Source organism: Rhizobium sp. B21/90, from assembly GCF_019355815.1.
GTDB classification, from domain to species: Bacteria; Pseudomonadota; Alphaproteobacteria; order Rhizobiales; family Rhizobiaceae; genus Rhizobium; species Rhizobium rhododendri.
Map to the genome: position 1 here is coordinate 115,343 of NZ_CP072164.1, position 115,343 is coordinate 230,685.

Sequence of the window (115,343 nt, forward strand, 5' to 3'; positions counted from 1 at the left end):
GTAAATTCGAAAACCGCATTACCGAACTCTGGAGGCTATTCCCGATCTCAAGGAGATCATCGCTCCCTTGCTTGACGCCCGCCAAAAACTCCGGGAGGAGTTCTCGCGGCTGCACCGGAAGGTTCTCGACATCGCCCGGGATGATGTCACCTGCAAGCGGTTAATGACGATACCCGGAATAGGTCCAGTGATCTCACTCGCCTACATCTGCACCATCGACAGTCCCGCTCGGTTTGTGCACTCACGAGCGGTGGGACCTGCTTTGGGGCTAACACCGGTTGTCAATCAATCGGGAGAAAGCAAGAGGATCGGCCGGGTCTCATCCGCCGGCGATGCGATCATGCGCGGGCTACTTTACGAGGCGGCACAGGTCTTGCTGACACGGGTGAAGAAATGGTCCTGGCTGAAGGCTTGGGCGATGAATGTTGCCAAACGCCGCGGTCTTCGAAAGGCCATTGTCGCTCTTGCACGGAGACTTGCGGTGATCATGCATCGGATGTGGAGCGATGGCACGGAGTTCCGGTGGACCCGCGACAACGACGTGGCGAAAGCCGCATGATCGGAAACAACGGGAGACAATAAAGTTCTGCCAGCCGGTGGAGAGATGTCCTTCGCGGACGGTGGACAAGGTGAGTTCGGCCGCAGCCTTGCTTCAACTGCAGCACATCGCAGGAAGTGCGCTTAACAGATTGAACCGCCTTGTTCTTCTAATCCTATGGTGGGAGGGCCGATGGGCCGATCCCGGAGAGAAGCGTGGACCGCGAAAGACTGAACGCCACGGCAGGAAAAATAGCTCGAAGTGCTTGACCTCAACACGCCGAATAGAGAAGGATGCGGAAATAGCGCCAATTTTTCACCGATCCAGGTTATACTGCTGGAAGACGGACCGTGATGAGCTTTTTCAGCGGCCTTGTCGGCCGGTTTTGTCATAATCCGCCTGGTTCGGCGGATTCCGGGCGCGATTATGCCGTCGCCAGCAGCTTCGGCAGCCTCAGCAGATTATAAGCGGTGGCTGTCAGGGTGAACATCCAGCCGACGCGATCTTTTCCACGATGGCGGGTCTTACGCATTCCGCCGCTGGTCTTGGCCCAGCCGAACACTTCTTCGATACGCTTGCGGATACGCTGACTGACATCGTAGCCGGGATGATGGGTGGTCCTACCATCAATTGCCGAGCGTTGGTTCGTCGTGTTCTGGGCGACGTGTGGCGTCACCTTTGCGTCCCGCAAGGCAGCAACGAAATCGGCCGTATCGTAGGCTTTGTCTGCGGCCAATGTGATGCGGTGACGACCATCCATGCGGCCCACCATATCCAGAGCTGCCTCGCGCTCTGCGGTTCCACTCGCATGGGTCAGCGTGGCGTCGACAACCAGGCCGTTGCGGTTTTCCATTGTGACGTGACCCATGTGGCAAAGCTTGGCCGCCTGGCCACGGGCCTTCTTGTAAAACCTGGCATCAGGATCGGTGGTCGAGGCGTGGGTTGCGTTGCTGCGCTTCTCGCCGGGGAAATCACGCTCAGAGTTGCGGTGCGGCCTTTGGCGGCTGCTTCTCTCCGGCGCCAGAGCCGCTGTCGTCAGTGTCGCTACCATCTGCGCCGTCCTTGCGTTTGAAGCTCTTCATGCTGGCCCACGCTTCGATCAAAGTGCCGTCCACCGAGAAGTGGTCGTCTGACAGCAATGCCTTAACCCGCGGCTGGCTCAGCAACGCCGCCAGAAACTTGGCGGCGATGTCGCCAGCCAAGAGCCGCTCACGGGTCTTGGTGAATACGGTGACGTCCCAGATCGGCGCGTCCATCGATAAGCCGACGAACCAGCGGAACAGCAGATTGTAGTCCATCTGCTCCATAAGCTGACGCTCCGAGCGGATCGTGTAGAAGGCCTGCAACAACAGAGCGCGCAGCAGCTTCTCCGACGGGATCGACGGCCGGCCGATCGCTGAATACATCCCCTCGAAATCCGGGGACAGAACTTCCAGCGCCTCGTCTACGATGGCACGGATCGGCCGCAGCGGATGGTTTGCCGGAACGCGGGCTTCGCAGCTTACATAAGAAAACAGACCCGCCGTCTGGTCATCACTGCCGCGCATGTTCTGCTCCCGCCAATCAATCACCCAGGCATGGAATCACGGCAGTCCGCTTACAGCAAGGGCCTTTTTCCGCATCCTTCTCTATTCGGCGTGTTGAGGTCAAGCACTTCGAGCTATTTTTCCTGCCGTGGCGTTCAGTCTTTCGCGGTCCACGCTTCTCTCCGGGATCGGCCCATCGGCCCTCCCACCATAGGATTAGAAGAACAAGGCGGTTCAATCTGTTAAGCGCACTTCCTGCGATGTGCTGCAGTTGAAGCAAGGCTGCGGCCGAACTCACCTTGTCCACCGTCCGCGAAGGACATCTTTCCACCGGCTGGCAGAACTTTATTGTCTCCCGTTGTTTCCGATCATGCGGCTTTCGCCACGTCGTTGTCGCGGGTCCACCGGAACTCCGTGCCATCGCTCCACATCCGATGCATGATCACCGCAAGTCTCCGTGCAAGAGCGACAATGGCCTTTCGAAGACCGCGGCGTTTGGCAACATTCATCGCCCAAGCCTTCAGCCAGGACCATTTCTTCACCCGTGTCAGCAAGACCTGTGCCGCCTCGTAAAGTAGCCCGCGCATGATCGCATCGCCGGCGGATGAGACCCGGCCGATCCTCTTGCTTTCTCCCGATTGATTGACAACCGGTGTTAGCCCCAAAGCAGGTCCCACCGCTCGTGAGTGCACAAACCGAGCGGGACTGTCGATGGTGCAGATGTAGGCGAGTGAGATCACTGGACCTATTCCGGGTATCGTCATTAACCGCTTGCAGGTGACATCATCCCGGGCGATGTCGAGAACCTTCCGGTGCAGCCGCGAGAACTCCTCCCGGAGTTTTTGGCGGGCGTCAAGCAAGGGAGCGATGATCTCCTTGAGATCGGGAATAGCCTCCAGAGTTCGGTAATGCGGTTTTCGAATTTACCCACCCTGGCAATGCCCACCTTAAGGCCGAAGTTACGCAGCAGCCCGCGAATATCGTTCTCAAATGCGAGCGCCTTCTCCTGGAGCAGCTTACGTGCGGTCAGAAGAGCGCGGCGTTTCTGACTGGTCACCGTCTTGACGTGCACGGGACGAAAGAGGTTCACCCGCATCATCTGGGCAATACCGCGAGCATCGTTGCGGTCCGTCTTGTTGACCTGCGCTTTGAGAAAGGCTTTCGCATGACGGGTTTCGATGCAGACTGTCGGCAGCTCCGCCTCAACCAGGCCACTATATAGCCACTGCGACATCGGGCCGGCTTCCAGCCCGATGCGGACAAATTCCCGGCCCAGGTTCTTTAACGCCAGGACCAGATCGTCCGGGTGCGTGACGACTTTCATCTCCCGGCAAATCCGACCGGTCTCATCAACGACACATACGGATGTCTCTTGCAACGAGACGTCAAGGCCTGCAAAATATTTCATGCTGCGCTTCCTTTCATTGATGCTTGTGGCTGTTCTCACATGACCACGTTTATCATCAACTCGAAGCGCAGCGCCTCTTCATCAAACCTGTGATGTCGAGGCAGGGACTCAAGCCGAATATCCTATCTGTTAAACTGCTGTTGCCGTTTGCAAGCAAGCAAGGAGGTTGCGCCATTGATCGTATGACAGTTGAAGCGCTGACGCCGGCAGTTGTCCGCAAATTCCTGGACCATCTAGAACACGATCGCCGATGCAGCGAAGCAACCCGTAACCAACGGCTCGCGACCATTCATTCATTGGCGCGCTACATCGGCATGCGTTCGCCGGTCCACTTGGCTTGGTGTTCCGACGTAAGGGCAATACCGTTCAAGAAGACGGCAAAAGCCTCGATCGGCTACCTCGAAAAGGCCGAGATGGATGCGCTTCTCGGGCAACCCGACAGACGTACGAACCTTGGAGTGCGCGACCACACCCCGTTTTTATTCCTGTACAACAGCGGTGCACGCGCCGATGAGGCTGCCAGGTTGACGATCGGTAGTCTTCAGCTGGGCACGTCTCCTTTGACACGGTTCGGAATACACCGCATCATCACGCAATATGCCGCCGCGGCGAGCAAAATGGTGCCGTCCCTGGCCACAAAGCGCGTCAGCCCCCATACGATTAGGCACACGACAGCAGTCCACCTCCTGCGCGCGGGCGTCGACATCAACACAATCCGCGCCTGGTTGGGCCACGTCTCGTTGGATACCACCAACATTTACGCCGAGGTGGACCTGGAGATGAAGGCAAAAGCATTGGCCAAAGTTGATATCAGCGGCCTGAAGGAGCCCCCAAAGTAACAAACCCTGCCGTCACTAGGCAATACCTTAATAACTGAGGTGCGCACCTCACTGCAAGCGAATTTTGAGGTCCGCACTTCAATTCTTGCATTTTTCTCCGTTCTGAGGGAAATGTATGTGATCAAATCGTTTTAGGAGCCGGGATGCGGCCGACAGCAAAAGACCTCGCAGAGGCCGCGGGCGTCAGCCTCGCGACAGTAGATCGCGTGTTAAACGACCGCCCCAATGTCAGCAGAAAAGCCGTACGGCAGGTCAACGAAGCAATCGATCGGATCGGTTTTGTGCGAAACCCCGCAGCCGTCAGCCTCGCACGCAACAAGAGTTATAGATTCCGTTTCGTCCTGCCAAACTCAGGCGATCTGTACCTACGAGAGCTCATACAGCGCGTGGAGGAACTGAAATTAGCCCTCAAGGGCGATCTCACCGGCATCGATTACGTCCAGATTGCGACTGACGACGCACATGGCGTGGCAAAGTATCTTAGCAGAGCCGAGGAAGTCGATATTGACGGCTTGGCACTGATGGCGCCGGAGTCGCCCCAGGTCCGCGATGCGGTCGCCCGTCTCCTCAAGCGTAACATCAAGGTCATTCAGTTCCTATCCGGGGCAAGAGAAACTCGCCACAGCCGATTTTGTCGGTGTGGACAACTTTGCAGCAGGAGCCACGGCCGGAAAATTGATTGGCAGGCTTTCCTTTCACAGGCAGGGCAAGGTGATGGTTGTTGCTGAGAGGATGCAATCTCTGGACAGCATCCAGCGGCGCCACGGCTTCGACAGCGTCATAAATCAGCATTTCCCCCACCTCAGAGCCCTCCCTTCCATCGAAACCCACGCCGATGAGCGTCGCGCAAACCAGATCATCGCGCGCGTTCTTGAGAACAACAAAGACATTATCGCAGTCTACGTCCTGAGTGCGGAGGCCCGGGTGCCGCTTTCGGCGATCGCCGCACATTCAGATCTTTCTAACCTCACGGTAGTGGTCCACGAACGCACGATCTTTACTGAAGAGGCACTGCGCGACGACCGCATTGACGCTGTGATCGCGCAGGATCCGGGCCACGCCGTTCGCAGCGCAGTACGCATCATGCGAGCACGCGCCGATGCCAAGGAGCCGTTGGCGGCGCAAGAGAAGATCAGAATCGAAATTCTTTTAAAAGAAAACCTTTAAATTCTGCCTACTCGGTTCGCGATTTCCGTTAATTGAGGTGCGCACGTCAATTGCGCAGATTCAAAACTCTTCGAATTTCAAACGCGCACTGTCTTATACGCATCCTCACTGATCAAAACCCATTCGTCCATTCTCTTCGACCGATGGACATTATCCGCCATGGCTGGCTTTCGAGCTTTCGCCAAGCATCACAGCAGTGATCGACAATTTCGTCGTATGATTTGAAGACTCGGTTCGAGAGCCAGTTTTCGCGCATGAAGTGCCAGAGGTTTTCCACTGGGTTTAGCTCCGGCGATTTCGGCGGGAGTGATAGGATGGTAATGTTTTCAGGCACGACGAGATGATTGGACATGTGCCAGCCTGCCTGATCCATGATGAGGATGGCGTGCGCATCCTCGTCAACATGGCGGGCGATTTCCGCCAGGTGCTGCGTCATCGCGTGGGTGTCGCACCACGGCATGACGAGAGCTGCCGCCTTGCCAAGCTTCGGGCAGATGGCACCGAAGATATAGGCCGATCTTGTGCTTTGATCGTGCGGCGCGGAAGGCCGCGTTCCCCGCCTAGCCCGGCGGCGCGTGATCTTGTTCTTCTGCCCGATACGGGCCTCGTCTTCGAACCAAATCTCTACCCGTTTTCCTTGCGCTGCTCCGGCGGCGATTTCTGCCACTGCGGCGGGGAAACTTTTTTAAAATCCTCGATGGCTTGAGGGTCTTGCGCGTGATGTTTGGGCCTTGCAGCAAGCTTGTGATAACCCATGGCTCGGACCTCGCGGCTCAGTGTTTGCTCGCTCACAGAAACGCGGAACTCTTCCCAAAGCCATTGAGCCAAATCGCACAGACGCCAGCGAACAACGCCGTCAAGATAGGGTGTCGGCCCACGCTCGATGGCCTGCACCAAGGCCGCACGCTGCTGATCGTTCAACCTCGACTGCTGACCGGGAGCCTTGCCGTCGATCAGCCCCTGGGGACCCCGTTCGTTGAAACGCATGACCCAGTCCCGGATGATCTGGAGCGTGACATTGCCGAGCCGGGCTGCATCTGACCGCGAGCAGCCGTCGTAGATCAATGCGAGCGCCGACAAGCGTCGTACCTGGGCTGCGTCCTTCGACTGCCGCGACAGAAGACGGCTCGCATCGACGAGCGGACCGCAAAGATCAAGGCATTGTCGGCTGAAGCTGACACGGCGCGGCGCTTGCAGACCATTCCTGGCGTTGGCCCTTTGACAGCCTTGGCGATCGAAGCCTTTGCCCCGCAAATGGAGAACTTCCGGCGTGGCCGTGACTTCGCCGCATGGCTCGGCCTTGTGCCACGTCAGTTCTCGTCGGGCGGCAAACAACGACTGGGACGCATTTCCAAGTCTGGGCAGTCTGATATCCGCAGGCTGCTGATTATTGGGGCAATGACACCCCTGAACTGGCTGGGCCGGAAATCCATACCGGAAGGATCGTGGTTGGCGCGCATGCTCGCGCGAAAGCCCCGAATGTTGGTCGCGATCGCACTGGCCAACAAGATGGCGCGCACGGTCTGGGCATTGCTGACAAAACATGAGGATTATCGAGTTCCGGCACAGGCGCCAGCAACATGATGAAGGTGTTGCAGGTAACCTAATGTCGGAAAAAGGGGTGTGAGAAGGCGACGACCCGAATGGGCAAATGATCGAAAAGATCTGGATCGGGAAAACCAGCCTTGAATCATGAGCAGAAGAGCTCGGGATTCAGATTTGGACCCGACCCGCAGACCACCATACCGGCCAGCGGCTTCTGTAAACGCCGTATCTACAGGCCTCACAGAAGACCGCACTCGATCACATGACCTTCGGTTCAAAGACTTCTTGCATCACGGGCGGCAACCACAGAAGATTCACCGCGTTTTGGGAAGGCCAAAGAGTCGAGGTCAGCGAGTTGGCGTATTACAGATGAATTGATTTTTGTGATGAACGCTCAATCGTTGGGATTGCCTAATGCGATGAAAGGCGCAAAATCGACGGAATAGAACCTCTTTGCAGTGGATATGCACCGTGCGCAAGTCCGAGCTGGAAGCATCAGCGATTACATATCTGACGGACTCCATCCGCAGCAGAATTCCTGCCTATGCAGGTGGTAGATTAAATGGTCCACCGCCCTCTGGCTCAAGGACAGAAAATTTACAATCAGACGCCGGTTCGCTCGGCCGCCAAGTGGACGCGATCCTGAGCCGCTCCATTCCTGCCCTGCCGCAGTTCAACAGACAGCGCTTGGGCACCTTGCGGCTCATCAGCGACGCCGGAATAATCGGTACTTCCGATTTGGCGACGATAAACAATGCGGCGAAAGTAGATGAAGTCATCCGCACCATCGACTCAATGAAACCGCGCTTTGCCAATCCAGTCCAGGCAGCTACGATCGGTCATCTGTCGGAGTACCTGCAGCGACACGGACAGATTCCACACTGGGTCAGCCCCGTCGAATTCCCTGAGACAGCTGTTGTTGGGCATCGCGCTGATCTCAGATTACCGGAAAAGCACACCTCCGTTTACACTAGTGGTAATATCAAACACAGAGATCGGTATAACGCCGACCTGCGTGAAATTAAAAAGCTCCTCGACACGATAATCCCAGATGGTGCAAGCTACAATGAGGTGCGTCAGCGGGTGATTGATGAGATCGTAACGCATTCCAATTCTATTCAGAACTGGCTCAAGAGGCAAAGGACCATCGCCGAGACGCGCGGTGCTGAAACCCGGGATTTCATTCCAAATCAATTTCATTATCGCATGAAGGAAGTGACGGACGCCGTAGAGAAAATAATTCGTCCAGAACGGCAAAAGCTGCTGCAGCTAGCTGATAATAAGAATGTGCGCAAACTTGCGCCCGACGAAGTTAAAGATGTTGCTCGTTTAATAGCGCAATACCGTTTCGGCTCGGATTCTTCCTATGCTGCAAATGGGGCCACAGAAGCAGCCCACCGCCCAATATCCTATCAACCTCACCCGTATCTAGCATACGACATGTTTGCGGCCGTCCTCTATGACAACCCGCATCGAGCAAGGACAAATCCCGTTGCAGCAGAAATGGCAGGTTACGTCGCAAAATCCCTTGATGCAGTTATTCCTCCTAGCCGCGGTAACTTCTACAGCCGTATTTGTTTTCTTAAAACCGTCTCCGACAACAGAGACTTCTGGTTGGCTCCGGGGATGGTGGATATAAATGATCGCCCGGAACTCGCGGCGTTTGTCGGCAGCGGCCAGCTACACACGCTTAAGACAAAAAGTCCTGACCAATTCAACGATCTTGTGCGCGATCTGCACGATTTTCATGAAGCATGGACGTGCCGGCTTCTCACAGTGCCCCAGCGGCACTTGGTGCTCGCGGGAGCGAGTAAAGCAGATAAATCTACCGGATTGAAAAAACCTCAAATATCGCCTGTTCGGCGAGGAATCGAGAGGGCGGGATGTGCGGCTGGCCAGACCAAACTCACATTCAAACCAACGGGGACGAAATCGCTGGCTAACGATGAAAGACTTACGGATGCGCGTAGGTCATCGATCTCCGATCCTAGTCCTTTCTTTAGGCATGAAATTGGGCAGCGGAACCGCGCCACCGGATCGGACGTGTCAAAGATAAGGGAGACGCCACGCGATGCGCTTTCAAAACGAAAGCGTGACGACTCTATCGAACGTTAACATCGAGATTTTTTCAAATATTTCTGTAGATAAGATTCCGCTCTCTAACACGCTATTTATCGTAAGCGCCGTCTCCGCCCCATTGGATTGGGTGTATTTTGAGGCTTGCTGCATATGCGAGAAGGTTTCCAGTTGTATCTGGAGATTTTCATGGCAGATGATGGATTTGTTGGTCGCTACGAAGTTGTCGAGCCGCGCCGCGGAAACCGGCGTTGGCCGGATGATGTGAAGGCGCGGATCGTGGCGGAAAGCTTTGAGCCTGGTGTTCGCGTTGTGGATGTCGCGCGCCGTCACGGCGTTATAGCAAACCAGCTTTCCGATTGGCGACGTCAAGGTATCCCTACGGCGTGGACCGCCTTGCGAGTTTTTTGCGATATCGTGATTTTGCGCTCTTGAGAGTGGAATTAAGAGCGCAATGAGGAACTATGGCACAGGCCATTTTGCTGACGGGTCAAGAACGGCGCCGTCGTTGGTCACCGGATGATCGACAGGAAATTCTGGAGGCAGCATTCGCTCCCGGTGCAAATGTGTCGGAGGTAGCGCGTCGTTTTGATGTTTCGACGGGGCTGCTCTACACGTGGCGCCGCCAGGCGCTGTCGGCTGAGGTGACGGATGGTCCTGCCTTCGTGCCCGCGACGGTCGTGGGTGCCGCGGGCGGTGGCGATGTCGTTGCGGCGACGATCGCTGTGGACTTTGCGAACGGTACCAAGGTGAGGATTGCGTCCGGGGCACCTTGTGATCTTGCCGCAGCAGTAATGCGAGCGCTCAAATGATCCCGATCAGTTCGAGCGTGCGTGTTTGGATTGCGAGCGGCCATTGCGATATGCGCAAAGGGATGCAGGGTCTTGCTCTGATCGTGCAGGAAGGTCTGGGCCGTGATCCGTTCAAGGGGGACGTTTTTGTCTTCCGGGGGAAAAGTGGCCGGCTGATCAAGGCTCTTTGGCATGACGGAATTGGCCTTTCGCTATACGCAAAGCGGCTCGAGCGCGGCCGCTTTATCTGGCCGGCGACGGAGGATGGAGCGATTGCGCTGACGGCTGGCCAGATGTCCTATCTGCTTGAGGGAATTGACTGGCGAAACCCGCAGCAGACATGGCGCCCGACGAGCGCGGGATAGCGTTTTTTTGGCGGGATTGCGTGCGGCAGCACCAAGAAAAGCTATACAAATCAGTGGTTTTGTGATTCACTTCGAGCATGGAAACCGGCTCGGGAAATCACCGTGATCATGCTGCAGCCCTGGAAGCAGAGCTAGCGATTGCGCGGTCGGAACGGGCTACTGCTTTGGCCGAATTGGCTGTTGCCAAGGCCAAGGAGGCCGACGATCAGGCCATCATTCTTCGCCAGAAAGTCTATATCGAAAAGCTGCAACGGGAACTGCGCGGTCAGAAGTCGGAACGGACAGCGCGGCTGATCGCGCAGATGGAGCTGATGCTTGAGGACGCCGAAGCGGCGGCGACCGAAGATGAGCTTGCCGCCGAAATGGCCGTTGCCGCAGCTGCTGCGATTGCGGTCACCGGCTTTACGCGCAAGCGGCCCGTCAAGAAGCCTTTCCCGGAATATCTTCCGCGTGAGCGTGTCGTGGTGCCTGGTCCGGTTGCCTGCAGCTGCTGTGGCGGTGAACGGCTTCGCAAGCTCGGCGAAGACATCACCGAAACGATGGAGAGCGTACCGCGTAGCTGGAAGGTCATTCAGACGGTGCGGGAAAAGTTCACCTGCCGTGACTGCGAGAAGATCAGCCAGGCACCTGCACCCTTCCATGTCATACCGAGAGGATGGGCGGGTCCGAGCCTTTTGGCGATGATGCTCTGCGACAAGTTCGGCCAGCACATTCCCCTCAATCGCCAGGTCGAACGTTTTGCCCTGGAAGGTGTGCCAGTCAGTCTGTCGACAGCAGCAGACGCGATTGGCGCGTGCTGCCAGGTCCTTGACCCGCTTGTGAGGCGGATTGAAAGCCATACGTTCGCGTCTGAACGGATCCACGGTGATGACACGACCGTGCCGGTTCTCGCTCTCGGCAAGACCGTCACCGGTCGGATATGGAGCTACGTCAAGGACGATGCTCCGTTTGGCGGAACGGCGCCTCCGTCGGCGATGTTCTATTATTCCCGGGACCGGGCCGGCGAACATCCACAGGCGCATCTGGCCAATTATAGCGGCATCCTTCAGGCGGATGCCTATACGGGCTATGGCCAGCTCTATCTTCCTGATCGAAGTCCGGGCCCGATTCATGAGGCGGCGTGTTGGGCGCATGCGAGGCGACCATTCTTTGCGCAAGCCGATTTGGAGGCCAACGCGCGCCGAAAAGCGCAGGGTAAAAATGCCGCCGTCATCTCGCCGGTCGCCTTGAACATGGTGCAGCGGATCGACGCACTGTTCGAAATCGAGCGCCATATCAATGGCCGTACGGCCGATGAGAGAAAAGCAATCCGCCAGCAGTTGTCAAAACCGCTGATCGACGACATGGAGATATGGATACGCGAACACCGCGCCAGGTTGTCGCGCGACAATGACTTGGCAAAGGCGTTTGACTACATGCTGAACCGCTGGGAATCCTTCATTCGTTTCCTCGACGACGGGCGCATTTGCCTGTCGAACAATTGTGCGGAGCGATCTCTGCGCGGTGTGGCGCTCGGTCGGAAAGCCTGGCTATTTGCCGGTTCCGATCGAGGGGGCCAGCGGGCGGCGGCCATGTACAGCCTGATCGTCACCGCGAAAATGAATCGCATTGACCCACAGGCCTGGCTTGCCGATGTCCTTGCCCGCATCGCCGACCATCCAGTCAGCCGTCTTGATGAGCTTCTCCCCTGGAATTGGCGGGAAACCACAACATCGCCACTGAGGCAGGCGGCCTGATGGCAGGTCCTCTCGTTCGCTTAACAGGCTGCGGAAAAAGGCGCTTGCTGCGAGCCTACTGCCATGATTCCATTGCTGAGTGATTGGTCGGCGGGAGCATGACATGCGCGGCAGTGATAACCAGACGGCGGGACTGTTTTCTTATGTGAGCTGCGAAGCCCGCGTTCCGACAAACCATCCGCTGCGGCCGATCCGTGCCATTGTAGATGAAGCGCTGGAAGTTCTGTCGCCAGATTTTGAGGCGATGTATTCAGCGATCGGCCGCCCTTCGATCCCGCCGGAGAAGCTGCTGCGTGCACTGTTGTTGCAGGCCTTCTACACGATCCGCTCGGAGCGTCAGCTCATGGAGCAGATGGATTACAATCTGCTGTTTCGATGGTTCGTCGGCTTGTCGATGGACGCGCCGATCTGGGACGTCACGGTGTTTACCAAGAACCGTGAGCGGCTTCTGGCGGGCGACATCGCCGCCAAGTTTCTGGCCGCATTGCTGGGCCAGCCGCGGGTGAAGGCGCTGCTGTCGGACGAGCACTTCTCGGTAGACGGCACCTTGATCGAAGCCTGGGCGAGCATGAAGAGCTTCAAGCCTAAGGACGACATAGATGGTGGCGACACCGACGACAGCGGCTCTGGCGCTGAAGGCAAACAGCCGCCAAAGGCTGTGGGACGCAACTCCGAGCGCGATTTCCACGGCGAGAAGCGAAGTAACGCTACCCACGCGTCGACCACCGACCCGGATGCCAGGCTTTACAAGAAGGCCCGTGGCCAGGCGGCCAAGCTTTGCCACATGGGTCACGTCATCATGGAAAACCGCAACGGCCTGGTTGTCGATGCCACGCTGACCCATGCGAGTGGAACAGCAGAACGCGAGGCAGCTCTGGATATGGTGGGCCGCATGGATGGTCGTCATCGCATCACATTGGCCGCAGACAAAGCTTACGACACGGCCGACTTCGTGGCCGCCTTGCGGGACGCAAAGGTGACCCCACACGTCGCCCAGAACACAACAAACCGACGGTCGGCCATCGACGGTCGCACCACCCATCACCTCGGTTACGCCGTCAGTCAGCGCATTCGCAAGCGCATCGAGGAAGTGTTCGGTTGGGCCAAGACCAGCGGCGGAATGCGCAAGACCCGCCATCGCGGAAAGGATCGCGTCGGCTGGATGTTCACCCTGACAGCCACCGCTTATAATCTGGTGAGGCTTCCAAAGCTGCTGACGACGGCATAATCGCGCCCGTAATCCGCCGAAAGACGGCGGATTACGACAAAATGGGCCGACAAGGCCGCTGAAAAAGCCTCATCACAGCCCGCCTTCGAGCCGTCTAGCCAGGATCGGCGGAAAAATCGGCGCTATTTCCGCGACCTGTTAAAGATCACGCTCGATGACGTTGATCCCTTGGTGATGCGGCGCGTTGTCGTCCCATTCCGCATTCGGCTTGACCGGCTTCATGAGGTTCTTCAAGAGGCTTTCGGCTGGACCAACAGCCATCTGTATGAGTTCAGGATCCGTGACATCGGGTTCGGCGTGCCTGATGGCGGCTTTGATGGTCCCATCGATGCACGCAAAGAAACGCTTCTTGCTGCCATCGAAGATATCGGCGCGAAATCATTCAAGTATCTCTATGACTTCGGCGACGGCTGGACGCACACCGTGAAAATCGAAAAGGTTTTACCGGCGACCGCCGGCTTCGACGATCCCTTCCTGCTTGACGTTGTCGGACGATGTCCACCGGAGGATGTCGGCGGTCCGTGGGGTTATGAAGAGTTCCGCGAGGCCATTGCGGACACCAACCATGAGCGTCACCACGAACTAGTGGAATGGTGGGGCGATGCGCACTACGATCCTGGCGATGTCGACGCCGCCAATCTCCGCAAAAACGTCGAGGCCTTAGCTGCAAAATGGAAGCGCCGATCGCGAAAGAAAAGCTGAACCTGCGGTCCTCGGCGAATGCATACACGTCAAGTGCGCGACGGCATTCTGGTGCTGCCGTTTGCGGCGACAACGACGTCGTTGGAGCACGATGGTATCGAGCCGGCATTCGTGCCTCTGGCAATCGCTGCGGATGCGCCTGAGCCTGTCAATCGGTTGCCGCTGCCGAAGCTGGCCTCCGACGGGCCGAAGGTGCAGGTTTTGACGTTGGAGATTGGCTCAGACGTTGTGATGCGGGTTCCGAACGACGTGCCCGTTGAACGGGTCGCCGCTCTGGTTCGCGCTGTGCGAGGAGCGCCATGATTGTCGCGGGCCAACGACTGCCGATCCTGATCGCAACGCGTCCGGTGGACTTCCGCTGTGGGCATCAGGCGCTGGCTCTGATGGTGCAGACCGAGTTGAAGCTCGATCCACATTCCGGGATTACGGTCATCTTCCGGTCGAAGCGCGGAGATTGTCTGAAGATCCTGGTGTGGGATGGCAGCGGAATGGTGTTAATATATAACGATTTGAATTCATATTGCATCACTCTTCTGGCTTCAGTTGAAGGTTTTGACCTGGCTTCCGCACTGGTTAAGCGCGGCGACGCGATCAACGAGTTGGTTCCATCGACTGCATTGCTTTTGCGGTAAATCTGTCTTTGGAAGCTCGTATAGGTAATAGTGTCCGTTGTAGGCATGGCTGGTGACGAGGCCATGTTCAGCCCATCTGGCGAGGGTATGCTCATGGATATTGAGGTGTGCAGCCGCCTCTTTTTTTGTCAACATCCCACGATCCCGGAGGCGGTCATAGCGTGATCTCAGCTTGTACTCGCGAACGAGATAGGTGACGCGTTTGGTTGTGAAGCGGGCGTTGCGCTGGTCGCGGCGCGTCACCGAGCCGGGACGGTATCCCTGATTGTTGAGAATCTCTGCGATCTCGGAAAAGATATGATCATCGAGGAGTTTATCGATCAACACGATGATGTCGGGGTTCGTCTTGACCTGCTGGCTGGGAGATCTTGGGCTGATGGTGACGAGCGTCTGGGTTTTGCCGCCCTTGAAGCGAATATGAGCCTTGGTGGTGCCTCTCTTGGGTAGTTTGAGGAGGGTGACGTCCTCAATGATGTGGGCAAGCAGCCGCTTTCGTTCGCGGTTGGGGGTCTCAGGGTTGGTCCAGAGCTGTTTGAAGTCCGCCGTCATTGCGATCAACCGCTCGCGTACGGCCTTATCGAGGATGAATTGATCGTGCTCCCGGCTGCGCTCGCGCTCTTCGCGGGCGTTAGCCAAGATGCGGAGCTTTCCGTTCCATTCGCCTTCGAGCGTGTCGGCGACGAGACGGTTATTGGGGTCGACGAGCATGAAACGGCGCTGGGCGAGATCGGCTTCCGTTTGGGCCCGCTCGATCGCGCGACAGCGCAGCCGGTCCGCCTCTTCATGTCGCGCTTCGATCTCCTTGCGGACTTCGATTGCCAGTTCGACGGCCGCCGGCGTCATCTGCTCGGCGATCAGCATGCCGATGGCTTCGTCGACGGGAGGTGCAGCGATTGCCTGGCATAGGGGTTCACCGCGATTGGTACGGGCGCGATCACAAACGTACCAGGCTTCCTGCCGGCCACGCCGCGCAGCATAGCGCATGTGAAAATGCCTGCCGCATTGCCCACACACGGCCCGCCCCTGCAGCAGCGCCGGGCCTTCGCGCGGAGGTGATGCGACCGCCGCGTTCCATTTATGGCAGATGTTCGACTTCAGAATCCTCAGGTTCTCCTGATGCTGCTCCCAACTGATGTAGCCGGGATGAGCATCTGGAATACATGCCGTCCAGTCGTCACTACCTTGTTTGCGCACGAGCTTTTTGCCATCGATCGTTCGCCGATAGCGACGGCGGCCATAGGCATAAGCTCCGGCGTAACGTGGATTGTGCAGCACGCGCATCGCCGTCGAAGGCGTCAGTGGCCGGAAAACCGTCTGGCTGTCGTGGAAGCGGGAGGGAAAGAGAATGCCTTCCTGACGAAAGGCCTTGACGGTCTGGGAAGCGGATCCGACGCGAGAGAACGTCTCGAAGAAATGGGCGATCGTCTCTCTGACCTGGATGTCTGGATCAAGGGTCACATTGCCGGAATGATCGTAGACCATGCCGGTTGGCAGTGGGCAACGAAACTCGCCACGCCGGGCCTTATTGAGGATGCCGCCGCGCAGCCGTGCCTTGATCACATGGAGTTCGGCCTCACTCATTGTTCCCTTCAGGCCGAGCAGGAGCCGGTCGTTGAAACTTGCCGGGTCATAGACACCGTCCTCGTCGAGGATCAGGGTGTCAGCAAGGGCGCAGATCTCGAGCAGACGCTGCCAGTCGGCATTGTTGCGCGCCAGACGGGAGACCTCCAGGCCCATGACGATCCCGGCATGCCCCATACCGACATCGCTGACCAGCCGCTGAAATCCTTCGCGCCAGACCGCCGATGCGCCGGATTCACCCTGATCGTTATCGATGACGATAATCTGCTCCTCGCGCCAACCAAGGGCGATAGCGCGCCCGCGAAGCGCATATTGCCGCATGGCGCTCTCGGTATTGTCGATGACTTGCCGCATCGAAGATTGGCGGACGTAGAGGTATGCGCTGCGTTCACGGTGATGGGGCTGGACTTTGAGGTGTACATTCATGGTGCTCTCCGTTGATGGATGCTCATGGCGATGGTCGCCAGGACATGAACGACGGCGCTGAGTTCGCCGTGCGCCGGTCGGGTGGCCGATGATGGGTAAAACTGCCTCTGGTCTGGGCTTGCCGCTGCAGTCAGTGTGCGGGCCCATCCCCACATGCCGCGGCGCAGAAAAAGCATGAGCCCGCTACGAGCCTTGAGCGGCAGAGCTTCACCGAGAGCTGCGCCGCGCAGTACCTCGTACTGGTCCGCGATGTCGGGCAATGAACATGCCGGTCCCACGGTAACGTCTAGCGGATCGTTTTTTTTAACACCCGCTCGATCGTCCGGGGATGTAGTGCGATATCGAATTCGGTGCGAACCAGCTTGGCGAGATCGCGGGCATGAACGGGTTCGCCCGGGACCAGTCTCGCCTGCAGAAATGCCAGGACTTCGTCGTCGACCTTGTGGGGTCCACGGGGTCCCGGCTTTGCCGGCACCAGTCCGGCGATCCCCGTCGCGTCGAAGTTTGACTTGGCCTGATAGTAAGTCGGTCTGGAAACCCCATACTCGTCGGAAGCGTCTGTTACCGAGACGTTGTCGACGGAGACGCGTCGCAGCATCTCGTATTTGACCTGGACCGCGTCGTGCGGATCGAAAAACTCGCTGCCGCGAAACTTTGGATCGCGCACCTTCTCGGAATTTGGATTGAAGGTGCCCTCGTCGATGAGGGCATCCATCTTTGATCGCTTGCCGCCGTACTTCGCGAGCATTGCAGGCTCCGGATATGAGGTCGAGTATGAATGTAATTATAATTATACCGCATATCTCGGTTATATCAAGGATAGGATCACACTTGTGGCGCGGATTTAGGCCGATAAAACAGCTATAATTGCTCATTCTAGATCCCCAAGCGGCATAATCCCCTTTACATGTGCGGCATAATTATCCTTACACTCCGCGCGCGGCCGCGTTGCCAGCCTGCAGCAAAGGTGTTCCACCATGCTCGCTAGATCCATCAAGTTCGAAACGAGCAAGAGCGCACGCCCGTTGCTCACGACAACTTCTGGATCGATGCTCACAAGATCAGTCCATTGAGGGGGAAGCGGCCATATGGCGCCATCGTCGGTCTGCAGCAGCAGCCGGTCGCCTTGCAAGTTACTTCGCTTGCCAACGCAGCGCAGCTGCCGCCCGAAAAGAGGATGAAACTGATGCGTAACCAGCACTAGCTGCTGATCTGCGCTGGTCGTGGCTGCATTCTGGGATAAGGTACAAAATTCTGGAACAAGGCAGCTTTGCTTGGCCCAAGGTTCAGGATGGAACGATGCGTCTTTCCAGGGGTCAGTATGAGGCCATGTTCGAAGGTCTGGACTGGCGACGGGTGATGGCGCAACGGGTGAGTGCGCCGTCTGCAGCGGGGTAAATTCTCGCGGCTCTCGCATTGTTTTATTTGGATTTTTGATGCCATTTTGCTATAAAGCGGCATGTCGCAATCCTTTGATCTCAGCTTGTCTCCGGACCTTCCACCAGAGGTCGCCAAAGCCTTCGCGCAGATGCAGTTCGAGCTGTCGGTCGAGCGTGCAGCACGTCAGCACGAGCAGGCAGTTGTGGCCGAAAAGGATGTGTTCATCGCCGAGTTGAAGGAGCTGATCGAGACACTCGAGGGTCAGGTTCATGAATATCGGCGCGCGAAGTTCGGGCCGAAATCGGAAAAGCTTGATCCGGGGCAGATGGAACTGGCACTGGAAGACCTTGAAACGGCGATTGCCGAAACACAGGCGCGGATCGCCGCCGTCGAGAAGAAGATCGAAGCCAGCGCAATCAATCCTGGAGAGGTTGGCGATCCGGACAAGGCCGTTTCTCTCAAGGAGCGTAAGGCCCGTGCACTGCCTGAACACCTGCCTCGGGTCGAGCGCGTGATCGAGCCCGAGAGCATCGTTTGCCCCTGCGGTTGCGGCAACATGGTGCGGATCGGCGAGGATCGGACGGAACGGCTCGACCGGGTCCCGGCACGCTACGAGGTGATCGTCACGATCCGCCCGAAATACGCATGTCCCAAGGGGCGAACTGGCGTTGTCCAGGCCAAAGCGCCTGCACATTTGCTGGAAGGGAGCTGGCCGACCGAAGCCCTTCTGGCGGAGATTGCCGTCTCCAAGCATTCCGAACATATGCCGCTCAACCGGCAGGCCGAGGTCATGGCACGACACGGAGTGCCGATAGACCGCACGGTCCTGGCCGATTGGATGGGGCGCACGGGCAGCGAAATCCGGCCGGTGGTCGACCATATGGCTAAACAGCTGCTGTGGGAAAGCACGCGCCTCTATGTCGATGAGACGACCGCCCCGGTTCTTGATCCGGGGCGAGGCAAGACGAAGACGGGTTATCTCTGGGCCGTGCTGCGTGACGACCGCGGCTGGAATGGCTCTGCGCCATCAGGCGTGGTGTTCCATTATCGGCCTGGGCGTAAAGGCGAATATGCCGCTGAAATCCTCGACGGGTTCAACGGCACGATCCAGGTCGATGTGTGTGGACGCCCCGGTAAATGCAAGCAAAATCTTTCTTCGGTACGGGCATGTGGTCGGGTGCTGACGTGTGTTCGGCCTCGTAAAGCGACTTCAACACGTCGCGGGCCCTTATGGAATACGTGGATCAGATCCAATTCGCTTAGGCGTGCTCTGGGCACTCATCGACCTAATGATTCTTCCGATCCTGCTTCTGACCGATTGCCCATAATCCTCCGTTGACCTCACCACATTCCCGACCTCTCGCGGTTCTGTTCTGCCCTAGACAGTACCGGATGCCGGAGCTTGGTAGACGCCGCCGTGAGCCATCAGAGCCCAGGCGGTCCGCGCCAATTTATTCGCCAGAGCCACGGCAACAAGCTTCGGCGGCTTCTTCAAAAGCATTCTTGCCAACCATGAACCGGCAGGCGCTCCGTATCGTCTTGCCCAGCGGACAACCGCCGTTGCTCCGAGAACGAGGAGACGGCGAAGATCGCGCTGCCCCATCTTGGAAACTTTGCCGAGACGGTCCTTGCCGCCGGAGGAGTTTTGTTTAGGCGACAAAGGCCGATCCATGCTGCAAAATCTCGCCCCCTTGAGAAGGTCTCCGCGGCCGGTGCCAATGCTTCGATCGCGGTGGCGCAAATCGGGCCGACTCCCGGAATAGTCATCAGCCGCGAGGCAAGTTCATCCTGCCGGGCGCGTGTGCGGAGCTCCTTTTCCAGGACGGCGATCTGTTCGGAGAGGAACACCACTTGTTCCAACAAACCTTTACAAAGTACCCGCGCAACCTCAGGCAGATCGGAATTCGTTGTGATCTGCTCATGTGGGAGGGGAATGTGCTTGATGCCCTGAGGAATGATCAGGCCATATTCCATAAGATATCCGCGTAACGCATTTATCGTCTGCGTCCGCTGTCGGACCAACAGGTGGACACCTCGATTTACCGGTCGCAGTTGGCAAGATGGTGCCGTGGATGTATTTCCGCGATGAACTCGCGCGGATGATCGCCCATTTTTTGTGATGATTGCCGCATCTGCGGCATGCATTTCGGCCTTCCGGCCAGCTGCGCGTTATGCGGTCCGTGGTTTTCCAGTCAGCCAGACATAGCGAAGCATGTTGTAGGTGATATTGGCCATGCCGATCTTCACCCTCGCTCGGCTGATTCCGATGGTGCGCACGAAGAGCTTCATCTTGTCCTTCTGCCGCGCAAAGACATGTTCGATGGCGGAGCGGACCTTCGAACGACGGCCGTTGGCGCGCGACATCGCCTCCGGCATGGGTTTGCCCTTTGGCTTCTTCTGATGGATGTCGGACTTTAGGCCATTGTCCTGCAACCATTCCTCGTTGGTCTTGGAGCGATAGGCCGTATCGGCCCAGACCGTCGACGCGGTATTGTCTTTGGTCACTACGTTTCGAAGCTGGGCTCCGTCATGGGCGCTCGCACTCGTCACCGTCCATCCCCGGATAAAGCCATGGGCTCGGTCGATGCCTGCATGGTTTTTGTAACCAAACATTGGAATGGCAATATCGTGCTGGTCAGTCGTCGTCGACGTCGGCGTCTCCGTTGGCCGTTTCGCCTTGGAATACTTCACTGTCCATCGCGCGTCGCGGTCCTTCTGGGCCAGCCTGGCGGGTTTATCCTTCCAGTCCTCAGGGATTTCGCCGGCCTTGATCGCGTCTTTCTCGTCCTGGCTGTTATGTTGCTTGGGAGCCTGGATGATCGTGGCGTCAACGATCTGCCCGCCTTTGGCCAGATATCCGGAACGTGAGAGATGCTTGTCGAAACGGGCAAACAGATTATCAATGGCACCTGCACGCACCAAACTCTCTCGGAACAGCCAGATCGTCTTGGCATCCGGCACCTTCTGCGAAAGGGAAAGGCCAAGGAAACGCATAAACGACAGCCGGTCCTGGATAACAAACTCCGCTTGGTCGTCGGAGAGATTATAAAGCGCTTGCAGCACCAGGATTTTAAACATCAGAACCGACGGAAATGGTGGACGTCCACCCTTCGATCCGTCGGACCGCTTCAGCGCCTTCGCTAAAGGTTTTTCAAATATCGCCCATGGAATGATGCTGTTGAGCTTCTCCAGCGGATCGCCGACGGCACTCAGCCGTTCGTAACGATCATCCAAATCCCAAAAGCCCGGTTGCCCACGCATCATCCGCTCCCAGAAAATCACACTGGCCGGATTGAATCATGAAACGCGGAAAATGGGGAGGTTTTTAGAGGTGTCCAGGTCGCGAACCTTGAACGCCATGGATGAAGCCTGCTTCTCGGCACTTTTGACGCTCACGAACCGCATCGTCGGTCGCGAAGCCGCCTCTGCGATAGCTTCGGCGTCGGCGGCATCATTCTTTTGGCGTTTGACGAAGGGCTTCACGTAAGACGGGTTGATCAGTCTAATCTCATGACCGAATTTGCCGATTTCTCGTCCCCAATAATGGGCGCTGGCGCAGGCTTCCATTGCGACAACACAGATGGGAAGCTGGGCGAAGAACTCAAGCAATCTTCCACGGTTCAGCTTCTTACGAAGAGCGACGCTCCCGTCGGAACCTGAGCCATGGATCTGGAACACGTTCTTTGCCAGATCCAGGCCGATGATGCTAATCTCATTCATGGACGTCCTCCTTGTAGGTCTAAGCACCCGCACTATGGCACATTTGATGCCGTCGGGGGGCGTCCACTCCACCGCCTACGGTGGTTACTCTCACCTTGCCACGTCGGAGCGTGTGGGCGGCGATCCCTTGAAACTGGCTTTCTGTTGGGCACACGGGCGCAGAAAGCTGATCAAGGCCACGCCGAAGAGCGGATCACCCATCGTTGATGAGGCGCTCATTCGCATCGCCGCGCTCTACAAGATCGAAGACAGTATTCGAGGCAATGAGCCCGAACATCGTCGGGCAGTCCGACAGGAGTTGTCGCTCCCGCTGGTGGACAAGTTCTTCACATGGATCGCGGCTCAGGCTGCACGTGTCTCACGCAAGTCAGATCTTGGAAAAGCCTTGGCATACTGCTGACGCGGCAAGACGGCTTCAGATTGTTCTTAGACGACGGCCATGTCGATATTGACTCCAACCTGGTGGAAAACGCGATCCGTCGCCCGGCCATGAACCGCCGCAATGCGCTCTTCGCCGGCCACGATGAAGGGGGCCGAAATTGGGCCCGGTTTGCCAGCTTGATCGGCACATGTAAAATGAATGGAATTGAGCCTTACGCCTATCTGTGCGACCTCTTCACCCGCCTCGCAAACGGCCACCTCGCCAAAGACATCAATGCCCTAATGCCTTGGGCCTATGCCGCCCGCATCAAGTCCTCACAATGAGCTCGTCAGATACTCGTCGGTGAGCTCACATCCGACCCCAAAGGCAATACTATCAAGCCGCTGCAACTGAAAAATCAATGGGGCGTGGACGCCGCATACTATTTATCATCAATTATGCAAATTTCATCTCCACTGAAAGTGAGATTGATTACCGCGTGCTCAAACGTGCTCCGAAGAGCGGCCGTCTCGATGGGGATAGTCATTGCGGCACCGTCCTGTCATCCGGGCAACTGTAGCTAAAATGTAGGATTGAGACCCGTCCTGATCGTCAAGCGTATGTCGACCATAGTCGACCTCAACCGTTGACCAAGGTTTCCCTTCTCGATCTTCGGCACTCAATCCCTCTTACGATTGTAAGGCAAAATTGGTTGAAATTCGTACTTCGGTCGATAACCATGCCTGTCTCTAAAATCAAAGTTCACGTGTGCTTTCGGTGACGCGGCTCGAAAGGAAATATGACGATGAAGCGATTGAATGCGGAAAACCCCGGTAAGATCTATAGTAGCGAAAGTTCCGGACTCCATAAGAATATGAACACAGATTCAGTCGCAGAGATATTCTCCAGGCTGGTTACTCCCGATCCAGTAAAAACAGCCGCCGAGCTCGGAAGGTTCGAAAAGGCTGGCCGTGAAGCGAGGCAAATGCTGAAAGATGGGCCTACCGGCGAATTTAAACGTAAGCTTAATCGTCTCGGGACGTCTGCAAGCAGGCTGTTTGAAAACGTGGTCCCGCGCGATGACCAGGCTGTGACGCCGCCAAGGCTCAAGAGTGTCACTCCGATCATCGATTTCCAGACGTCACAGCGTAGAACGACACTCGTTGACCAAGTACTCCATCTCCCCGAACAGCAAAAGCAAGCTGAGGCTCTGCAATTGCTCAAAGAGAAGCTCGACTTATTCGATGCGAATGATAAAAATCGTTTAATTGATCACGCGCTCCATCTGTTTGACAGAGCTGACCATTCTGACGATCAGGGAAGTGCCGCCGAATTTCTCGTGTGTGCGCAGAATTTCCTATCAGATGTACATCGTAGTCGTATTGAGGAGCTTCGAAGTGGTGATGGCAACCACGAAGACTTGTATTGGAACATAGAACACGATTTCAAAAATTCTCTATCACAAGAGACACGTTCATCGAACAATCCGGCAACTCGAAATGACACCGAGTTAGGTGAACTCGAAGCAGCCGTATTACGCATAACATCATCCAATATCGTATCCGACGGTAAGTTGGGCGAGGTGGAAAAAGTAAGCGAGAGACTAGCAGAAAGCTATCAACGTTTGCGCCAGGAACTCTATTCAACCGATCGCTCGAGAAACAATAGCTCCAGAGCTGGATAGGTCCCCTCGCGTCACCAGCGATGTCGCTGACCAGTCAAGTTCAATGTCGCGCAGCAGCCCTCCATGCTTCGTCCTGACGGGCGGCGAGACCTCCGACTTGGGAGGGCGCAGCCCGACCATAGGTTGTCCCCTCGCGGGCGCGGATTTTTTCCGCGCCCGCGGCCGTACCGATTGCCGTACGTCTGGATCTTCATCTGCCAAGAAGAGGACCCTGGATGCCCAGAAAATTAACGAGATCACGTCGACCACGATATGTCGGGATGCCCCGGCTGTTTTGCGCCATGAGAACAATCGGCACGCCGGGGAATGCTGGCTGGAAGCTATAAGCAACCTCATCGGCTTGAGGGCCGCTGTTGAGAACGTGCGGCTTAACAATGACGATGGCGAATGTGACGCCCTGCTCGCGAACTAATGCGCCTTCAAACTGCATTTCTTCTCTCCTTTGATGAAGAGGCCGCCTCACTCCAGGCGGCCTCAGGTTTTAACCACGTGGCGGGAACGGGTCGCGACCGTAGGAATCCTTGTCCCGGATTTGACCGTTGGGACGGTGGATGACCACTTCGCTCTGCTGGTTGATCGCAATCGGACACCTCGATTTACCGGTCGCAGTTGGCAAGATGGTGCCGTGGATGTATTTCCGCGATGAACTCGCGCGGATGATCGCCCATTTTTTGTGATGATTGCCGCATCTGCGGCATGCATTTCGGCCTTCCGGCCAGCTGCGCGTTATGCGGTCCGTGGTTTTCCAGTCAGCCAGACATAGCGAAGCATGTTGTAGGTGATATTGGCCATGCCGATCTTCACCCTCGCTCGGCTGATTCCGATGGTGCGCACGAAGAGCTTCATCTTGTCCTTCTGCCGCGCAAAGACATGTTCGATGGCGGAGCGGACCTTCGAACGACGGCCGTTGGCGCGCGACATCGCCTCCGGCATGGGTTTGCCCTTTGGCTTCTTCTGATGGATGTCGGACTTTAGGCCATTGTCCTGCAACCATTCCTCGTTGGTCTTGGAGCGATAGGCCGTATCGGCCCAGACCGTCGACGCGGTATTGTCTTTGGTCACTACGTTTCGAAGCTGGGCTCCGTCATGGGCGCTCGCACTCGTCACCGTCCATCCCCGGATAAAGCCATGGGCTCGGTCGATGCCTGCATGGTTTTTGTAACCAAACATTGGAATGGCAATATCGTGCTGGTCAGTCGTCGTCGACGTCGGCGTCTCCGTTGGCCGTTTCGCCTTGGAATACTTCACTGTCCATCGCGCGTCGCGGTCCTTCTGGGCCAGCCTGGCGGGTTTATCCTTCCAGTCCTCAGGGATTTCGCCGGCCTTGATCGCGTCTTTCTCGTCCTGGCTGTTATGTTGCTTGGGAGCCTGGATGATCGTGGCGTCAACGATCTGCCCGCCTTTGGCCAGATATCCGGAACGTGAGAGATGCTTGTCGAAACGGGCAAACAGATTATCAATGGCACCTGCACGCACCAAACTCTCTCGGAACAGCCAGATCGTCTTGGCATCCGGCACCTTCTGCGAAAGGGAAAGGCCAAGGAAACGCATAAACGACAGCCGGTCCTGGATAACAAACTCCGCTTGGTCGTCGGAGAGATTATAAAGCGCTTGCAGCACCAGGATTTTAAACATCAGAACCGACGGAAATGGTGGACGTCCACCCTTCGATCCGTCGGACCGCTTCAGCGCCTTCGCTAAAGGTTTTTCAAATATCGCCCATGGAATGATGCTGTTGAGCTTCTCCAGCGGATCGCCGACGGCACTCAGCCGTTCGTAACGATCATCCAAATCCCAAAAGCCCGGTTGCCCACGCATCATCCGCTCCCAGAAAATCACACTGGCCGGATTGAATCATGAAACGCGGAAAATGGGGAGGTTTTTAGAGGTGTCCAGATGTATATTCGCCGTGAGCGATTTGATCCTCAAACGAGTCATCAGCCCGACGGCTCCGGGGCTCGATTGGATAAAGGACAGGGGTAGCTCCGGCGGGAACTTCGGGAAGCGATGTAGCCGAACCGCTAAGGTCGACTTTCGGGTTTCCTGACGGTTTCATGGCGATATCTGCTCAATCGGCAACCTCGGAGACTAGCGCCGCATTCGATAGAACCGCAACAGGTGACGACGCCGTCCATCGAATGGTCCCAATGTTAAAAACAGCCTCAAATTATTCGATGGGATTTGAGGACACAGGTCTAGATCGTTGCTGAAGCGCAATGATCTGCCCCAGCAGCTGCTGTTGTGCACTCAGAGCTGGAGCCATTTCAGCGGGAACACTGGAAACTGGCGCCACACCACGGGCATTGGCGTCTTCCAAAACGTCGTCGATTTCAACCGAGACCTGGGGGGCGTCTATTCCAATTGCAAGGTTATCCTGTTCGTCATTCATATCACTGTTTTGCTGTGTAAGAGTTTCCCCATTGTTCACTAGAGAATCGATGTCACCTAAGCCCAGCGCCGCCGTGACCGCAGCTTGTTGACTGAGATGATCTTGCCCATCCTGATGGACATCTTGCGCAAGCATCAAAGATGCGGGCTCAGGGAGGGCGCCAATTTGGCATTCGAAAAGGCGCCTCAGCATACGATCTGAATAATATCGCACCTTTCTCAATTTGAGAGGCGGCTGCCCCTTAATAAGGACGATTTCACTTTTATCATCGAGCAGGCGCACCTGTTCCGGGCGCAAAAGCGGTGCCCCCTGATCGGAAATCTGGATGTTATGATCGAACATACGGGCTTGACTGTATGAGGTCGAACGCGCCTGGAAGGTATATTCGCCGATAGCTTTTGAGATATAGGTCGGCGTTTCGTCGTCAGCGGTGGCCATAAACACTTGCACGCCAGTGTTGCTGAGAAAGTTTTGTTTGCCTGCCTCGTCATAGGTGCCCGACAAGGCCGAGAGACTCTGAATAATAAACATGAAGCGACCTTTGTAACCAGCGATGGTTGTAATCGCGGTCTCGATCGCCTCCAGTTTGCCCAGGTGTTTAAATTCGTCGAGGAGAAATAAAACTTCATACCGCTCATCTTTACCCGGCAGTGATCGCTGCAGAATCGACACGACCTGCTGAAAAAGGAGGCGCATCAATGGCGCCACGACCTCAAGGTCATTGGGGCTGACACAAAGATAAACGCAGGTCCTCTTTCGACGCAGATCATAGACGGAAAAATCCGATCGACTTGTGGCTGCTTTGACGAGTGGATCAGCCCACAGGTTAAGTCCACCATCGCCGAGCACCGACGTATAGGAGGTCAAAATTTTCGTGTCGTTGCCCGCCATATTGTCGAAAATGCGCTGAGCCTCTTTATTTCGGCTTTCTTCCGCGAGGTGCGCAAAAAGTTTGTACTTCTCTCCAGGTTGGGCAAATAGGTCGTAGACCGCACCAATCGTTGGCGCACCACGCTCAATACAGGTAAGGATGCCCGCAACAAAAAGGTCCCGTGCACCGTCGATGAAGCCTTCCGCACCCTTGCCTTTGGCGGTGATCAGGTTCGCGGCGAGACGGCGAGTCTCGGTGAACTGCCGCTCGGGCGGTAAAGCTGCAATATCGAGGACGGGATTGTAACAATGAGTTCGTCGCTCTGGATCCAGAGGTGAGAACTTGAAAACGGCGTCGCCGCTCGATTTGCGGGCTCTGGACGTCAGCTCAAAAAGCTCGCCTTTGACGTCGAGGGCTATCACCGTACCCTTGAAGGTTAGGAGTGTCGGAATAACGACGCCAACGCCTTTACCGGCACGTGTTGGCGCGACAACAAGACTGTGAGGCTGCTCACCATTGGTCAGATAGTTGCCGAACCAAAGAGGGCCACAGGTCTTCCCAAAGACGGGCCCCTTGATACGATTATAACGCTGCAGGTAACCGGCGTGCCGCATTTCGCCAAATGCCGCCCAACGAGCCGTGCCATGATGCTCGCGGTTACGCAGCGATATGATGAGTTGGCTTAACAGCACAACCACAGATGTCGCGATGATAATGGATAAGCCGCAAAAGAAGACGGGGGTCGCATGACCGATATAGAGCGGGGTCTCGTACCAAAAGGCGAAGACGCTAAACGTCATCATCGCTTCGCCATCGAAACCATGGCGGAATGTTGCATAGAGACTTGCCGCACAAAAACCGGCCGCTAGCGAACATACGATGCTGAGAGCTAAACGCTGGGGCGTAATCTTGCTCGAATTCATCACTTCACCGAGATTCTTCGATCGATCGCAAATCGCGCTTTGTATTTGGGTGTTGCCGCAAACAATCCAGCAATTACCGCCCGTAACCTTCACGTGAACGCGAATCCAGTCCCCTTATATAAGGCTGTGTCTTGCGATCACGGTCAGTCCGTTTCCGACTGTCGTCTATTGCCAATTGATCTGCCGCATGAGCGGTCAGCCCTCGGTCCCTGCTGGTGCCAGATATCACGTCACGAACGGGCGTCGCCTCGAGAGTTCTACCAAGATTGTAATGCCTCAAGGCAGGAGCAGGGTCACCAAACCTGGTAGAGGCGTTTTCGGCGTCATTTCGCCTCCTAGAACTCACAACGGCCGGCGTGATGTGAGTGTCCTCTACCAAGCCGTCAGAAATATTCTCTGCCTTGTGGTACCACAATGGAATTGGCTGATTGGTATTGGGAACCATCGGAGTACCTGATCGGTTGGCAACCTGGGGTACAGAAGAGTTGCCGAAACCAGACCGCGTATCGGCTTTGGTCGAGATTTTTTGCTTCCCCTTTTCAATAGCGGTTATTGCGATCCGCTCCGTTTCTTCTATATGTGACCATTCGGCGTCAGTTAGATCGGGAAAATCCGCAAGGCTTGCTTGCGATGACTTCTGTGCCTTCGGTGAACGCTCACCATTCAATCTGGCAGGCCTCGGACTATCGATCGAGATCTTCTCTGCGTGTTCGATAACGCTGTCTTTCCCAACGGCGTTGTCTAATCCCGCGCCGCGCAAATCCGGTGCGGCATTCCGCACCGATGGGGATCTATTGGAATGAGATTTGATCAGTGCATCGATTTCTGCCAGCGCGGCGTCGGTCAACCAAGAGAAATCATCGAGCTCCGCTCCCGAGGACCTCAGCGCTTGCGGTAAATGTCCGCCAGCCTGCTCAACCGGTGGCTCCCCGTTAGAGGGCATGCCATCAGCCCTGTCGGAAGTACCTTCTTTCTGGAAAGCGTCCCCTGATACGGGCTCATGCAAGCCCGGTGCGGCGCTCTCCCTCGCCAGGGACTTCTGGGAGAGAGATTCGAATATCGCATCGATTTCTGCCATGGCGGCGTTGGTCAACTCGGGGAAGTCATCGGGGGTTGTTTGTGGTAACCTCTGCGGATGCGGTGAAAGGTCATGAGAGAACCCAAGGATTGCTCCGCCATCGCCACCCCTCCCCTGTTCGCCCGAGCGGGCACTGCTGACATCGTCGAGAATTTCAGTGTGTTCGCTATGAGAACTTGCTTCAGCATTCGAAATTGACGTTGTCACGTTCTCTGAAAGACTCGGAGCTTCGTGGCCAAAGTACCGGCTGTCCGCTGAATCTTCGAGTTCCTCTAGCCCTCGGATCGGCGCCGAGATGGTGTCACCCGAATTTCTATCGGTCTCGTAACCGGTATCTCTCCCGAACCATTCTGAGGGTGGACCCGAATAGAGAGCGGAAACAGAGGTGGCGTCGGGTAACGTCGAGCTTTCCTGCGAGGTCTCCGGTGCTCTGTCTGCCGATGGCTGGACATTGTACACGCCCGCTTGCGGCCCGCCTTGCCCGTTCGACGAATGCGCGACCCATGTATCACGGTTCACGAGCGAAGATGCCGCGACCGTATCGATCTCTCTGCCTAAGCCGATTTGCCGCCGTGTGACTGATCTATTTGCATCGCCGGGATGCTCGATTTCGCGCGGTCGCTTTATGCCCCTTGCTCCTAAATCTGGCAACGCACTGGCTTCCCTGTCGCGCTTATCGGGATTTTCGTGTAGTAGCTCACGCCAGTGCTGCATGGCGGTGCGGAAATCGCCGTTATTCTTCCGCAAAATTGCAGGTAGATCCGTGCGGGTTCCGGATAACCCTGGCGGCATTGCGGCATCCTGCGGATGAGCCGCTACAAGCCGTCGGCCGCTCGCCGATGTTTCTGGGATGCCGTCCGGGATGCCTGAATTTGGTGGACGCGACAAAGTTACTGCGACAGAAGTGTCCCGGCCATCTTCTCGAGCAGCCATTGCGTGTGCGGGAATGGAGGTCGATGTGGTCCGACGCCCTTCGTCATTCGCCACAGGAGCGGGACGCGCAAAGTGTCCGGTGAACTCTTCATTTGCCATGACTCTGTCCTTCTCTATCTTCTATTTCCACCGCGCCCGTCCTGGCTGCGATCATCTCTCGTGCGTTTGCGTTCGTTCGGTCCTCCATCATCTTCTTCACGCGGACGCTTTGAAGGAGCGCCTCTCCGTTGCTCAAGGTGGCCTGAAGCAGACAATGGATCGGTCGCGGTGCTGGGCCGCGCCATGTCCTGCAATGAAGACGGCCGAGACGTTTCGGCCGGCAGTGCGACGGGATCACCACGGCTATCTCGTTCGCCGGCGTTCGCCTCGGGCCCAACTGCCATACCTTCCAATCTCACACGTTTTGCGCCACTCGGCCCTTCGTCGTCGTCACGAGGACGTTTTGACCACCGCTGGCTGTAGTCTGTCGCGCGCGCGGCAGTTGAGCGAGGAAGATCGGAAGTGCCGTTTGCGTTGCCGGCGCGAACATCGGAAACAGGCGGAGAGCCGCTCTCTATGTCGTCCGCGAAAATGGCAAGGCGCTGTGTCTCCAATGCAATCCGTACGCTGCCACTGGCTCCGTTGCTCGATCCGGCTGGCTCGTGAAGATGAACTTGCGACCCGTTCTGCCGATTGTTGGGCCGAGGTATGCTCTCTGATCCGCCCGCGGATGCGTCAAACGGGGCTGTATCGGACGATTGGCTGAATTCTGGATGATCTCCTTGCGATGACGACTGTTCCAAATCGGCGTTTTCGAAACGGATTTGACGAGCCTGCCGCTCAAGGCGCCGAAATTGGGCATAGGTGATCGGCCGCTCAAAGATACCACGTTCCGCTCGCGAGCTCGCATCGAGGACAATGCCGTGGCGAAGCGAAATCTCAGCCATATTGACGCGCAAGGCGTCGTAATTCAGTTGTGGGTGGCGCCGAGATATCTTCAGCCACCCGTGTCCCAAAAGTTCGCGACGATTGACGACGACATGCAGGTGTGGGTGATCGCGATCGATGTGGAAGGCTGTAAGATAGTTGTAGCGGCCACCCCCTGCGCCTGACCCAAACATCTCGGCAGCCCACTCCCGACTCGCCGCATAAGCTGCCGCCTGGCTGGTACCCGCTGGGAAGCTTACAATAATATGGGTGGTCAACTCCTGCTGCCTTTCCTCGTCTGGCTGACTTTCGTCATAAGTTCCAGTCTCTTGAACCCAGCCTCGGGCAAGCTCGTGGATTTGATCCGGTGGAAGGGGAATATCGAGATGCCGAGCCGAACGCTGCAGCTCCAGCTTGCCCTTCCGGGATAGATATTCCAACTGATTGATAATCTGTTGAAGGGTCTTGGTCCCGCCTCCCGGTACAATGCGAATGATAACTTGAGCTCGATCGGGCATCCAACATCTTCCCCGCCATGTGCTACGGCAGCGCTACAAGGAGTCTTTCAGCATGGAGCAACCGTCGATCCGTCGGCGTGATACGGATAAAATGCAACGAAGCAAGCCGTCGAGGTCAGCGAAAGATTCACCGAAAGCGATACGTTCGGCTCGCAGAGCCTCCAAATCCATTGTCGGATTTTCAGCATAGGCAGATAGCAGCGCGGCAATGTTGCTTGAGAGCGTTCCTATGGACAGAAGTATGGCTTCCATTTTGTGACGTGTCTCTGCATCGATTTCGAGAAAGCCGCCAATGCGGCGCACCGCAACTCGGATGGCCATGCTGTCGGAGAGCCCCAGCAAGCGTGCCTGGTGAGAGAAACTTTCATATTCGGCCGATCGCAACCGTGTACTCACGACCCTGAAACCTTCAACCGTGGCGCCTACGCGCTGGTTGATGGCAATATCACTTGAGGTGGGCTTACTGCCTTGCGACATAGCTCCCTCCATAGAAGAGCGAATGATCTAAATTGCCCCGTCGCATAACTTTCCCATCGGGGCAGACGAAAATCTACGCCTATAAAAACTGGAATCAAGAACAGATAAGGATTATTTCCTCTATAATTGTTACATTTGCAACTATTCTATAACAAAAATGAAATATAATTCGGATAATTATTTTCTTATTCATGAATAATCGCAACATCCTACACACAAACAAAAATACAGACGCACTTCCATTTCACAACACTAGCAGGATAAGGACATGAAACTTCTGACATTTTGCTCCTTCAAAGGAGGTGCCGGCAAAACCACGGCACTCATGGGCCTTTGCGCCGCTCTTGCAAGTGACGGTCGTCGAGTGGCTCTCTTCGACGCCGATGAAAACCGACCACTAACGCGATGGAAAGAAAACGCCCTACGCAGCAATACCTGGGACTCATTCTGCGAAGTTTATGCCGCCGAGGAAATGTCACTCCTTGAGGCGGCCTATGAGGATGCCGAGCTCAAGGGATTTGACTATGCGCTGGCCGATACGCATGGCGGTTCGAGCGAGCTCAACAACACGATCATTGCCAGCTCAAACCTGCTTCTAATCCCGACGATGTTAACTCCGCTCGATATCGACGAAGCATTGTCGACCTACCGCTATGTCATTGAGCTGCTGCTGAGCGAGAACTTGGCAATTCCGACAGCCGTATTGCGCCAACGTGTCCCGGTCGGTCGGCTGACCACATCGCAGCGTGCAATGTCAGACATGCTCGCAAGCCTTCCAGTTGTGCAATCTCCGATGCACGAGAGAGACGCATTTGCCGCGATGAAGGAACGTGGAATGTTGCATCTCACATTGCTGAATATGAGAACCGATCCGTCGATGCGCCTCCTCGAACGGAATCTCAGGATCGCGATGGAGGAACTCGTCACCATCTCCAAATTGGTTGGCGAAGCTTTAGAGAGGTGAAGATGGGAATTCGCAAACCCGCTTTGTCTGTCGGGGAGGCCAGGCGGCTTGCCGCCGCTCGACCCGAAATGGTCCATGCTCACTTGCCTGTTGCCACCCAAAACTCGGCCCTACCGCAGCCGCCAGAAAATCCCGACCAGGAAGATCGACGACCTGCCCCGGCCGTCGCCAAGCGTCATCCCAGTGCTGATCGGCAATCGATGCTTACCGTGGATGCTCTGAGTTCGACGACAGCGCCGGAAAAGATCCAGGTCTTCCTTTCAGCGCGGCCGCCCGCGCCGCAGGTGTCGAAAATCTATGACAACCTGATCCTTCAATACAGCCCTTCCAAGTCGCTACAAATGATCTTGCGCCGTGCGCTTGGCGATTTCGAAAAGATGCTGGCAGACGGATCGTTTCGCACAGCTCCGAAGAGTTATCCGATCCCTCAGACAGCTTCCGAAAAATCCATCATCGTTCAGACCTCCCGCATGTTCCCGGTACCGCTACTAGAAGTCGCTCGCAATCACTTTGATCCATTAGGATTGGAGACTGCCCGAGCTTTTGGCCACAAGCTAGCTACCGCCGCGCTTGCATCTTTCTTTGCTGGGGAGAAAACAACTAAAAGATGATCTCTCAAAAGAGAGGGCGACGAAAGGCAGCTTTGCGGGCGACATATCGATCAGCTGATGCCAGGAACAGACTGCTTATGGCGAAATGCACCTCTGCGTCAGGCCGCCATCATACCCCCGTAGGAAACGTTGACGTCCGCGTCAAAGAAATAGCCAGCACCTCTTGCAGTCTTGATCAATTGGGGGCTTGTCGGATCCCCCTCAAGCTTTCGGCGCAGCCGTAAAATGAGGACGTCAATACTTCTGTCATACACCTCCTCCTCTCTCACCCGACTGGCGATCAGAAGCTGCTCGCGGGATAGAACGTCGCGCGGCTTCTCCAGGAAGGCTACAAGAAGATTAAACTCACCTGCCGTGAGTTTAATCTCTCCGCCCTCTTCCGAAATCAAACGGCGTTGCCTGATATTCAGTGTCCAGTCTGCGAAATAAAATGAGCGTCGGTCTTTCGTACGCGCGACGCTGGGCCGCTCGCGCAACGCAACACGGATCCGCGCCAGAAATTCGCGGGTCCCAAAAGGTTTGGCGATAAAATCGGTTGCTCCCAGCTCGAGTGCAACAACTTTGTCCGCCTCCTCAAGCCGATCACCGCTAATGATTATCATTGGAACATCGGATTTTGTCGCCAGAGTGCGAACAATTTCAAGCCCATCTTCGCGACCCAAATTAAGATCGACAACCGCGACATCGACCGTCTCGTTGGAAAGTACACGATTGAACTGCTTGCTGTCGGCTACCGCCGTCACCTTAAAGGCATGGATGGTAAGATACTCGACTATAAGATGCCGCATAGCGACATCGTCATCGATGACAAGAACGTGTTTCAACGGTTCACCTTTCAATCTAGGATCCTGGCCACCCCTTTGCAGCTTAACAGAATCTATGCATCCAAAGGCTGTATGCGTTAGACCCCACTCGTCAATTTTTTCTCACTATACGGGCACTTCGGCAAAATACCGGCTAAGCCGTGCAGGACAAAAATGCAAACAATATGTTTCAGCTTGATGACAAAGATTGCTGAGCTTTGCTACAAATGTAATTTTGTAACATTCCCATGATATTTTAAACAGTAGCTGAAACTACCGTTGGTTGAGAAGATCAGCTATCGTCTCACCGCGCCGGCGCGCATCTGCCGCAAGCCAGATTTCACCAACCTCGTAAACGTCATCGTAGGCACGGAAGGGTATGATGACATCGATCGCCGTTGCGAGCATGTCAATCAGCGTGCGGTCTTCCAAGCTGGCCCCTTGCACGCTACTTTTCACGAGCGAAAACAGCTTTTTGAAACCTTGAACAGGATTGGCGCCATGTATTGTGGAAATCGATCCCGGATGCCCTGAGACCACTTCGCTCAGATATGCCCACGCGGCATCGTCGCGCATCTCGCCGAGCAGTATTCGGTCCGGTCGCATGCGCAGACTAGCTTGAAGCAGGTGCTCAGCGGTCACTGCGCCCAGCCCAGCCCCATTCTTAGAATAAAGCAGCCGCACGTGGTTCTCGTGTGGAATGACGAGCTCGAGCGTGTCTTCGATGGTGATCAGCCTTTCCTGCGGCGGGATAGCGCTGATCAAGGTCTTGCTCATCGTTGTCTTGCCGCTCCCGGTAGGGCCGCAAAGCAGCATCGACAACCGCCCAACGACGCATGCATGCAGAAACGCTTCCAGATCCCCGTTGTCATAGTGCCGCAGGATAACTTCATCATGCTGATCTTGGCGCATTTTTCGTGTTTGCCACTGGTTCCACCTTGGAGCATCGTAACGGGACGAGACTTCTTTGAGCCCAGAAACACGGAAGCTTGGCCGTCGAATCGTCAAGCTGACGGTGCCCGACGGTACCGTCGGCGGCAAACAAATTTGCAACCGCTCGCCATCTGGAAGTTCAGTGGCGCAAAGTGGGTTGCGTGGTCCAACGTCCTGTTTTCGCAGCGCGCCTGCTAAAATAGCGATGTCTTCCAGATCATCATAGGAGACAGACAAAGGAAATTTGGTGAAAACGCCAGCCTGGCGCACAAATGCCTCTCCTGGTCGATTTATCGCCACTTCTTCGGTCCTCGGGTCATCGAGCCATTCCAAAATCGGCTTGAGAAGGATGCGTAATTGTGGGTCCACCTCCATTTGTATCGTACCTCATCTGCAATCTAAAAGTTGAATTCGTTATGGACGGCGATCCCGCCCATGCACGGCGCGGCCAGTCATATGAAGCTGGTATATGCCTGAGAAATCGAGGTCCCGTGCGACAAAAATGGAGACCGTATCGCCCTGATTTTTCTTCAGGGTTGGCGGTATGTTGATGGTGGCCTTGAGGGCTGTGTCGGCCGTTTGTTCACCGTTATTCTGGAAGCTGTTGAAGCTCATCCCTCCGCCCGAGCTGCCAGCGTAGGTGCTCGCTGCCTGGAAGGCACCTTGGACGACACTCAAGAGCATGGCCCCGCTAAAGCGCTGCCAGAAGTGATTATCGACCGTGCCCGGCAAACCCGAACGACCGAGCTCGTCAGCGCTTGGTGATGCAAGCGAAATCATGGCATGATCGGGTGTCTCCGCACGATCCCAGAGGACAAAAACGCGCGCATCCCCCTGTTGTAGCCCGCGCTGGATCTCGCCGACGACGGTGGTGCCGCGATCGAGAAGCACAACGTTATTCGTTGTTCCACGAACATCCTGGGGTAACACGCATTTCACATAACCTGCCAAATTGGTGTCGATTGCCGTTTGCAAGATGCACGGGATAATCGTCCCTTCGGTCACCATGAAGTCGGGATGAGGCAAGAGCATAGCTCTGGTCGGCTGCAGCTCGGTGGGTTTCATGCGTATCGACAGATCATTCTCGGCGGACACTTCAACCTTGGGCAAAGGGCCGTCTTCCCCATTGCCTCCGCGTCCTCGATCCATTTCGCCCTGTTGAACGCGCTTGCTGGTTCCTTGATCACCACTGGTGTACGCAAAAATCGGTGTTTCTTCCGGACGCGGTTCATGCCGTTCCGGCTCACTTCGCGCTTGTGGAGTCGGCTGAACAGCTTCCTGGGCAGGCAGAGGATCGGGCGTAACTGCAATCGGAACCGGATGAAATGGCTGGGTGTTCGTGGCGATCATGGTTGACGGCGGTGCGTTCCCGTTTTCCTTCTTTTGACGCCCGCCAAGCCAAATGAGGCTAAGGGATAGCGCGAGAACGACACCTCCTACCATCAACTTTTGAGACCCCGAAAGGCGCCGGCGATGTGTGTCGGAGACCAGCGACCCGGACGCATCGACATCATGCGCCGATTGCTGATTGTCGTCGTTCATCGTCTCGCCTCCTTTAGGATGCGCTTCACATCAGGCCTCACAGTGCCTGTCTCCGGCTTGCGGCCGACGGGATCGTAAGCAGTATTCCAAATGCATAGTACCGTTTGGCCATCCCTCAGACGCCAACCACGGGAAACCGAAGAAATCTCGACATAGCTCCCTTTGACTGAATAGTTGGCGACAGCTTCCTTGCCATCCGGACTGATCGTGTAGATGGACGGCATGCGTACATTGCCTGGGAAGTGAAATACCGTCGTAAATCCATCGTCGAAGATTTCGAGCGGCAACAACGAGCGATCGCCTTGGGCGACATAGTGCCAATTCTTGTCCCCGGCACCAACGGTCGTGGAAGGCTGATCCAACAGATCCTCCGCCCTCCGTTGATATTGTGCGTCCGCACGTAGACGGTCTGCAACAGCCTTCTCTTGTGCCTCCTTCCGGCGAGCCGCCGCGTCATCGGCAGGGTAAGCAAATTGTACGCTGTAGTAGAGATCGGCCTGCTCTTTATCGAGGTGCGGCAGCGTCTTGGATGAGATGCTGAAAACGTAGCGTCGCATACCGGCGTCGCTCGCGGTTAGCACGACCACTGGCTGGGGCGGAAGAACCTGGCTAGCCTTGAAGAATAGATAATTTCCGCGCGGAAGGGCCGCGAGATCTTTGCTATTGGAAACGGCAACTGCGGTCACCGTTTCGTTAGCCCCGAATGTAACAACCAAAGTTGCTCCAACCGCCGTCGAAAGGCGCACCACTTGATCGGGATTGTAAGCCAGATAACGCATGCGCGGATCAAGTCTGCCCGCGGTTGGCGCGTCTTCAGCCTTTGCGCCAATCGCTGCGAGGAGTATGCATGCCAAAGTGAGAAATGCTTTTTTCGTCATGGTTCGCCGTGGCCTACGTTCAAAACGGTATCTTCCGATGTCTGGTAGGAGGTGACAACCAAGCCTCCCGGATTGGTCAACCTCAATCTACCGGGCAAGCTGGTCACCTTTTCATAGCGAACTGTGGCAGTCCAAGTACTCACGACCGGCATTTTGCCGTCAACGACGAGGGTTCGTTTATACCGGATTTGCTGCACACCCGGGGTGACATCATTTGAAGCGATGTGTTCGACCGCCAGCCTACCGCGTTTCCCGAGGATGACCTGAGGGGAACTTGGGTTAGGATAGTTGAAGAATTGCTGATAATCTTGGCGCACTGTCGGGGCGCTGAAGTTCGATACCAGGTCATAGGCGTACTGAACGCTATCGGCATCATAACTCTCGCGCAACCGAACATATTCCCACAGTGAGGCGTTAACGACGGCCTCCTCTTGTGTTGCCGGCAGTCGGGAGACGGATACCTCGCTGTCGACTGTTCCGTCCGGCCGTACCCATAGGTATACCGGCACGAGCCTGATCAGCGGCACCATGGTAGCAATGGTGAACGCCTGGGCAACATTCCCCAAGATAGCTACGGTTGCGACAGCTGCAATGACCTTGGAGAGACGCCGCGCTGATTTGGCACGCGCAGTTTGAAAGGATTCCACTTCCTTATAGTGCTCAGCCAGGGTTTCCCGCCCTACCAGCAAGGCGTATTCAGACCCCTTCATGGCGTCCACCCGCGTTGCTGCGCTGAAGATCTGACGGCAGAGGCTGCCAACGCCCCACATTTAGCGGGAATATTGGGCCTTTGCAGCTCGCCAATTTGTCGTTTGTCTGGCAGCCAGTTAAAGCGAGTGCCAGACACAGCAGGCAATATTTCATAAAGTTTCTCCATTGACGCGATTTTTTCGCGCGACCTAGCGTCGCTCTACGTGAGCGAAGCGGCGGTACACACTGTTGGCAGATTGGGTCGCGCCGCTCCAATAGCTGCCTCCAATGTTGCCGGCGATCGCCGGCAAAGCGACAATGAGCGCGTCACCGGTGAGAAAGAACATGTCGAGTTCGTAAAGACCAATGATCTTAGCCGCGGTCGTCCCGGCAAGAGTAATGACACCGAGCATAAGGGTGAGCGCAGTCGCTTCGGTTAGAATGACTATCGTCGCAACGAGGTTTAGCAGGAGGAGCAGGAGACCATAGGTGACAAGTTGCCCGATCCACTTGGCCGCAATGTCGCGAGTGCGATCAAAGATATATCCTATAAGGATCAGCGGACCGATCGCCAAAAGCACTTTCGTCAGAATTCCGACAGCGTCATAGATTCCAAACGCAGACCAGAGTGTGCCGTAAAAGACCCACTGAGCCCCCTGAAAAGCAAGGATGTCCTGATCGTTCATCGGCCCAATTTCAGATGCAATTTTCTGAAATGCGGCTTGGGTTAGGGCAAACATTGTATCCAGCTGAGTGGGTATCGTCTGCAGTGGAAGGCCGCTGCCACTAAACTTCTGAACAAAGTTCGGAATAGTCTCTTCAAAGACTGAAACAACGTAATCGTGGTAGTTTGCCTGCCCGACTATAAGGGCAACAACGACAGTGACCGTGATCACGCGTGTGATGCCGCCCCGCACCTCGATTTCGCCACGCATGACTAGAATACCTTGGACCATAATCCAAAGGGTGACACAAGCGATCAATGGCGCGCTTACCGCCTCCTGAATCGTCCCCAGCATCGTGTCCAGGCTTGTTGTAAAGGCTAAATCGAAGATCGTATGAATGGATGTGAACGGCGCCGGAATCGTGAAGTTCATCGTTTGGACCTGATCTTGACTGGCTTCGCTGAATGAACACGCACCCTGAAATGCCCAGATGGGAGGCACGAATAAATTGCCTGTCTCAGGGGACCACCCCAAAAATGGTAGCGGTCTTTTGATGCTCTTTGCGTTGAGCGGCCGCCTCTTCCGCCTCATGAAGGCCAGCCTGCGCGGTGGTCATCGTTAACAAGCTGGTCGCCTGGATATTTTGAATCATTGCGTCGTGAATCTGCTTGAGAAGCAGACCGTTGGTGACAGTTGCCTGCATGATGTTGTGAGAACGAGAAAGCTGTGCTGTGGTCTCGGCATTCGCCGTCAAGCGCTTGTCCATCGCCTCCAGGTTGTCAGCTGCAATACCGGTACTATTCGCAGAACCTGTTATCTGCGACCGCAAAAGCTCCCCTTCTGCATCGCCACCAACTACAGCACGATCTGCATCATCGGTGATCGTATGAGCCGTGGTCGACATAGGCATCCGCGCCGAAAACATCTCCTTGTCCAGCTCTCTGGTTGAGGGATACTGATTTTTCTGGTTGAGCGAAGTTAGCAGGCCGGTGACGCCATATGCCGACGTTAACATTGCCACCATCGTTATGGTCTGTTCAAGATTAGCCGCAGTCTCGAGCGCCGTCGCCAGCGTCTCAGCTTCCGTCGCCGGATCACTAACAACGAACTGCGCTCGCGCAGGTCCTACCGAAAGAAGGCTGACGGCCAGGGCCGCAGCAGCGAATTGCGTGGCCTTCATAGCTTTCCACCTTTCATCAATCTCTTGCCTCGTGGTAACGGGCCATGAATTCGCTGAGCCACGCGGACGGGTCGTCCCCCTGCACTTCGCGAAGCTGATCTGCAAATCGCAACGTGTTGGCGCGTCCCGAAAGAACGGCGACATATTCGCGCATTTCCCGCAGATCGAATTCGCAGATGACGCTTCCGCTCTCTCGTTTAAGCAAAAACTTCCGATTACCTACTGCCATGTCTTCGCGGATCGCCTGAAATTCCTTTTCAGTACATTTCAGTCCGTCGATATAAGCCGATCGATCTGCCGTCGGTGAAGGATAGAAGATCTTCGTCATGCATTGCGCGACGAGACTGGCGCCTAGTTGCGATTCCAGAACATGCTCAGGCTGCTGTGTTGCCAGTATCAGCATCCCATTGTTCTTGCGAACGGTAAGCAGAAACTTGTCGATGACCGCTGAAAATTTAGGGTTTAGCAAATAGGCGCGAAACTCATCGCAACTCATCACAAAGCGACGGCCGTCGACCATGGCGCCAATGCGGTGCAAAAGATATGCCGCGGCGGGCGCGCATACTTCCTCATATTCGAGAAGATGCGTCATATCGAAGCCTGTAATCGAGGGATCCAACTTTACTTCGTCGAGCTCGCCGTCGAAGGCCCAGCCCAGTGCGTTGCCACGGCACCACCGTTGGAGTCGCGCTCCCGCACCTTCGGCGGGTCCATGCAACAGAAATTCGCGTAACCCGGCGATTGAGCGCATATGTGGATCAAACGAGAGCTGTCGATGGATGCCCCGCACCAGACGGCGATTCTCCTCGGGGGATATTCCTCCGCGGCCATCGCTCTCAATGAGCGCCACGATCCATTCGCGCAGAAAATCATGAGAGGTCGCTGTATTTTCCAGGCCACGCAATGGCGCCAATCCGCTCGGCATTCCTCTGCGGAGTGCCAAATATGTTCCTCCAGTCGCGCGAACCAGCAGCTCACCGCCGCGGTCCTTATCGAAGAAGACAATCGTACCAGCGCGGTCGACCATGCTCTGCTCGAGCATGGCGAGGATAAAGGTCATGAGCGTTGTCTTACCCCTCCCGATGGGACCGAATATTGCCGTCATGCCAACATCGTGCTCATGCGGGATGTAGTCAAAAGGCGTTCCACCATTGGTGCGAAAGCGTGCAATCGCCTCGCCCCAATGACCTGACCCAGAACCCTCGGGAAAATTCTCGAATGAGACCAAACCTGCGAAGTTGCGCGAAGTGATCGCTCCCGGACGCGTACGCCACTTATAGTTGCCTGGTAGCTGCGACCAATAAGCCGCCTCCATGCCGATGCCCTCTTGGACAACAACGGCTCCGGCATCCGCCAATCGCGTCCGGGCCCGCGCACCTCTATCGGCCAGACTATTGAGATCATTTGCATATAGGCAAAGACTCAAATGATGCGACCCCATAACGAATTCGTTGCTCGCCAGGGCGTCCTCCGCCTCAGATAATTTGCTGATTTGGGTGACGGCTTTGTCGCCAGAACTCAACATCTGGCTGGACTTGAGGCTGAGCTTCGCGTGGGCTTGAGCGCGAGTCAGGAACGAGAAGCTCTGTGTCAGAACAAGCGGAAAATCGAGTGACAGTAGCGCGTTGAGCATACCCGGTCGCGTCCGCGCAGGGTATTCGCGAAACGAGTAAATAGATCCAACGTAACTGTCTCTCGGGGTTCGGATCTCGAGTCCTCGCTTGCCGCAAATAACTCGGTCGGTATAAATCGAGGCGCCGAGCGAACCGCTAACGACCGGAACCGGCGCGAATCGACCAGTCATTATTAGCCGCAGGGCTTCTCCAACTTCCGTGAAAAGCACATCTTGCTTCTCACGAATACCGAGACGGCGCAGGCCGTACGCTTCGAGAGCGCCAGCGACAACATGCCAGAGATCTTCCAGATTCCTGATTTGACTTGCGAGATCGTTTTCCTTTTGTCTGTAGAGTTTACTGAACCTCCTCCTCACTTTGCCAAGCGTCGTCTGGGGAAACACGATCAGCGTAAGGAAATGGTCATTGCGAAGGAGTTTGCCGGTGAGAACGCGCTGCTCAAAAGCTTCGCTCAGATTGGCGGAGAACTCGCTGCGGAAATGTCGCGGAGGTGACGGCGTGACATCATCATGACGTACGAGGTGAGCGTATATTGACACATGATCATCGGCGATATTGCGCAAGAGCGTGTTGAGCGCACGGCAACGTGCATTGCGCATTTCAGGGTCTTCGAGTTCGAAGGCCATCCCACTAACGTGCGCCATCGTCATGATCGATCCGTCTTCTAGAAGGACAACATGGTCGGTGAGGTGCCCGACATAGGGTAGATAAACCTCACCAGACCTTTCGGTCGTGCCACTTGCGCCGAGCATTACGTCATTCCCCTCCCTCGCGCGGGAACCTTGATCGGATTTGGGCTAACGCTTGCGCCGCCCCAAATCAGACCATCAACGCTCCTTCCCGCCGTCTGCAAAAACAGTAGAACGACGCTGGCCGCATTGTAGTCTCGCTCCACAACAAGCCGCGCTCCGAACCATAAGGGCACCAGAACGACTTCATACAGCGGGTTCTGAACGATAACGATGACAAAGCCCGCAAACATCATGAATAGCCCTGCCAATGTCAGTGGCACCCCAAGAAACAATGCGGGTCGTGTCGCCGCCAGGTAAAGGGTCGCTTCTTCTAGCCGATCATTCATCAGCCACCGCCAGTCAGCGTTTTGCCGAGGAAGCTAGCTCCAAACATGATGACAATGCCGCCGACAACACCGGCAACGAGGCCGAGCGAAGCACGCCCGAACATCCAGGAAATTCCGATGGCCACGATACCAAGAACGGCGAGCGACTGGCCGAAGGGACCAAGGATGAACGTGCATATGTTGTTAACCATTGTGGCCGGGTCAGTGCCGCCGCCTGCAGATTGTGCTGCGGCTGGCCCGGAGGAGAAAATGCTCCACCCCATTGCACCACCCACGCTCGGCGCATAGCCAGATACCATGCGCATCACCGCGTTCGAAAGGGTAAGGCGATTCAGATGTACACGGTATCTCTCAAAGCATCGCATCATTGCTGACCTCCTTCATTTAAGTCGAATATGGGTTGATTGTCGTCTTTACGCTTGTCCTGGTCTGGCGGCGGTGGCGGACCGGATGAACCGCCGGGCCCGCCCTCCGGAGAACGGCGCTTGTATGAACCCCAAACATCCCAAGTTTCTTCGGATCTCGGCCTCTCATGATCGTCTTTTGGACGCTCGGTTATCGGAGGGACGAGCTGTTGAGCGGCCGTTTCGACTTTTCGCACGTATCCGTTCGCAAAGCCGTGCGTGAAATCACCGGTGTTATAGGCAGAGATTGCCCGACGAAGCGCCAATTGCTCTTCCTCAGCCGTGTCGCCGCCCGCGTAGCGGCTCCCAAGCAAATTTGCTGCAGCAGATAGTGACGTGCACGGTTGAAGGGCTTCCTCAGGTGTCAGACCGAGCATGGAAAAATTCCTGGAATTGATCTGCATGAGCCCAACATCCAGCGAATGCCGTGCGTCGAGACGGTCCGTCACAATTTGCTTTGCTTGTGCCTGGTTCTGCCAGAGAAGTGTTTCGCCGGTGGTATTGTCATGCGCAGTAAGCGGATCAAAGCGACTTTCGACCTGAGCGATCGCAGCAAGCGTAGATGGAGCCACTGATGGGGCGCATTCGCGTGCGAAATAGTTAAACTCGGCTGATGAAAGTGGGGCGGCGTCGCTCGATGGGCACACGGAGGCCAGCAACACGATCGACAGCGGTCCCGTTGCCTTCAGCATTCCTCGTCTCCCCAAGCTCATAACCAACACAGCTCCTTCGGTCGGAAGAAATGCTGCCAACTGATGTTCATGATTATCGGGAGGATCGGTTACTCCAGGATTTTTGTTTTCTACTTTTCGATTTCATTTGAAGCAGGAATCGCCTTCCAAGTGCTCAAAGGTCTGCCGGCGAAAGATGGCCCTCCAAGATGACGGCGAGGATCTGGAATGCCATCGCAGTTGAATTCCGTACCGCTGGGTGACGGTCGCCTTCCGATGCAATTCCAGACGTAGCAAATCGAGGCTTAAGCGTACGATCGCGATATGACTGGAAAGATGGGAGGGAATATGGTTCCGTTTCTCATGACCGATCTGGCCGATCAGCCTCCTGGCGACCTTGCCAGCACGCAGGCGATGATTCTCGCCGGACATGCAACTTGCCATCAAGCCTAGACGGCGGTGGCTCCAATACAAGCTGTGAATTCGTACGGCTTAACGTTATCGGCAACGATGTTGAACTGCGATCTCACTGTCGATATCGGGTCGATATGGGCGAAATGGACGGGAGATGGTTTCAATGAACTGTGGTTCTTCGCAGATTCCGATCAGGGTGTCGATAGTGTCATTTGCGTAGCGAAGGTAGTCGTGACGGCAAAGCTCAACGAGATCGACGGTCAGGCATGGCTGCTCCGCATGCTCTGGCGCATGCCAACCACACATATCGAGGAATTGCTGCCCCAGAGTTGGAAAGATCAACGCGCAACCTTGGTTTTGGCCCCATGACCCCGCCCGATCGCTTTAGCTCGCCTGCTCGTTCAACTCACGGGATGGAACCAGCGATCTGGCGCAGGATCGAGGTGCCACTTGACTTGAGCCTCAAGGGTCTCCACGACGTCATTCAGGCCACGATGCTGTTTGAGGATTATCATCTCGTCGAGTTTAAGGCCGGTGGTAGACGATATGATGTACCTGATCCTGATCCTGAAGACGCCTACGACCGCAAAGACTTATGCCGCTCGCAACGTCTGCATTGCAGCACTCATCGATCGCGGTGTGTAGACCTTCACCTATACCTACGACTTCGGTGATAACTGGCAGCACGCCATCACAATCGAAGCCATCAAGGATCGCAATCCGTTCCTGGAGTATCCGCGCTTCCTCGATGGTGAGCTCAGGGCGCCGCCGGAGGATGTTGGCCGAACATCCGGCTTCACGGACTTCCTGAAAGAAATGGCCAAACCGCGGCATCCTCAGCATCGCGAATTCATGCGCTGGTATGGCGGCCGGTTTGATTCCGCCGATATCAGCAGCGATGTTGTCCAGGAGCGTATCGCTAAACTCGCTCGGCGCCGAACGCTCGGAAAAGCCGGCTTTGCAAAAAGCCAGAAACAACAACATTGATCAGACCCGCGGGAAGCAAAGCGGGGTCGTCATATGGGTTGTCGCAACTCCGTCGCTTATTTAGTCGGACAGCCGCTACGACGCTCGAAACGAACAAAGACATTTAGGTGATTACGCCATGCAGATGTTCTCGATAGACGGCTGTTTGTCCGCCCATAGCGACTATCCTGCGTGTGAGCTTAGTGAACAATATTGCCTTGCTCACCGAAGACCGTATCGAAAGGCCCAGCAGACAATCGCCAACCTTTGGGTCTCGGGAAACGACCGCCACAACAGGCTGCCGAAAGCGACTGGAAGAAACCACAGCTATCTCGGCCTGACCATCTGTCTTAGGCGCGCCGAACAGACGTTAAGTTTCCCGAATACTCCTCAACTCTAGGCTTTGATCTTGGTGCGAATTGCGTAGGCCATGGTCCTGGAGGATATAGGTTTGGGATATGAGCCGCAGCACGACGCGCTTCGCTTTCGCTCCAGTCTTTGGGCAAATAAAGCTGCCGATCAATCAGGGTTTGACCAAAACGGCTTGCATAGGCAAGAAAGACGCCGACCTGGCAGTTCTCAATACGTCCAGCCGTGCCCGAATATTGTCGTGCGACGCCGACCGAGTGTGTGCCTTTTTTCAGGAATCCTGTTTCATCGACCACAAGGACGCCGTCCTCATCGCCAAGTGCCTCTGTTGCATACGTGCGAACGACGTCGCGCAACTTGTCGGCATCCCATTGGCTGCGCCCCAACAGCGATTGCATTCGATACGGGCTCTCCAGACCTGCCTGTTCAGCCATCAACCAGCCGGTCTTGCGCTCAACTCCGGACAACAAACCGTCCAGGAAAGCACTGGCCGATGCCCGAAGTTCACGTCGACCAAAGACCGGGCCTAGCCGCTGCTTCAGTGTATCGAGTTCCTGCTGCCATGCCACCCGGACCAACCCGCGACAGACATCGAAATCCCTCCCATCAAACATCGGAAGTGAATCACAATTTGAATGTAAACGCACTGTAGCACTAGACGGCTGGAAGGCGGGCCGTGATGAGGCTTTTTCAGCGGCCTTGTCGGCCCATTTTGTCGTAATCCGCCTGGTTCGGCATTCCGGGCGCGATTATGCCGTCGTCAGCAGCTTCGGCAGCCTCAGCAGATTATAAGCCGTCGCTGTCAGGGTGAACATTCAGCCGACGCGATCCTTTCCACGATGGCGGGTCTTGCGCATTCCGCCGCTGGTCTTGGCCCAGCCGAACACTTCTTCGATACGCTTGCGAATGCGCTGACTGACAGCGTAGCCGGAGTGATGTGTGGTCCGACCGTCGATGGCCGAGCGTCGGTTCGTCGTGTTCTAGGCGACGTGTGGCGTCACCTTTGCGTCCCACAAGGCGGCGACGAAGTCGGCCGTATCGTAGGCTTTGTCTGCAGCCAATGTGATGCGATGACGACCATCCATGCGGCCCACCATATCCAGTGCCGCCTCGTGCTCGGCGGTTCCGGTCGCATGGGTCAGCGTGGCGTCGACAACCAGACCATTGCGGTTTTCCATGGTGACGTGGCCCATATGGCAAAGCCTGGCCGCCTGACCACGGGCCTTCTTATAAAGCCTGGCATCCGGGGCGGTGGTCGACGCATGGGTTGCGTTGCTGCGCTTCTCGCCGTGGAAATCAAGCTCAGAGTTGCGGCCTGCGGCCTTTGGCGGCCGTTTCCCTCCAGCGCCAGAGCCGCTGTCGTCAGTGTCGCTACCATCTGCGCCGTCCTTGGGTTTGAAGCTCTTCATGCTGGCCCAGGCTTCGATCAAGGTGCCGTCCACCGAGAAGTGCTCGTCCGACAGCAGCGCCTTCACCCGCGGCTGGCCCAGCAAGGCGGCCAGAAACTTGGCGGCGATGTCGCCTGCCAGAAGCCGCTCACGGTTCTTGGTAAACACCGTGACGTTCCAGATCAGCGCGTCCATCGACAGGCCGACGAACCAGCGGAACAGCAGATTGTAATCCATCTGCTCCATGAGCTGACGCTCAGAGCGTATCGTGTAAAAGGCCTGCAACAACAGGGCACGCAGCAGCTTCTCCGGCGGGATCGACGGGCGGCCGATCGCTGAATACATCGCCTCGAAATCTGGCGACAGAACTTCCAGCGCCTCGTCCACAATGGCGCGGATCGCCCGCAGCGGATGGCTTGTCGGAACGCGGGCTTCGCAGCTCACATAAGAAAACAGACCCGCCGTCTGCATATCACTGCCACGCATGTCCTGCTCCTGCCGACCAATCACTCAGGCATGGAATCACGGCAGTCCGTTCACAGTAAGGGCCTTTTTCCGCACGCTGTTAAGCGCAGCGATTTCGGCAGCATTTGCCGCCAACCGCGCCATCAGCACTGCAATGTCAGGATCGCTGGCTTGTACCATCAGATTCTTGAATCTTCTGTGGTTGCCGCCCGTGATGCAAGAAGTCTTTGAACCGAAGGTCATGTGATCGAGTGCGGTCTTCTGTGAGGCCTGCAGATACGGCGTTTACAGAAGCCGCTGGCCGGTATGGTGATCTGCAGGTCGGGTCCAAATCTGAATCCCGAGCTCTTCTGCTCATGATTCAAGGCTGGTTTTCCCGATCCAGATCTTTTCGATCATTTGCCCATTCGGGTCGTCGCCTTCTCACACCCCTTTTTCCGACATTAGGTTACCTACAACACCTTCATCATGTTGCTGGCTGTGCCGGCACTCGATAATCCTCATGTTTTTGTCAGCAATGCCCAGACCGTGCGCGCCATCTTGTTGGCCAGTGCGATCGCGACCAACATTCGGGGCTTTTACTGACCGTCGTTGTGGTGACCTCCTCCGGCGGCTTCACCTTGCGACGGGTCTTCTATACCGCACCCTCCACCTATATCGGCCATCGCCTGCGGGTTCGGCTCTATAACGACCGCCTGGAATGCTATCTTGGGGCAAGTCCGGGTATTCACGCTTCCGCGTGGACGACCTTCCTCCCGTGGGAACGGTCAAGGCGGCCACGTCGTCGACTATCGGCACGTCATTCACAGCCTTCGCCGCAAGCCACAGGCGTTCGCCAATCTCGTCTATCGCGACCAGTTGTTCCCTCGATCGGCCTATGCCCAGACTTGGGCAGTCATATCTGAGCCCTCGACCAGCGCGCTGCCTGCAAAATCATGGTCGGTTTGCTCGGGCTTGCCCACTCGAACGCCTGTGAAGCCGAACTCGCATTGGCATTGGAAGACAGCCTCGATGCCAGGCAACTGCCTGATCTGGCAGCTCTGGAAGTGCGCTTCGATGTCGCCGACCAACAGGTTCCGGGCATCGATGCCGTTCTACCCACAGCCGCGGCCTACGACCGGTTGCTGACAGGAGGGACAGTACAATGAACACCGCATCTGTCGACATCGCAAAGCTGCCGCTCATGCTGACGAGCTTGCGGCTTCCCACCTTCGCACGTCTGTGGCCTGAACTCACCCAGCGAGCCGATCGCGAGGGTTCGTGAAGGAGAACGTCGCTGCCTTCGTCAACATGACACCGGAAACCTTCTCGGGCGTTTATGCCAATACTGTCAAGGAAACGCACTGGCTTTCCTATCCGAATTTACGCCGCGCGCGTGTCCCGCCAAAAATTCTCGACAAGCGACATCGACGCGGGAAAGGCCGACGTCTTCATCAACATCGACCTCAAGACGTTGGAGACCCATTCGGGTCTTGTGCGACTCATCATCGGCTCGTTTCTGAGTGCGATTTACAATCGCGACGGACAGCTCAATGGGCGCGCGCTGTTTCTCCTCGATGAGGTCGAGCGCCTCGGCTACATGCGATCATAGAGACCGCGCGCGACGCCGGCCGCAAATACGGGATCACGCTCGCGATGATCTATCAGTCGATCGCCCAGATGCGCGAGACCTATGGCGACCGCGAGGCTTCGAGCAAGTGGTTCGAGAGTGCCAGCTGGATCTCGTTCGCCGCGATCAACGATCCGGAGACCGCCGACTACATATCTAAACGCTGCGGCATGACCACGGTCGAGATCGATCAGGTCAGCCGCAGTTCTTAGGCGAGGGGATCGTCGCGAACACGCTCGAAGCAGCTCGCGGCGCGACCGCTGATCCAGCCGCACGAAGTCCTGCGCATGCGCGCCGACGGACAGATCGTCTTCACCGCCGGCAACGCGCCGCTCAGATCCAGACGCTACCGCTCAGAAAGCTGCAATTCGTCGCCTTTAAATGTAAACATCCTAAGTTTCATCTGTAGCGATTTTGACTGCGCCGATATGTAGAAATTGCTTGATGCCGAGTTATAGTTCTCCCAATGGATAATATCGTAGAAAAGATTTTTCATCTGAGGTCAATGAATTCAATCCTTCGTCAAGAATACTTGAAGGCCGCGCGACACAGCGAGCCCGTGCTTCCGGATTTTGATGATCACCATGCTCCCTCCAACCGGCTTTGAGGTTGCAGCGGATACTTGTTGCGTTTTGAATTAGCACCTACCGAAATGCCCATGCTCGGGTGAATGATCACTCAACGGATTGAAAAGTGAGAAGAGTAGGAGTGGTAAGCATGCCAGTCGATGACATTATAATGTCCGATCCCGGAATGGCTGCTGTTGACACGTCTGTGCCCGCGCGATCGCAGGCGGAACTCCGCCAGTCCAGTAACCCACTGGACCGGAGCAATATTGCGGAATGGGTCGTAAACCACGCCACCAACCGCACTGCGGTCTTCGGACAAGACCAGCTCAAGATTTCAACGACCCGGGCGCTCACGCGCTTCAAGCGACCGGCACAAGAAATCGACCGGCTTTTTCAGCAGGTCATCGCAAGCGACATGCTTACCCAGCTCGAATCGCCCGATGGCCAACCTCTCTATACCTCTACCGAGCTCAGAAATGCGGAAGAGAATATTATACGGCATGTCAGCAACCTGTCCGCGGAACAAAGCTTCGCCGTTCCAGGTACCATTGTTGATATGGTCGCCGACAGAGGCTTTTTCACACCGGAACTCAGAGGAGCGCTGCATTACCTGTCCAGGTCTAATCGCGCTGCCACCATGGTGGGCGTGGCGGGTTCCGCCAAAACAAGTGTACTTGGAGCCCTGAACGAAGCGGTGGACCGGTTCAACGAAGATAGGCTCCCGGCCGAGCAAATAAAGTTGGTTGCCTTCGTACCTACCAACCGTGCCGCTCAGGAGCTTCGTAAAAAAGGGCTTCGCGACGTCGCCACGACGTTTAAGGCCAAAGATCGGACCGTCGGAAAAAATACCATTGTCGTCATCGACGAAATGTCAATGGTCAAGACGCAGGAGATTGCGCAGCTAATCGACAAGATCGCAAGTGCAGATTCCTACCAACCAACCGAAAGGCCGAAACTCATCTGCGTGGGGGATGATCGTCAGCTGCCTCCGGTTGGACCCGGTGACCTGCTGCCGATCATTATGCAGCAAGCCGGTTGCTATGACCTAGTCCAGCCGCTTCGACAACTCGATGCTGGGTCGCGATTAGAAACTGAAAAGCTCGGACGTGACATACGAAACGATGCCCAGAGCGCTGTCGGGAACTATCTGACAGCGCTCCAACAAACGGGCCATGTCCGTTTCGTATCTGCTGGCCCTCGCGGCGCAAACGTAAGGGCATCAGACCAAATCATCGACCGCATGCTCGGGGAGATGAATAGAGTTTGCGATCAATACCCGGTGGATGATCGTCTTGTCATGGCACATTCCAACAGGAGTGTTAACCGCGCCAATATCGCTCTCCATCAGAGTTTCGTCGATAAATCGGGATTGCAAGACCAGCAAATGAGCGTGTGGTCAAGCCTGATAGATGGGGGAGATTCTGAATTTCAAATAGATGATGGGTCGTCGAGGCGGGTCCAGCAAAAAATCAATCTCGCCTTAGGAGACAGAATCTTATTCAGTGAGAGCCGTCTGCAGGCTGATATTCGGAATGGTACTTTTGCAACTGTAGTCGGACTGCATAGCGCAGAACCTTCCGGACGTGATATTGGCACAAATGCGACGGTCCGTATCAGTGCACGGCTTGACGGATCTTCGCGCACGGTCACTTGGACCGATAATGAGTTTGCAGGCTTTACCTATGGCTACGCTGCTACAATTCACAAGAGCCAAGGGGCCACAGTTGATCACGCCATCCTCCTCTGTGACGGTGCTCTTTCAGATAAGCTGACCTATGTCGGCTTGACAAGGCATCGCAGTCGCCTCGACGTCATTGCGTCTCCTCTCGTGGCAAAGAACGTTCAAGTTCTCAGTGAAAAGCTCACTCAGCAAATCGTACCTAATAACTCCATTCAATTCCTAGTGTCCGAACACATAGCCCTAGAGGAGCGCTCTTCGATTTCGAACGAGCAGTTGCTGAGGCCGGCCGGCAGGATGGAAATCTTTCCAACGACACCTCGTTCATCCCTGGCCACGCAAGAGAGCTCCGTTGGAGAGAACCAGTTTCACGGGCCATCCATAACGGACGTGGATATGCCGGAAAGCACACCCCTTTACCAAAGGGCCATTGATTTAGAGGCATCCCAGGCGTCCGTCATCACGACTGAAGAGCGGATGCAGCCGGAATTCTATGGGCCAGGATTGCCGGCTAACACCTCAGCCCGTCGAGGACAGCGGCCCTGGATCACAGCGGATACAAAACCGGAGACTGCGGTCGAGAAAAGGAAACGCGTCGCGACGAAGGAAGAAATTGAACCTCACAAAAAAATGGCGCGGCGCTCAATCAGTTCTGCCGAGGCTGTCGAAGATATCACCTCCCTAGTCGAACGATTGAACTTGGGAGGATCCCTCGCGAACGGAATTCAACCGACCTATGCGGGGCTCGATCCCGACACCAGTGCTGCCGGTTCCCGAGTTGGTTCCATAGCCCACCAGCAAGATGTTCAGGAACCAAATTGGGAATCGTCATCAACGGACGCCCTCTCAAACTTTTCAGAAAACCGATCGACCGAAGACTCAGGAGAAAAAATTATGCCTTCGAATGACCAAGACGTGCAAGACGCCGGCTCTACAGGCAACGAGCGTCATTTTTCACAAACATCCGTCGTCGAAGCCCTGCAGGGTGGTGATCACAAGAAGCTCGTGGAAACATTGGTCGCAACCGGCTCGCTTGTCGAGAATGCGGATGCAGGGTCTGCCCTGAAAGCGATGGCAAATGCTTACGAAAGAGACATTAACGCCGATCCCGGGAAGGTCCGCATGCTCTATGCCAACCGGCGCGTCGATGTGGATGTACTGGCCAAGGAGATCGAAGAGCGGGGTCTCGCATCCGGCCGCCTGAGCGGCGACCCTGTCACCTTCAAGGCGTTTAACAACAAGGATATTCGTTTCAGGGTCGGCGACAGGCTCAGCGTCACCAGCAGTTATAGGAATCTCGTTGCGGGCGAAGCTGGCCGGATCGAAAAGGTCGACGGCAAATTCGTTACCTTCAAACCCGATGGCAGCAGTCAGAGCAAGACCTTCGAGGCCAGCACCGGCGAGCCGGGCGATAGGGGCGTTAAGGGCTACAAGATCGAAGGCCCGACGACAATCATCGGCTCCGCCTATGAACTCACCCGACATGATGATGGCAAACGTGTTGACCAAGTCTATCTCTTGCACAATGCTGCCCATGGTATCAACGCCAACAGCGCCTTGCTGAGCAAGGCCGACGAGCGGACGCAACTCTTCACCGCACGTGCGGATACGGCCGACAGGGACATCTTGGCCAGCCAACTGGGCAAGTCCGGTAGCGAGCTCTACCAGGACAAATTCCCGGCTTTGCCGGATTATGCAGCCACGCTCGACCGGATCGCAAAGCGTCAGGAAGTTCGAGCAGCACGTGGCGAGGAGAAAATCTCCGCCCCGGTAGAACTGGCGTCCCAAACGCCGCTCGATGCTGACCATGCGACGCTCAATAATCAGAAATCAATCCTGGAGGCCTTGCAGGCCGGCGACCACAAATTGCTGGTGGAAACATTGGCTACAACCGGCTCCCTTGTCGAGAACTCAAACCTTTTTTCAGCGTTGAAAGCGATAGCGCAGAGCTATGAAAGAGACATCAGCGCAGACCCTGAGAAGGTCCGCGCTCTCTACGCCAACAAGCTTGACCATGTCGACCGACTTGCCGAAGAGATCGAAAAGCAAGGCCTTGCATCCGGCCGCCTGAGCGGCGACCCTGTCACCTTCAAGACGTTCAACAACAAGGATATTCGTTTCAGGGTCGGCGACAGGCTCAGCGTCACCAGCAGTTATAGGAATCTCGTTGCGGGCGAAGCAGGCCGGATCGAAAAGGTCGACGGCAAATTCGTTACCTTCAAACCCGATGGCAGCAGTCAGAGCAAGACCTTCGAGGCCAACACCGGCGAGCCGGGCGATAGGGGCGTTAAGGGCTACAAGATCGAAGGCCCGACGACAATCATCGGCTCCGCTTATGAACTCACCCGACACGATGATGGCAAACGTGTTGACCAGGTCTATCTCTTGCACAATCCCATCTACGGCTTGAATGCTGCGAGCGCGCTGTTGAGCAAGGCTGACGAGCGAACACAGGTTTTTACCTTGCACAGCGACACGGCCAATAGAGAAATCTTGGCGAGCCAGCTGAGCAAGTCCGATAGCGAGCTCTATCAGGACAAATTCCCGGCCTTGCCGGATTACACAGCCGCTCTCGACCGGATCGCGAAACGTCAGGAACGTGTGACGGCGCGTGGCGAAGAAAAACCCGCTATCCAAATAGAGGTGGCGCACCAGACGTCCGCCGAGGCGAGTCATTGGACGCCTGACAGTCAGAAATATGTCGTCGAAGCCCTGCAGGGTGGTGATCACAAGAAGCTCGTGGAAACATTGGTCGCAACCGGCTCGCTTGTCGAGAATGCGGATGCAGGGTCTGCCCTGAAAGCGATGGCGAATGCTTACGAAAGAGACATTAACGCCGATCCCGGGAAGGTCCGCATGCTCTATGCCAACCGGCGCGTCGATGTGGATGTACTGGCCAAGGAGATCGAAGAGCGGGGTCTCGCATCCGGCCGCCTGAGCGGCGACCCTGTCACCTTCAAGGCGTTTAACAACAAGGATATTCGTTTCAGGGTCGGCGACAGGCTCAGCGTCACCAGCAGTTATAGGAATCTCGTTGCGGGCGAAGCTGGCCGGATCGAAAAGGTCGACGGCAAATTCGTTACCTTCAAACCCGATGGCAGCAGTCAGAGCAAGACCTTCGAGGCCAGCACCGGCGAGCCGGGCGATAGGGGCGTTAAGGGCTACAAGATCGAAGGCCCGACGACAATCATCGGCTCCGCCTATGAACTCACCCGACATGATGATGGCAAACGTGTTGACCAAGTCTATCTCTTGCACAATGCTGCCCATGGTATCAACGCCAACAGCGCCTTGCTGAGCAAGGCCGACGAGCGGACGCAACTCTTCACCGCACGTGCGGATACGGCCGACAGGGACATCTTGGCCAGCCAACTGGGCAAGTCCGGTAGCGAGCTCTACCAGGACAAATTCCCGGCTTTGCCGGATTATGCAGCCACGCTCGACCGGATCGCAAAGCGTCAGGAAGTTCGAGCAGCACGTGGCGAGGTCAAGCCGATCGTGCAGACCGAAGCGCTCGAACTTCACCAGAGTACGGAAGCGAGCCACGCTGAGCAGGAAGACTTATTGAAATCGCCCGAACCATTGCACGTCCAAGCCACCGTCGATGGTGAGACCTCAATCATCCGTTTGTCCGAACGGATAAAAACCAATCGCGAGAAAACTCCGGAACTTGACGCAATCTCGACGGAAGAGCAAGGAACTGCAGGCAGCGAGGCGCGGAGCACCCAATCCGATTTACCGAAAGTGAGTAACGCAACGCTACGAGAGATTTTGCCGAAGGTCGCAAATGACATGGATCGGCTGACACGGGATTTTGACGAGCGTGTTCGCGTCCGCGGTGATGCTCATGGAATCTAAGTGCACGAGGGTGCGCAACGTGCACCCTCTTGCACCACCTGAACCTGTAGGCTCGGGGTGATCACCCGAGCTGGCGACGAAATGCTCAGGAGCATATTGGTGGTTGGAGCAACCGCCCTTCTTCAATATGTCAGGGCAGGTCGAAGCAGACATACCACCCAGTGGCTGCTTGAACTCCTGCAACGCAAGAAACCAAAGCTGGTGGCTGTAGCGCTCGCCAATAAGATCGCCCGCATCGCCTGGAAGCTCATGGTGAGCGGCGAAAGGTACAGACGGGCAGAAGGACAGACACAGGCGGTTTAGGAGATTGGCCATCTCGGTGAGCATGATATGAATGCTACCGTGCTGATCTAATGCTCTGAACTTGCAAGAGAAAGCAGATGGTGTGATCGATCGATCCAAGACGCGTGAAACTCCGCATTGCCCGGTGGCCGTCAAGGGTCGCAAGTCTGTTAGGAACACGAGTTGCGGAAACCATCTTGGCCAGTGGTCGTGTGCGGCCACACGTAAAGGCGGCCCGGAGACAAGTTCGGGAAACCCCGCCTCGACGTTTGCCGACCAGATCAAACGCGGCGTCACCGACGGTATCATCGGCGAGCCACAGCAGCAGACCACCTTCCAGCCGACGCCGGTCGAAACAAAACAGGTCGATGAAAAGGCCAGCAATCCCTTCACGCCGCAGCCGGGGCAACACGAGGTGCAGCAGCGCGGTCAGGATCTCGAAGCGGAAGGGGTCTGGCGTGCCCGTCTTCAGCGAGAACAACAGGAGCAGCTTCTGCGTGAGCAGCAGCGCCAGCGGATGGCCCGCCTGCAGGCAAACAACGCTGCCTATGATGCGCCGCTTGCCATCGATCGCGGCAAACTGGATGGGCGTGCTGAAACGCATGATGCGACCGCGGACACGAAAGCAAGAGCCGCAACGACGTCGACAAACACGGCAAGTGGTCCCGATCTCTATGCGGCCGCATTGCGCGCCGGGCTCGGTGGTCAAAACGTTGATCCCACTGCCCAAGGCGCCAAGGAGGACTTCTTCAACGCGGACTTGAAAGAGCTTGGCTACTTGCCGAACCGTGTCGTGCCCCAACAATCGCCCTTCGAGCTAAAGCGCGGTTCGGTCATTCCGGCAACACTGATCACGGGCATCAATTCCGATCTTCCCGGCCGGATCACCGCCCAGGTGAGCCAGAGCGTTTACGACAGCGCGACAGGGCATCATCTGCTCATTCCGCAAGGAACGAAGCTGTTTGGCCGTTATGACAGCAAGGTTTCCTTCGGACAGAAACGCGTTCTCGTCGTGTGGACCGACATCATCTTCCCGAACGGCTCGACTTTACAGATCGCCGGCATGTCGGGGACGGATGCGCAAGGATATGGCGGTTTCAGCGACAAGGTGAACAACCATTATTTGAAAACGTTCGGCTCGGCGGTGATGATTGCCCTGATCGGAACAGGGATCGACATGGCCGTTCCGGAAAGCTCGACCCTCGCGACCCAGGACACGGCCTCGGATGCGGCGCGGCGGAATTTCGCCGAGACGTTCGGGCGGGTAGCTGATCGTACCATCCAACGGAACATGGATGTTCAGCCGACGCTTGAAATTCGCCCTGGCTATAAGTTCAATGTCCTTGTCGATCAGGACATCGTCTTTCCTGGAGCTTATCTATGAGATATGCGGACGTCTGAGCATCCTCTTCGCTGCCGGCAACACCGGAAGCGGCCACAGCGATCTTCGCAGGCTTTCGACCACGATGCCGGGCTAAGACCCCAGATGACTGATCAATGGCGTCAAAGCTGACGATCAAATGGTTTCATAGGGCAAGGCTTTCAAAGCGTCGAGCAACGCTGCCCGGAATTCGCTAACCAAACGAGGCGGCGGGCTGTCGGTCGGAAGGACGATAGCGAAATGATAGGGAACGACTGGATCAAAGGAACGCTGAACAATCGGATTGGCACTGTAGTAGTCGGCAGTGAACGGGTCGACGATGCCAATCCCCAACCCCCTGCTCACCAGATCACAGAGGTTCAGCGCCAAACTACTCTCTATTCTTCGGGTGCAATGAACATTGAAGCTATCAAGCGCCGCGTCTGTTTGCATGCGCAGGAGGCTCACTGGAGAGAGGCAAATCAACGACTCTCCTTCAAGATCCGTCGCATGAACCGTTTCCTTCTCTTCGAGACGATGGCCTGGCGGCAGTAGGCAGACGGCGCGAAACGAAGGGACGGGTTCGACGGTAAGTCCGGGATAGTCGCCGGCTAGTATCGATATTCCAAGATCGTAATGTTGTAGCGAGACCAGTTCCAAGACCGTCTGCGAGGGGACCGTGTCCAGGTAGACGGATACATCGGGTCGATCGGCGATGACTGACTGAATGACACCAGACATGAAACTCAGGGCCGGCGCGGTGTAACAGGCCACCCTCAACGAGCCCATGTGAGATTTCCTTAATTCGGAAGCGACTTTATCGATGTGCTGAATCCCGTTGAAGTGTCGTGACACTTCTTTGAACAGAATACCGGCCTCACGAGTGGGTCGTAAGCGGTTGCCCGTTCTCTCGAACAGGCTGATCCCTATTTCGTCTTCGAGATCCCTGATCAGCCGGCTAATTGCGGGCTGTGTGATCCTCACAAGATCAGCTGCAGACGTCATACCTCCCGTCAGCATCACAGCCCGGAACGCTTCCAACTGACGCGATTGAATCATTGTCCCCTCCATAACATATGCGCATGGGCGCATACTTATTACTGCCCTTGCGATATGGAAGGCAAGCTTTTAGTAACAATAGAAAACTGGGTCCTAATCTCGAATTGCACTTCGGCGGGCATGTTAACACGTGCTGCATCGTTGAAAATAAATGCTGGCAGATGCCAGCGGCGTCATTCTCGGCTGTCCTGCCGTGAGAGTTTCCGCTGCATTGCAAGAGATTAGGAATGAAAAACAAGGGAACGCGAATGGACGCTACTCAACCCACCTTGGTGGCAGAAGACGTGCATAAAAACTTCGGAACGCTCGAAGTTCTGAAGGGGATTTCACTCACGGCCAATAAGGGTGACGTCGTTTCGATAATTGGCAGCTCCGGCTCCGGTAAGAGTACTTTCCTTCGCTGTATGAATTTCCTCGAAACGCCGAATAAGGGCCGTATCGCGGTCGGGCAGGAGGAGGTTGTCGTCAAAACCGATGCGGCCGGCCGATTGGTCGGAGTCGATCGCAAAAAGATCGAACGCATGCGGATGCAACTCGGGATGGTGTTCCAGAGCTTCAATCTGTGGGGGCATATGACTGTCCTGCAGAACGTCATGGAAGGCCCCGTACACGTTCTCAAGCAGCCCAAGGGCGACGTGCGCGACCGTGCAATGGATTTCCTGGACAAGGTCGGTATTGCCGACAAGCACGACGCCTACCCGTCTCAATTGTCAGGTGGGCAACAACAGCGCGTCAGCATCGCACGCGCACTGGCTATGCAACCGAGCGCGCTTCTCTTCGACGAACCAACCTCTGCCCTCGATCCGGAATTGGTGGGTGAAGTCCTGAAGGTGATCAGGAAGCTCGCCGAGGAGGGGCGGACGATGGTCGTGGTGACGCACGAAATGGGTTTTGCTCGCGACGTATCGAGCAAGGTTCTCTTCCTCGAAAAGGGGCAAATCGAAGAGCAGGGAACGCCGCAAGAAGTGTTCCAGAACCCGACGTCACCAAGGTGTCGGGCCTTTCTCTCCAGCGTTCTGTGAGCGCGCAAGCGCGCAGAAGAGTCAACACTCGAAATAAAAAATAACAGCAACAGAGGTGAACGTTATGAAATTCTTCAACTTAAATGCGCTTGCGGCAGTTGTGACCGGCGTCCTCGTCGCGGCAGGCCCCTCACAGGCCAAGGACTACAAGAGCATTACGATTGCAACCGAAGGATCCTACGCGCCGTACAACTTCAAGGATGCGGGCGGAAAACTGATCGGCTTCGACATCGATCTAGGAAACGACCTTTGCAAGCGCATGAACATCGAATGCAAATTCGTCGAGCAGGCTTGGGACGGGATCATACCTTCCCTTACCGCGGGTCGTTACGATGCCATTATGGCAGCGATGGGCATCCAGCCGGCGCGCGAAAAGGTCATTTCGTTCTCCCGCCCGTATCTCCTCACGCCGATGATGTTCCTGACGACAGCGGACAGCCCGCTTCTGAAAACCCAAGCGGCAATCGAGAACCTTCCGCTAGACAATATCACCCCCGAACAGAAAGCCGAGTTGGATAAGTTCACCAAGGTCTTCGAGGGCGTGAAGTTTGGCGTTCAAGCCGGTACATCTCATGAAGCGTTCATGAAACAAATGATGCCGAGCGTGCAGATTTCCACCTATGACACCATCGACAATGTCGTAATGGATCTGAAGGCCGGCCGTATCGACGCGAGCCTGGCTTCGGTCAGCTTCCTGAAGCCGCTAACGGACAAGCCTGACAACAAGGACCTGAAGATGTTTGGTCCGAGGATGACGGGGGGAGTGTTCGGCAAGGGTGTCGGCGTTGGCATCCGCAAAGAGGATACCGATCTCAAAGCCTTGTTCGACAAAGCAATTGATTCCGCGATTGCCGATGGGACCGTTCAGAAGCTGTCTCAACAGTGGTTCGGTTACGACGCGTCTCCCAAGCAGTAATTACTTTCAATAGGAGCGTCGGCACTCGTGTGGCCGGCGCTCTATCTGTTTAGCAAGCTTGAGGCGTGGTCGATGGACTTGACACTATTGCAATGGGGAGATGCCGGCTGGGGCGATGAATTGGTGCGCGGGGCGATGATGACTGTTGTCGTCGCAGCCTGTTCGTACTTTTTCGGAATCATCTTTGGTTCGCTTTTTGCTGCCGCAAAGCTATCCCGTTTCTGGTCGCTACGCCTACTCGGTGACGTCTATACGACGGTCGTTCGCGGGGTGCCTGAACTGCTTATCATCTTTCTGGTATTCTTCGGTGGCGGCACACTCCTGCGCACCGTCGCCAATGGACTGTTCGGATACGAGGGGTACATTGAGCCTCCAATCTTCGTGATCGGCGTCCTCTGCATCAGCGTGAGTGCCGGAGCGTATGCCACCGAGGTCATTCGCGCTGCCGTTCTCGCTGTTCCCCCCGGCCAGATCGAAGCGGCGAAGTCCATTGGGATGGGTCCGTGGCTGCGGCTGCGGCGGGTGCTGATCCCACAAGCGGCTAGGTTCGCCCTCCCAGGCCTTGGAAATGTCTGGCAGTTCACGCTCAAGGACACGTCGCTAATTTCCGTTGTCGGCCTGGTCGAAATCATGCGGACAGCAGCGATGGGGGCAGGTTCGACGAAGCAGCCCTTTACCTTCTATATCACCGCCTTCGTGATCCTCCTTCTTCTTTCCTCCGTGTCAAATCGGGGCTTTCTTAAAGCTGAAAAGTGGGCGAACCGCGGTGTGAGGAGCCAATAATATGGATATTCAACTCATCATCGAGTCGTTCCCCAAACTCATTGCTGCCGTCCCCACGACGCTGGCGCTCGCGTTCATATCGCTCCTCATCGGATTTGTTGTTTCGGTACCTGTCGCGCTTATGCGGCTTTCGAAAAACCGCATCGTTTCTTCGGTAGCATACGGCTACGTCTACCTGATCCGATCGACCCCACTTCTGGTGCAGATGTTCCTGATTTACTACGGGTCGGCTCAGTTCAGAGGGTTTCTCACGGAAATTGGTCTGTGGTCGTCGTTCCGCGAACCGTGGTTTTGTGCGATCCTCGCTCTGGCCCTCAATACCGCGGCCTATACCAGCGAAATCATCCGGGGCGGCATACAGGCGGTTCCTCTCGGGCAGATCGAAGCGGCGCGCGCTGTCGGCATGTCCACAGTTCTCCAGTTTAGGAGAATCGTGTTCCCGATCGCCATCCGGCAAGCGTTGCCGGCCTATGGCAACGAAGTCATGCTCATCATCAAATCGACGTCGCTTGCTTCGACAATCACTATCGTCGAAGTGACCGGTCTGGCGAAGCAGATCATCTCGGCCACCTACAGCCCGGTCGAAGTGTTCATCGTCGCCGGTGCGATCTACCTGTTCATCACGTTCATTGTCAGCCGCCTGGTCATTCTGGCGGAGTGGTGGCTCAATCCGCACATGCGCGCCCGGGTGGGCGGAACGGCTCCGAAGGCCGTGGAGACGCATTAGAACTTGGAAATCCCCGTTGGATTACCGATCGAAAGAGTGCGCTCGGGCGAATGTCGACGTAACATTCAAATCTTAGGGTTTGAATGTTACGTCGCTTTGTATTGGTGAGCGGAGATGTCGTATCAAATAGAAATTGGAAGCATCCGCTGTTTTGTCGTTGCCGCTGAAGAACTACATTTCCGCAGAGCCGCGATCCGACTGAACATGTCGCAGCCAACGCTCAGCCAGCAGATCAAGCGGCTTGAAGAGCTTATGGGGGTGCAACTGTTCATCCGCTCTACGCGGCGCGTGGAGCTGACGCGTGCGGGAGCATCATTCCTTGATCACGCGCGCGAGATCCTTTTGAAAATCGACGAGGCGATCCTCAATGCCAAGCTGGAAGCCGGCGGTCTCAGTCCCGGCGGAGAAGAGCTGATCATCGGAGCGATCAGCCCGGCCACCAGTCAATTGCTCCCCTTGATCTTGAGCCGTTTCCGGCAAAGGTTTCCCAGGACTAGGCTTGTCATCAAAGAGGTCGATTCCATAGAGCTTCTGCGAGGGATCGAGCGCGGTGACTTCCATGTCGGGTTGATGCGACCGCCATCCAACAGCAATCTGGTACGGTTTCAGCACCTGTTGTCGGAACGATTTGTTGCCGTCATGCCCCGCCAATCGGTACTTGCGAGAAAAACCGCGTTGAAATTATCAGATTTCGCCGGACACGGTGTTTTCGCGCTCAAGCGCTTCGAGCTATCGTGTTTTGAGACTGTATACGAACAACTTGTCGGCGCCGGCCTGCTGATCGAGAACGACATAGCGGTCTCCGACACCAATACAGCTCTGGCCCTGGTGACTGCCGGCGTCGGGATCACGTTCCTGCCGGAGTGGGTGTCTGCGATGGCCCCCGACGGCGTTGTTACCCGAGTTGTGGACGATATGTCCGTCGAAATTTCAATGGCCGTGGGCTGGAATCCGGATTGCCCGGTTCCAGGGATACTGCCTTTCGTCGAGTTTGCGACGTTGGCTGCGCAAAACCTGATTTCAGCGCGAAAATAGCGGCGCTTGTGAAATCCTGAATGAACAAGGGATGCCTCCTGGAGGAGGCGTCCCTTCCAATAGCCGCACTTTCTGACGACCGTTCACACTAACTGCTTACGATCACAAGACCACCGCCGCTACAACCGGCCGGCTTCTTCGGCGATGACTTGATCCAGTTTCACGGCATCGACCCGCTCACCTTTCGCCAACAGGCGGTGATGAACGCGATCGACGAGCTGGCTGCGGATGCGCTGTTCATAGGTCAGTGCCCGCGATGCCAGTTCCCTGCGTGTCTGCTGCGACCACACCAGGTCCTGACGCTGGCGTTCGATGCAGAAATTGAAGTCGACTGACCTTCGGTTCCCGCGTTCGCGGCGGTGTTCCGCGGTCGCCGCCTCGTCGATCTTACCGTCCCGGTCGAAGACGACAGCATAGACGTCGGCGGCCCGCTCCGGGGAAAGCATGCCGTTTTCGATCTCGCGCGCGATCGCCGCCACATCCCGCTCAAGAGGTTCGCCGAACGCCCCGCCTGTGGAACTGGTGATCCTGAGAATATCGCCCTGTCCGAGCTCCAGAACCGAGATCTTGCCGACCGATCGCTCATCGGGTCGGCCAGGATTGACGACTGCCTTACCCAGAAGACCGATCTCTCCCCCCTTGAAGCCCCACGGCGCGAACACAAACCGGTTCAGGTTTCTGACCGTTATGACCGCGCGATTTGACGTGTTTTCCATTTCGATTTCGAGCGCTGCGCCGCTGGTGAATCTTCCCGCGCGGCGACTGTCCGGCACGAGGCGGAGCGCCCGCATGACCAGCACCGTTTCGATCTCGATGACTTCGACTGGCACGCTGCGCTGTGAGTAACGTACTTCCGATCCGTCCAGGCCGTCAACGCCACGGCGGGCACCGCCGCCGCCGTCGATCGTACCCACCACGTTGACACGGTCACGGCCTGTACGAGGATCGGGAGCCGAAACGACGATAACCCCGCTCATACCGCCACCGGCTGCGGCAAGGCCCTCCGGTAGTGCCTGATTGAGGCACCCCAGGATAACGTCGTAGGCGCGTGTCGCTGATGCAGCACGAGACCCGCCGGATGCGGGATAGACCGCGTTGAGAACCGTGCCGCGCGGAGCATGGCCGTGGATCGCCCGCAAGATACCGGAGTTGCGCGGCGTCAGCGGATCAACGGTCAGGATGTAGGCGTAAAGGCACTGGATAATGTAGGGGTGGGTGGTTGCCCCCGTTACCAGGTTGTAGGCGGCCGCCAATTGCGGATCCGTGCCGGTAAAATCAACCTCGATCTCGCTGTCCTTCACCGTCATGGTCACGCTGAAATAGGCCAGCTGACCATCATGGATCCCTTCAAGATAGTCCGAGAAGGTATATACACCGTCCCGAATCGTCCTGATCACCGCGCGGGCCTTGGTCTCCGCGTAGTTGATGACGTCCTGCATCCCCTCCTCGACACTCTCACGATCATATCGCTCGCAAAGCTCGCTGACGCGCCGGTCCATGCTCTTCAGGCCCGAGATCATGGCCTGAATGTCCCCCCACAACTCGGTCGGACTTCGGCTGTTGTCCTGGAAAATCGACTTGATCGCTTCGTTCAACACCCCTCCTTCGTAGAGCTTCATTGGCCTGACACGGAGGCCCTCCTGGAATACTTCCGTGAAGGCTGGCGAGATACTTCCTGGAACGGCGCCGCCGATATCGGACGCATGGACAAATGCCCAGCCGATCGCGATCAGCTTCTCGTCGAAGAAGATCGGATAAAGCAGCGTAACGTCCATCAGGTGCGTCACCAGACCGTCCGTGGCAAAGGGATCGTTGGTGATGATGATATCGCCTGGCTTCAGGTTCTCCCGGCTGATGGCATCCAGCGTCGGCTTCAACGGGGAGCCGACGAAGACATTGACGCCAGACAACATCGGATAAGCGAACATTTCGCCTTCGGCGGTCGCAATCGCACACTGGTAATCCTGCACGATCTTAACAAAAGTCGTGTGGGCGGTGCGGTAGATCGCGGCAGAGGCTTCTTCGACAATCGCGTTGAAGCGATTGTTCATGACGGCAGTACGAACGGCATCCATTGATCAGCTCCGGGTCATGAGGATTGCGCCAAAGGCTCCGACGCGGGCAACGAACTCTGGCGGAACGACGATCGTCGCATCACGCTGCTCGATGACAGCCGGCCCCTGGATCGCATCGTTGGGGGTGAGAGATGCGCGATCGAAGACGCGTACCTCGGGAATGAGTTTGTTGTGGAAGCGCATCGAACGAACCGTTTTGAGCGCACCGCCAGCCCCGGACGTTTCAGGTGTTGTGGGCTGAGGTATCGACATCGATCCACGCACGCGCATGCGCAGGTCGACGAATTCGACTGGCGCCGCTTTGTCGGCATGGCTGTAGATGCGTTCGTGCTCTTGGTGGAAGGCGGCATGCATTGCGGCAATGTCGTGCGCTTCGATCGCCGTATCCGGCAGCCGCACGTCAACCTGGAAGGACTGCCCGACGTAGCGCATCTCAGCCCAGCACTCGAACGTTTTCGACACGAGACGCTCCGGCGGTGCCTGCCGCGATAACCATTCGGCTCCCTGCTCGCGAAGGACCTGAAACTTCTTCGCGATGAGAGAACCATCGATATCAAGGCCGTGGACGGTTTCGAGCGCGTCTTTGCTCAAATCAGAGACAAGGCCCCCGAGGGCACAGAATACGGAAGGTGTCGCCGGCACAAGAACGCGGTTCACGCCGATCTCGGCCGCAAGGAGCGGCCCCTGGATCGCGCCAGCTCCGCCGTAAACGAGCACCGTCAGATCTTCGGGATCGACGCCCTGGCGTGCGAGATAAGGCAAGACACCGGCCACCATGTTCGAGCTTGCGACGGTGACGCACATTTCCGCGGCGCTGAGCACGTCCGTCTTGAGAGTCTCCGCAATCGGCGCCATAGCGCGTTCGGCGGCATGACGATCGAGCTGCATATCGCCGCCAAGAAGGGCTTCAGGCAAATAGCCCGCAAGTAAAAAGGCATCGGTCAGCGTGGGTTCCGTGCCGCCTCGGCTGAAGCAGGCAGGGCCAGGATAGGACCCAGCACTGCGCGGGCCGATACGCAACACCCCGCCATCAATCGTGACGACCGAACCGCCGCCTGCGCCGATCGCCTCGATGCTGGTAACTGGCATGACAACCGGAAACTCACCCACCTCGGCCGAAGTCGAGGTCAGAGCTTCGCCATCGCGCACGAGCGAGATGTCAGTGCTGGTGCCACCCATGTCCATGGTGAGGATGTTATGTTCGCCCAAGGCGCGGCCGAGATATTGCACAGCCGTCACGCCAGACGCCGGACCCGACAGAAGCGTATGCACAGGGAAGTTGCGCGCCTCACTGGCGGCCATCGCACCACCGTTCGAGCGTGTGACGAAAAGTTGCGACCCCGGCAGCCGTTCAGCCACATAGGTTTCGACCGCACCGATATACTCGTTCATCCGGCGTTTCACGAAAGCGTTGAGCACACTGACGATCGCTCTTTCGTATTCTCCGATCCGCGGCCAGATCTCGCTGGACAGACTGACTTCGGCATCCTCGCCGACCGCTTTACGGATAACCCGCGCGACCGCTTTTTCATGCTGCGGGTTGGCGTAGCTGTGAAGCAGCGCGACCGCATAGCCGGCAGCACCTGCGTCGGCTGCCCGACGGGCAAGTGCCTCGACTGCGGCCTCGTCGATCGAGGTTCGAACCAAGCCACCGCGCAGCAATCGTTCCTCGACCTCGAAAACCATTTCGCGATCGATCAGCGGCCTGGTTCGGGTCTCGAACATGTTCAGAGGGTTGCGGACGCCGATCCGCTGCAGTTCGAGCAGATCCCTGTATCCCTTCGTTACGAAGAACGCGATCTTCGGCCCTTTTCGCTCGATTACGGCATTCGTGCTGACCGTGGTGCCGTGCATGACGAAGGCTGCCTCGCCCGGCTCGGGCGTGAGCCGTTCCAGTAGTTTTTCAAATCCCTCACGGAAACCGTTTTCGAAAGCGGGAGGAGTCGAAGGGACCTTCAGAGTGACGATCCTGTCCTCTCCTTCACGCCACCCGCAAAAATCTGTGAACGTCCCACCGATATCAACGCCGATTCTAAGCATCTGCCGCTCACCCTCGCTTCTTCAGTTGGTCGGCCTGCGGGGTATTTCGATCTGTTCTGATCTGCATGAAACCTGTCTCCGTCCTGGAGTGATCATCGCGATATTTCAGCGATGAATACGCTGCTCACTCCGTTTGGAGAATTTGCATATCCCACCGATTGATTGGCAACGGCAATCAATCGGAACGGATGAGACTCGCCTGCTTATAGAAACTGAGGGCGATGAAGGTGACTGAGATTAACCGGTCGCGTCCTGTGGCTCGCGACGGCCCTAGGACCGTGCCGCCTTCATAACATTTGAACATCGCCGCATACCTATTACTGCCCTTGCAGCATGGACGGCAACGCCTTATCCCTAAGCTGGAAGGCAAGAATTCCAAGATAGCCAGATCTGCAATCGACCCGCTTCACATGGTGATCATCTGTTCAAGACTGATGAAACCGAAGCAAAGAAGGTCCTCAAAACTTGGCCGTCAAACGGCGACAGCTGGACAGACTGTATAGCCGACCGCACGAGGATTGAAGGATGCGTCTGGCTCACTGGGGGCTAATGGCCACGGATCGAACGTTTCGCCCGGGCACGGAAGCCTTCGTATTGTGAGAAGGTTAAATGGATCACGAGTTCGAGACAGCCATTGTTGGCGGCGGCGTAGTGGGCGCCGCAATTGGATACGGGTTAGCCAAGTTGGGACGCCGGGTGATCATCATCGATGGCTCGGACGATGCGCTGCGTGCGTCCCGAACGAATTTCGGCCTGATCTGGGTTCAGGGCAAGGGCGACGAATATCCTGAATATCATCGCATCACGCGGCAAAGCGCCGAGCTGTGGCCAGATTTTGCATCCGAGTTGAAAGAACTGACAGGTGTCGACGTGGAGTACCGCCGCAACGGTGGTTTGCTCTTCTGTGTGTCGGAAGCTCAGGCGGAAGAAGAAAAAGCCATCGGCGAGAAGATGGCTGCCATTCATCCTGACTATCGCTTCGAGATGCTGGAGCGCTCGCGCCTTGAGCGCATGCTTCCCGACATCCGTCTCGGACCGAAGGTGTGTTCAGCGTCGTTCAGTCATATGGACGGTGACGTCAATCCTCTCCTGGTCCTTCGCGCTTTGCTGGAGGGATTTGTGCGCCTCGGTGGAACCTTGGTGACGGGCGAACACGTCGACAGCATCGCGCCCACGCTTGGTGGCTTCCGACTGGCAACGGATGGCCTCACGATAGAAGCGGAGCGGGTGATTATTGCAGCGGGAAATGACTCCATGGCTTTTGCCAAGAGCCTAGACCTTCCACTTCTGCTCGTCCCGGAAAAGGGGCAGCTTCTCATCACGGAACGGGTCGCCCCGGTCTTCCCTTACGCCGCCAGCGGTATCCGTCAGACCATGACGGGCACGTTTCAGCTCGGCGTTACGAATGAACGTGTGGGCCGGTCTACCGATGTGACAGCTGGCGGCGCGCGTCATATCGCCAATCGCGCGATCAATGTGATGCCTGACGTTGGCGCGTTGCGTGTCATACGGCAATGGGCGGGACTACGCGTGCTGACCCCGGACGGGGTGCCGGTCTACGATCGGTCGCGGCGATACCCCGGCATCCATGTCGTCGCATGCCATTCCGGCGTCACCCTTGCCGCTCTGCATGCAGGTCCTTTTGCCGAATGGTTGGCAGCCGATGGAAGGGAGCCATCCTACGACGCTTTCCGCGGCAGCAGATTCAAGATGGGGATCGCGGCGTGACGAGTGAAGCTCTCTTTCCCTCCGGCCAAGCCGTGGAAATCACCATCGACGGTCGTCTCGTGACCGCTCGCGATGGAGAGCCTCTGGCCGCCGTCTTTCTGCGTCTGGACGACATCCACACGCGGACCTCCTTTCCTTCCGCCCAGCCCAGGGCGCCCTACTGCATGATGGGCGTCTGTTTCGAATGTGTCGTGCACGTCGAAGACATCGGCACTATTCGAAGCTGTCAGCAAACGGTTCACGCCGGCATGAGGGTCGAACGTCATGACCATCCGAAGAGGCTGAAATGAACCATCATTCGAGCGCCGACCTGTTGATCGTCGGAGCTGGCCCCGCTGGCATGGCCGCCGCGAGGCGAGCTGTGCGCGGCGGCCTATCCGTCGTCTTGCTGGATTCGCAATCACAGCCCGGAGGTCAGATCTGGCGTAATGCCGGCCGCAACGCGACGAGCCCGGTCATAAACGTTCTGGGGGCGGAATATCGACGCGGCATCCGGCAAATCGAAGCATTCCTGGCCTGCGGCGCCGACTACATTCCGGAGGCTCAGGTAAGCAGGCTCAGCCAGGGTTGGACGGTGGAATATGTAAAGGGTGGAGAAATTCGTTCTGTCATGGGACGGCATCTCTTGCTCGCTATGGGCGCACAGGAACGCCCGGTTCCGTTCACCGGCTGGACGCTACCCGGCATCATGACGGTCGGCGCCGTACAGATTCTCCTTAAGACGGCGGGCCAACTGCCACGGGGGCCAGTTGCCGTGGTCGGGAGCGGACCTCTTCCCCTACTATACATGCAGCAGATGCGGCTCGCCGGGACAAAGCCCGTCGCTTATCTCGATACGACCCCTCGGGGTCTCATCAGCCGTTCGCTGCGCGGTTTTCGCGGGGCGCTAAAGGAGCCCGGCCAAATCCTGAAAGGGATTGCCTGGTTACCGCAGTTCAGTGGCATTCGGCACGTACGCAACGTGGTCAAAATCAGCGCCGAAGGAAGCGGACGACTGGAAACTGTACGGTTCGAAACTTCAAACGGCAGGCCTGACCGATTGGAGGTCAAATCCCTTCTTGTTCACGAGGGGCTGGTGCCAAGCCATCAGTTGGCGGTGTCGGTTGGCGCGCAACTGATGTGGGATGTCGGCCAGTCAGCGTTCCGGCTTGAGCGCGACGAGTGGATGAACGCAGGTCCGGACGGACTGTACATAGCCGGGGACGGTGCTCGGATCGGCGGCGCCGTCAATGCCGAGATCGAAGGAGAGATCGCCGCGACCGGTATCCTTCTTCGTGACGGCGCCCTGACGGCCGCTCAGGCGGATGCCGAGACAAAACCGCTAAGGGCACATCATGCCGGGCAAAAGGCGTTCCGGCGATTTCTGGATGGAGTCTATCCGCCGAATATTGCGCGGACCCAGCCTGACGACGCAACGATCGTCTGCCGGTGCGAAGAGTTGAGCGCGGGCGTGTTGAGGGAAGCTGCTGTCCGTGGCGCTTGCCGAGGCCCTAACCAGCTGAAGAGTTTTACACGCGCGGGCATGGGTCCCTGTCAGGGAAGGCAGTGCGGCTACCCGGTGCACGAACTGGTGAAGTCCGTCGCCGGTCTGACCGCCGGCGAGGTCGGCCTATTCAATCCGCGGCCTCCCTTCGTTCCCTTAACGGTATCGATGCTTGCAGCTCAGCAGGCCGAGGAAGTCGTTTCAGCGTCGACACATGAGTGATCGTTCGGCCATCGCCACAGCGTGGTGACCAAAGTTGCAGTCAAGAAATGAACGCCTCGCGGCGTCGCAAGGAGAATGAGTTGAAGACGTGCCAAATCCTGGGAGCCCCCGTTCAAAGCGGCGCATCCCAACCCGGATGCCTGATGGGGCCTGATGCTTTTCGGACTGCCGGCTTGTCGCGAGCTTTGACGGAACTGGGCTGGGCCGTCACTGATCTCGGAGATGCGACGCCGACGGCGGAGCCCGAAATCAGTCACACCAATTCCGCTGTTAAGAACCTCGACGCTATGGTGGGATGGACGCGCAGTCTCTCCAAAAAAGCGCTGGAGATGGCCCGCAGCTGTGATCTTCCGGTTTTTCTCGGCGGCGATCACTCAATGTCTGCCGGCACCGTTTCCGGGGTGGCCGAACGAGCGGCCGAACTCGGCAAGGAGCAATTCGTCCTCTGGCTGGACGCGCACGCAGACCTGCATACCCTACACACGACTGCAAGCGGCAATCTTCATGGCACGCCGGTCGCCTACTATACGGGCCAGCCTGGCTTCGAAGGGCTACCGCCGCTGGCAGCGCCTGTGGATCCCCGCAACGTATCCATGATGGGGATTCGCTCGGTCGACCCGGAAGAAAGGCGCCGGGTTGCCGAGATCGGTATCGAAGTCGCCGACATGCGGGTTCTGGACGAGCAAGGCGTCGTACGCCCGCTGGGCGTCTTTCTTGACCGCGTGAGCAAGGCCAAGGGCAGATTGCACGTCAGCCTCGACGTCGACTTCCTCGATCCCGGGATTGCGCCGGCGGTGGGCACCACGGTTCCGGGCGGGGCGACTTTCCGAGAGGCACACCTCATCATGGAGATGCTCCATGACAGCGGTCTCGTCACCTCGCTCGACCTTGCGGAGCTCAATCCGTTTCTGGACGAGCGAGGACGTACGGCCCGACTGATGACCGATCTTGCCGCGAGCCTGTTCGGCAGGCGCGTGTTCGACCGGGTGACAACAGCATTTTGACCACTGGGTGTGGCCCGGAGCGATCGAGGTTTGCCTCTCGCATCGAGACAACCCTTCGAAACAAGGAGGAAGAAGATGAAGGTTGGAATAGCGGGAGCAGGATCGATCGCCATTGGATATGCGGCGTTGCTCTTACAGAATGGCCATGAGCCATTGATCTGGTCGCGTTCACGCGAAAGAACTACTGATTTCTCTGCCGGCGCGCCGGTGAAGATCACGGGTGCTATCAGCATGGAGTTCCACCCGCACATCTGCACGAACGCCGAGGAATTGGCCGAAGCCGATGTGATCGTGCTGGCACTGCCAGCCTATGGTCACCGCTTTGTTCTCGACGCTCTTCTGCCGCACCTCAGCGCACGTCATTCGGTGATCATCAGCGCCCATCTTTCCTTTGCGGCGCTCTACCTCGCCAAGGGGCTGGCCGAGCGTGGAATCGAGATTCCAATCACGGCATGGAGCACGACTGTGCTGACCTGCAAGCCGCGGGCAGCGGATACGTTCAACATCGGTGCCATCCGGGCAAAGGTCGATATGGCGACCCTACCGGCACGCTTCGCAGGACGGGCGCACGAAACATGCGTCGGTCTGTTCGGCGATCGGTTCGACGTTAAGGACGACATCCTCACGATCGCATTGAGCAACCTCAATCCCCAGGACCATATGGGAATCGCGCTTTGCAATTTGTCGCGTATCGAACGCGCTGAGGACTGGGGTCAGAACACCAATGTCACCCCGGCCGTCGGGCGCTTCCTGGAAGCGCTCGATCTTGAGAGGCTGGCAATCGCGTCCGCTTTCGGCAAGACGGTCCGATCCACCTTCGATCACTTCCGATTATCGTTCGACATATCCGGCCAATCGGTTTCAGAAATATCATCGATCCTGGTCGAGCGCGGAAGCGACCCGGCAGGTCCGAAGAGCCTCGATACTCGCTACGTGCTCGAAGACGTTCCCTTTGGTCTGATCCCCACCCTGCATTTGGCAAAAGCAGCCGGCGTATCGGCGCCTTTGCATGAAAGCGGCGTGCGAATTTTAAGCGCCTGCTACGGACGCGACTTTTCCGAAGAAAACGACCTGCTTAAAGACCTCGGCCCGCTGGATCTGCCCACGCTCAAGAAACGGGTAGTTACCGGGTACGCGATCACGGCCGAACCCGTGTGATCGGGGCTCGTCCGGCAGTCTATCAAACCAATAAAGGGGGCCAAAAGATGCCAGCAATTGTCAACCTCAACATCGTTCCGTTCATCAGTGTTGAAAACATGATGGATTTGGCGGTCAGCACCGGGATCGAGAACTTCCTTGTTCAACTGGCCGGCTACATTGAAGAAGATTTCCGGCGCTGGGAAAGCTTCGACAAGATTCCACGCATCGCCTCGCATTCGCGGGACGGCGTGATTGAACTCATGCCGACGAGCGACGGCACCCTCTACGGCTTTAAATACGTCAACGGCCACCCGAAAAACACGAAGTCGGGACGCCAGACGGTGACCGCGTTCGGCGTGCTCTCCGATGTCGATAGCGGCTATCCGCTGCTGCTGTCGGAAATGACAATCCTGACGGCCTTGCGAACGGCCGCAACCTCCGCGATCGCGGCAAAATATCTGGCGCGTAAAGATGCGCGCACGATGGCGCTGATCGGCAACGGTGCCCAGAGCGAGTTCCAGGCGCTCGCCTTCAAGGCGCTGCTCCATATCGATCGGATACGGCTTTACGATATCGACCCGGAGGCAACCGCTCGCTGCAGCCGCAATCTCCAGCGGTTCGGGTTTCAGATCGAGGCGTGCACCTCTGCGGAACAGGCGGTCGAAGGTGCCGATATCATTACGACAGCGACGGCCGACAAGCACAACGCCACGATCCTGAGCGACAATATGATCGGGCCCGGCGTCCACATCAACGGCGTCGGCGGCGACTGCCCAGGCAAGACCGAGATGCACCGCGATATCTTGCTGCGTTCGGATATTTTCGTGGAGTTTCCGCCACAGACCCGGATTGAAGGCGAGATCCAGCAACTCGCGCCAGATCATCCTGTGACGGAACTTTGGCGCGTAATGACTGGCCAGGACGTCGGCCGAAAGAGCGACAAGCAAATCACGCTTTTCGACAGCGTCGGATTTGCGATCGAGGATTTTTCGGCGCTGCGCTACGTCCGCGACCGCGTTGAGGGATCACGCCACAGCAGCCCACTCGACCTAATAGCCGATCCGGACGAGCCTCGAGATCTCTTTGGAATGTTGCTGCGTCGTCAGGCTTTCCGAACTTTGGGAAGTTGAAGAGATGCCAATAGCGCGTGGACCGTCGAGCATCTAGAACGGGCTCTATGGGGCTTGCACATACAAACGAACGATCGAATGAGTCTTTCACGCTCTTAGAGGCTGCCTCAAAAAGAGGTGGGTGATTTCAACAGGTTATGATTCCTTCGGATTTGCGAAGATTCGAAGGAGTACACGATGGCCTGGACTGAAATCGCCCGTCGGCACTATGCCCGGCGCACGGCACGCTACGCAAGTGACATGACGGATCGGGAATGGGTTTTGGTTGAGCCTTTTCTGCCGATACCCCGCCGCTTGGGCCGTCCCCGCACCACTGATTTGCGCGAGGTCGTCAACGCTCTGCTTTACATCGCCACGACCGGTTGCCAGTGGCGCATGCTGCCAAAGGACTTTCCGCCCTGTTCAACCGTCCAGCGATATTTCTATGAATGGCGGGCACTGGGACTTTGGACACGTATCAACCATCATCTGGTGATGGAGGCTCGCGAGTTGGAGGGCAGAGAGGCAAGCCCGACGGCTGGCGTGATCGATAGCCAGAGCGTGAAAACCACGGAAAGTGGCGGCATACGAGGCTACGATGCGGGCAAGAAGGTCAAAGGGCGCAAGCGCCATATCATCGTCGATACGCTCGGCCTGATGGTCGGCCTCATGGTGCACAGCGCCGACATCCAGGATCGCGACGGTGCTCCCGATCTCCTGAAATCCATTCGCCACAGGTGGCCATGGTTGCTGCATGTCTTCGCCGATGGTGGTTATGCAGGCGACAAGCTGAAGCGGCGACTGAAGAAGATCGGGCGCTGGACGGTCGAGATCATCAAGCGCTCGGACAAAGCGAAAGGCTTTGACGTGCTGCCACGACGCTGGGTCGTCGAGCGGACCTTCGCCTGGCTTGGCAGATGCCGAAGACTGGCAAAAGACGTAGAAAAGTCCATCGCCTCCTCACAGGCATGGATCATGATCGCCCACATTCGCCTGATCACTCGGCGCCTTGCAAGGTATCGATATCATTGAAGGCTTTTCGAGTCCGACTCTTACAAACATACAAATATTCTAATAACTGCTCTTTTCTCTTAGGTTTACCCGCCAATATATCCTGTCAAACACTGGATATTTACAATTGATTACGGAAAATGACAAACCGATCAGGAGCGCAAAATTTAAGGCAGCCACGCTATTGACCGGGGCGATGACGTTGGACAAGCCGTTTTAATTTTGGGATGGATTGAACTTTAAAGTTGAAGGAGCCACTCAGCCGCCGGCTGCTAGAGTTTTAATGAGCTAAGCACGTACGTCAGAAACCACTGTTGGGCGTACAAAAGTCGCCTCAGGTCACTGTCAGCCAGCAAGAGTTTCTTGCCACAACGCAACTGACGTTTGACATAAATTCCTTTCGGAACTCAATCAGATATCTCATATTCTCTCTCAACCAAAATATTCGATAATGGCTCTCGCTTCATCCTCAACTTCTCTACCTGTCCCAGCCGCAGGTCATCATCCGCTTCCCTTGACTGTAGGTGTCCTCGGTTCTGGTCACGCTGGGACTGCATTAGCGGCTTGGTTCGCCTCTCGGCACGTTTCCACGGCTCTGTGGGCACCAGCGGATCATCCAGGATCGATCTCAGCAATCAAAGCCAACGAAGGAGTCGTCACCACCGAGGGAGTGATCAACGGTTCATTTACGGTCTCAGCCTCTGATGATCTGCTCGCAGTTATTCGCTCCAGCCATCTACTGATTATTGTCACCCGTGCGGACGTTCACGACAGCTTCGTCAGTGAACTAGCCAACTTCAACGGTGAACTCGCAGAAAAGGATATTCTCGTCGTCTGCGGCCATGGGTTTTCCATGAAGTACGAGAGGCAGCTGCAATGCAAGCGAATACTCGAGACGGATAATTCGCCCACAACGTCTAAGCTATCGGATAAAAAAAAATGTAAGGTCAACATCAAGGAAATGAAAGCTTCTTTCGGACTGTCGTGTTTCCCAATTCATCGAAATGATGTTGGCGTCATCGATTTACCCGAAGATATCAAGATCATCTTCGCCCAGCTATTTACGGCTAGGATCATCCCCATCCCACCATTGCAGGTGCTGTTCTTTTCCAACTATATCACTCATGCGATTGCCGCTGTTATGAACATCGGAAGATTGCGCGACCCTGTCAATTCCCTTACCAAAAGAGCTGAGCAGTGGCTTCTTGAACTAGACGAGCGAACCCCACGAGCCGAGACGGACTTTTTCTTTTATGGTGAAGGATCCAACACTTACGTTTGCAATGTTCAAGAGCAGGTAGACCAAGAGCGCCGGAAGGTTGCCAAAGCGTGTGGGTTGCATCTCAATTCTCTCTTGCAGGAATGCAATGATGAATATGGCACTAATTATGCGACCCTAAGGGAATATTGCCTCGCACCATCACCTCATAACGTGCATTATGCATGCCCTGACAACATGGAACATCGTTATTTTTCTGAGGAATTATGCTCATTGGAGGATATCGCGGCAATTGCAACTATTACCAAAATCGAGATGCCCCTCACCCGCGCGTTCATCAATATTATTCATGCGGGAAAGGCAAACTTTCCGCCAACTGACAAAACATCCAGCGTGATTGGTAACTTCAGGTCAGGAGACTTGATCCGCTTTGGTGCCACCATACTTGTTAAGGATGAGATGATGAAGTAAAGAAGACGTGCGCCACGCAGTTCGTTCCAACCTCTTGTAATAAAGTTCATAAGTCCGCACCCCTATCACCGTATTGCGATGCATCTAATATAATTTCTGTTGAATTATCATATTTATGTAAAATGTAACGCGTATTTTTCTTATCAAGTGTGTTTTTTGTGCTTTCGACTTTGTTATTTTTATGTTTTCTATATTAATCTAGCAACAAAATAAAGGATGTTAATTTCGTATAAAATCAAATTTTTCCTAGAGGAAATCCCCTCACACAGACATTCTTAACTACTAATTATCACAATCCGGAATTACTTTATATTACAATACAAAAACCCCATGATATAATATAACGTTAAAAACACACTCAAGATTCAGTTAACATTAATATTTGAAAAGCAATACACATCCACAATCAACACTCTGCGCTAATCTAACACCGGAAACAACTACCGTAGGACCACTTAGAAAGCCTCTCAACGCTGACAATCTTCGCATCTGGTACGAGCTTAGGCGACGGCGGAAAGGCCTCACCAAACGCGACAACTTCGCATCTAAACCGTGAACTTGGGATTGGGGCAAGAAACTTGCGCTGATGCATGCCATGGATTTCGAGAAGTGAATAGTTCGTCTTGAAAAACGATACATTCGGCAGGAAAGCGAAAAACGCCTCCACATCCTTCAGGCAAAGCCGAGAGCCAGGTGAGATCTGGTTGTGCCATTTCCATATCGTCTGGGATGTCACTCCGTCGGTGTAAGGCGATTCAGTACAGGCGACAAATCTGGAAGCCGTAGTGCACAAAAATTTTCCGCACTCCACAAACCGATGAATTTCGTCGGAACTACCGTAGACGTACCACAAATCAGTGCCGGGAAGCACTGAATACAAGGTGTCAAAAGAAGGACCCCGCAGACACGGCGCTTCAGAAAAATGCGCTAACCTCCCGTCGGCTGCGCAAACCTTAGTTTTTAGAATTGATTCCTCCAACACTTTCTGAGCACTAGCTAATGTACTATTGATAAACCCTACATATGCGTCCCTAGATTCCCTAAGACGGAAATCTCCCAACGATGAATCAGATACAAATTTGACGTATCTCGGTCGGAACATTGGACGATTGTATTCCATTTCCAACTTGTAATTGAGAAGTAGAAACTTGCCTCAGACGGAACAGATATCTTCTCTGAAATCTGAAATTTGCACCAAGCGCTCTTTAAAAAAGACAAAAATTCGTGCCGACGGTGGCCCACCGAAGAAAAAGTTGGGGCGTAAATGTCAAAAAGCAGTTCGGCGCAGAATTGCCACATTCTGCGATCTAATTACCCAATCCACGACTTTTGGGACAAAAAAGACAAAAAATATGACACATTTAGCGAAAAATGCTCCTGATTGGAGAAATATTTCCACATGCGGCGACTGTTGCGCGCTGATTGCCTGACGAGGCTACCAAGTGCACTCACGAAAATGCTATCGAGTCGGCCACAATCGCTTGCCCATTCACTATAAGAACACGAACCATCACTCCATTTCTGTCACAGCCCCTCGGCAAATCGGCAATATACGAAATGACGGTTCCTACTTGGCAGGTTCGCGATCTTAGACGCATCCTACGAGTTAGTGAGTTGAGGCAACACTTGCGCCAGGCTCGTACCGATTTCAGATCCACCCTGTCACAATTCGTATACTTTAACCGCTCCGTTGTTAACCCAAATGCGTACGATGACGAGTATCTCCTTTCAGACCAGAGGCTCACCTATGTTTACGTCGATGAAGTAACAGCGTGCGGGTTTCACAAAGTCCCGGACAAAGATTTCAGTAAGTCGCGGACACCGAATTCAGAAAGTTCGGGACAGCAAATTCAGTAAGTCGCGGACAGAAGGGACAGCGGATTTAGATCGAATCTCGTGAGCGCCGATCTGGCAATTTGTTCTCGTGTTTTAAGCGAGGATCTAATGCCTAGACGGAAGCAAGCGAGACATACTGATGTGAAAGACATTCGATCGATACTGCGGCTGACGTTCGAGCAGGAATTGTCGATACGCGCCGTTTCTGAGCGGCTGAAGATGAGCAAGACGTCGGTCTCAACGTATCTGCTGCGGGCGCGGGAGGCGGGGCTTGCAGCATGGCCACTTCCACCCGGTCTGGATGATGACGAGCTCCTGGAGCAGCGACTATTCCGGCGGATGGGGCGACCTCCTCGAGACAGCGAGGAACCGAACTGGCCGAAAGTGGCCAGCGAGTTGAAACGCAAAGGCGTGACGCTCAACCTGCTATGGCAGGAATACCGGGAGGTCCATCCGGATGGATACGGCTACACCTGGTTCTGCTGCCGATTTGCTGATTATGAGAGCCGCGCCAAACCCACCTATCGCAGTCGTCATGTGGCTGGTGTCGCGATGGAATGCGACTATGCCGGCCATACGATCCCGATCATCGATCCGTCTTCTGGCGAGATCCGGGCAGCACAGATTTATGTGGCCGTGCTGAGTGCATCGCAATTGGTGTTCTCCTATGCCAGCTTCAGTCAGAAGCTGCCGGATTGGATCGAGGCGAACCAGCGAGCCTTCAGTTACTTCGGTGGGGTGACGAAGACAACGATCTGCGACAACCTCAAATCCGCGATTGCCAAGGCTCTCTGGTTCGAACCGACGTTGAACGCGACATTTGCTGCCTTCGCCGAACACTACGATACGACCGTATTGCCAGCACGGCCGCGGCGTCCTCGGGATAAACCATCCGCGGAGGGATCGGTTTTAATCGTCGAGAGGTGGGTTCTGGCCAGACTTCGAAACGACCGTTTCTTCAGCCTTGTCGATCTCAATATCCGCATCAGCGCTCTGATCGAGGACCTTAACACCCGTACGATGCGTCGGTATGGAAAATCCCGGCGAGCCCTGTTCGATGAGGTCGAGCGCTCCCAGCTCAAGCCACTGCCGCCAACGCCGTTTGAATACGCGGAATGGAAGGTCGCCAAGGTTCATCCCGATTACCATGTCGACGTCGACAAGACGTTCTATTCCGTGCCGCACGGTCTGATCGGCAGGAAGGTCGATATCAGGCTGACGTATCGAGCGGTCGAGATCTTCTTTGACCACAAGCGGGTCGCCAGCCACATCCGAAGCTCCCAGCGTTCCGGCCATATCACTGTCAATGAGCATATGCCGAAAGCTCACCAGCGCTATGCAAACACGACGCCTCACACGTTGCGCAAGGAAGCGGCGAAGGTTGGGGCCAATACTGCGATATTTATCGAGCGTCTGCTTAGCGATCGGCCGCACCCGGAGCAAGGCTACAGATCCGCTCAGGGCATTCTCTCCCTGGCGCGTCGTTACGAAACCGATCGGCTGGAATTGGCCTGTGAGCGTGCGTTGGTCATCAATGCGCTGACCTATTCGTCTGTCGCCAACATTCTCAGATCTGGTCTCGATCAGGCTCCTGCCGCAAGCGAGACCGTGAAGCCGGCACCGCCGCACGGCAATATCCGCGGCAAAACCTACTACCAATGAAAGGACATCTAATGCTGACACATCCAACACTGGACCAGATGAGTGCGCTTGGTCTTGCCGGAATGGCAACCGCCTATCGCGAACTTATCGAGCAAGTTCATGGAAATGATCTTAGCTTTGACGAACGGCTTGGCCTGATGCTCGACCGCGAGATCGCACTACGAACCGACCGACGGCTGACCAATCGGCTCGCCACAGCAAAGCTTCGATTTGCCAATGCCTCGATCGAAGACATCGATTTTAGATCTCACCGCGGCCTTGATCGTCGCAATGTCTTGTCCTTGGCGCAGGGCGCATGGCTGAAGGCAAACGAGAACCTGATCCTGACAGGCCAAACGGGCACTGGAAAAACTTGGATCGCCTGCGCCTTTGCGAGACAGGCGGCCCGCCTCGACTACTCTGTCCTCTACGTTCGTATGCCGCGGCTCTTCGAGGATCTCGCACTTGCCAGGCTCGATGGACGCTTTCCGCGCCTCATCGACAAGCTGGCACGTGTTCAGTTGCTGGTGTTGGATGACTGGGGAACCCATACCCTGAATGACCGACAGCGCCTCGATTTGCTCGAAATCTTCGAGGAGCGATATCGAAGGAAATCGACCCTGATCACAGCTCAGCTTCCGGTGGCCGCCTGGCACGAAATGATTGGAGAAGCCACTTTGGCCGATGCGATTTTGGATCGCATTGTTCACAACGCCCACCGCATCACTCTCGAAGGCGACAGCATGCGCAAACGAAAAACGCCGACGCTCTTGACCGGCGACGAAATAACCGAACACAATCACGCGTAACAGCAACAAGGCAACCGGGATTCGATCGCATCCGTTGTCCGCGACTTAGCGAAACGCTTGTCCGCGACTTGCTGAAACCGCTGTCCCGATTTAGCGAAATCCGCAAACAGCGCAATTGTGTGGTCTCAATCGCCTATTACCGTCCAACTCTCCGGCCTTCGGGACAGTAGCTACCGCAATGCCCCCATGGCTATTGGATCCACAAGAAATGAACGCAATCTTGCAACAGAGTTGCGGTCAAGGAGGCTTCGTTAATTACCACCACGGTCCGAGTACAAACAGCTTTTTTTTGGCGATCCTGATGAGCCAGTTGTTCATACGGATCAGGACTGATGTAATCCGCGGTCAAGGTTATGGTTGGTACGCCAGGCTAGGTAATTATGTTGAGGAAGGAGAGGATAACGAAGGTATCGAAAACGAGGAAGAGGAAGAGGAAGAGGAAGAGGAAACGAGAGAGTTCCAATTATCCGATCTCATTCATTATCCCATTGTCGCATTGGGATCGTGCCATCTCACACGTTAGGTGTCGCGGTTACCAGAAAACTTGATCTATCAACGCGTGCTTTGAATCTTGTTATTTTTCATGTTTCTAATATCATCCAGTACCGAAATAAAATTCGTCATTTTCGTCTCTCGCAATGCAATTAATATGGTCTAAATACAGCAATTGTGGCCCAAACACATATTATTATTACTATTATTAGTCGTGCGTAATTTTATTTATGAAACGTCTCGTTTCAAAACTATGAAAATACAATACAAAATGAAACACGCCCATGAAAAATAAAACATCTACAAATACCAATCGAACATTCCATAATATACTTAATCGTATTTTATTATGCAAAGATAGATCTATCTTTGGCATTGCGTAGCGGCGATGCTGCAGGCGAGCATAGCTGAGATACTCCTGGGCTATACCTTCCACCAACTCGTCCTGCGATTTTTGTCTTCATCGGATAGGGCTGTTCGTCGTTGGCAATCGCAAACATAGCGAATCCCCAGGGCGCCAGGAGATCCTATTACATTCCGAACGGATGACCCTCGAATCCTTCGAAAGCGACTGCGTTAATTGAAGGGAATTCCTGTTCCTGTCGGCGCGCATGGATGAGATACTCCTGAGCGATCCCATGAACCAACTTATCCTCCATGTCTGCGCCAAGCTGCAATAGCATATCGGGTGTGATCTGGTTTTGGCTAGCAAACAACATGGCGTATCGATACCCATCAATCCCTTCCAGTATGGGCCTCAGCTGAGGCTGATTCCAAAGATGAACCAACTCTTCGATGATAGAAAGGCCTGCAGCGGGGTGCAACATCTGCTTAACTCTGGCCTTGGCCGCTTTCATGAAGGTCTCCTCGTCTGCTAACTTGTGGCGAATAATACGCCAACGAAAATCGTTGCTCCAATAACTGCTCTGCACCATGCACTTGAGCAACGAGATAGATCCTCCCTCAAGAATAAGCCCACCGTGAGCCTCATTATTATAAACCTCCGCGATCAGCCTCTCGTGAGCTTGCTTGGCTGAGATGATACCCTTCACAAGAGGCTGTTCATCAAGGTATAGACGGGTCGTGCCCTTCAGTTCTTCCACTGTTGGTCGTCCGCTTCCGGTTGACAGTTGAGGACAGCATTGGACCCGGTCGAGAGAAAGGACTGGCTGCCCGGTTTGCTGGGCAAGAGCTATCGCGGTCGATGTCTTTCCTGTACAAGTTGGACCGAAAATTAGACGGAGATCCATAAGTGTTTTGCGATATCTTGAATACAAATTGATATTTTTTGGGTTCGAGAAGTGTATCATCACAGGCTGTTATATTGTCTTCCTCGAGATTCCTTATTGAAGAGCAAATGGCTTTAGCGTCTCTCCAAAGGGCAACTTGTTTTTCAACAAAGTGTGGGGCACGGCTGTTTCCTTGAAAGCAATTTGTCACCAACGAAGGCGCCTTTAAGTCAAAATAAGGCTGACTAAATCAGCACTATAGAGGCAGCTATTCATGCCACTTGAGGACGTTTTTCCGCGCTTTACTGCCACTTGTCTGCGCTGATTATCATCATTGCTGGCGAGAGAGTGAAATCGTTTGTAATAGTTGATTAGGTGAGACGTCAAAATAAGGGCGACTATTTCATATTTGACTTAAATATGTCCATATTGTTAGGCACATGTGATAGCAATTCCTTAACAACGGTGTCTATTATTTACTTCTTGCAGTCGTTGTCATTGTGACAAAATCAAAGATATTCTACCGTTGGAATAATATTACCATTCAATAAACGCGACAGTTGATATTTTAACTATACCTCAACATATTACTGCGCACCTCAACATAATGGAGGTTAATAGAATTACAGAAATTTTATTTACACCATCATATTCGTTGTTAAACATCAAGATTCATTAATAGCAATTTATAAAACGTGCAATACTTGTAACAGGATACGCAGATTAATTTCTATTGCGGTAGTTATATCTCCTCCAAGAGTGTTCGAGAGGATTGTCCTTTGCTAAAACACCTCCACAATTGTGGATAATTGCACAGACGGCATTACACGCGGTCTGAATAGCGCCCTCCACCCATCCACCGGTAAAGGAACAACTGCAACCCGCCAAGTAAACTCCAGTATCATTAGTCATGTCCAGCGCTTGAAAGAAAAGTTCTTCAGAATAAAAATCCTCGCCACGCCGGTTGAGTTTGAAAGCTCCGCCGGCATTCTCGTCTGTAAGCCAATCATGTTGAACAACATTTTGGTCGTAATCAGCGCAAGCGGGAACTAAATGCCGGGCAAACGCCGGGAACGATTTCGAAATTGCGTCCCGTAGCAGACATAATCGCTCTTTTTTGTCGGGGATCGCCAATAGCTTGTGGGAGTCGTCCTCCCATGTATAACTGATGAGCACCACACCTTTACCGTTCGGATCCTGCGGCTCATAGTCCAGACAATACACTGCCTTTGCGACCCCGTCCATGAGGACACAGGACGGGAGCATATGGTCAAACCAAAATTTACGTTCAGTCAGCAGGAACAATTTTGAAGAGCCCGTCATGTGGCTGTTATCAACGGCTTGGTTCACTGGTGCACGAAAAATGGTGGTATCGGATGTCAGACGATGCCTGAGTTGGATATTTGCGAGTCCAGATGTAACCACCACCTTATCATAAAGTTCAGATATCCCGCTCTTAAGCCTTATCTTTATTTTTGTCTTTTCCTTCTCAACCGCCCTGACTTGAACATGGCGTATACGCTGGCTTACAGACACGCCATTAACCACTTGAGAGGCGATCCGACGTGGAAGTTCTGAGATTCCTTCAGAGCACATACGCTGATTTTCTTCATATCCGTTTATGACCAAGCGAAGGATCTCAATAAACCCGCTTTCAAAAACTGGACCAAACCCGCCAGATCCTATTCCCATTAGCTTGAATAGGTCCCAATCATGAGGGAAACTCCATGTTTCACCACCGGGAGGATGCGTGCCCAGAAAGATCCTCTCTATCGCTGAAGAGAACGACTCCCTCCCGAAACGGTTCAGCCAAATTTGCCAGGCGTCATGAGCCCGCCTAATGTCCCCTAATTTCAAGGCCTCAGTGATAGCATCAGGCGAAGCCAACACAATATCTCCCTCAAGGAAACCGTCCTTCAAGAACGCATGCCACCCGCTATAAACGCGATGGAACAACTTCGGTGGCTGCTGCCCGGCTTTCCACATGTATCGGCAACCCTCGTAGACCAAGTCAGTGTCGACTGTGCCGGGATTTGGGAACGGCCTCATCGAAGACAGACCGTACCGCTCGAGGAAGAAAAACAAGCACGATGCAGCAGGAGGAAATCGCATCGCCCCCATTTCGGCCACGACGCTCGGAGCGTCCTTGAAAGCATGTGACCAAAGCTTGCCTCCAACCCGATCACCTGCTTCATATATTGTAACATCGTCTACGCCAGCATGAAGCAGTTCGCTTGCCACCACGAGCCCGGAAATGCCAGCCCCAATGACCGCTACTTTTGGCCTGGGAACATCTTCTGGAAAGAAGCCGATCCGCCCACTATCTGAACATTTGTCGAGAAACAATCTGTAGTCGTAGAGCAAGTCGATCGTTGGAAAGGACCCTGCCGAAGCCTTCAGCATCAGGTTTCGACCATAAGCTACCATGTCAAATGGTACTGCCTCTTCAATGATTACGGTAAACCCGGTAACGCTTTTCAACGAGCCTTCTTCGTACGGCGCCATTTGCAGGGTTCGGGAGCGGGCAGTCTCAGAGATTGAAATGGCCACGAAATGACTAAGGTCGCTGGGTGCACATCTTTTACCACTCAGCAAATTCATGGTTTGGAGAAGTTGAGCTCTGGAGATATCCATGCAAGATGGTGCAAGGTCGATGGCAACGAGACCACTCACTCTTGTTCGCACCGAAGCTTCTGGTTCGAGTATCCACCTCAGAATTTCCTCGCCAACATAGATGTAAGCGGAGAGGACTGCGACCCTCTGACCGGCTGAGATCTCCGGAAAGCGACCGTCGGCCAGCCTTTTGCAAGCTAACCCAGCGCGGCACTCGCCGGAAATTTGAGTAATTCTTCTTTCCCTCGAAGCTTCTCGTTCTGAGAAGGCTGCGGCAACGCGGCGGTCCAATTCATCAGCCTTGTCGACCATTATCAGATCCACAATTTTGGTAGAGAAATGATCGCATTGTTTATCAAAAAGAGATGAGGCTGACATTGCTAGGGAAGATTGGTCTTTGTGTAGATAACTAAAGACATCAACCGTTTCTATTTAAGTTGAAAATCGGGGAACATACTGTGCATTGACATCCCAATGGAAAGCGACAATTTTGGCGTTTTTCAATAGAATATTCACGCGGGTCCGACTCGCCGCTCAATCAGGTTGAATATTGATTGATACAATACTGTTTCCGTTTGAAAAAGTGCCCTTAATACCTCCAATAATTCGGATCATACGCCGTGATTGGGAAATTCCCTCCAATAATCGCGCAATTTGGGCCCAAGCGCGGTATATTTATTTGATCTGAAATGGGCTTAAAATCCCCAATCCAGAAAGATGGTGCCCATTACCTCGTTAGCACAAACCCTAGAACGCCTAAGACGGAAAGACTACTCATGCTTAGAACTAGTAGAAACTCTAATCGCGCGTTGTGAAGCTGCAAAAGCATTGAATGCCCTTCTGGCTACAGACTGGGATGGCTTGCGGCGAAGCGCCAAAAAAATTGATCGCCATGGAAACGCCGGAGTAGGTCTTTGCGGCATTCCACTCTGTTTTAAGGCGAACATCGCGACCGGCATATTTCCTACCAGCGCTGCTACGCCGGCACTGATAAACCACTTGCCAAAGATACCATCCCGCGTCGCAGAAAGACTTTTTTCAGCTGGAGCCCTGCCGGGTGCTTCGGGAAACATGCATGAGTTATCGTTTGGAATTACGAGCAACAACTATGCCACCGGGGCGGTGCGGAACCCGTGGAATCCAGGTCTGATACCAGGAGGCTCAAGCGGTGGTGTGGCTGCTGCGGTGGCAAGCCGATTGATGTTGGGCGGCATAGGCACCGATACCGGTGCATCTGTTCGCCTACCCGCAGCCCTGTGTGGCGTAGTAGGATTTCGACCGACACTTGGTCGATATCCGGGAGATCGGATAATACCGGTTAGTCCGACCCGAGACACCGCCGGAATCATAGCGCAGTGCGTAGCCGATGTTGTAATTCTCGACCAGGTGATATCCCGAAGGCCGGCGAGAATTCCGCCCGTGCCACTGAAGGGGCTTCGGATCGGCCTCCCCACTACCTACTTTTACGGTGACCTTGATGCTGATGTGGCCTTGGCAGCTGAAACGACGATTCGCTTGCTAGCCAACAGAGGCGTAACCTTCGTTGAAGCCAATATTCCCCACCTGGAGGATCTGAACAACGGGGCCAGCTTGCCAATTGCACTTTATGAATTTCCACACGCTCTAAAACAGTATCTCGACGAGTTTGTGGGAACAGTTTCTTTTTCTGACGTTATCAAAGAAATTCGTAGTCCCGATGTAGCGGACATTGTCAACGCACAAATTGAGGGACATCAAATTTCCAACGCTGAATATGAACTGGCGCGTCACTCCTTCAGGCCAAGGCTCCAAGCCGCTTATCGCAACTACTTCAGACTCTATCGGTTAGATGCAATTCTCTTCCCAACTGCACCCTTGGCGGCCAAAGCCATAGGTCAGGATTCCTCAGTCATCCACAATGGCTCAATGGTGAACACTTTCAAGATCTACGTGCGAAACGTGGATCCAAGCAGCAACGCAGGCCTACCTGGGTTGAGCCTTCCTGTTGGCCTTACACCTGATCGCTTGCCTGTTGGAATGGAAATTGATGGATTAGCGGGTTCAGACCACCGTCTGTTAGCAATCGGGGCAGCATTAGAAAAAGCCATAAATTTTCGTTCTTTCTCAGATGTGCCGAACTAGCTGTTTACCACGCCAATTATTGTCTAATAAATCTGCGCTTCATTTATAATTATTCTTGAAATTCATAGAATACTCAGCGCGTCTGTGTCGCCACCAAGATCGAAACATCTGCTTGATATAATAAAAATCGATATATAAAATTTTTAGTTAATCCTTCTCAAAGCTTAGAATAAGCATTATCTTATAATTCAGTGGTAAATTAGATTCTAAAGCAAAAATAAAATTAGCAATTTACATAGGATGCACCTTTAATTTGCTTTGATTGATAGAACGGCTCAAACGTTATACTGCGACTCGAGACCAAAATATTAATCAGATACATCTATGGTAAATAATTTATTATTCATAAAGCACACAACGATACGACATCGGTAATTAAAGTACATATTGGAAATACACTGATTATCTGCATGCAGGCTACATCATCTTATTATCATTACATAGACTTGACACATTTCGTTACGATCGGACACTGTTGCTTCATTCCCGCTCACACACAGATGTGCGTATTAGACCAAGCGCTTCAACAAGGAGGTGAGAGCCATTGTCCACCCCGCCTTGGGTGCCTTCTTCAGCCCGTTATCCTGAAAGAGAGCTTTGCCGACCGCGACTATTTCAACACAGAAAGGGTCAGCCCGGGATGGCGCCAGGAAGGTATCGCCGCCGATCTTCACGTGCGAGAAACTTGTGTTCTGAAGCGAAGTATTCGGAAGGAAAGCAATATAAGCATCCAAGTCATTTTTTTCATTGTTTGTAATTTGACAGACCTCGTTCTGCCACCACCTCATAGTTTCTTTTGTTAATCCTTGGGCATAGGGTGGAACGGTGGAGATGACCACGCCTTTGCCGGAAAAGCCCTCATAAAATCGCTCGCATGCATACCTTCGCATTTCTCGAAACGAACAATAAACGTACATTAGAGAATCTTTTAGTATAATATTCAGGGGCATACCTACCGGCCCTGGCAAGCAAGCAACACTGCGGAAGCGCTTGACCACTTCGTCTGCAGCTGGATCAATCGGTACATTAGTATCAATGATAAAATCTATCCAAGAGCGTTGAGCAGGAATTAGATTCGTTTCTGTAAAACTGAGATAATTTTCCCTTGTAGCAAGTAGGACGATTTCAAGTTCACTCCGGTCTTGTATATGCGAGCTGTCGATAACGTTGAATATCGGCCGACTGTGATCCATATCGAACAAGAGAGTTCTTTCTGAATGTCAATCAGCCTAAGTTGATTATTATACGTGCGTGAGTACCCTTAATATTGGCTACCCGATAGCATAAATCACGGGATAGCGGTTTGAATCAATTGAGACGGCCCCGAAGTATTTCGTTTTTTAGCTCATTAAATTTATGTTGATGGACGATTTTTCAAGAGTAGGGCCCACATTTCGGTGAGACCGCCGGCAACGGCGCGATGTGAGGCCAGCAGTTTGAATATTTTGCGCAATTAGTCGTATAGGGGGGGACAAATTGACGCCGAAAATAAGACACTGACTGATCAGGCGGGCAGTGATTCCAGCTAGGTTAATGAGCCCCACTACATTATTAGCTAAAACTGTCAGCCTTTATCCATCATTTAAATACATATCTTGCCATTATTTTTATACGTCGCACCGAACTTTTCGCTTGTCACTTTTAGATCGAGATCGCAGCAATTCCAATCTTGCTCCCGGCTATTGGCTTTAGTTCGCAGATGGCTATGAATGTAAGAATGCTTTGTTGTTTTCTCATCAAAAAGCGTCCTGACGTCCCGTTTTTTTTGCGCAGGTGCTTTGTCAGCGTAAGCCACACAAGGTGGACGAAACCGCTTGGCCGGCTTGGACGCTTCATTGGGATCTTCCAGAAAACGTCACTCCCCCTGAGGTTCTCGCACGCCATTCTGTCCCAAAGCTTCTAGAGCGGCTCGAGGAGAACCTGCCCTTACAGGTCATTGAGCATAGAGGAATGTTCAATTTAGGGAACCGCATTCAAGAATGCACCGCGAGCTCATTGTTAGCCGCGCTGGGGCAAGGTGGACGCAATCTGAGCGAGTTGGACGTCTGTTTAACTTCAGATAATGTACCTATCGTTTCTCATGATCTTAACACTTGGCGAGTGTCTGAAAAATTGGGAGATAATCTTTTCAATGAAATTCACTCATCAGACATCAAGGACGTGCCTGTTATTATTCGAGAGGTGTCCAATGGGGTAATACAAGATAGGTATCTTGAAACCATTGATCATATTCCTTTGTTAGACGAAATATTGGGGAAGGTATTTTCGGCTAATCCAGATGCCACCATTTTCCTAGACGGCAGGAACTACGAAGCTCACGTGATTGTGGCTTGGCTTAGCCACCGACCGGAATACCATCAAAGAGTTGTTGTACTTTTCTACACATTTGAATACCCACACGGTAGTGCCTTTGTCGACGCAGTTTTAAAAGCCCAGCCCGCATCTGATTGGAGGAAATCAATCGCTTTGATGCCCGCTCTTTTTCCTGAAGAACTTTGCCGTCTGGCCCGTCTGCGTCAAGTTACTGAACCCACAGTCGATGATTTGTATTTGGCAGGCAAAACCTGGATTGATTCCTTGCTAATGCAAGACATGCGGATTGTGGCGGTACATGTTGTTTTCTCCAGGGTGACCAAAAACTTGTTGGGCCGAGTTGTCGTTGCAGATGTCCTGTTGGCTTTTGATTCAGATCAAGCCGCAGTTAGACTCGCGCATTACGTCAAGGAGGATACGATGATTAGAGCTAAACGCCCTCACTTGAAGTTTGCTGCGGTTACTAGATGCTATGACTTCGCAGCCTTTCTGGATTGTGGCGAGAGGGCTGAGTTCTCAATCGACATTAAAACAGGCAGGGCTCGACGTCATGAGACCGACGAGCGGAAATACATACGGTGGAGAAAAGGAACACCAGGAAATTCGGCAACAATTGCGGACTGGGTAATCTCAGATCGATCTGAAGATGAAATGGCTATCTGGGAATGGCGAAATCAGGGCATCGATCGTGAAGTTTCTCATCTAAGCCCCCATCTGGATGTTAATGTGTGAATGCCGAAATAAAAGCGTCGGTATTAAAGTAATATCTTTATTACTTTTTCAATATCAATGTAATTCGATGCAACTTCTCATTAGTTAATGTGTATTTTGCTGTTATAATAATGTAATTTCCTATCTTATGGCAATAAAATAAGCGTATTAAATTCTTGTTATTCCGTTTCTGCACTTACTGTAATGGCTCCATAAATCCTCGGACACGATCTCCCAATTTTTTAGTGTGAGCAGTAATGTGACTATTATGACTAGTCGCAATCCGAAGATAGAAGTCCTGTCCGGCCCTGAGCGCCGCCGTCACTGGTCGACAGCGGAAAAGCTGGCGATAGTCCAGGAGACGTACCGACGTACGAGTCTGATGTCACGGTGAGCATCGTTGCTCGACGCCATGGCATTCAGCCGAACCAGTCATTCGCCTGGCGCAGGCTTGCAGCGCAGGGCGCGCTAACTGTCACCGCATCGCTTAAAGAGGTTGTACGTCAGAACCACGTGAAAGAGCTGCAGCGCCTCCTCGGCAAGAGGCAAGAAGACGGAGGCAAATCCTCAAGGAAGCTCGAGATAGCATCAGCGTCAAAAAAGTATGGGTTGCCCGTCCGCAAGTGGTCAAATAAAAAGGCTGATCTGCACCAACTTATCCAGTATCAAGGCACGCCTTGCCAAGATGGAGCTTCGCGCGTCCTGATCCTCATTGTCGGCATGCGTGGTTCTAAGCGGAGGTTTATGGGCGAAAGTTGAGAGTGACAGGATCGGAAACCCCTTTAAAACCACGTGCCTCGAGCATGTCTGTCCGATATAAACCGAATCCCCGCACGAACAATAATGGCCGGCATCTAAGCGGTGCACGTCAACAGGCCGGACGCACCACGGAACTCAACCGCATGCTCATGACCGAAGAAGAAATCACCCGCATTCCGAGAGGTGTCCGCAACGGTTTTTATGGGGCAGTTCCATTTACCAACATATTCATTGATGATCAGTGTGTAGTTCCCGGACTGTCATGGATACATTTACAATTCGATATATCCTGCCGCCGCCGCCGCCGCCGCCGCCGCTTTAGGTCCGGTGAAGCTTCCTTGCAGATCCCGCCGCCGCCGCCGCCGCCGCTTTAGGTCCGGTGAAGCTTCCTTGCAGATCCCGCCGCCGCCGCCGCCGCCGCCGCCGCCGCCGCCGCTTTAGGTCCGGTGAAGCTTCCTTGCAGATCCCGCCGCCGCCGCCGCCGCCGCCGCCGCTTTAGGTCCGGTGAAGCTTCCTTGCAGATCCCGCCGCCGCCGCCGCTTTAGGTCCGGTGAAGCTTCCTTGCAGATCCCGAGGCAAAGACCGCGCCGCCCGTTGGCGTCTGGCGCACGACGGGCGGCGCAAGCACAGCTAACGCCATCTGAAGACCTTCACTGGCATTCTGCGGGCGGACGCCTATGGCGTTTTGTTGCGGCCAGCCATATGTAGCGGTGGTCGGAGAAAGGTTCGTTTCCCCGGCTTGCACCCCAACATAAACTTCAACTCCACGACCGCGCTAGAGAGCCTTCAGGAAGGCCATTAGGGACGGTAGCGCACGCTGGGAGACCGTGGTTTGTTGTTCAGAGATGTCGACCCGAGCCAGCGCCTTGGCCTTCATTTCCATATCGACTTCGGCGTAAACATGCGTCGTGTCCAGAGACACATGGCCACCCGCAGACCTTTCTCGGTGACTACCGCGGCATATTGGTGACCGATGGCTACACCGCATGGCGCAACCCACGTCGGATGCATGGCCCATTCACGGCGGCGCTTCAACAATCACGTCATGCGCCGGTTTAGCGTCAGTCGTCGGAACCTCTTTGAGGCGGTCGAACGGGCAGCACTTGCTGGTCTGCCCACCGAGCACTACGAGTTCGCAGAATCGCGTTTGGCACGGGTGTCGACGGATTATCACGTCGAATTCCAGAACTTTTTCTATTCCGTCCCGCACAGCCTCATCCGGAGCCAAGTCGATATCCGGGCCACCGCACGAATGATCGAGATCTTCCATCGCGGCAAACGCGTTGCGGTGCATCAGCGCCGCTATGGTGGCCCGCGTTACGGAACAGATCCCGCGCATATGCCGAGTTCGCACCGCCGCTATGCCGAATGGACGCCGGAACGCTTCCGGCGATGGGGCGCGTCCATCGGGCCGCAGACCGAAGGGCTTATCATCGCCATTCTCACCAGCCGACCGCATCCGGAACAGGGCTTTAGAACGTGCCTGGGGATTCTGCGCCTCTATCGCGATATCGGTCATGACCGCGCCGAGGCCGTTTCAGCACGCGCTGTCGAGATCGGCGGCTTGAACTGCAAGACCATCGCCTCGCTCATCGCCACCTACAAAGGCAAAAAACCTTCCACCGAACCTGACGCCGTTGTGGAACACGCCAACTTGCGCGGTCCCGGTTACTTTCATTGAGGAGACATTCCATCATGCTGACCAATCCCACCATCGACATGCTGCGCGATCTCGGCCTTTCCGGCATGGCAAGCGCCTATCAAGAACTCGACACGCAGCCGGAAGTCAGGCACCTCGAGCACGGAGAGTGGCTCGCGCTTCTTCTTGAGCGAGAGACCACCGCACGCCGCCAGAAGCGCTTCGAGGCAAGGGCTCGGGCCGCAAACCTCCGCCATGATGCCCAGCTTGAGAACATCGACTTTCGCGCCACCCGTGGCCTCGATCGCAATCTCTTCCTGAAGCTCGCCGGATGCGACTGGATCCGGCAGCGCCATAGCATACTGATGATCGGACCTGCGGGCGTCGGCAAGAGCTGGTTGTCTTGCGCTCTTGGGCACAAGGCATGCCGCGAGGACTTCGCTGTCGCCTATCATAGGCTTCCGAGGCTCTTCGCGACCCTGGCTTTGGCGCGTGCTGACGGCCGATATCCAAAGGTTTTAAAGGCTTTGGCGAGAACCGACCTGCTCATTCTTGATTAATGTGCACTGCGCAGAGATGTGGAGTTGATACCGCATGAGCCCGCAACTGCGCACCTTTCCGACGATACCACTCCACATAACTGAGCTGCTATAAGCGGCGCAGCCAGCCTAACATCCCGCCATCATAAGCAATGATCGTCTGATTTTTTGTAGATGACATCACGTCCGGAAAGACCTGTTCGAGCGCTTGCCGCTTCATATCGATATCGGCTCGCGCGTAGCGCATCGTTACGTTCAGGCCCGAGTGGCCGAGCCACTGGCTGATGGTGGCAATGTCAACGCCCGCCTTGAGAAGGTGGATGGCCGTTGTGTGCCGCAGCGAGTGGGGATGGATGCTTTTTTCGGCCAGAGTGGACTCTTCCCGCGCGGCCATATCAACATATTTGCGCAGCAAGTATCGAACACCGAACCGGGTCAGCGGTGTGCCGCGGTCGTTGAGAAAGACTCGTTGCTCGGCGGGATTATCCGAGGGCGGATGCTGCGTGTTGATCAATTCCTGAAGAAGCTGGGCCGTGTTTCGCCAGATCGGGCAGAGGCGAACCTTGTTGCCTTTGCCATGCAGGCGCACCTGGCAGGGCGATACCAGACGAAGGTCACAAATGCGAAGGTTCAGAATTTCCTGAACTCGTGCACCCGTATTGAACATCAGCGAGAACAGTGCGTAATCCCGCCGTCCTGAAGGCGTGCGGCGGTCGATACACGCCAGGACGCTCTTGATTTCTGGCTCTTCGAGATATTCGACAGGTGCCACCCGCGCGCCCCTTTTGAAGGGAAGTGTCAACACCATTTGCAGGTTATCCATATGTTCGGGATGCTCTGAGATCAGGAACCGCGCAAAGGTATGCATCGCCGCCAGCCTTGCATTGCGGGTCGCAATGCTGTTGCCACGCTCGACCTCAAGCGACGTGAGAAAGCTACCGATCCTGTCGGCATTGATGTCGGAGACGTCGATGCTTTCGACGGATCCCTTGGTCTCTGCCGCTGCAAATCGCAGGAACAGGACCATCGTGTCGCGATAGCTCCGGATCGTATGATGGCTCATGCCGCGGAGAGCGGGAAGATATTCTTGAAAGAAGCGTGCCATGCTTCGTCCCAATGCCGTGGATTGATGCTTCTTCATGCCACGACCTCGCTGACGAGACCGCCGAAAGCCTCTTCAAAGCGGTCGCTGGCGATCGCCCTCAGCTTCGGAAGGAAGTGCAGATAACATGCCGTCGACGCGATGCTAACGTGACCCATGTAGAGAGCCAGCTTCGGCAAATTCGATTGCACATCGGCGCCGTCCAGATACCAACGGATGAGCGCCCCGACTGCAAAGCTGTGACGCAGATCGTGAATGCGGGGCCGTCGGCCCTCGCTATCCTCAACATTTGCGGCCTTGAACAGGGCATGGATTCCGCCACTGATCCCAGTGCCAGTATAGGAACGAAGACCGCCTTCCGTGTTGATAAGAAGTGGCGTGTCGGGATCCCTGCTGAACGGCGGGGCGAGACGTTTTCGAAGGTAGCTACACAATTCGGTATGTGCGTCGGGCGACAGCGGCAATATTCTTGATTTGTGGAACTTGGACTCCCGAACCCGTAACACTCCACTTTCAGGCTCACAGTCTGCCAGCGTAAGGCGCAACAATTCGCCGCGACGCATCCCGGTCGTGTACAGCAGAATGACGGCCATCCTATAAACCGCAGGCCGCAGCGGCGATCCAGAAGCGACGGGCATATTGTTAGCGGCGGTCAGCATTCTGGCTATTTGCCCGGGCTCCACAATAACGGGACGCCGGTACGGCCGGGGCCGCGCGAAGTACAAGGGATCGGGGACAAAGCAGCCCGGCTCCTTGCGCCGCCGATAAAGGCAGAACATGCGGACAACGCGTTGGCGATAACGCAAGGTATTGCTTGCCAGATGAGGGAATGCGGCACACCATCGATCAAAGCTTGCACGGTCAAGATCCTGTCCCGGGGTGCGGCTGATAAATTCACGCAAGGTCACTAGAACCCTTTCCTCCGGGTAATAGCGGCGGCCAAGAGCACGCTGATGGGCAAGCCATGCCACAATCGGCTGATCGAGGGGTGTCGGAGAGATGGTTGTGAACATTGCCATTCTCCTCAATGAGCAGCAGTGCCAGGTACTGGCAGAGCCACCGTACGCAGCATGTCCGTCTCGATGCGAAGATAAACACAAGTGCTCTCAAGGCTGTGGTGCCCGAGCAGGTCACCGATCGTTTTTACCCCGACGCCTCGGCCTAGCAATCGCATGGCAAACGAATGTCGCAATGCATATGATGAGACACCATCGAGCGGTAGGCCGCTTTGCCGTGCCCGTTTAGTGAAGATGTCGCATATCCCCCAGCTCGTCAGGGCTCCCACAGGACTACGCGCTTTCGGGAACAGGACGTCCGTCACCGTACCGCAGGGACGCCCTTCGGCAAGATATCTGTCGAGGATTTCAAGGGTCTGGTCAGCCAAAGGAAGAACCAGGGTGGAACGAGTCTTGCGCTGTTCTACGCGCAGAGTACGTCCCTTCCAATTGACCGCGTCTAGCGTCAGCGCTGCAATCTCAGAAGGCCGCAGACCGTAATAGGCCATGAGGTGGAGGATCGCATGGTCACGTCGGCCGAGATAATCAGTCCTGGCGACCGAGGCCAGCAATTTTTCGATCACCTCCCAACCAAGGGCACGAGGCGGCAATTCTCCACGATAGGTTCTGGGCGTATCGATGCGCTCAAGCCCTCGCGCAGTCTCACCACGATCGCCGCAAAAGCGCAAAAAAGCGCGCAGATGGGCGACTTTATGCTGGAGCGTTTGGCGCAGCACTCTGCGGCTCAAGGTATGGATGAAGTTTTCGACGTGCTCTGATGTCAGTGCGGAAAGGTCCTGTGCTGGTCCAGCCGACAAGGACAGAAAAACCTCGATCGTTGCCAGATGCTGGCCAATCGTCGCTGGTGCCAACCCCCTTACGTCTCGAAGATATTCTCGATATCGTAGCAGCAAGTGCTCCAGAGGCCCTTTCGGCTTTGTTTCTTCAAGCCGTCTTTCTGCCTCTAGGAAGCGGCGATATGCCCGCTCAGTGGAAGCGTCGCGCAGAGCGCCAGGAACGAGGGCTAACGCTTCTTCCAATTCGGCTTCGCGTATAAACTGGCCACACTCAAGGGCCGCTGTGGCCTCGAGGATGCGCTTCAATCGGCGGACATGACGGCGTGCCGCAGCACCAGGGAGATACCCTACTGCGAGCAACCACCGGGCAAACAATTCAAGCTCCGCGCCGAAGCGCGAATATTGGTAATGGCAAGACTTCGGGAATAAAACCTTTAGCATGGCGCTCTCCTGTTGGGTTTGGGGAGCGGTCAATCTAGGCGGACGATGATTCAGTTATGTGGAGTGGTATCGTTGGAATGGTGCGCAGTTGCGGGCTCATGCGGTATCAACTCCACATCTCTGCGCAGTGCACGTTAGTCGAGTAATGTTGTGCTACACATTACTTGATGATTGGGGGCCGGAGAAGCTCAATGACGAGCAAAGACGCGACCTCTTGGAGATCGTCGAGGACAGATATGAGAAGCGATCCACTATCGTCACCAGCCAGGTGCCCGTCGAACACTGGTACGACATGATCGGCAATCCAACCATCGCCGATGCCGTCCTGGACCGTCTCGTGCACAATGCATACCGCATCGAGTTGTCCGGCGAGAGCATGCGAAAGCAACGTTCCGTCACCGCCGCTGAAACAACCCAGGCATGACGGCGCGACAATCAGGATCCATTCACTGCCAAGACCCAGAGCTCAGCTTGAGATGACCGGCTTCGCGCCGGAATCGTGGCCGGAATGAATTCGGAATGGGTGGCCGGCTTCGCGTCAGAATAGGTGGCCGGCATCATCGGAATACGCAGTCGACAGGACCGCGGGAAAGAAGCGGGGCCGCAGACCTCCGCCGGAAGATCTTCAACGCGAGCGGGTCGAATATGACCTTCCTGAGGATCAGAAGGCTTGTCCATGCTGCAACGGGCAAACGCATCGCATGGGTGACTACCTGCTATGCCGCCGGTCTACGCATTTCGGAAGCAGTGCACCTGAAGACGACTGACATCGACAGCCAGAGAATGGTCGGCCGGAGCGAACAGGGCAAAGGCCAAAAGGACCGCTATGTGATGCTGTCGCCCAAGCTCCTGGAGATCCTGCGCGATTAGAGTGAAAAACTTCGTGACGCCGAGCGTTCTCGGCTCCGCGAATTTTCGGGAGTGTTGGACTCCGGTGGTTCGACCGTATGCGGAGAAACAGGCAGCGGCATACTAAGCAACTCATTCAGCAACGCTTCCTGTTCCGAACCTGACAGGTGGTCGACTCGCGAGGAAGATGCTGGTCCTAATCCTGGAAGGCGCGACAAATTCGGTTCGCCGAACAATGATTGCGGATCGATGGAGCCGTTAGTCGAGCGATCCCGTGCCAAATGCCCCTCCGAATACCCGTAGACCATGCTCTCCGCCACAGAGCTTTCTGGCACGGACGTATCAGCGTTGTCGTTCCCAAGCCCGCGTCCGTTACGTGCTGGCAGAGTCGGGACTGGCACACTATGCAGGAAATTCAACAGATCCTGCTGTCCTGAATCTGACGCACGACTGTTCGGCGCTGAAGATACCGACTGGCCTTGAGAACCAACCTTGTTTGCCGGCTCCCGCACACCGGCCAACAGAGGAGGAGCCGGAACGTTTGATTCCGAATGAGTTGGTGAGAACAGATATTCCACAGGCTTGCTCAGGCTTTTTCCCGCCTGCACTCCGGTTTGATCATGGTGCGGGAGAATGTGCGCCGCTGGGCCACCGTCCAAGTTTGCCACTCTCGGTTGATGATTTGGGGCCGGGAAGTGCAGGTCCAGCGACGAGGATGGTTGAGAATTGGAGCGTCGGTCCAATCGCCGTGTAGACGGTGGTGCCTGTTCAACCGCATCAACTGGCCCACCTTTCCCACCCGCCACTTCTGCTTTCGCCCGACTGCCTAACTCGTTTTGAGCAAGGCCGGCCAGAACCAGCTGCGGCACTGCAGCTCCCTTTTGCGAAGATCTGGGAACTGCCTCACGCTCCTGCCAGGCCTGCTTATGGTGGACGGATTCCAAAGCGCGCAGTGTCTGAGCGCCGCTTTCTTGTTCACTTAGCCCCCGCAGCCTCCTTTGAACTGTCACGCCAAGTATCTTTTTCGAAACTTTTATCACGTGATCGCTCAGGTATGCGGCTTCACTCTTATAAATCTTGCCGAAGGTATGTTTAGTGCCTTTCAGTTCCCGTGTGACATCATCGTAGATCGCCGATCTCTTGTTGAAAAGCCGCCGATGGCTCAAGATATCCCGGCCCAGTTCATTGCCTTCCTTGTCCAGGAGAGACCGATAGGATTTGTTGAAAGCGCCACCAAGTTTTCGAATCCTCGTATGCGAGGTATTGCGATCTTCCGCTTTCGTTGAATTTTTGGAAAAACCGAGACGTTCGCGGCCGATAAGTTCAAGATTTCCCTTGTCGTCCCGCTCAAATGTTTCCCGTTTGGAACCTACTTGTCGGGTTAGTTTGCGATAAAGTCTATTCTCTGGTCCACCGCGATAAGGCGCAGTCATCTCTTCGGAAGTGGCCTGAAACAGCTGCCGGTTGAGCCTGCCTCGGTTGACATACCGTGTACGGATCAGGGTGTCGTTTTCGTCCCGCTCCCATTTTTCCTCAAAACGCCCGTCTCTATGTTTTACATGCTTGGTACGAAGAGTGCCGTCCTCACCGTATTGATGCCTGGTAACACTTGCCCACGTCTTCCTTTCGTGAAGACTCAAATAGAACTCTCCTGTCTCCAGGTTACGCTTCAAAACTTTCATGTTTTTTCTTAGTAGGCCGTGCTCGCGCGTTAATTCGCTTGCGTTGTCAACTCGCAGCCTTTTATTCCCGAGAAGTTTATAGCTGATTTCACCCCGAAAGCCGGCGCCTAATTTGTCGACGAGCCGAATATCCGCAGCGTATTTTTGCTTCTTCTGCGGAGCTTCGAACCGCCCACGCCGCTTCATTGCCTTCTCTTCAGTAAGCACCGCGTTGCGCATTTGCTCAACCAGGCGCTGAGTAGCGCGGCGCATATCGATCGTAAGGGATTTTGCGACCGTTTTCTTTGTGATGCTGACCATGACTAAGCTCTTTCAATCAGATGCTTGTGACGTGACAAGTCTCATTGCCGGCGCGGCAGTAGCAAAGTCACAGGCTGTTTTCAGTTTGGCCCCGCGGCCGACTTCGTAACTCCGACGGCTATCAATGATCGGTCGGGACGTGGGCTCTGGGCGGACAAAATCACGTGAATACTTATCGGCGGGACCGCCAAGCAGCGGGACAGCGTCCTCTGGCAGCTTCATCATAAGGCGCTTATATTCCGCAGCGCTCGTATAGGTGCCGGTCCGCTGGCTTTTTTCATTGCGATCCGCAATAAGCACATCTTTCTCCGTCAACTGCTGCACTTTGTCCGACGCGAGGTCTCGAATGTCGCGCAGATCTGCACCATTGGCAGCAATTACCGCTGCCTGCTCGGCAAACTGTTCAAACTTGACGGTATTCGCGTGGCTTTGCCGGCCCATCGAAACCGGCAATCCGACTTGGCTCATCAACTGAGTGAAGTGTTCGGGATCGGAATATTCCAGTCTGGGAGGTGTCATATAACGGTTTCCGTCGCGAGCAAGGACTTGAACGCGATCCCATAATTCTCCCTTTTTCAACGCTAGCGCCCAAGGCGAATTGGGTGCGTTCTGCATCAGGAAACCAATGCTAACCAAGCGATCGCGCGTCATCCCGCCGCTCCCGTCTGGCTGCCTTCCCATATTGACCGTCGCGAGCGGCAATTGTTTGTTGTGGGCTCGATTCTCTCCTGCAAACTCGGCAAAGCGTACATCCGCGCTGCCTTTTTCCCATGATTCCAAGTATTTTGAATCATGCATGATACCCGACTTCGATTTCAGCTTAATCTCGGTGTCGTTGCCAAATTTAGCTTTCATGGTGCGTTGGAATTCATCGAATGGTTTATTCGCAAAGTTGTCCCCCGCAAACCTGTGCATGAAATGGACATCGTTTTGCGGAGTCTTGATCAGAATGTCAGGGAGCAGTGATCCTGCCTGGAATTCGTGTTCATAGCGCTTTTGAACTTCTCTGCGACCATATTTCTTTGTTTGTATATACCGATCTTCTGGCTTCAATCGGTAGTTTTGATCAAGCTTTATATTTTTATCTGTCTGATAAAAAATATTGGTACCCGTGATACCCATCTCGGCGTGAGCGCGATTCCAAACTTCCAGCTTGTGCTGAAAACTCGATTTTGCATCCAGTTCCTGCGGAGCGGCAATCCTTTCAAATGCGAGCGGCGGCGGATAGTAGTTGCCTGCTCCGTCCCTGTAGAGACGGCAGCTCGCATTAAACTCCGCCTTGGTCGGTAGATGTTCGAGATTACCTTTAGTGACACCGGCAACCGCGTCACCTCCGGTTTGTCGGACAAGGATATACTCATCAGGCCGCCGATCATGTCCCGGCAATGCCATGTTCGCAAACAAGTTGGATAAATCATTGTGTGTGTCAGCTTGCGTAACGTGGAAGGTCGTCTCATGCAGACGGGACTCGTGGGTTTCTTGGCTACTCACCATCTCGAAATCGATGGTCGTCTCGGAATTGACCATCTTCTGCCGTTTGATGGAACCGTCATTGGCATTTTCCCTGTGCACGCCCATCACGACGCTGTTTTCATCACTGCCTTTGCTGTTCGGATTCATTATCGAACTCCTTTCAGTCAGCCAGGTCTTCGTTAGGAAGGGGGCACTGATGAACAAAATTCTCCAGCGCGATCATATCGAGGTCCAACTGTGTAAAACCGCTTGGTTCGTGATTATCGGTCTTTTTCTGTTGGTGAATTTCTCTATGTGTCTCGGGCGAGGAGGAATTGCTGCTTTTGCTGGGGTTGAGTTTGACTATCGCCATTTTTGTTCTCCTGCAGGGCAGAGCCCGGCTCCTGTTGATTGCTGCCCCAGTCAATCACGGTCATTCGTGAACGGTTGCTCTACGTGGCGGTGTCGTTTGACTCAGCGACACGGGGTGCGAGTCGTCCGATGGCCAGTCGTGACAGCCTGTTGATCTCTCCGGATTCCTGTGTCAGCGGTCTTTCTTGCAGCATAATTCAGAGTCCGGATGGAAATCGACAACATGTCGAAACTACCATCCGGGACCAAATTGTTGAACGGGTTTATCGTTTCATCTGTAACCCTCGTTTAGCTTTGCGCGATCTGGTGGTTCTCATGCGAAAAGGGCAAACGGCCAAGCACAGATATCTTCGACGCTATTTTCTGGCGAGGATCGGCAAGCGGTGACTGCAGATATCGGCCGGTCATTCTTGTACCACCGTCAGCGCTGAAAGAGGCTTCGTCGGCCTCGCTCGCGCGGATCATACTCCCGCCGTTCGTCTGGCAACTCAGCGGTATTTTGGCGTTCCGCGTTTTGCGAAAGAGCTTTCACAGGCGCCGCCCCTATCAAACTGGCGGTTCGGTCCAACGCGGAGACGAGTGCCTTTCTCTTTTGCCGTACACTGAGCGAGTTGGTCTCGAGTTTCGTCTTGAAATCGTACAGGGCCAGAAACTCTCTATAGACTTCACGTTCACGATCGCGCGTTGGCCATTGTCCGGTCAGTGCAGTCTCGCGCGCGAGTACAGCTTCTGTCTGCCCACGAGGCCCAAGATGAAGCACTGGCGGCTCTTGCTCTTTGCTGGTCGGTGACAGCACGGGGTCACGGCTTACCGTATAATTGTAGCTGGTCGTTGCAACACGAATTGGCATAGTGACGCTGTCGAACGATACGTTTTGTAAGCCATCCTTGGCGAGTTGGTGTGCGTAACCCAGTTGGTTCAACTGGTATCCGTTTGAAGCCGTTGCACCTTCAGCGGACGCGACGGGGTCTGACAAGGTTGCTCGTTGATCTGAGCGATAACTGGAGTCATCTGTCCATCCACGCCCAACTAGCCCGCTTCGCCCCCTCCCAGTTCCGACGTGCTGCCGATGAAGCTCTTTACATTCAAGATAGGCAGGCATTGGCCTTTCGAGACGACGACCTTCTTTCGTTCTGCGTAAAACTTCGTGGACCACCTTAAAGCCGAAAATGTGCTCCGACTCGAATTGTCCAGTCTCGGTAGCGAGCCGCACCCGTTCGTTCCTACGACTTCCGTATGTGCCGATATTATCGCCTCTCGGGCCACTGGACCGGTCTGGTGGAACAACTTGTCCGCCTTCGTCGGACGCCAGTCCTTTCGTACCGGAATTCATCCCTTGAAGAGCCTCGTTTCCAGCGGAGTGGCTTTTGAAGCCGAGCCTCTTTACCTTGCCTCCGCCATTGAAAGCATGGCCACTGGCAACTGTATTCGCTCGATACGCGTTCAGTCCAGAAGGTTTAATTTGAACTGCGCTCCGCATCTCCGATTGCACGCGCGTTAGAGGCCCTGTCTGACTCACTTCTTCTGATGTTTTTTCACATCTCAGGGCCGGTCGATTGAGATCAAGTTTACCGAACGTGCGCTTGGCCTCACTTGGGGTAGTCGATCGCGATGGCGGGTTGAACTCCTCGACCTCCTCAAATGGGTCATGTTCATCGTGAATCCAAGCCGAAGGGTCGAGTTCCAACAAACGCGCGTTCACCACCAAATTCTGCCACCGCGGTTGAGCAGGCTGCCTCCACCTTGCGTATGCCTGGAGTTCCGCGTTTCCCAGCGCAATCCCGTCATAAAAAAAAGCTGAGTTGGATGCTTCTCCAGGCGCCAAACTTGAGATCGAGGAATCCTGTACCGCAGCGAGGCGGGCATCCAGGATTAGATCTTCCCATGAGGGTCGTTCGGGCTTGTTCCAGTTCTCGTACACGTCACGCTCGGGCGCTCCGAGAGACACTCCGTCGTACACAAAGGATGCACGAGCGTCCTGCGCACCGTCAATTGGGGAGCCCAACGTGCCCTCCAATTCGTGAGATGAAAATCCCTTCCCTTCTTCAAGACTTTCGTTCTCACACGAGGCCCGAGCAGACTGGTTTAATTCAGCAGTGCGTGTGTTCACCACGAGATCTTCCCATCCGGGCTGCGCGGGCTCCAGCCAACTTTCATATGCCAGGCGTTCCCCCTCACCCAGCGGGATCCCTTCGTACTCAAAGACGGAAGCCCCTCCCGATTCACGGAGCCAGGCGGACCTGTCAATAGCATCAAGACGCGCGTTTATTATCAGGTCTCTCCATGAAGGTGGTTCCGGTTTGCTCCAGTTGTCATATACTTCGCGCTCGGGTGAGCTGAGCCTCTTCCCATCATAGTAAAATGATGAAGGGACACTCTCGTCTTGGTCTATTGAGCCTTTCCGCTTGCGCTTGGGTGCATCGGACCGCAACTCCGTGCTTCTTTCAGGGGGATCGCGCTCATGCGAAACTGCAGCCGACGGGTGTAGTTCTGCAGTCCGGGCGTTCACAACGAGCTCTTGCCACCCCGGCTGCCCGGGCTCCGTCCATTCCTCGTAGGCACGTCGTTCTCCTTCTCCCAGAGTAACACCCTCATAGACAAAAACCGACGACGTCGTTTGTCCGCCATCGAAATTCCAAGCGGAACTGTCGATATCATTAAGGCGGGCACTCAGTACGAGGTCTCTCCACGTGGGTCGGTCAGCTCCATCCCAGGTCTCGTAGGCTGACCGCTCGGCAACGCCCAGTCTCATTCCATCGTAAAAGAAAGATGCAGATGATTCTTCCCCGTGATCCGTTTGGCCGTCAGATGAGGAGCCAGCACAACGGTTCCCGGAATCCGTGGGACGAAGGACAGGGGTAACTCCGGCGTGAACGTCGAGCGAGGATCTAGCCGACGCGGTGAGCCCAATTTTTGAATTTCCCGGCGGGTTCATGGCGATGTCTCATCAATCTGCAAACTTCGTTGGTCATGAATTCACGAACTGGCATCTAACGGCGCTCACAAGGCTCGATCGGAAATGTCGTCACAACGCATTTCAAGTGTCAGGCGCAATTTCACCGCGTCGCTGGAGCGAAATGATCTGCTCGAGGAGCTCGCGTTGCGCCAATAGTGCTGGAGCTATTTCCGGAGGCATCTCGGACACAGGTTCGGCGGCGGCGGAACCGCTGCACTCGCCAATGTCACCAACTTCGTTTGACCCAGGGTAAACCTCCATCCCAATTGCGACACTATCCTCTCCATCAACCATGGTTTTACTCAGGGAAGTATCGGCTTCTACATAGTCTGTCGGTTCGATCTGCACCGCCTCTAACATAGTTGTGCCAGTTGCTCGTTGACTGAGATTGTCGCCAAAGAGATTCGTGTCTTCCGGAAGCATCAAAGATGCGGGCTCGGGAAGGGAACCCGCCTGGCTTTCGAAAATCCGCTTCAACATGAAATCGGAATAATATCGCACCTTCCGGAGTTTGAGAGGAGGCTGGCCCTTGATAAGGACTATTTCGTAGTTGTCGTCGAGCAGGCGGACTTGTTCGGGCCGCAAAAGAGGAGCACCTTGATCAGAGATCTGGATGTTATGATCAAACATGCGAGCTTGGCTGTATGACGTTGAACGAGCCTGGAACGTGTATTCGCCGATAGCTTTAGAAATGTAGGTTGGTGTCTCGTCGTCAGCCGTAGCCATGAATACCTGCACGCCCGTATTGCTGAGAAAATTTTGCTTGCCGGTCTCATCATAAGTTCCGGTCAAGGCCGACAGACTCTGTATAATAAACATGAAGCGGCCCTTATAACCGGCAATCGTGGTGATTGCCGTTTCCACCGCTTCCAGCTTGCCCAAATGCTTGAACTCGTCGAGGAGAAACAGGACCTCATGCCGTTCATCCTTAACAGGCAGCGTTCGCTGAAGGATTGACACAACCTGCTGAAAGAGGAGGCGCATCAACGGCGCTACGACCTCAAGATCATTTGGGCTGACACAAAGATAAATGCAGGTCCTCTTCCGACGTAGGTCGTAAACGGAAAAATCGGATTGACTTGTCGCTGCTTTGACCAGCGGATCGGCCCAAAGATTGAGCCCGCCGTCGCCGAGCACCGATGTATAGGATGTCAGAATTTTGGTGTCATTTCCTGCCATGTTGTCGAATATGCGCTGAGCCTCTTTGTTTTGGGTTTCCTCCGCGAGTTTAGCAAAAAGCTTGTATTTCTCGCCCGGCTGAGCAAATAGGTCGTAAACGGAACCGATTGTGGGTGTGCCGCGCTCAATGCAGCTCAGGATGCCTGCAACGAAAAGATCCCGTGCGCCGTCGATGAAACCTTCTGCTCCCTTGCCCTTGGCTGTGATAAGATTGGCAGCGAGGCGGCGCGTTTCGGTAAAGCGCCGCTCGGGTGGCAACGCGGCAATATCCAGTACGGGATTGTAGCAGTGCGTTCGCCGCTCTGGATCTAACGGTGAGAACTTGAAAACCGCGTCGCCGCTTGATTTGCGCGCTCTCGACGTGAGTTCAAAAAGCTCACCCTTCACATCCAAAGCAATCACCGAGCCCTGAAAGGTTAGCAATGTCGGAATAACGACGCCAACGCCCTTACCGGCGCGGGTTGGCGCGACAATAAGGCTGTGAGGTTGGTCTCCATTGGTTAGATAGCTTCCGAACCAGCGCGGCCCACATATCTTTCCGAAGATGGGGCCCTTGATGCGACTGTATCGCTGGAGGTAGCCGGCGTATCGCATTTCGCCAACCCCGGCCCAGCGAGCAGTTCCGTGATGCTCGCGATCGCGCATCGATAGGAATAGTTGGCACAGCAGTAGGAACGCGCATGTGGCAAAGATAATCGCCAATCCGTGATAGAAGATGGGGCTTGCGTATCCCAAATAAGGTGGTGCCTCGTACAAGAACGCGAAAACGCTGAACGTCATCATCGCTTCGCCAGTAAAGCCATGGCGGAATGTTGCATAGAGACTCGCCGCGCAAAACCCAGCGACCAGTGAACATACTATGCTTATAGCTAGGCGTATTGGCGTGTACTTGCCTGAATTCATCACGTGACCACGCTTCGATCCCCTATCGGAAAAGGCAACTTGTTGTGCGGATAGCTGAAACTACCGCCCATAGTCTTCACGCATACGGGGTTCCCTCGTATCAAGCGGCGCGTCGCGGCCGTGTCCGCTGCGACTCACGGATTGCGTCCCGGTGCGATCTGTAGGTTGCGCGCGATTTGCGCCGGGCATGATGTCGCGGACAGTTTTTACGCTGGAAGTTTCAGGGTTATCGGCGTGGTCCAAGACATGAGCGGGATGTATGAACTTGGCAAAAAGGTCTTCGGCGCCATCCGCCACTCTGGAATTATACGTCGCCGGCGTCATGTAAGCGTTGTCTGGTGATTTGAGCCAAACATTCTCCGCGCCATACGTGTTCGTCACAGTGGCAAGTCTTTCCAGCCTGAGGAGCTTTGGCCAAAACGCAAAGAAGGTTCCACCACGATGCTGAACCATCACCTCCGGATTGTGCACACCTGCCTGTAGCGGGAACTCATAGTCATGATCGCTGACCCGTGGTCCAGCAGGTGTATTATAGTGATATTGCCTATCGGTCTTCAGCCTGTTGAAAGTGTTCTCGGAAAGACCGAGCGCCTTCATTCGTTCGAGATACTTTTGGGGACCGAGATGCAAAAGAAGCTGATTTCGGGGCATATAAGATCTTTGTGCGCCATCCACTTTTTTGACCAGGATCACACTGTTGTCCAAGTCCTCCGCAATGGGCCACTTCCCTTTTCTTTCAAATATTTGTCGGCATGTCTCAAAGAGCACGACATGCTCCCACGGATGGGGCCACGGGGGAACGGGCTCGTTCCCGATCAGCAGGTTATCACCAATATGTTCAGCATTAAAAATCGTATGGGTTGACGGGTGCCGCTGGTAAGCTTGGGACGTGCTGAGGTCTGGCCGAACCTCATCTTCTAACGCGACCTTTTGTTTCCCCTTTTCAAAAGCTATGTTAACACGCGATGCTTCGCTGATATGCGAGGGGTCTACGGCACTCAAGCCAGGAAGGTCCTTGCGGATCGCTTGTGATGATCCAGGCGCGCGTTCGATGCTCGTTTCCGGGGCAATAGTGGGCGAACCCACTTTCTCGAAAGCCTCATTCAAGCTGCCCCCATGGAAATCGCCTGCAACATCCCGCGCGGAGAAAGGTCTCTTGGTATGCGTTTCAGATAGTGCGTCGATTCTAGCCAGTTCCTCGTCGGTCAAATCGGGGAAGTCATCGAACTTTCCTTCTGGTGGGCTAAATTCGAGCCCAGACCCCTCCCGATGGACCGCAGGGCTTGCACGCAGCCCGTCGGCACCCCCAGCAAAATCCACTCGCGAGAGAACATTATTCGGCATGACCGGATGAATATTGGGTGCAACATCCTGTTTCGAAGTGGTGTAAGTTTCAGATAGCGCGTCGATTCTCGCCAGGTCCTCATCGGTCAAATCGGGGAAGTCATCGAACTTTCCTTCTGGTGGGTTCAACTTGAGCCGAGAACCCTCCCGATGGACCGCAGGGCTTGCACGCAGCTCTTCGGCACCCCCAGCAAAATCCACTCGAGAGAGAACATTATCCGGCATGACCGCATGAATATCGTATGCAGAATTCCGCTTCGAAATGGTGCGAGTTTCAGATAGTGCGTCGATTCTCGCCAGTTCCTCGTCGGTCAAATCGGGGAAGTCATCGAGGCGCTCTTGCCGTGGCCCCACAGCTTGAACTGAACTTTCATGGATCGATGCTGAAACTGTTTGGCTATCGAGCTCGTTCCGCTCGTCGGAATCGTCAGTGTTAACGTCGTCAAGGATTTGGGTGCTCGCAATGCTGGGGGACCCTGCGTCAGTGCTTGAATCCGCAGCGGCTGTACTAGCAGAATAACTCTGGGTACTATGTACAAAAGGCGAAGCGCCATCAGCGAGCTCATGAAAGTCTTCAAGCCCTGGCCATGAGGGGCCTAGCGGTGTCGACGGAACGCTGTTAGCCACCTCCTCATTATCCCTGTCGTCTTCGATCGCGTATGGCGCAGTGTCGAATGTTTCTTCAGGCTGACCCTCTCCGGGAATGACGACGTCCGGACTTAAAACCAAAGTGGTTGTGTCAAGAGGAAGCGTCGAAATTTCATGCGGACTTTCCGGATCGCTTCCTCCAGTTTCGTCGAGATCATCCAGTCCCCTTATAGACGAGCGCGGCCCTTGCGACCCGGTCGCTGCGGGCGAGCCGTCCTTTACAGTCAAAGATGCCACGCTAGTTCCGCTCTCTTTTTTTGAGCGGTCGTACCGTTTCGCAACAGGTTCACTTGCGGGACTATGTTGCTCGTCTTGGTGCAGCCGCTTGTTGCGAAAACGTGGCAACGCAGTTGCTTCAGGGCCGCCCTTGGCGGCGTATTCCTGTTCAATCTCACGCATATATTGCATGGCCGCACGCAAGGACCATCTGCTCCTCGGTATATCTGCAGATTCGTCCGCCGGCACCTCGGATGATCTCGGGGGGATTCCGGCAGCGGTATTCTGGGCATGAAATGCAGGCCACTGCTTGGCGCTTGAAGTACCTGGAAGGTCGTGTGAGCCACCAGGAATTGGTGATCGTGAGAAACCGGTTGTTATGATGGGATCCCTGCCGTCCTGTCGGACAGTAGTCGATCGTGGCGTGAGCGGGATTGGTACAGTTCTAGCTCCTTCGTTGTTCGAAGTCACCGGAGCAGAACGGCTCAAATCTAGAGCGAACTCTTCGTCTGCCATAATTTAATCCTTTCAACCTTCGATTTCCCTTATCCATCCTGGCTGCGTCCATCTCTTGCGCGCTTGCGAACGCTTGGTTCGGCATCATCATCACGTGGACGCTTCGAATCTGGTTCTCCTTGCCGCGGGCGATCCGCTGCAGGCGGCAAGGGGTCTGCTGCGATGTTGGTCTGTCCCGGTTTCCCCGAAGGAGTTGGTTCAGCAGGCTCTATCGGTCGCGTAACCGGATCGTCCCGGCCATATGATACGCCGGTGTTTGCCCTCCCCGCCCGAAAACTGTTCAACCTATTGCGTTTTACGCCGCTCTGCTCTTCCTCGTCACCGCGAGGCCGTTTTGAATGAAGCGGTTGCCGGTCGACACCTTGGCTTGTCGTGCGCACGACGGGTTCAATTGCCAAACGTTGAATACCGGAGGGCCCTTCAGGATTCTTGCCCTTGCCTCCAAAGGCTTCATGGCTGTGGGGGTGAGAACGGCAATCATTTCCAGACGGTACACGAACCCGCGCACCGGCGTTACTGTTCGAACCCATGGGTATCCGGGAATGCGCTCGATACGGGGGCGGTAGACGTTCATCTCGTGTCGAGCCTTCTGACACATCTGGGAATGGCTCGCTGCGCGAAGATACGATAGATTGATGTGGCTCCCGGTGAGTTCCTCCCGGCGACCACGATTCGACATCAAAATCCTCGAAACGAACTTGATCGGCCTGTTCGCGCTCGATGCGTCGATATTGTGCGTACGTGATTGGCCGCTCGGTAATGCCACGTTCTGCTCGCGAGGTTGCGTCAAGAACAATGCCATGGCGAAGCGAGATCTCTGCCATCCTGACACGCAAGGCGTCGTAATTGAGGTGGGGGTGGCGTCGAGATATTTTCAGCCATTCCCGCCCAAAAAGCTCCCGTCGGTTGACCACGACATGCAGATGCGGATGATCGCGATACTCGACATCAGACCCCTTGGCTTTCACACGGGTGTCATAGAAACCCGTTACGTAAAGGATTGGGCCGGGCGGTAAATCAAAGGCTTTCATATTGGTGTTCCAAAAACACACAGCGCGAGAGAACCACGCCATCGGTACGGGTTGTATGCGGCGCCGCGAAAGTGCGCGACGCCTTTGGGTTTGGTGTGCTGGCTGAAAAGCGCTCAGATTTGTGCATTGGTCTTTCAGCCAACTATGCGGTTAAGCGGCGGCTGAAAGGTTCTGCAGCAATGGTCTGGCTCTGGTCAGGAATTCTTTGCTGCCACATACGAAGCGGAGCTTTTGAGACAGTTCAATCCGATCCCAGTCAATTGTGTGAGAAGCACCAAGACCTGCCAGGATAGGCAGAGCTGCCATGACGTCCCAGGTTGAATCTCCCACTGAAACATAGCCATCAGTCTCCCCCATCATGACCTCTATGAGCGAGAGGGTGGCGGATCCGCAGAACCGGAAGCTGATCTGCAGCTCGTCCGAAATAAAGCGGATCACTTCCAGCCGGTCGGCAGTTGGTATCGAGGGATGGAAGCTAAAGCCGGTTGATGCTCGTGACATGTCGAGGGCCGGCAGCGGCTTGATCGGTTTACCGTTAAGGAGCGGTTCGACCGATTTACCCCCAACGAGCATCAGATCCCGGACTGGAGCGAAAATGACACCGAATGCGGGCCGCCGATTCTCGTAGAGACCGATCGAAACCGCCCAGTTTTGTCCCCCACGCACGAAGTTAAACGTTCCGTCGATTGGATCAATAACCCAGATACGGCCCGACGTTCCTGTGATTTCGCCGCCTTCCTCACCAAAAATCCCGTCATCCGGGAAGGCTTCTTGCAGTCTGGCAATCAGGAATTCCTCAACCTGCTTGTCCGCCTGGGTCACGAGGTCCAGATGGCCCTTCTTTTCGACGGGAAGGTCTGCCAGGGATGCAAAATGGCTCAAGGCCAGTTTGCCAGCTTCCCTAGCTATGTCTTCAACAATCGCCTCAAACGGACGCGCGGAAACAGTCGTAGGAGCCATTTCAACCATGGGCTCTGTCCCTGATCTTTGCCACTTGCGCGACGTCGTCGCCCAAGAGCTGATCCAACTGACCTTCACGAACCCATTGAACGACATGAGCTTCAATATCGACGCCATATTTCAGGAGTTTTTCGTGGTAGCCCGCTGGTAGGTAGCAGAATGCGGCGAAGCCCTCTTCGTGAAGCTGGCGAGCCTCTCCACTGGCGAAGTGGTAGATTTCGATGTTCATCGCGTCGAGATTGGCTTGGCGCGCAAGAGCGGCAGGGTCGATCAGACGCGAATGCATGAGACCGACGGTCGGCACTTCTGGGATTGCCTGCTTAACAGCCTTCAGTTGAACATAGTCGAACGAGGAAAACTGCAGAAGGCCTGCACAGCCCAGCTCGTCGATCAGTGCCCTCAGCTTCGGGAAGAACACATCGTTCGCGTCGTAGATCTTGAGCTCCAGCTGGTAGATGATACCGAGTTCACGGGCGAGCTGCAGCGCCTCCTTCAGCAACGGCACACGTTCTCCGCTGAATTGATCGCCAAACCAACTGCCGGCATCGAGCTTGGACAGTTCGGAATACGTCATGTTCTGCACCAGACCGTGGCCGTTGGTGGTGCGGTCAACCGTCTTGTCGTGAATCAGGACAAGTTCGCCGTCGCGGGTAATTCCGAGATCGGTTTCACAAGTGACGTGTTGGCCACCGAATTCGAATGCCTTCCTGAACGCTGCGAGGGTGTTTTCGGGAGCACCGGCACTATGGCCTCTGTGACCGCCAAGACGTATAGTCTCAGGTGTCATTCTGAGCGGATTCATTTTAGTTCCTTTCATTTAACGCAGCCGCGCGTCGAAACGATCGCGCAAATAGTCGCCGAGCAGACTTATGGACAAAGTGGTGAGCACAATAACGACGCCGGGTAAGGCGATGAGCCACCATGCAATTGCGATGTAGTTTCTCCCGTCAGCAACCATAAGCCCGAGGCTTGTCTCTGGAGGTTGAATTCCAAGCCCTAGAAAGCTCAGCCCGCTTTCCAAGAGGATGATTTCGGGGAAGTTCAAAGTGATCTGAACGATAAGTGGTCCCGCAATGTTTGGGAGAACATGACGCAGATAAATTCGCAGGGATGGAACGCCGACAATCCGGGCAGCTTCAGCATATCCTTCCTGGTTGGCGCTCAGAACAAGGCCACGCGTGAGGCGTGCATAGCGCTCAAATGACGCGACGCCCACGAGCATCAGAAGTATGAGCGGACTGGACCCGAGAAAGGCCAGCACGCCGAGGGCGAAAATGATGAAGGGAACCGACGCTTTCGCATCCGCAAATCCCATGATCGCGTTGTCGACCCAGCCGCCGAAGTGGGCAGCCAGGAATCCGAGGCTTGTACCGATAAACGCGCAGATCAAAGAGCCGAGAAGTGCAATCATCAAAGACGTCTGGGTTGCAACCAAGATATTGCTGAGGACATCGCGACCAAGATAATCGGTCCCCAGCAGATGTCCCGGCGCACCGGGCGGCGCAAAGCGGGCAAGAGGTGACTGCTGAAGATAATCAAAGGGGCTGATCCACTGTGCCGTCACACCCACAAAGACGACGACAGCTATCCAGATCAGGCACAGCCAGATACTGACCGGAATCCGGCTGGCAGATTTCAGAAATTGCCTTTTCGGCGAAGCGAGCGTGTTAGTGGTCATTTTTTTGAAGCCTGATTTTAGGGTTCAGCACGGCGTAGAGAACATCAACGATCAGATTGACCGTGACCATGAAGGCCGTGAAGAGAAGGATCATCGCCTGAACCACATTGAGGTCGCTTAAGGTTATGGCCCGCACAAACCCGCTGCCCAGTCCTGGCCAGGCAAACACGGTCTCCACAATCGCCGACCCGCCCAGCAAACCGGCCGCCACAAAACCCAACATGGTCACCATCGGGATTGCGGCGTTGGGTAGTGCGTGGCGAATAACCACCTCCCACTTTGGGATGCCATCCGCACGAGCCGCGGCGATATACGGCTGTTCCAAAACTTCGATGAGCGCGGAGCGCGCGAAGCGTGCGATCGCGGCGGCATTCACGAGGCCAAATGTTGCCACGGGCAGGATTGCGTGTTGCCAGGTGGAACTGCCGGAGCTCGGCAGCACACGTAGCCAGACAGCGAACACAAAAATGAGCGTGAGTCCGAGGAGGAAGTTGGGCACACTGTATCCGAGGACGGCCCCTGCCATAACAGACTTGTCGGCTGCACTATCACGACGCACCGCCGCGACGATTCCTGCCGGAATACCGACAAGCAGACTCAATATGAATGCTGATATCGTCAGCGTCAGCGTTTTCGGGATGCGCTCCGCAATGACGGCGAATACTTCGCGACCATCTGCCGCCGACACCCCAAAATCACCCCTGAGCGCGTGGGCGACATAGATCAGGAACTGCTCGGGGATCGACCTGTCCAGGCCCCATGCCGTCCGGAATGCCGTTAACGCTTCTGGTGTCGCGTTCTCGCCCAACATCGAACGGGCTGGATCGCCGCCCAACCTGAGAATAATAAAGACGAACGTCACGGTCAGGATGAGCACAGCCATTGCCCGGACCAGGCGCCCAAGTATGAAGTTCATCATTGCGCCACCTCCGCGTGCTGCGCCAGACCGACCGGTGAAGCTATCGATCGGGGGAATTCCTCCCCCCTGTGACACGCTGCCATTTGTCCCGCGATTGGCCGCAGCGCTGGGGTTTCGGTCACGCATCTATCGATCGCGAACGGGCAGCGAGACCGAAAGGCACAGCCATTCATAACCTTCCCGACGTCAAGTTCCCCCTTGATGGGCGGTTCGATATTTCGGACAGTCGGGTCCATCGTCGGGACAGAGGCAAGCAGCGCTCGCGTATAGGGATGTCGCGGCCACTCATAGACAGATTTTATATCACCGGTTTCCACGACACGGCCGAGATACATGACGGCGATGCGATCGACGAGATGACGAACGATGCGCAGATCGTGCGTGATGAAGACATAAGCGAGATCCAGCTCCGTCCAGAGAGACCGCAGGAGCGCAACGACCTGAGCCTGTACCGAGACGTCGAGAGCCGATACCGCCTCATCGAACACGACCAGCTTTGGATCGAGGATAAGTGCGCGTGCGATAACGACGCGCTGCCGTTGGCCACCCGACATCTGGTGCGGATAGCGGTTCATCATTGCACTTGAGAGACCGACACGGTCGAGCATGGCCGCAGCCCGATCCCGCGCTCCTGTGCGGTCTGCGACGCGGTGCACCCATACGGCTTCGGCCACCTGCTCGCCGATTGTCATTTGCGGATTAAGGGCGGAAAGCGGGTTTTGCTGTACCAGGGATGTTTCCTTACGAAACGCCGACCATTCTCGCGATGTGCGATCCTTGTGCGCAATCCCGTCGAACAAGACTTCGCCCTCGGTTGCGGAATCCAGTCCAAGGAGAAGTCGACCGAGTGTCGATTTCCCGCTGCCGGATTCTCCCACCACACCTATCCGTTCGCGTCGAGCGAGTTCAAGATTGATGGAGTTCACCGCCACGTGCACGGACCGCTTCGTGAACAGTCCGGATTTCAATCGGAATACCTTGGTGACGTTTCGGGCTTGAAGAAGGGGCGTACTCATGGGCTCACCGGGTGATAACAGGCGGCATCGTGGAGCGGGCCGACATTGATAGAACCGGGAAAGCTGGCGATGCATTGCTCGTTCGCGCGAGGACACCGCGGATGGTAGTAGCATCCGGCAGGAAGGTTATCGAGAAGGGGTACGGACCCTGGAATCGGTATTGGCGGTTCGAGATCGTCCGGGTCGATTGTCGGCATGCAGCCGATCAAGGCGCGAGCATAAGGATGCGCGGCACGCTCCAGCAACTCAACGACCGGGGCTGTCTCGACGATCTTGCCGCAATACATGACCGCTGCACGATCGGCCAGGCGAGCAATCACGCCCAGATCGTGTGACACGATCAGAAGCGCCATGCCCGTCTCTGATCTGAGCTCTTCCAGAAGATGGAGTATCTGGGCCTGCGTCGTCACGTCGAGTGCCGTTGTGGGTTCATCGGCGATCATGAGTTTTGGCTTGGCAGCGAGTGCGTGCGCGATCATTACGCGCTGGTTCATGCCGCCTGAGAACTCGTGCGGGTAGGACAGAAGGCGGCTCTTGGCGCGGTCAATGCCGACACGCTCCAGAAGGCGCATGGCTTCCAGCCGCGCATCGTTACCCTTCAGTCCTTGATGACGATAGAGGCTGGATTCCAGATAGTAGCCAATCGAATGCACTGGATTGAGGCTACTCGTCGGATCTTGGTAGATCATCGCGATAGTCGGCTTGCCATCAGCTCGCTGATCGACGTCCAAATTGATGGAACCACTCGTTTGAACAATCCCCCGCGGTAACGCCTTTGCTATGGCATAGCAGGTCATGCTCTTCCCGCAGCCGGATTCGCCGACGAGTCCGAGCGTCTGACCCGCATCCAGCGAGAAACTGACACGGTTTATGATGGTGATGTCTCGCGCCGGTACCTGAACGACCAGATCGCGAACTGTTAGTAGATTTGACAACTCAGACTCCTCCCGAAGGCGGCGCGCGTCTGCAACGCGCGCCAACCCGCTAGCGCGTTCAACCGAAGCTGAGATTGTTGCGGAACTCCATCATTTCGAAGCTGACGGGCTTCCAGTGGACATCCTTGCGCGCGGCGTAGACGTCGTAGGGCTGGTAGAGAATGACGGCTGGCGCCTCTTCTTCGAAGATGTCCCGCATACGATTGTAGGCGTCGAAGCGTTCCTTACCGTTTGGCAGGATAGTCACCTTTTCGCATAGCTCATTGAACTCGGCCGGTGCCTTCCAACCCCAACGTTTTTGAACCTGACCGTTGGGTCCGAACTCGGGAACGATTGTGGCGTATGCATCCGTCATCCACTGCCCGTTTGACCAATTTCTGATCCAGGTCTGGTTGTCGGGAGGAAAGCTGCCTGGGGCGTAGGTTTTCATGACCACATTGACGCCGATCTGCTTCCACATTTCGATCATCATCATCAACGCGGGCATGGCGTTGG

The 115,343-nt window shown here is 55.2% G+C and carries 91 protein-coding genes, 21 pseudogenes and 1 CRISPR repeat array (2 of these 113 running past the window's edge); of the genes and pseudogenes, 51 read left to right on the forward strand and 61 right to left on the reverse strand.

Going from position 1 to position 115,343, the window contains the following annotated elements; all coding sequences use genetic code 11:
- Positions 1-559 (forward strand): annotated as a pseudogene (locus J5278_RS26505) (IS110 family transposase) (it extends 481 nt beyond the left edge of the window).
- A 403-nt stretch (positions 560-962) separates the two neighbouring features.
- Here the strand turns inward: J5278_RS26505 and J5278_RS26510 are convergent.
- Together J5278_RS26510 and J5278_RS26515 are read right to left on the reverse strand one after the other, a co-directional pair.
- Positions 963-2,085 (reverse strand): annotated as a pseudogene (locus tag J5278_RS26510) (IS5 family transposase).
- A gap of 347 nt (positions 2,086-2,432) precedes the next feature.
- Positions 2,433-3,472: pseudogene (locus J5278_RS26515) on the reverse strand (IS110 family transposase).
- A 23-nt stretch (positions 3,473-3,495) separates the two neighbouring features.
- Here J5278_RS26515 and J5278_RS26520 point away from each other — a divergent pair.
- Both J5278_RS26520 and J5278_RS26525 read left to right on the forward strand, forming a co-directional pair.
- Positions 3,496-4,311, forward strand: a complete 816-nt coding sequence (locus tag J5278_RS26520) for a tyrosine-type recombinase/integrase (protein WP_240538913.1) — start codon at positions 3,496-3,498, stop codon at positions 4,309-4,311.
- A 143-nt stretch (positions 4,312-4,454) separates the two neighbouring features.
- A pseudogene (locus J5278_RS26525) lies at positions 4,455-5,478 on the forward strand (LacI family DNA-binding transcriptional regulator).
- Between the two features lie 112 nt (positions 5,479-5,590).
- Here J5278_RS26525 and J5278_RS26530 read toward each other — a convergent pair.
- Positions 5,591-6,597 (reverse strand): IS630 family transposase gene (locus tag J5278_RS26530; RefSeq protein ID WP_111218198.1). Its coding sequence is split into 2 segments (ribosomal slippage): positions 5,591-6,159 and positions 6,159-6,597, totalling 1,008 coding nucleotides; the frame shifts between segments, so codons are not numbered across the junction.
- Between J5278_RS26530 and J5278_RS26535 the strand changes: the two are divergent.
- From J5278_RS26535 to tnpB (J5278_RS31790), 10 genes and pseudogenes are all read left to right on the forward strand, one after another.
- Positions 6,592-7,062 (forward strand): annotated as a pseudogene (locus J5278_RS26535) (transposase); the annotation flags it as partial. The gene J5278_RS26530 and the pseudogene J5278_RS26535 overlap by 6 nt on opposite strands.
- Before the next feature lie 432 nt (positions 7,063-7,494).
- On the forward strand, positions 7,495-9,138 hold the full coding sequence (locus tag J5278_RS26540; protein WP_133255561.1) for a hypothetical protein: 1,644 nt from the start codon (positions 7,495-7,497) through the stop codon (positions 9,136-9,138).
- Positions 9,139-9,288: 150 nt separating this feature from the next.
- Positions 9,289-9,471 (forward strand): annotated as a pseudogene (locus J5278_RS31785) (transposase); the annotation flags it as partial.
- 92 nt (positions 9,472-9,563) lie between these two features.
- On the forward strand, positions 9,564-9,911 hold the full coding sequence (locus J5278_RS26550; RefSeq protein ID WP_219259413.1) for a transposase: 348 nt from the start codon (positions 9,564-9,566) through the stop codon (positions 9,909-9,911).
- A 62-nt stretch (positions 9,912-9,973) separates the two neighbouring features.
- Positions 9,974-10,255 carry an IS66 family insertion sequence element accessory protein TnpB gene (gene tnpB, locus J5278_RS26555; protein WP_374109200.1) on the forward strand — a complete coding sequence of 94 codons (282 nt, stop codon included), beginning with the start codon at positions 9,974-9,976 and terminating at the stop codon, positions 10,253-10,255.
- Positions 10,256-10,332: 77 nt separating this feature from the next.
- Positions 10,333-11,991: an IS66 family transposase gene (locus tag J5278_RS26560; RefSeq protein ID WP_219259416.1), complete on the forward strand. Its 1,659-nt coding sequence runs from the start codon at positions 10,333-10,335 to the stop codon at positions 11,989-11,991.
- A gap of 103 nt (positions 11,992-12,094) precedes the next feature.
- Positions 12,095-13,219 carry an IS5 family transposase gene (locus tag J5278_RS26565; protein WP_209187070.1) on the forward strand — a complete coding sequence of 375 codons (1,125 nt, stop codon included), beginning with the start codon at positions 12,095-12,097 and terminating at the stop codon, positions 13,217-13,219.
- 174 nt (positions 13,220-13,393) lie between these two features.
- Entirely contained in the window at positions 13,394-13,921 is a 528-nt protein-coding gene (locus tag J5278_RS26570; protein ID WP_219259419.1) for a plasmid pRiA4b ORF-3 family protein, read from the forward strand.
- A gap of 27 nt (positions 13,922-13,948) precedes the next feature.
- Positions 13,949-14,224, forward strand: a pseudogene (locus J5278_RS26575) (IS66 family insertion sequence element accessory protein TnpB); the annotation flags it as partial.
- An 80-nt stretch (positions 14,225-14,304) separates the two neighbouring features.
- Entirely contained in the window at positions 14,305-14,553 is a 249-nt protein-coding gene (gene tnpB, locus J5278_RS31790) for an IS66 family insertion sequence element accessory protein TnpB (protein WP_374108338.1), read from the forward strand.
- On the opposite strand, the gene J5278_RS26585 is transcribed toward tnpB (J5278_RS31790), so the two are convergent.
- From J5278_RS26585 to J5278_RS31795, 4 genes are all read right to left on the reverse strand, one after another.
- Complete coding sequence (locus J5278_RS26585) at positions 14,461-16,560, reverse strand: recombinase family protein (protein ID WP_111220947.1); 2,100 nt, start codon at positions 16,558-16,560, stop codon at positions 14,461-14,463. The two genes, tnpB (J5278_RS31790) and J5278_RS26585, sit on opposite strands and share 93 nt — an antisense overlap.
- Complete coding sequence (locus J5278_RS26590; RefSeq protein WP_111220948.1) at positions 16,557-16,820, reverse strand: hypothetical protein; 264 nt, start codon at positions 16,818-16,820, stop codon at positions 16,557-16,559. The genes J5278_RS26585 and J5278_RS26590 overlap by 4 nt, the downstream gene beginning before the upstream one ends.
- A 26-nt stretch (positions 16,821-16,846) precedes the next feature.
- The gene (locus tag J5278_RS26595; RefSeq protein ID WP_111220949.1) at positions 16,847-17,308 is read right to left on the reverse strand and encodes a helix-turn-helix domain-containing protein; all 462 of its coding nucleotides are present in this window, start codon (positions 17,306-17,308) and stop codon (positions 16,847-16,849) included.
- A gap of 123 nt (positions 17,309-17,431) precedes the next feature.
- The gene (locus J5278_RS31795; protein ID WP_161959338.1) at positions 17,432-17,761 is read right to left on the reverse strand and encodes a DUF5372 family protein; all 330 of its coding nucleotides are present in this window, start codon (positions 17,759-17,761) and stop codon (positions 17,432-17,434) included.
- 53 nt (positions 17,762-17,814) lie between these two features.
- On the opposite strand from J5278_RS31795, the gene tnpB (J5278_RS26605) reads away from it, so the two are divergent.
- Positions 17,815-17,958, forward strand: a complete 144-nt coding sequence (gene tnpB, locus J5278_RS26605) for a transposase (protein ID WP_257623509.1) — start codon at positions 17,815-17,817, stop codon at positions 17,956-17,958.
- Positions 17,959-18,019: 61 nt separating this feature from the next.
- A pseudogene (locus J5278_RS26610) lies at positions 18,020-19,066 on the forward strand (IS66 family transposase); the annotation flags it as partial.
- A gap of 252 nt (positions 19,067-19,318) precedes the next feature.
- On the opposite strand, the gene J5278_RS31330 reads toward J5278_RS26610, so the two are convergent.
- The 4 genes and pseudogenes from J5278_RS31330 to J5278_RS26625 all read right to left on the reverse strand — a co-directional run.
- Positions 19,319-19,612 carry a transposase gene (locus J5278_RS31330; RefSeq protein WP_111220952.1) on the reverse strand — a complete coding sequence of 98 codons (294 nt, stop codon included), beginning with the start codon at positions 19,610-19,612 and terminating at the stop codon, positions 19,319-19,321.
- Between the two features lie 35 nt (positions 19,613-19,647).
- A pseudogene (locus J5278_RS31540) lies at positions 19,648-20,085 on the reverse strand (IS110 family transposase); the annotation flags it as partial.
- 24 nt (positions 20,086-20,109) lie between these two features.
- A complete protein-coding gene (locus J5278_RS26620; protein WP_209187069.1) occupies positions 20,110-21,201 on the reverse strand; it encodes an IS5 family transposase in 1,092 nt (363 codons plus the stop codon).
- A gap of 75 nt (positions 21,202-21,276) precedes the next feature.
- Positions 21,277-21,660 (reverse strand): annotated as a pseudogene (locus tag J5278_RS26625) (IS110 family transposase); the annotation flags it as partial.
- Between the two features lie 70 nt (positions 21,661-21,730).
- Here J5278_RS26625 and J5278_RS26630 point away from each other — a divergent pair.
- Together J5278_RS26630 and J5278_RS26635 are read left to right on the forward strand one after the other, a co-directional pair.
- Positions 21,731-22,365 (forward strand): annotated as a pseudogene (locus tag J5278_RS26630) (IS66 family transposase); the annotation flags it as partial.
- 461 nt (positions 22,366-22,826) lie between these two features.
- On the forward strand, positions 22,827-23,705 hold the full coding sequence (locus J5278_RS26635) for a hypothetical protein (RefSeq protein WP_111219129.1): 879 nt from the start codon (positions 22,827-22,829) through the stop codon (positions 23,703-23,705).
- Between the two features lie 190 nt (positions 23,706-23,895).
- Here the strand turns inward: J5278_RS26635 and J5278_RS26640 are convergent, their stop codons facing one another.
- The 7 genes from J5278_RS26640 to virD1 all read right to left on the reverse strand — a co-directional run bounded on the left by J5278_RS26640 (position 23,896) and on the right by virD1 (position 31,800).
- Positions 23,896-24,135, reverse strand: coding sequence for a hypothetical protein (locus tag J5278_RS26640; RefSeq protein ID WP_164498236.1), 240 nt, complete (start codon positions 24,133-24,135; stop codon positions 23,896-23,898).
- 51 nt (positions 24,136-24,186) lie between these two features.
- Positions 24,187-24,435, reverse strand: a complete 249-nt coding sequence (locus J5278_RS31800) for a DUF2188 domain-containing protein (RefSeq protein ID WP_374108339.1) — start codon at positions 24,433-24,435, stop codon at positions 24,187-24,189.
- On the reverse strand, positions 24,432-25,523 hold the full coding sequence (locus J5278_RS26650) for an IS5 family transposase (RefSeq protein ID WP_209187069.1): 1,092 nt from the start codon (positions 25,521-25,523) through the stop codon (positions 24,432-24,434). The genes J5278_RS31800 and J5278_RS26650 overlap by 4 nt, the downstream gene beginning before the upstream one ends.
- A gap of 349 nt (positions 25,524-25,872) precedes the next feature.
- Positions 25,873-27,888, reverse strand: coding sequence for a type IV secretion system ATPase VirD4 (gene virD4, locus J5278_RS26655; RefSeq protein WP_209186974.1), 2,016 nt, complete (start codon positions 27,886-27,888; stop codon positions 25,873-25,875).
- A 73-nt stretch (positions 27,889-27,961) separates the two neighbouring features.
- Positions 27,962-29,998, reverse strand: a complete 2,037-nt coding sequence (locus tag J5278_RS26660) for a protein virD3 (protein WP_111218210.1) — start codon at positions 29,996-29,998, stop codon at positions 27,962-27,964.
- A 14-nt stretch (positions 29,999-30,012) separates the two neighbouring features.
- Positions 30,013-31,323, reverse strand: a complete 1,311-nt coding sequence (locus J5278_RS26665; RefSeq protein WP_219259422.1) for a T-DNA border endonuclease VirD2 — start codon at positions 31,321-31,323, stop codon at positions 30,013-30,015.
- Between the two features lie 33 nt (positions 31,324-31,356).
- Entirely contained in the window at positions 31,357-31,800 is a 444-nt protein-coding gene (gene virD1 / locus J5278_RS26670) for a T-DNA border endonuclease subunit VirD1 (RefSeq protein WP_209186973.1), read from the reverse strand.
- Positions 31,801-32,068: 268 nt separating this feature from the next.
- On the opposite strand from virD1, the gene J5278_RS26675 reads away from it, so the two are divergent.
- Both J5278_RS26675 and J5278_RS26680 read left to right on the forward strand, forming a co-directional pair.
- Positions 32,069-32,764: a conjugal transfer ATPase VirC1 gene (locus J5278_RS26675; protein ID WP_111218207.1), complete on the forward strand. Its 696-nt coding sequence runs from the start codon at positions 32,069-32,071 to the stop codon at positions 32,762-32,764.
- A gap of 2 nt (positions 32,765-32,766) precedes the next feature.
- Positions 32,767-33,375: a conjugal transfer protein VirC2 gene (locus J5278_RS26680; RefSeq protein ID WP_111218205.1), complete on the forward strand. Its 609-nt coding sequence runs from the start codon at positions 32,767-32,769 to the stop codon at positions 33,373-33,375.
- Between the two features lie 98 nt (positions 33,376-33,473).
- Here J5278_RS26680 and J5278_RS26685 read toward each other — a convergent pair whose 3' ends face one another.
- The 13 genes from J5278_RS26685 to J5278_RS26745 form a co-directional block, all read right to left on the reverse strand.
- Entirely contained in the window at positions 33,474-34,199 is a 726-nt protein-coding gene (locus J5278_RS26685; protein WP_111218204.1) for a response regulator, read from the reverse strand.
- 252 nt (positions 34,200-34,451) lie between these two features.
- Positions 34,452-35,486: a P-type DNA transfer ATPase VirB11 gene (virB11, locus tag J5278_RS26690; protein ID WP_111218202.1), complete on the reverse strand. Its 1,035-nt coding sequence runs from the start codon at positions 35,484-35,486 to the stop codon at positions 34,452-34,454.
- Positions 35,487-35,525: 39 nt separating this feature from the next.
- Positions 35,526-36,653: a type IV secretion system protein VirB10 gene (virB10, locus tag J5278_RS26695; protein WP_209230064.1), complete on the reverse strand. Its 1,128-nt coding sequence runs from the start codon at positions 36,651-36,653 to the stop codon at positions 35,526-35,528.
- Complete coding sequence (virB9, locus tag J5278_RS26700; RefSeq protein WP_111222007.1) at positions 36,650-37,531, reverse strand: P-type conjugative transfer protein VirB9; 882 nt, start codon at positions 37,529-37,531, stop codon at positions 36,650-36,652. Before virB9 ends, virB10 begins: the two co-directional genes overlap by 4 nt.
- Entirely contained in the window at positions 37,528-38,241 is a 714-nt protein-coding gene (locus tag J5278_RS26705; RefSeq protein WP_111222008.1) for a type IV secretion system protein VirB8, read from the reverse strand. The genes virB9 and J5278_RS26705 overlap by 4 nt, the downstream gene beginning before the upstream one ends.
- Positions 38,228-38,395 carry a type IV secretion system lipoprotein VirB7 gene (locus tag J5278_RS26710; protein ID WP_111222009.1) on the reverse strand — a complete coding sequence of 56 codons (168 nt, stop codon included), beginning with the start codon at positions 38,393-38,395 and terminating at the stop codon, positions 38,228-38,230. The genes J5278_RS26705 and J5278_RS26710 overlap by 14 nt, the downstream gene beginning before the upstream one ends.
- 35 nt (positions 38,396-38,430) lie before the next feature.
- Positions 38,431-39,318 carry a type IV secretion system protein gene (locus tag J5278_RS26715; RefSeq protein ID WP_111222012.1) on the reverse strand — a complete coding sequence of 296 codons (888 nt, stop codon included), beginning with the start codon at positions 39,316-39,318 and terminating at the stop codon, positions 38,431-38,433.
- Between the two features lie 85 nt (positions 39,319-39,403).
- Complete coding sequence (gene virB5 / locus J5278_RS26720) at positions 39,404-40,066, reverse strand: pilin minor subunit VirB5 (protein WP_111222010.1); 663 nt, start codon at positions 40,064-40,066, stop codon at positions 39,404-39,406.
- A gap of 16 nt (positions 40,067-40,082) precedes the next feature.
- Entirely contained in the window at positions 40,083-42,452 is a 2,370-nt protein-coding gene (locus tag J5278_RS26725; RefSeq protein WP_219259425.1) for a VirB4 family type IV secretion/conjugal transfer ATPase, read from the reverse strand.
- A complete protein-coding gene (locus J5278_RS26730; protein ID WP_111222028.1) occupies positions 42,452-42,778 on the reverse strand; it encodes a type IV secretion system protein VirB3 in 327 nt (108 codons plus the stop codon). The genes J5278_RS26725 and J5278_RS26730 overlap by 1 nt, the downstream gene beginning before the upstream one ends.
- The gene (virB2, locus tag J5278_RS26735; RefSeq protein ID WP_374108329.1) at positions 42,778-43,083 is read right to left on the reverse strand and encodes a pilin major subunit VirB2; all 306 of its coding nucleotides are present in this window, start codon (positions 43,081-43,083) and stop codon (positions 42,778-42,780) included. The genes J5278_RS26730 and virB2 overlap by 1 nt, the downstream gene beginning before the upstream one ends.
- Before the next feature lie 59 nt (positions 43,084-43,142).
- A complete protein-coding gene (locus J5278_RS26740; protein ID WP_111221704.1) occupies positions 43,143-43,874 on the reverse strand; it encodes a type IV secretion system lytic transglycosylase VirB1 in 732 nt (243 codons plus the stop codon).
- 123 nt (positions 43,875-43,997) lie between these two features.
- Complete coding sequence (locus J5278_RS26745) at positions 43,998-44,285, reverse strand: hypothetical protein (protein ID WP_133255646.1); 288 nt, start codon at positions 44,283-44,285, stop codon at positions 43,998-44,000.
- A gap of 81 nt (positions 44,286-44,366) precedes the next feature.
- Between J5278_RS26745 and J5278_RS26750 the strand changes: the two genes are divergently transcribed.
- From J5278_RS26750 to J5278_RS31350, 3 genes are read left to right on the forward strand one after another with little or no spacing between them, the layout of a single operon-like run.
- The gene (locus J5278_RS26750; RefSeq protein WP_209186627.1) at positions 44,367-44,636 is read left to right on the forward strand and encodes a transposase domain-containing protein; all 270 of its coding nucleotides are present in this window, start codon (positions 44,367-44,369) and stop codon (positions 44,634-44,636) included.
- A gap of 44 nt (positions 44,637-44,680) precedes the next feature.
- A complete protein-coding gene (locus J5278_RS31345; protein WP_257623510.1) occupies positions 44,681-44,941 on the forward strand; it encodes a plasmid pRiA4b ORF-3 family protein in 261 nt (86 codons plus the stop codon).
- 31 nt (positions 44,942-44,972) lie between these two features.
- The gene (locus J5278_RS31350; protein ID WP_257623511.1) at positions 44,973-45,254 is read left to right on the forward strand and encodes a plasmid pRiA4b ORF-3 family protein; all 282 of its coding nucleotides are present in this window, start codon (positions 44,973-44,975) and stop codon (positions 45,252-45,254) included.
- A 329-nt stretch (positions 45,255-45,583) separates the two neighbouring features.
- Here the strand turns inward: J5278_RS31350 and J5278_RS26760 are convergent, their stop codons facing one another.
- The 4 genes and pseudogenes from J5278_RS26760 to J5278_RS31355 all read right to left on the reverse strand — a co-directional run.
- Positions 45,584-46,171, reverse strand: coding sequence for an IS701 family transposase (locus tag J5278_RS26760; protein WP_374108330.1), 588 nt, complete (start codon positions 46,169-46,171; stop codon positions 45,584-45,586).
- Between the two features lie 180 nt (positions 46,172-46,351).
- Positions 46,352-47,476, reverse strand: a pseudogene (locus J5278_RS26765) (IS5 family transposase).
- 36 nt (positions 47,477-47,512) lie between these two features.
- Positions 47,513-47,698, reverse strand: a complete 186-nt coding sequence (locus J5278_RS26770) for a hypothetical protein (protein WP_111221706.1) — start codon at positions 47,696-47,698, stop codon at positions 47,513-47,515.
- 223 nt (positions 47,699-47,921) lie between these two features.
- Positions 47,922-48,033, reverse strand: a pseudogene (locus J5278_RS31355) (IS110 family transposase); the annotation flags it as partial.
- Between the two features lie 357 nt (positions 48,034-48,390).
- Here J5278_RS31355 and J5278_RS31805 point away from each other — a divergent pair.
- From J5278_RS31805 to trbI, 5 genes and pseudogenes are all read left to right on the forward strand, one after another.
- Positions 48,391-48,603, forward strand: coding sequence for a hypothetical protein (locus tag J5278_RS31805; protein WP_111221707.1), 213 nt, complete (start codon positions 48,391-48,393; stop codon positions 48,601-48,603).
- Between the two features lie 109 nt (positions 48,604-48,712).
- Positions 48,713-49,498 (forward strand): annotated as a pseudogene (locus J5278_RS26780) (type IV secretory system conjugative DNA transfer family protein); the annotation flags it as partial.
- A gap of 283 nt (positions 49,499-49,781) precedes the next feature.
- A complete protein-coding gene (locus J5278_RS26785; protein ID WP_209186626.1) occupies positions 49,782-55,169 on the forward strand; it encodes an ATP-dependent RecD-like DNA helicase in 5,388 nt (1,795 codons plus the stop codon).
- Between the two features lie 48 nt (positions 55,170-55,217).
- Positions 55,218-55,472, forward strand: a pseudogene (locus tag J5278_RS26790) (IS110 family transposase); the annotation flags it as partial.
- A gap of 82 nt (positions 55,473-55,554) precedes the next feature.
- On the forward strand, positions 55,555-56,835 hold the full coding sequence (trbI, locus tag J5278_RS26795) for an IncP-type conjugal transfer protein TrbI (protein ID WP_257623505.1): 1,281 nt from the start codon (positions 55,555-55,557) through the stop codon (positions 56,833-56,835).
- 132 nt (positions 56,836-56,967) lie between these two features.
- On the opposite strand, the gene J5278_RS26800 is transcribed toward trbI, so the two are convergent.
- The gene (locus tag J5278_RS26800) at positions 56,968-57,870 is read right to left on the reverse strand and encodes a LysR family transcriptional regulator (protein WP_209186625.1); all 903 of its coding nucleotides are present in this window, start codon (positions 57,868-57,870) and stop codon (positions 56,968-56,970) included.
- A 248-nt stretch (positions 57,871-58,118) separates the two neighbouring features.
- Between J5278_RS26800 and nocP the strand changes: the two genes are divergently transcribed.
- The 5 genes from nocP (at position 58,119) to J5278_RS26825 (ending at position 62,353) form a co-directional block, all read left to right on the forward strand.
- A complete protein-coding gene (gene nocP / locus J5278_RS26805) occupies positions 58,119-58,892 on the forward strand; it encodes a nopaline ABC transporter ATP-binding protein NocP (RefSeq protein ID WP_111221710.1) in 774 nt (257 codons plus the stop codon).
- A gap of 64 nt (positions 58,893-58,956) precedes the next feature.
- Positions 58,957-59,808 carry a nopaline ABC transporter substrate-binding protein NocT gene (nocT, locus tag J5278_RS26810; protein ID WP_111221711.1) on the forward strand — a complete coding sequence of 284 codons (852 nt, stop codon included), beginning with the start codon at positions 58,957-58,959 and terminating at the stop codon, positions 59,806-59,808.
- Between the two features lie 72 nt (positions 59,809-59,880).
- Positions 59,881-60,591, forward strand: a complete 711-nt coding sequence (nocQ, locus tag J5278_RS26815) for a nopaline ABC transporter permease NocQ (protein ID WP_219259428.1) — start codon at positions 59,881-59,883, stop codon at positions 60,589-60,591.
- A gap of 1 nt (position 60,592) precedes the next feature.
- Positions 60,593-61,318: a nopaline ABC transporter permease NocM gene (gene nocM, locus J5278_RS26820; RefSeq protein ID WP_012654956.1), complete on the forward strand. Its 726-nt coding sequence runs from the start codon at positions 60,593-60,595 to the stop codon at positions 61,316-61,318.
- Positions 61,319-61,432: 114 nt separating this feature from the next.
- The gene (locus J5278_RS26825) at positions 61,433-62,353 is read left to right on the forward strand and encodes a LysR family transcriptional regulator (RefSeq protein ID WP_012654955.1); all 921 of its coding nucleotides are present in this window, start codon (positions 61,433-61,435) and stop codon (positions 62,351-62,353) included.
- Positions 62,354-62,472: 119 nt separating this feature from the next.
- On the opposite strand, the gene J5278_RS26830 is transcribed toward J5278_RS26825, so the two are convergent.
- The gene (locus tag J5278_RS26830; protein ID WP_209186624.1) at positions 62,473-64,428 is read right to left on the reverse strand and encodes a hydantoinase B/oxoprolinase family protein; all 1,956 of its coding nucleotides are present in this window, start codon (positions 64,426-64,428) and stop codon (positions 62,473-62,475) included.
- Between the two features lie 3 nt (positions 64,429-64,431).
- Entirely contained in the window at positions 64,432-66,468 is a 2,037-nt protein-coding gene (locus J5278_RS26835) for a hydantoinase/oxoprolinase family protein (protein ID WP_209186623.1), read from the reverse strand.
- 609 nt (positions 66,469-67,077) lie between these two features.
- Between J5278_RS26835 and J5278_RS26840 the strand changes: the two genes are divergently transcribed.
- The 8 genes from J5278_RS26840 (at position 67,078) to nos (ending at position 75,855) form a co-directional block, all read left to right on the forward strand.
- A complete protein-coding gene (locus J5278_RS26840; protein WP_111221714.1) occupies positions 67,078-68,196 on the forward strand; it encodes an FAD-binding oxidoreductase in 1,119 nt (372 codons plus the stop codon).
- Complete coding sequence (locus J5278_RS26845) at positions 68,193-68,486, forward strand: (2Fe-2S)-binding protein (RefSeq protein WP_111221715.1); 294 nt, start codon at positions 68,193-68,195, stop codon at positions 68,484-68,486. Before J5278_RS26840 ends, J5278_RS26845 begins: the two co-directional genes overlap by 4 nt.
- Positions 68,483-69,901, forward strand: a complete 1,419-nt coding sequence (locus J5278_RS26850) for an NAD(P)/FAD-dependent oxidoreductase (RefSeq protein WP_219259430.1) — start codon at positions 68,483-68,485, stop codon at positions 69,899-69,901. The genes J5278_RS26845 and J5278_RS26850 overlap by 4 nt, the downstream gene beginning before the upstream one ends.
- Positions 69,902-69,948: 47 nt before the next feature.
- The gene (gene rocF, locus J5278_RS26855; RefSeq protein ID WP_080868315.1) at positions 69,949-70,905 is read left to right on the forward strand and encodes an arginase; all 957 of its coding nucleotides are present in this window, start codon (positions 69,949-69,951) and stop codon (positions 70,903-70,905) included.
- 75 nt (positions 70,906-70,980) lie between these two features.
- Positions 70,981-72,063 carry an NAD/NADP octopine/nopaline dehydrogenase family protein gene (locus tag J5278_RS26860; RefSeq protein WP_111221717.1) on the forward strand — a complete coding sequence of 361 codons (1,083 nt, stop codon included), beginning with the start codon at positions 70,981-70,983 and terminating at the stop codon, positions 72,061-72,063.
- Positions 72,064-72,110: 47 nt separating this feature from the next.
- The gene (locus J5278_RS26865) at positions 72,111-73,175 is read left to right on the forward strand and encodes an ornithine cyclodeaminase (RefSeq protein ID WP_161959373.1); all 1,065 of its coding nucleotides are present in this window, start codon (positions 72,111-72,113) and stop codon (positions 73,173-73,175) included.
- 177 nt (positions 73,176-73,352) lie between these two features.
- Complete coding sequence (locus J5278_RS26870; protein ID WP_111221719.1) at positions 73,353-74,186, forward strand: IS5 family transposase; 834 nt, start codon at positions 73,353-73,355, stop codon at positions 74,184-74,186.
- Between the two features lie 430 nt (positions 74,187-74,616).
- Complete coding sequence (nos, locus tag J5278_RS26875; protein ID WP_045231695.1) at positions 74,617-75,855, forward strand: D-nopaline dehydrogenase; 1,239 nt, start codon at positions 74,617-74,619, stop codon at positions 75,853-75,855.
- Between the two features lie 424 nt (positions 75,856-76,279).
- On the opposite strand, the gene J5278_RS31810 is transcribed toward nos, so the two are convergent.
- A complete protein-coding gene (locus tag J5278_RS31810; RefSeq protein ID WP_111221721.1) occupies positions 76,280-76,975 on the reverse strand; it encodes a RolB family protein in 696 nt (231 codons plus the stop codon).
- A gap of 437 nt (positions 76,976-77,412) precedes the next feature.
- On the opposite strand from J5278_RS31810, the gene J5278_RS31815 reads away from it, so the two are divergent.
- The 4 genes from J5278_RS31815 to J5278_RS26900 all read left to right on the forward strand — a co-directional run bounded on the left by J5278_RS31815 (position 77,413) and on the right by J5278_RS26900 (position 80,664).
- A complete protein-coding gene (locus tag J5278_RS31815; protein WP_111221722.1) occupies positions 77,413-77,712 on the forward strand; it encodes a RolB family protein in 300 nt (99 codons plus the stop codon).
- An 87-nt stretch (positions 77,713-77,799) separates the two neighbouring features.
- A complete protein-coding gene (gene istA, locus J5278_RS26890) occupies positions 77,800-79,353 on the forward strand; it encodes an IS21 family transposase (RefSeq protein ID WP_111221723.1) in 1,554 nt (517 codons plus the stop codon).
- An 11-nt stretch (positions 79,354-79,364) separates the two neighbouring features.
- Complete coding sequence (gene istB / locus J5278_RS26895; RefSeq protein WP_111221724.1) at positions 79,365-80,141, forward strand: IS21-like element helper ATPase IstB; 777 nt, start codon at positions 79,365-79,367, stop codon at positions 80,139-80,141.
- Between the two features lie 115 nt (positions 80,142-80,256).
- Positions 80,257-80,664, forward strand: coding sequence for a RolB family protein (locus J5278_RS26900; protein WP_111221725.1), 408 nt, complete (start codon positions 80,257-80,259; stop codon positions 80,662-80,664).
- 499 nt (positions 80,665-81,163) lie between these two features.
- Here the strand turns inward: J5278_RS26900 and ipt are convergent, their stop codons facing one another.
- Positions 81,164-81,883: an adenylate dimethylallyltransferase Ipt gene (gene ipt, locus J5278_RS26905; protein WP_065657522.1), complete on the reverse strand. Its 720-nt coding sequence runs from the start codon at positions 81,881-81,883 to the stop codon at positions 81,164-81,166.
- 702 nt (positions 81,884-82,585) lie between these two features.
- The gene (locus J5278_RS26910) at positions 82,586-84,787 is read right to left on the reverse strand and encodes an FAD-dependent oxidoreductase (RefSeq protein WP_236775266.1); all 2,202 of its coding nucleotides are present in this window, start codon (positions 84,785-84,787) and stop codon (positions 82,586-82,588) included.
- A gap of 405 nt (positions 84,788-85,192) precedes the next feature.
- Between J5278_RS26910 and iaaH the strand changes: the two genes are divergently transcribed.
- On the forward strand, positions 85,193-86,596 hold the full coding sequence (gene iaaH, locus J5278_RS26915; protein WP_045231698.1) for an indoleacetamide hydrolase: 1,404 nt from the start codon (positions 85,193-85,195) through the stop codon (positions 86,594-86,596).
- Positions 86,597-87,105: 509 nt separating this feature from the next.
- Here iaaH and J5278_RS26920 read toward each other — a convergent pair.
- Positions 87,106-87,789 carry a RolB family protein gene (locus tag J5278_RS26920; protein ID WP_161959374.1) on the reverse strand — a complete coding sequence of 228 codons (684 nt, stop codon included), beginning with the start codon at positions 87,787-87,789 and terminating at the stop codon, positions 87,106-87,108.
- 607 nt (positions 87,790-88,396) lie between these two features.
- On the opposite strand from J5278_RS26920, the gene J5278_RS26925 reads away from it, so the two are divergent.
- Positions 88,397-89,641: a glycerophosphodiester phosphodiesterase family protein gene (locus J5278_RS26925; protein ID WP_111221730.1), complete on the forward strand. Its 1,245-nt coding sequence runs from the start codon at positions 88,397-88,399 to the stop codon at positions 89,639-89,641.
- Between the two features lie 247 nt (positions 89,642-89,888).
- A pseudogene (locus J5278_RS26930) lies at positions 89,889-90,223 on the forward strand (transposase); the annotation flags it as partial.
- 468 nt (positions 90,224-90,691) lie between these two features.
- Positions 90,692-90,941: a CRISPR direct-repeat array (repeat unit 27 nt; unit sequence GCCGCTTTAGGTCCGGTGAAGCTTCCT).
- 213 nt (positions 90,942-91,154) lie between these two features.
- Here J5278_RS26930 and J5278_RS26935 read toward each other — a convergent pair.
- Positions 91,155-91,301 (reverse strand): hypothetical protein, encoded by a 147-nt coding sequence (locus J5278_RS26935; RefSeq protein ID WP_257623506.1) that lies wholly within the window; start codon positions 91,299-91,301, stop codon positions 91,155-91,157.
- Positions 91,302-91,306: 5 nt separating this feature from the next.
- On the opposite strand from J5278_RS26935, the pseudogene J5278_RS26945 reads away from it, so the two are divergent.
- Both J5278_RS26945 and J5278_RS26950 read left to right on the forward strand, forming a co-directional pair.
- Positions 91,307-92,060: pseudogene (locus tag J5278_RS26945) on the forward strand (transposase); the annotation flags it as partial.
- Positions 92,061-92,074: 14 nt separating this feature from the next.
- Positions 92,075-92,575, forward strand: a pseudogene (locus tag J5278_RS26950) (ATP-binding protein); the annotation flags it as partial.
- Positions 92,576-92,666: 91 nt separating this feature from the next.
- Here J5278_RS26950 and J5278_RS26955 read toward each other — a convergent pair.
- Genes J5278_RS26955 through J5278_RS26965 form a run of 3 tightly spaced genes read right to left on the reverse strand, consistent with a single transcriptional unit; the run spans position 92,667 to position 95,892 of the window.
- Positions 92,667-93,698 (reverse strand): tyrosine-type recombinase/integrase, encoded by a 1,032-nt coding sequence (locus J5278_RS26955; RefSeq protein ID WP_111223097.1) that lies wholly within the window; start codon positions 93,696-93,698, stop codon positions 92,667-92,669.
- Complete coding sequence (locus J5278_RS26960; RefSeq protein WP_111223096.1) at positions 93,695-94,672, reverse strand: tyrosine-type recombinase/integrase; 978 nt, start codon at positions 94,670-94,672, stop codon at positions 93,695-93,697. Before J5278_RS26960 ends, J5278_RS26955 begins: the two co-directional genes overlap by 4 nt.
- An 11-nt stretch (positions 94,673-94,683) precedes the next feature.
- Positions 94,684-95,892, reverse strand: coding sequence for a tyrosine-type recombinase/integrase (locus J5278_RS26965; RefSeq protein ID WP_111223095.1), 1,209 nt, complete (start codon positions 95,890-95,892; stop codon positions 94,684-94,686).
- A 160-nt stretch (positions 95,893-96,052) separates the two neighbouring features.
- Between J5278_RS26965 and J5278_RS26970 the strand changes: the two are divergent.
- Together J5278_RS26970 and J5278_RS26975 are read left to right on the forward strand one after the other, a co-directional pair.
- A pseudogene (locus J5278_RS26970) lies at positions 96,053-96,316 on the forward strand (ATP-binding protein); the annotation flags it as partial.
- 266 nt (positions 96,317-96,582) lie between these two features.
- Positions 96,583-96,759: pseudogene (locus tag J5278_RS26975) on the forward strand (tyrosine-type recombinase/integrase); the annotation flags it as partial.
- On the opposite strand, the gene J5278_RS26980 reads toward J5278_RS26975, so the two are convergent.
- The 15 genes and pseudogenes from J5278_RS26980 to J5278_RS27045 form a co-directional block, all read right to left on the reverse strand.
- The gene (locus J5278_RS26980) at positions 96,759-98,723 is read right to left on the reverse strand and encodes a virA/G regulated protein (protein WP_209186618.1); all 1,965 of its coding nucleotides are present in this window, start codon (positions 98,721-98,723) and stop codon (positions 96,759-96,761) included. The pseudogene J5278_RS26975 and the gene J5278_RS26980 sit on opposite strands and share 1 nt — an antisense overlap.
- 12 nt (positions 98,724-98,735) lie before the next feature.
- Entirely contained in the window at positions 98,736-100,343 is a 1,608-nt protein-coding gene (locus tag J5278_RS26985; protein WP_240538951.1) for a VirE2 family protein, read from the reverse strand.
- Between the two features lie 13 nt (positions 100,344-100,356).
- On the reverse strand, positions 100,357-100,548 hold the full coding sequence (locus J5278_RS26990; protein ID WP_111219097.1) for a type IV secretion system protein VirE1: 192 nt from the start codon (positions 100,546-100,548) through the stop codon (positions 100,357-100,359).
- A gap of 420 nt (positions 100,549-100,968) precedes the next feature.
- A complete protein-coding gene (locus J5278_RS26995; protein ID WP_374108333.1) occupies positions 100,969-102,660 on the reverse strand; it encodes a hypothetical protein in 1,692 nt (563 codons plus the stop codon).
- A 375-nt stretch (positions 102,661-103,035) separates the two neighbouring features.
- Positions 103,036-103,482 (reverse strand): annotated as a pseudogene (locus J5278_RS31820) (hypothetical protein); the annotation flags it as partial.
- Between the two features lie 102 nt (positions 103,483-103,584).
- The gene (gene virD4, locus J5278_RS27000) at positions 103,585-105,585 is read right to left on the reverse strand and encodes a type IV secretion system ATPase VirD4 (RefSeq protein WP_209186617.1); all 2,001 of its coding nucleotides are present in this window, start codon (positions 105,583-105,585) and stop codon (positions 103,585-103,587) included.
- A gap of 60 nt (positions 105,586-105,645) precedes the next feature.
- Positions 105,646-107,997 carry a virA/G regulated protein gene (locus tag J5278_RS27005; protein ID WP_247749454.1) on the reverse strand — a complete coding sequence of 784 codons (2,352 nt, stop codon included), beginning with the start codon at positions 107,995-107,997 and terminating at the stop codon, positions 105,646-105,648.
- A 341-nt stretch (positions 107,998-108,338) separates the two neighbouring features.
- A complete protein-coding gene (locus J5278_RS27010) occupies positions 108,339-109,340 on the reverse strand; it encodes a relaxase/mobilization nuclease domain-containing protein (protein ID WP_240538915.1) in 1,002 nt (333 codons plus the stop codon).
- A 150-nt stretch (positions 109,341-109,490) separates the two neighbouring features.
- On the reverse strand, positions 109,491-110,309 hold the full coding sequence (locus tag J5278_RS27015) for an inositol monophosphatase family protein (protein ID WP_161959307.1): 819 nt from the start codon (positions 110,307-110,309) through the stop codon (positions 109,491-109,493).
- Positions 110,302-111,102 (reverse strand): glycerophosphodiester phosphodiesterase family protein, encoded by an 801-nt coding sequence (locus tag J5278_RS27020; RefSeq protein WP_111218218.1) that lies wholly within the window; start codon positions 111,100-111,102, stop codon positions 110,302-110,304. Before J5278_RS27020 ends, J5278_RS27015 begins: the two co-directional genes overlap by 8 nt.
- A 15-nt stretch (positions 111,103-111,117) precedes the next feature.
- The gene (locus tag J5278_RS27025; protein ID WP_080868301.1) at positions 111,118-111,978 is read right to left on the reverse strand and encodes an ABC transporter permease; all 861 of its coding nucleotides are present in this window, start codon (positions 111,976-111,978) and stop codon (positions 111,118-111,120) included.
- Positions 111,968-112,897, reverse strand: coding sequence for an ABC transporter permease (locus J5278_RS27030; RefSeq protein WP_111218219.1), 930 nt, complete (start codon positions 112,895-112,897; stop codon positions 111,968-111,970). The genes J5278_RS27025 and J5278_RS27030 overlap by 11 nt, the downstream gene beginning before the upstream one ends.
- Positions 112,894-113,913: an ABC transporter ATP-binding protein gene (locus tag J5278_RS27035; protein ID WP_111218220.1), complete on the reverse strand. Its 1,020-nt coding sequence runs from the start codon at positions 113,911-113,913 to the stop codon at positions 112,894-112,896. Before J5278_RS27035 ends, J5278_RS27030 begins: the two co-directional genes overlap by 4 nt.
- Entirely contained in the window at positions 113,910-114,893 is a 984-nt protein-coding gene (locus J5278_RS27040; protein WP_247749453.1) for an ABC transporter ATP-binding protein, read from the reverse strand. The genes J5278_RS27035 and J5278_RS27040 overlap by 4 nt, the downstream gene beginning before the upstream one ends.
- A 13-nt stretch (positions 114,894-114,906) precedes the next feature.
- Positions 114,907-115,343: the final stretch of an ABC transporter substrate-binding protein gene (locus J5278_RS27045; protein ID WP_111218221.1), read on the reverse strand. It continues 1,129 nt past the right edge of the window; the window shows 437 of its 1,566 coding nt (coding positions 1,130-1,566); the start codon falls outside the window, past its right edge; its stop codon occupies positions 114,907-114,909.

Coding starts and splice junctions, on each gene's coding strand:
- virD4 (WP_209186617.1), bottom strand. CDS start 105,585: ATGAATTCAGGCAAGTACACGCCAATACGCCTAGCTATAAGCATAGTA.
- nocQ (WP_219259428.1), top strand. CDS start 59,881: ATGGACTTGACACTATTGCAATGGGGAGATGCCGGCTGGGGCGATGAA.
- J5278_RS26675 (WP_111218207.1), top strand. CDS start 32,069: ATGAAACTTCTGACATTTTGCTCCTTCAAAGGAGGTGCCGGCAAAACC.
- J5278_RS26650 (WP_209187069.1), bottom strand. CDS start 25,523: ATGCGTGGGCAACCGGGCTTTTGGGATTTGGATGATCGTTACGAACGG.
- J5278_RS27030 (WP_111218219.1), bottom strand. CDS start 112,897: ATGATGAACTTCATACTTGGGCGCCTGGTCCGGGCAATGGCTGTGCTC.
- J5278_RS26770 (WP_111221706.1), bottom strand. CDS start 47,698: ATGACCTTCGGTTCAAAGACTTCTTGCATCACGGGCGGCAACCACAGA.
- J5278_RS31330 (WP_111220952.1), bottom strand. CDS start 19,612: ATGGATCGGCCTTTGTCGCCTAAACAAAACTCCTCCGGCGGCAAGGAC.
- J5278_RS26785 (WP_209186626.1), top strand. CDS start 49,782: ATGCCAGTCGATGACATTATAATGTCCGATCCCGGAATGGCTGCTGTT.
- J5278_RS26860 (WP_111221717.1), top strand. CDS start 70,981: ATGAAGGTTGGAATAGCGGGAGCAGGATCGATCGCCATTGGATATGCG.
- tnpB (WP_374109200.1), top strand. CDS start 9,974: ATGCAGGGTCTTGCTCTGATCGTGCAGGAAGGTCTGGGCCGTGATCCG.
- J5278_RS27010 (WP_240538915.1), bottom strand. CDS start 109,340: ATGAAAGCCTTTGATTTACCGCCCGGCCCAATCCTTTACGTAACGGGT.
- J5278_RS26840 (WP_111221714.1), top strand. CDS start 67,078: ATGGATCACGAGTTCGAGACAGCCATTGTTGGCGGCGGCGTAGTGGGC.
- istB (WP_111221724.1), top strand. CDS start 79,365: ATGCTGACACATCCAACACTGGACCAGATGAGTGCGCTTGGTCTTGCC.
- J5278_RS26830 (WP_209186624.1), bottom strand. CDS start 64,428: ATGGATGCCGTTCGTACTGCCGTCATGAACAATCGCTTCAACGCGATT.
- virD1 (WP_209186973.1), bottom strand. CDS start 31,800: ATGTCGCAAGGCAGTAAGCCCACCTCAAGTGATATTGCCATCAACCAG.
- J5278_RS26730 (WP_111222028.1), bottom strand. CDS start 42,778: ATGAATGATCGGCTAGAAGAAGCGACCCTTTACCTGGCGGCGACACGA.
- J5278_RS26640 (WP_164498236.1), bottom strand. CDS start 24,135: ATGCAGTTTGAAGGCGCATTAGTTCGCGAGCAGGGCGTCACATTCGCC.
- virB11 (WP_111218202.1), bottom strand. CDS start 35,486: ATGGAGGTGGACCCACAATTACGCATCCTTCTCAAGCCGATTTTGGAA.
- J5278_RS26660 (WP_111218210.1), bottom strand. CDS start 29,998: ATGGCAAATGAAGAGTTCACCGGACACTTTGCGCGTCCCGCTCCTGTG.
- J5278_RS26865 (WP_161959373.1), top strand. CDS start 72,111: ATGCCAGCAATTGTCAACCTCAACATCGTTCCGTTCATCAGTGTTGAA.
- J5278_RS27035 (WP_111218220.1), bottom strand. CDS start 113,913: ATGAGTACGCCCCTTCTTCAAGCCCGAAACGTCACCAAGGTATTCCGA.
- ipt (WP_065657522.1), bottom strand. CDS start 81,883: ATGGATCTCCGTCTAATTTTCGGTCCAACTTGTACAGGAAAGACATCG.
- J5278_RS26595 (WP_111220949.1), bottom strand. CDS start 17,308: ATGCTCGCGAAGTACGGCGGCAAGCGATCAAAGATGGATGCCCTCATC.
- J5278_RS26850 (WP_219259430.1), top strand. CDS start 68,483: ATGAACCATCATTCGAGCGCCGACCTGTTGATCGTCGGAGCTGGCCCC.
- J5278_RS26965 (WP_111223095.1), bottom strand. CDS start 95,892: ATGCTAAAGGTTTTATTCCCGAAGTCTTGCCATTACCAATATTCGCGC.
- virB2 (WP_374108329.1), bottom strand. CDS start 43,083: ATGCGCATGGTATCTGGCTATGCGCCGAGCGTGGGTGGTGCAATGGGG.
- nocM (WP_012654956.1), top strand. CDS start 60,593: ATGGATATTCAACTCATCATCGAGTCGTTCCCCAAACTCATTGCTGCC.
- J5278_RS26910 (WP_236775266.1), bottom strand. CDS start 84,787: ATGGTCGACAAGGCTGATGAATTGGACCGCCGCGTTGCCGCAGCCTTC.
- J5278_RS26585 (WP_111220947.1), bottom strand. CDS start 16,560: ATGAATGTACACCTCAAAGTCCAGCCCCATCACCGTGAACGCAGCGCA.
- J5278_RS26715 (WP_111222012.1), bottom strand. CDS start 39,318: ATGAACTTCACGATTCCGGCGCCGTTCACATCCATTCATACGATCTTC.
- J5278_RS26825 (WP_012654955.1), top strand. CDS start 61,433: ATGTCGTATCAAATAGAAATTGGAAGCATCCGCTGTTTTGTCGTTGCC.
- J5278_RS26620 (WP_209187069.1), bottom strand. CDS start 21,201: ATGCGTGGGCAACCGGGCTTTTGGGATTTGGATGATCGTTACGAACGG.
- virD4 (WP_209186974.1), bottom strand. CDS start 27,888: ATGAATTCGAGCAAGATTACGCCCCAGCGTTTAGCTCTCAGCATCGTA.
- iaaH (WP_045231698.1), top strand. CDS start 85,193: ATGGTGCCCATTACCTCGTTAGCACAAACCCTAGAACGCCTAAGACGG.
- J5278_RS26990 (WP_111219097.1), bottom strand. CDS start 100,548: ATGGCGATAGTCAAACTCAACCCCAGCAAAAGCAGCAATTCCTCCTCG.
- J5278_RS31345 (WP_257623510.1), top strand. CDS start 44,681: ATGGAACCAGCGATCTGGCGCAGGATCGAGGTGCCACTTGACTTGAGC.
- J5278_RS26960 (WP_111223096.1), bottom strand. CDS start 94,672: ATGTTCACAACCATCTCTCCGACACCCCTCGATCAGCCGATTGTGGCA.
- J5278_RS26980 (WP_209186618.1), bottom strand. CDS start 98,723: ATGGTCAGCATCACAAAGAAAACGGTCGCAAAATCCCTTACGATCGAT.
- J5278_RS26550 (WP_219259413.1), top strand. CDS start 9,564: ATGGCACAGGCCATTTTGCTGACGGGTCAAGAACGGCGCCGTCGTTGG.
- virB10 (WP_209230064.1), bottom strand. CDS start 36,653: ATGAACGACGACAATCAGCAATCGGCGCATGATGTCGATGCGTCCGGG.
- J5278_RS26680 (WP_111218205.1), top strand. CDS start 32,767: ATGGGAATTCGCAAACCCGCTTTGTCTGTCGGGGAGGCCAGGCGGCTT.
- nocP (WP_111221710.1), top strand. CDS start 58,119: ATGGACGCTACTCAACCCACCTTGGTGGCAGAAGACGTGCATAAAAAC.
- J5278_RS26870 (WP_111221719.1), top strand. CDS start 73,353: ATGGCCTGGACTGAAATCGCCCGTCGGCACTATGCCCGGCGCACGGCA.
- J5278_RS26705 (WP_111222008.1), bottom strand. CDS start 38,241: ATGAAGGGGTCTGAATACGCCTTGCTGGTAGGGCGGGAAACCCTGGCT.
- J5278_RS26955 (WP_111223097.1), bottom strand. CDS start 93,698: ATGAAGAAGCATCAATCCACGGCATTGGGACGAAGCATGGCACGCTTC.
- J5278_RS27025 (WP_080868301.1), bottom strand. CDS start 111,978: ATGACCACTAACACGCTCGCTTCGCCGAAAAGGCAATTTCTGAAATCT.
- virB5 (WP_111222010.1), bottom strand. CDS start 40,066: ATGAAGGCCACGCAATTCGCTGCTGCGGCCCTGGCCGTCAGCCTTCTT.
- J5278_RS27015 (WP_161959307.1), bottom strand. CDS start 110,309: ATGGTTGAAATGGCTCCTACGACTGTTTCCGCGCGTCCGTTTGAGGCG.
- virB9 (WP_111222007.1), bottom strand. CDS start 37,531: ATGACGAAAAAAGCATTTCTCACTTTGGCATGCATACTCCTCGCAGCG.
- J5278_RS27020 (WP_111218218.1), bottom strand. CDS start 111,102: ATGAATCCGCTCAGAATGACACCTGAGACTATACGTCTTGGCGGTCAC.
- J5278_RS26835 (WP_209186623.1), bottom strand. CDS start 66,468: ATGCTTAGAATCGGCGTTGATATCGGTGGGACGTTCACAGATTTTTGC.
- J5278_RS26570 (WP_219259419.1), top strand. CDS start 13,394: ATGCGGCGCGTTGTCGTCCCATTCCGCATTCGGCTTGACCGGCTTCAT.
- J5278_RS26635 (WP_111219129.1), top strand. CDS start 22,827: ATGAAGCGATTGAATGCGGAAAACCCCGGTAAGATCTATAGTAGCGAA.
- J5278_RS31815 (WP_111221722.1), top strand. CDS start 77,413: ATGACGGTTCCTACTTGGCAGGTTCGCGATCTTAGACGCATCCTACGA.
- J5278_RS26560 (WP_219259416.1), top strand. CDS start 10,333: ATGGAAACCGGCTCGGGAAATCACCGTGATCATGCTGCAGCCCTGGAA.
- nos (WP_045231695.1), top strand. CDS start 74,617: ATGGCTCTCGCTTCATCCTCAACTTCTCTACCTGTCCCAGCCGCAGGT.
- J5278_RS26740 (WP_111221704.1), bottom strand. CDS start 43,874: ATGCTGAAGGCAACGGGACCGCTGTCGATCGTGTTGCTGGCCTCCGTG.
- istA (WP_111221723.1), top strand. CDS start 77,800: ATGCCTAGACGGAAGCAAGCGAGACATACTGATGTGAAAGACATTCGA.
- J5278_RS31805 (WP_111221707.1), top strand. CDS start 48,391: ATGGTCGGTTTGCTCGGGCTTGCCCACTCGAACGCCTGTGAAGCCGAA.
- J5278_RS26800 (WP_209186625.1), bottom strand. CDS start 57,870: ATGATTCAATCGCGTCAGTTGGAAGCGTTCCGGGCTGTGATGCTGACG.
- J5278_RS31810 (WP_111221721.1), bottom strand. CDS start 76,975: ATGGAATACAATCGTCCAATGTTCCGACCGAGATACGTCAAATTTGTA.
- J5278_RS26745 (WP_133255646.1), bottom strand. CDS start 44,285: ATGTCCGGCGAGAATCATCGCCTGCGTGCTGGCAAGGTCGCCAGGAGG.
- J5278_RS26985 (WP_240538951.1), bottom strand. CDS start 100,343: ATGAATCCGAACAGCAAAGGCAGTGATGAAAACAGCGTCGTGATGGGC.
- J5278_RS26665 (WP_219259422.1), bottom strand. CDS start 31,323: ATGCCCGATCGAGCTCAAGTTATCATTCGCATTGTACCGGGAGGCGGG.
- J5278_RS26920 (WP_161959374.1), bottom strand. CDS start 87,789: ATGGATCACAGTCGGCCGATATTCAACGTTATCGACAGCTCGCATATA.
- tnpB (WP_374108338.1), top strand. CDS start 14,305: ATGGTGCAGACCGAGTTGAAGCTCGATCCACATTCCGGGATTACGGTC.
- J5278_RS26565 (WP_209187070.1), top strand. CDS start 12,095: ATGCGCGGCAGTGATAACCAGACGGCGGGACTGTTTTCTTATGTGAGC.
- rocF (WP_080868315.1), top strand. CDS start 69,949: ATGAACGCCTCGCGGCGTCGCAAGGAGAATGAGTTGAAGACGTGCCAA.
- J5278_RS26710 (WP_111222009.1), bottom strand. CDS start 38,395: ATGAAATATTGCCTGCTGTGTCTGGCACTCGCTTTAACTGGCTGCCAG.
- nocT (WP_111221711.1), top strand. CDS start 58,957: ATGAAATTCTTCAACTTAAATGCGCTTGCGGCAGTTGTGACCGGCGTC.
- J5278_RS26725 (WP_219259425.1), bottom strand. CDS start 42,452: ATGCTCGGCGCAAGTGGCACGACCGAAAGGTCTGGTGAGGTTTATCTA.